Here is a 115,343-nt window from a genome sequence, read left to right as displayed (position 1 = left end):
GTCGAGGTCGAAGGTCCACGACCGCGCATCATGGGTGGGACCGGGCAGGCCGAGGGAGATGACGTCCTCGAGGCCGAGGAGACGACGGACGATGATCGTCCTGTTCGCCCACGGGCAGGCGCGGGCGGCGATGAGGCGATACCGACCCGGTTCGACCGGCCACTGCGCGTTCGGATCATTGAGGATCCGGTCTTCGATGTAGTTCGTATCGCGGTTGAATTCCGCGCCCTCGGTCACGTAGCTGGGCGTGTGATCGGTGTTGTCGGACATAACGCTGCCTCCGCTGAGATCGGTGAACGACTTCTGCCCTCAGCTTACGACGCTGAGGCAAACCCTCGCCGAGGCGGCCCGGCGTCACCGCTGCCGCATCCCTTCAGGCGGGGCAGACTCCACCCCTCCCAGCAGTGAGGGTGCCGGCGCTGAGGCTGGACGACGACGGCCCGGATGCGGACCGGTTGGTCCGTATCCGGGCCGTGTCCCGAAGCGGTGCTCAGCTATTGGTTCTCGCCGGCATCGTCTGCGGTTCAGCCGGCGTAGAGTGCGTCGATATCGGCCGCGAAGTCCTTGTTGATGAGGTGCCGTTTGACCGACTGTTTGGCCGACAGGTAGCCGTTCTCCTCGGTGAGCTCGATCGGCAGGATCGTGAACTTCTTGACCCCTTCGGCACGCGAGACGGTCCTGTTCATCTGCTCGACGGCCTTGGCGACCTCGGCATGGACCGCATCATCGTCGGCGGCCTCGCGCAGATCCATCGGCGGCAGACCATGGTTCTTCAGCCAACCCGGCAGCATCTCCGAGTCGAGGAAGATCAGTGCCGAGACGAACTTGCGGTTCTCACCGACCAGCACAGGCTGGCCGATGATCGGGTGACGGCGAAGCACGTCCTCGAGCGGGGCCGGGGCGATGTTCTTGCCGCTGGAGGTCACGATGATCTCCTTCTTACGGCCGTTGATCGTGAGGTATCCGTCTTCATCGAGGGAACCGAGGTCACCGGTGCCGAACCAGCCGTCGTGGAACTCCTTGGCCGTGGCGTCCGGGTTGTTCCAGTATTCGCGGAACACCGGCACCCCCTTGGCCAGGATCTCGCCGTCGGGAGCGATCGCCACCGAGACGCCGGGCAACGGCACGCCGACTGTTCCGATCTTCGAGTTCTCCGGAATGTTGACGGTGATCGGGGCCGTGGTCTCGGTGAGTCCATAGCCTTCGAGGACGATGATGCCGAGCCCTCGGAAGAAGTGGCCGAGATGCGAGCCGAGTGCGCCGCCTCCGGAGACCGCGTGAGTGACATTGTCGCCCATGACCGCACGCAGCTTCGAATAGACGAGCTTGTCGAACAGGGCGTGCTGGAGCTTGAGGCTGGTCGGAACCTTACCGGTGTCCAGTGCCTTCGAATACGCGACGGCGACCTGCTCGGCACGCCGGAAGATCTTCTCCTTGCCGCCTGCCTGAGCGGTCGCCAGTGCAGAGTTGAAGACCTTCTCGAAGACGCGGGGCACACCGAGGATGAACGACGGGCGGAAGCTGCCCATAGCATCGGTGAGCTTCGTCAGGTCCGACTGATGGGCGAGCAGAGCACCATTGCTGATGGCCAGAACCTCGATGAACCGAGCGAAGACGTGGGCCTGAGGCAGGAACAGCAGGCAGCGCATGCTCGTGTCCAGAACGCTGGGGATCTGGTGGCGTGCGGCCTGGGAGGTCTGCACGAAGTTCGCGTGAGTGAGCACGCAGCCCTTGGGCTTTCCAGTAGTGCCGGAGGTGTAGATGATCGTGGCCACGGATTCGGAACCGACCTGCGAGCGGGCGGCTTCGACCTCCTCATCGCTGATGTTCCTGCCCGCCTCTGCGAGATCGGCGAATGCGCCTTCCTCCCAGACCCGCAGGGCAGGCTCTTCGCGTCCGCCGGCCACAGCCGCCGCCCGCACCCGATCGGCGTGCTCGGCGGTGGCGACGAGCCCGCGTGTGACATCGGCGTCGGTGAGCATCCAGGTGAGCTGGCTCTCTGAGGAAGTGTCATAGAACGGCACGGAGATTCCGCCGGCGTACCAGATGGCGTAGTCGCTCAGCGTCCATTCATAGGAGGTGGGTCCGAAGATCGCGATCCGATCACCGACTCCCACACCCAAGGCGATGAGCCCCTTCGCCGCGGCTTTGACCTCTGCGAGGAACTCGGCCCCCGTCGTGTCGATCCAGCCGTCACCGTCGGGCTTGGCGACCAGAGGGCGGCTGGGGTCCTCCGCGACGGTGCGGAGGAAGATATCGGTGGTCGACGAGGTGGTATCGACCTCGAAACCGACGACGGGTGTTGACGACTGCGGCATGGTCGTTGAGCTCATGGGTCTCCTTCGAGGACGTAAGTTACTGCTCGGTTATCTTACAGTTCGGCCGGGCGTCAGTGAAATCGATCACGTTTGCCGAGATATCCGGCGTCCGCTGCCCTCTGAGCAGTCTAGCCAAGTCGAATCAAGGGGCGTTCAGAGTACGATGGTCGGAACCCGCTCACGTCTGTTCAGCGAAGGAAGGTAATGACGACGAACCCTGAGGAGACCGGTTTCCGCTATGATGCGGCGCTGGCCGAAGAGATCGAGAAGTCTTGGCAGCGCACTTGGGAGGAATCGGGCACGTTCCACACCCCGAACCCCACCGGAGACCTCGGCGAGCTTGACTCCCAGGATGGTCAGTCGACCTACGGACCGCCGTCCGACCTCAGCGAGCGCGAGTCCCTGTACATCATGGACATGTTTCCCTACCCCTCTGGTGTGGGGCTGCATGTCGGCCACCCGCTGGGCTACCTCGGCACCGACGTCTACGGCCGCTATCAGCGGATGCGCGGACTCAACGTCATGCATGCGCTGTCCTATGACGCCTTCGGGCTGCCCGCCGATCTCTACGCGGTCCAGACCGGTCAGCATCCGCGCATCACCACCGATGCCAATATCGCGAATATGACCGAACAGCTGCGTCGCCTGGGCCTGGCCCATGATGTGCGGCGCCGCTTCGCCACGACCGACGACGAATTCGTCAAGTGGACGCAGTGGATCTTCCTGCAGATCTTCAATTCCTGGTACGACCCGGAGGCGACGACCCCCGATGGCGAGGCAAAGGGTGCGGCCCGACCGATCGAGACGCTCATCGACCAGTTCGCCTCCGGCACCCGCTCCACCCCCGACGGTCGCGCCTGGTCGGATCTGAGTCCGGCCGAACGGGAGGACGTCCTGCAGGACTTCCGCCTCGCCTATGTCTCCGAATCCCCGGTCAACTGGTGCCCCGGACTGGGCACGGTGCTGGCCAATGAAGAGGTCACCGCCGACGGCCTGTCCGAACGCGGGAACTTCCCGGTGTTCACCCGTCGTCTGCGGCAGTGGAATATGCGGATCACCGCCTATGCCGACCGCCTCATCGATGACCTCGACGCCCTGGACTGGCCGCATGCGATCCACGCGGCGCAGGTCAACTGGATCGGCCGGTCGAAGGGTGCGCTGCTGCGCCTGCCCATCGTCGCTGACGATGCGAGCGATATCGAGGTCTACACCACCCGCCCGGACACACTGTTCGGCGCCACCTACCTCGTCCTCAGCCCCGAACATCCGCAGGTCGCGTCGCTGACAGCGTCGACCTGGGTCGAATCCACGCCCGAATCCTGGCGTGGGGGTCAGGCCACCCCCGCCGAGGCGATCGCCGCCTACCAGCGCGCCGCCGCTGCCAAGACCGACGCCGACCGGCAGCAGAGCCGGGAGAAGACCGGCATCTTCACCGGCTCCTATGCACTCAACCCGGCCACCGGGGATGAGGTGCCGATCTTCATCGCCGACTATGTGCTCATGGGGTACGGAACCGGTGCGATCATGGCCGTGCCCGCCGAAGACGCCCGTGACTGGGACTTCGCGAAGACCTTCGGGCTGCCCTATATCCGCACCGTGCAGCCGCCTGCCGGTCACGACGAGGATGCACCGTTCACCGGCACCGGAGTGATGATCAACTCGGCCAATGCCGAGATCGACATCAATGGCCTCGAGATCGACGCGGCGAAGGCCCGCGTCACCGACTGGCTGGCCGGCAGGGGACTGGCCACCGAATCCACTCAGTACCGTCTGCGCGATTGGCTGTTCTCCCGGCAGCGCTACTGGGGAGAGCCGTTCCCGATCGTCTACGACGAGAACGGCACCCCCATCGCCCTGCCCGACGAGATGCTGCCCGTCCAGCTGCCCGAGGTCGACGACTTCGCACCGCGGACCTACGCACCCGATGATGCCGACAGCCGCCCCGAACCGGCGCTGAGCCGAAACCAGGACTGGACGAGCGTCGAGCTCGACCTCGGTGAGGGTCTCAAGACCTATCATCGTGAGACGAACACGATGCCCAACTGGGCCGGTTCGTCGTGGTACCAGCTGCGCTACGCCGACCCGCACAACGGCGAACGCCTCGTCGACCCTGTCAACGAGAAGTACTGGCTGGGGCCGCGGGCCTCGAAGCCTCGTGGCGGCGCCGACCTCTATGTCGGCGGGCAGGAGCACGCTGTGCTTCATCTGCTCTACGCGCGGTTCTGGCACAAGATCCTCTTCGATCTGGGCCACATCTCCTCGTCCGAGCCGTTCCACCGGCTGGTCAACCAGGGCTACATCCAGGCCTATGCGTACACCGATTCCCGCGGTGTCTACGTCCCCGCCGCCGAGGTCGAGGAGCGGACCGAGAGCAACGGTGAGCTGACCTTCTGGCACAACGGCGAACAGGTCAACCGGGAGTACGGAAAGATCGGCAAATCGCTGAAGAACTCCGTCATGCCCGACGAGATGTACGACGCCTTCGGTGCCGACACCTTCCGCGTCTATGAGATGTCGATGGGCCCGCTGGAGCAGGACCGTCCGTGGGACACCCGCGCCGTCGTCGGCGCGCAGCGGTTCCTGCAGCGCGTGTGGCGACTCTTCGTCGATGAGACCACGGGCGAGTCCGTGATCGCCGGCGGCGAGACCGATGCCGAATCGCTCAAGGTCCTCCACCAGGTCATCGAGGGCGTGCGCGAGGACATGGACCATCTGCGCTTCAACACTGCGATCTCCAAGCTCATCGTGCTCACCAACCATGCCACCAAGCAGGGCGGTGCGACCCGGGAGGTCCTCGAACCGCTGACCATCATGCTCGGGCCCTTCGCACCGCACCTGGCCGAAGAGCTGTGGTCGCGTCTCGGACACGAGTCGACGCTCACCTATGCGTCCTTCCCCGAGGCGGATCCGAACCATCTCGTCGCCGAGACGGTGACCTGCGTGGTTCAGGTCAAGGGCAAGGTGCGTGCACGCCTCGAGGTGGCTCCGGACATCTCTGCCGAAGAGCTGGAGCAGCTGGCTCTCGAGTCACCGAACGCCGTCAAGGCCCTCGGCGGTGCGGGAGTGCGCAAGGTGATCGTGCGCGCACCGAAGCTGGTCAACATCGTTCCCGACGCTTGAGCAGCGGTCGGGGCATCCGCAGGAGCAGGAGTCTATGAGAGTCGAAACCGTTCAGGATCAGATCCGTGCCCAACTGGGGGTCCGACCGACGATCGACCCGGCCACCGAGGTCGCTCGGCGGGTCGAATTCCTCGTCGACTATGTGCTCACCACCGGTGTCAGGGGACTCGTGCTCGGCATCAGCGGCGGTCAGGACTCCACCCTGGCAGGCAAGCTCTGCCAGCTGGCGGTGGAGGACCTGCGCCGTCGTGGTGCCGATGCCGAGTTCTGGGCCGTGCGTCTGCCCCATCATGTGCAGAGCGACGAAGCCGATGCCCAGGATGCACTGTCCTTCATCGCCGCCGATCATGAGCTGGCGATCAATATCGGCGCCGCCACAGATGCGGCCGCCGAGGAGTACGAGAAGGCGACAGGCACGCCGATCACCGACTTCGGCAAAGGCAACGTCAAGGCCAGGATGCGGATGATCGCCCAGTTCGAACTGGCGGGGGAGAAGAAGGCCCTCGTCGTCGGAACCGATCATGCCGCCGAGGCGGTCACGGGCTTCTTCACGAAGTTCGGAGACGGTGCGGCCGACGTCATCCCCCTGGCGGGTCTGAACAAACGGCAGGGACGTGAACTGCTGCGCCACCTCGGTGCTCCCGAGCATCTCATCGTCAAAGATCCCACTGCGGATCTGCTCGACGACGAACCGGGGCAGACCGATGAAACGTCGCTGGGTCTCAGCTATGACCAGATCGATGACTTCCTCGAGGGCAAGGAGATCGAGCCCGCGGCCGCCTCGGTGCTCATCGAGAAATACCGCAGGTCAGAACACAAACGCCGCACCCCTGTGGCTCCGACGGATTCGTGGTGGATCCGGCACTGATCCTCAGTCGTTGAACGGCGGGGTGCCCGAGACGAGTCCGAGCTCGAGTGCCGTCTGGTTGAACTCCCAGCGGGAGGAGACGAAGTCGTCGCTGAGGCGTTCGCCGCGGCCCTGGGCTTCCGTGTAACCGCGCCAGCCGTTCTTGCGGGCATCGCCGGGGCGGATCTCACGGGTGCCGGAATCATCGGGCGAGATCTGGGTCTCCTGCTTCACCCAGATGGACAGGCCCTCGGCAGCCCGATAGAGGTTCATGAACGCGGTGTGCGAACGCGGGTTGTCGAAGCTGGCCTTTTTGAACTCGGCACAGAATGTGTAGAGCGGTTCGAGTTCATCGACGGCGACGGTGGCGAAGGTGGCATCGAGTCGCAGGGACTGGACGAGACCGGATGAGTCCGGGATGAGTTCGAGGATCCGGCGGGCGCGACGCTCGTCGGGAAGCAGTTCGACCGTATTCTCCACCGGGGTCAGCCCGGGCGTGTCCATCCGACCGCGTTCGACGCTGAGCTGCTGCCGCAGAGCGTCGATCTGGTGCTGCGACCGCCGCCATTCGCCGTGGAACATCAGCAGCGCCGCGATCACGCCGAGGCACAGCACGAGTCCGATGATCCAGGCCGCAGGGTGCAGCCCGGGGATGACGAAAGCCACGATGCCCAGCACGGTGAGCACGGCAGTCGTCACGGCGGCCGGTGAGTTGGTGAGGAAATCCAGGAAGCGCTTCACATTCCCCAGCTTACTGTTTCAACCTCCACATATCGTGCAACCGGGTGGCATATAGTGTGGTGCGAAAACGCATGCCAATTCCCAGGAGAGCTCGGTTTGAAGATTTCAGTCATCGGTTGCGGATATCTGGGCGCGGTCCATGCGGCGGCCATGGCGTCTCTGGGCCATGAGGTCACAGGAGTCGATGTCGACACGGACAAGGTCGAGGCGCTGACGTCGGGCCGTCCGCCCTTCTTCGAACCGGGACTGAGTGAACTCCTCGTGAAGGCTCAGGAGCGGGGGAAGCTCGTTTTCACCACTGACATCTCCCATGCCGCAGACGCCACCGTCCACTTCGTGTGTGTGGGCACTCCGCAGAAGCCCGGCGAGTTCGCCGCGGATGTCACCTACGTCGATGCGGCGGTGGAGTCGCTGCGCCCGCATCTGACTGAGACGTCGGTGGTTGTGGGCAAGTCGACCGTTCCAGTGGGCACCGCTGAACGTCTGGCCGGCAGCATCGCCGACACCGGAGCCGCGATGATGTGGAACCCGGAGTTCCTGCGCGAGGGCCATGCCGTCGAAGACACTCTCCACCCGAATCGACTGGTCTACGGAGTCGCCGACGGTCAGCCCGGGCAGGCCGCGGCGGCTGTCCTCGATGAGGTCTATGCCCCCATCCTCGCCGAGGAGACTCCGCGGATGATCACGGACTTCGCGACCGCTGAGCTGGTCAAGACCGCGGCGAACTCGTTCCTGGCCACGAAGATCTCGTTCATCAACGCCATGGCCGAACTCTGCGAGGCCTCCGGTGCCGATGTCACCCAGCTCGCCGATGCGATCGGCATGGATGACCGGATCGGTCGGAAGTTCCTCAACGCCGGGCTCGGGTTCGGCGGTGGCTGCCTGCCCAAGGACATCCGCGCCTTCATGGCCCGGGCCGGAGAGCTCGGTGCCGATCAGGCGGTGGCCTTCCTCAGGGAGATCGACTCGATCAATATGCGTCGGCGTGTGCGCATGGTCGACATCGCCCGGGATGCTCTGAGCGGGTCGTTCATCGGGAAGAAGATCACCATCCTCGGTGCGGCGTTCAAACCCGACAGCGACGATGTCCGTGATTCTCCGGCCCTCGCCGTGGCCCGCCTCATCGCCACTCAGGGCGGACTCGTGACCGTCACCGATCCGCAGGCGCTCGACAATGCGAAGAAGTCGTTCCCCGAACTCGACTATGTCGCCGACACCGCTGAGGCGCTGACCGGGGCCGAGGCGGTGCTGCTTCTGACCGAGTGGCGCGAGTACCGCGATCTCGACCCGGCGTCGACGGCTGAACTCGTGCGCGGGAAGGTGCTCGTCGACGGCCGCAATGTACTCACTCCGCAGCTGTGGCGTGAAGCGGGCTGGACCTATCGAGCCCTGGGCCGTCCATGAGAATCGGGTTGGTCACCGACTCCACGGCACAGCTGTCCGCGGCCGAACGCGAGGAGCTGAGCCAGGCCACCGGAGGCCTCTTCGCTGTGGTGCCGCTGACCGTGCTCATCGGGGGAGTCGCTTTCGCCGACGGTGAGGTCGGTGCCGGGCATCTGTGCGCGAAGATGACTGACGGCACCGAGGTCACCACCTCCATGGCCACGCCGACTCAGTTCTCCGAAGTCTATGCGCGGCTGCGCGCGGACGGGGCCGAGGCCATCATCGTCGTGACCATGTCTGCGGAGCTCTCCGGGACCCGCGATTCCGCGGTCAATGCCGCCGAAGCCGAGGACATCCTCGTCGATGTCGTCGACTCGAGGACCACCTCGGCGGGATTGGCCGGGGCACTGTCCGTGGCCGTGGCCGGGATCCGGCAGGGACTCGACGTCGAATCGATCGCCGGAACCATCGCCGACTGGTGCGCGGGGGAGACCCGCTCAGTGTTTGCCCCCGGAAGCCTCGAACACCTGCGCCGAGGCGGCCGGATCGGTGCCGCATCCTCCTTGCTGGGCCGGGCCCTGCAGATCGTTCCCGTGCTCGGCCTCAACGCGGGGATCGTCGTTCCGCTCGCCCGGGTGCGCACTCGCACCAAAGCACTGGAGAAGATCGTCGCACTCGCTGCGCAGGCCGCCGCCGAGGTGGCTGATCCCGAGGACACCGTGCAGGTCGAGGTGCAGAACGCCGAAGGAGAGATCGACACAGCCGATGCCGAACTGCTGAACTCAAGGCTGCGCGAACTCGGATTCGACACCTCGTTCAGAACTCTTTCGACGATCATCACCGCGCATGTGGGTCCCGGCACGGTCGGTGTCACCGTGCAGACGAAACCCTGACTCGCACACTTCTGCCTGGGGAGGCTCAGGTGACTTGACCGCCTCAGCCCTGTGGATGCAGAAGCCCTTTCCACAGGCGACTTCTGCGCCCTGGCAGCAGGTCGTGGTGGGCCTTAGCGTCGGACCATGGCTGTGTCCCCGGATGATCGCTTCGCCGGCCTCCTCAACGCCAGTGCCGAGCGCGGTGGTTGGGTGCCCGGCGATGTCTATACCGCCGACACCGCCGGAGAAGACGAACCCGTCGAGCCACGTCGGGTGCGTCTGCCGGTGCTGGCGGCGGTCGGCATCGCCACTGTCGGAATCCTCGTGCTCGCCTTCTTCCTCTTCCGACCCACACCGCAGCAGACGCCGGCCGGGACCGGCGATGAGCACGGACAGCCCGCGGAGGCCGGGCAGCCGTCAGCCGCGACAGCCGGCGCCGCCGAATCGGGTGAAGCCGGCGCACCCGCTGCGGGAACGGGCACAGGCAAGGAGGAGGCCGCCTCGGCGAAGGAGGCGGCGAACGGGGAGGTGATCGTCCACATCACCGGGGCGGTGAAGAATCCCTCCGTGGTCACCCTGAAAGCCGGAGCACGGGTCCGCGACGCCGTCGAGGCCGCGGGCGGACTGAACGCCGGGGCCGATGGCGATGCGGTGAATCTGGCGCGGGTGCTCACCGACGGTGAACAGATCCACATCCCGAAAGAAGGAGAAGAACCGGCGGTCGGCGTCGATGGTGCTGGGGCGGATGAGAGTGGACAGAACGGGGCTGCTGCGGATGAGCCTGGGGCAGCGGGTCCGGGAGCTGACAACGGTGCTGCCGGAACCGGCGACTCACCGGCTGGTGCTGCGAACGATTCAGCCGGGGCGAACGGCGGAGCCGGAAAGATCGATCTCAACACCGCCGATGCCACCGCCTTGGAGACCCTGCCCGGGGTCGGCCCCGTCACCGCCGAGGCGATCATCAGCCACCGCACCCAACAGCCCTTCGCCGGCGTCGAGGATCTGCTGCTCGTCAAAGGCATCGGACCCAAGACCTTCGAAAGCCTCAAAGACCTTGTCACCGTCGGCTGAGCCACCGCATTCGCGATTGACCCCGCCACCGGATTCGCTGCGACACAGACTCGGAACACTGCGACGGGAAAGCCTTTCCCGAGCAGCGTGGGTCCGGGACCAGGCCGCGCAGTGGCCGGGGTCCGTTCGTCTCCTCTGCTGTGCTGCCGGCCTGTGGGCAAGCGCACTCCTGTCACCGGAACCATGGGTGCTGTTCGGTATTCCCGTGCTCGGACTCGTAGGGGTCCTGGCCGTCAGACGCCATCACCACCTCGGTGTCGGTGTCCTCGTCTTCACCTGTCTGCTGACGATCCAGATCACCGCCCTGGCCGCTGCCCACGGACCGGATGAGGAGGTCGAGACCACGGGACTCGTCGTCGGTCACAGCGAACCCGGCGCGTCCGGATGGACCCGACTGACTCTGGTGACACCCACCGGCTTCACCCATGTCCTCAGCCCCGAACCCGTCGCGGACGGAGCGAAGGTGCGGATGCGCACGGAACGCCTCGATGACATCCGCTCGACCGATGCAGAGCCCCACGTTCTCGAAGAACCTGACCGGCTGTGGCAGTGGCGAGACCGCCTGCGCACTGAACTGCGCGAGGACTCCGTCGCCGCCGGCAACGACGGAGGCCGACTGCTGCCCGGACTCGTCGTCGGCGACACCTCTGCACAGGATGACCGGATGGCAGACGACATGCGAGTCGTCTCCCTCACCCACGTCTCGGCGGTGTCGGGCAGCAACGTCACGATCGTCAGCCTCGGCGCCGGACTGCTTGCCGGAGCCTGCCGGGCCGGACCACGACTGCGCGTGAGCATCGGGGTGCTCACCTGCATCGGCTACGTGTTCATCGTCGGATTCGAACCCAGTGCCCTCCGCGCCGCCGGAATGGCGATCGCGGCGGCTCTCGTATTCCTGCGCGGCGGTGGGATCTCCCCGGTCGCGGTCATGTGCTCGACGGCGAGCCTGCTTCTCGCCTTCGTGCCCGTGCTGGCCACCTCGGTGGGGTTCGTCCTGTCGGTGGTCTCCACGGCGGCGATCATGTTCGTCGTTCCGATCTTGCTGCGCCGCCTCGCCGTGCACCTGCCGCTGCTGCCCACGGTGCTCGTCACCGCGCTCATCGTGCCCTTCGTCGCCCAACTCGCGTGCACCCCAGTGCTCGTGGCGATCGATCCGCGCATCGGGCTGTGGTCGGTGGCAGCCAACGCTCTGGCCGCACCCGCGGTCATGCCGGCCACGGTGGCAGGCTTCCTCAGCCTCGTGACCACGGGCATCGCGACGACAGGACTGCCAGGAGCTGATTTCACCTCGGCGCTGCTGGCCTGGATCGGGTCCTTCCCGGCGTGGTGGATCGTCCTCGTGGCCCGAATCTGCGCCGCACTGCCCGGAGCCGCCCTCGACTGGCCGGTGCCGCCGGTCGGAACGCTGCTGGCACTCGGACTGCTCGGGCTGGCCGTGGCCGGAACATGGATGCTCGTGCGCCGACGCCTGTGGGGCCTGCCCGTCCTCGTCCTGTGCTGCCTGCTCACCGCCGCCGTCATCGTCACGGTGAAGGCGAAGCCGCCGGCACGGGACTGGCTGGTCCTCGTCTGCGATGTCGGTCAGGGTTCGGGGGCGGTGATCAACCTCGGTGGAGGTCGGGGTCTCGTCGTCGACACGGGACGTGAGCCGAAACCCATCGACACCTGCCTCGACGAATCCGGGATCGACGAGTTCGATCTGCTCATCTCCCACTTCGACGCCGACCACTTCGCCGGATATGCAGGCACGACGTGGGGGCGGAAGATCGACCGACTGTTCGTCTCCGCGAATGTCACAGACTCGCCCGAAGCCCAGCGTGTGATCACCGATACCGGCGCCGAGGTGGTCCCCACCCACCGCGGGCAGACGCTGAGTTTCGACACGGCCACGGTGGAGGTGCTGTGGCCGCCCATGCGTTCGCCCATCTCAGCGGAGGACGAAGAGCTGCGCAACGAAGACTCCCTGGTGGTGCGGGTCGATCAGGTCGGGCTGAGCACTCTGCTGCCCGGCGACGTCGGGGCCGAGGAGCAGTACGTGCTGGCCCAGCAGGTGAGGCCTGTCGATGTGCTCGTCGCACCGCACCACGGTTCCTCCGATCTGGCGCCCGAGTTCTTCGCCGCCGCGGCGCCCGGTCTCGGCATCATCTCGGTGGGGGAGAACAGCTACGGGCATCCGAGCACGAAGTCGCTGCGGTCCTTCGGTTCCATTCCCGTGCTGCGCACCGATCACTGCGGATCGGTTGCGCTCTACGCGCAGAGTCGGTTCAGCACAGGACAGAGCTGTCCCGGCAGCAGAGGATGAGACTCGGATCGCCGAGAGGCTCTTATCGAGGGCCGATCAGTCGCCGGTCGATCTTGGTCGTGTCTGCCGTGTCGGTCAGCCACGATAGGCTGGGGTCCATGGCAGCGAAGAAGACCCTGATCCCGTGGAGCTCGGCGAAACCCGCCCCCGTCGTCATGATCTCCGGCGGCGAATCGGTGCTCGTCCGCATGGCCAAGGACCGCATCGTGTCGGCCGCGCGGAAGCAGGAGCCCGAAGAGATCGAATTCGACGCTGCCGGATACCAGGCCGGTGAGCTGGCGATGGCGGCCTCACCGTCCCTGTTCTCCGCCTCGAAGCTCATCGTCGTCGACGCTGTCGAGAAGTGCTCGGAGGACTTCTTGGGCGATGCCCTGGCCTATCTGGACGCACCGAACGATGACGCCGTCGTGCTGCTGCTGCATGCCGGCGGCAATCGGGGAGGGAAGCTCATCAAGAAGCTCGACTCTGCCGGCTTCCCCCGCATCGATGCGGCAGTGCTGAAGAGCGAAAGCGATCGGGCGAAGTTCGCGCAGACTCGCTTCAAGACCGCGAAGCGGCGCATCGACGAAGCGGGGATGGCCGCTCTCATGTCGGCACTGGGCTCCGACCTCGCCGAACTCAATGCCGGAGTCGACCAGCTCATTGAAGACACCGAAGGCACGATCACCGCTGAGGTCGTCGATCAGTACTACGGCGGTCGAGTCGAGGCCACCGGCTTCAAGGTCGCCGATGCGGCAGTTAGCGGAGACACGAAGAACGCCCTCAGCCTCCTCAGGCATGCCCTGTCCACCGGATCCGATCCCGTTCCGCTCGTGGCCGCAGTGGCCATGAAGCTGCGCGGCATGGCGAAGGTGCAGGGATTCTCCGGCACCAGCGGTGAGCTGGCATCGGAGCTGAAGATGGCACCGTGGCAGGTCGACCGTGCCCGCCGAGAAGTCCGTCGCTGGAATGAAGTGGCACTCGGCCAGTCGCTCATCGCCGCAGCCGAAGCCGACGCAGCGGTCAAGGGCGGCGGACGAGACCCCGTCTACGCCGTCGAGTGGTTCGTCTCCGAAGTCTCTCGCCTCGCCCGCGTCCGCTGACCAAATTGCTACCTGACGGCGGCTCAGCAACCTTGCGCAAGGTTGCTGAGCCGCCGTCAGGTAGCAATTTGGGGAAATGGATCAGGGCCCGACCCTTTCGGATCGAGCCCTGAGAAGCTATAGCCTCAGTCGTCTGCTCAGAGAGCGTTGATCTGCGTGGCCAGGCGCGACTTGCGGTTCGCGGCGTTGTTCTTGTGCAGAACACCCTTCGAAACAGCCTTGTCGAGCCTGCGGGCAGCCACAGCATAAGCCTGCTGTGCCTCTTCCTTGTTGCCGGCAGCAATGTTCTCGCGAACGACGCGGACGTAGGACCGAACCTCGGACCGGACAGCCTTGTTGCGCTGACGAGCCTTCTCGTTGGTCTTGTTCCGCTTGATCTGGGACTTGATATTAGCCAATTTCAACACTCTTTCGTGTTAGTGGTACATGGTCGTGAGGGCGCATCGAACCGACATGATCATCTCCGCGGGGAAACACATCGACGATATCGAATCCGACGGCATCTTCACCCGACCTCGGCGAGACACACGCCTTGATGAAGACACAATCACCAATGATACAGGCTCGGCACTCGCGCCGGAAATCTCTGTGCGGCCCTGCTGCGCCGCGATCGCGAGGGCTCGCCCCGGATGCCGGGTGGGTCTCAGGCGGAGATGTTCCCGGCCACGCGATCGAACACGTCGCGCGGCATGACCGCGCCTTCCCGGCGGATCGAATCCGGATCGAGGCGGATGACGCGATCGAGCCGGATCTCCGAGGGCCGGCCCTGCGAGTCCCAGTCCCCGGTGCCGATGTTCATCCACGTAGCGTGCCGGTCCTCGCGGACCTCGCCGACTCCGCCGGGGATGTGATCTTTGCTGGTGAGCATGAGCGCAAGCACCCATCTGCCGTCACGGCCGACGACGAGGGACGGCCGATCCTTGCCCTGCGAGTAGTCCTCCTCGAAGGGGACCCACCCCCAGACGACTTCGCCCGGATCGGCGTCGCCGTCGAGATCGGGGGAGTAGGTGACCTTGACCGGACCCGTGTAATCACCAGGGTACGAGCCCGTCCCGCCCGAAGCGGAACGGTCAGCAGGCCTCGCCGAGGCACCGCCCCCACCGCCCGACTGTGCAGGATTCTGCCGGTGGGCATCCGTGGGCTGAGACGTGCCACCGGAGTTCTTCTTCGACTGTGACTGACGCAGGTAGCGCAGACCCTCACGGACTCCGATTCTTGCGGCCCGATTGACCAGTGATCTCCAATTCATATCTCCAGCCTAAACGAGTCGGCCTCCGCTGACCTGAAGAACAGCGAACCGGCCGGGCAGCGAACCGATGAACGCCTCATCAGCTGAGCAGGGGGGATGCAGCACCAGCACCCCGACATGCTTACGTGAAGTCGAGAACCGCCTCGACGGGGAAATGGTCGGAGGGATACTTCACGTCGACGTCGAAGGTGTCGATGTGGGTCGACACCGTGCGCAGATCCGGGGTGGTGAGGATCCAGTCGATGCGCGGTTCACCCTCCTGCGGGCCCCTGTAGCGGTGGAAGGTGCCGATGTCTTCGCCAGGCACCTCGGCGGCGGTGTCGGTCAGCCCGAGCTCGGCGCAGAAGAAGTCGTACACCGGGGAACCGGTGGCAACGTTGAAGTCGCCGGTGACCACGCAGGGGTGGGCGGCCTCGGCGATGGTGTCGGCCATGATCCGACCGGACTCGAGTCGGGCGCGCTCGGACTTGTGATCGAGGTGGGTGTTGAGCACCCGCAGCCGCCGGTTTGAGGCGAGGTCGCGGACATCGACCGTCGTCAGAGTCCGCGCATGGGAGACTCCCCACGATTCCGAGGCCACAGTGTCGGGCTGTTCGGAGAGCCAGCTGATGTCCACGGCCTCGACGTCGAAGCGCTTCGAATCGAGGATCACGGCAGTGAACTCGCCTGAATTGCCGCCGGAGTGCCCTTCTCCCAGCCAGATGTATTCTTCGGGCAGCAGGCTGATGAGCGTCTCGAGTTGGTCGAGTTCGCCTTCCTGGGTGCCGATGATGTGGGGATGGGCGCGCCGGATGAGCTCGGCGGCGATCGGCAGCCGCTCGGCCACCGGATGCCCGTCCATGGCGGGATAGCGCAGGTTGAAGCTCATGACCCGGAAATCGCTCATGACACCATCTTGCCCGATCAGTGCCGCACAGCACGTCCGAACCGCGAAAGACACGGACGGTCGCCGCGGATTCCGAGTCCGCGCACAAGTCATGAAACAATAGGGGATCCGGTCTGTCTGGGGACCTGGTCTGTCAAAGGAAGGGCGTTCATGTCACCTCAGGTGAATAAGGAAGCTGCACAGCGGATCTCACCGTCTGCCACCTCACCCGAGCTGATTCGCAATTTCTGCATCATCGCTCATATCGACCACGGCAAGTCGACCCTGGCCGACCGCATGCTCCAGATGACCGGAGTCGTCGAGAACCGCGATATGCGCGCCCAGTACCTCGACCGGATGGACATCGAACGCGAACGCGGAATCACCATCAAATCCCAGGCCGTGCGCATGCCGTGGGAACACGAGAACACCCCGTACGCGCTCAACATGATCGACACTCCCGGCCACGTCGACTTCAGCTACGAAGTCTCGCGCTCCTTGGCCGCCTGTGAAGGTGCGCTGCTGCTCGTCGACTCCGCTCAGGGCATCGAAGCCCAGACGCTGGCGAACCTGTATCTGGCCATGGAGAACGATCTGACGATCATTCCCGTTCTCAACAAGATCGACCTGCCGGCGGCGCAGCCGGAGAAGTACGCAGAAGAACTCGCCAACCTCATCGGCTGCGAACCCGAGGACTGCCTGCTCGTCTCGGGCAAGACCGGCGAAGGCGTCGAAGAGGTCCTCGACCGGATCATCACCGATATCCCTGCCCCTGTCGGCGACGCCGACGCACCGGCACGCGCGATGATCTTCGACTCCGTCTACGACACCTACCGCGGTGTGGTCACCTATGTCCGCGTCATCGACGGTTCGCTGGCCCCGCGTGAGAAGATCGAGATGATGTCGTCCGGCACCACCCATGAGCTGCAGGAGATCGGCGCATCCATGCCCGAGCCCAAGGCGACGAAGGGTCTGGGCGTCGGCGAGGTCGGCTACCTCATCACCGGTGCCAAGGATGTGCGGCTGTCGAAGGTCGGTGACACGGTCACCGCTGCTGCCACCCCGGCCGAACAGCCCCTCGACGGGTATCGCGAACCCAAGCCGATGGTGTTCTCCGGGCTCTTCCCGATCGACGGCTCCGACTATCCCGTGCTGCGCGACGCCCTCGACAAACTCAAACTCAATGACGCCTCCCTGGCCTACGAACCCGAGACCTCGACGGCTCTGGGCTTCGGCTTCCGCTGCGGATTCCTCGGTCTGCTCCACCTCGAAGTGCTGCGCGACCGACTGGAACGCGAGTTCAACCTGGACCTCATCTCCACCGCTCCGTCGGTGATCTACGACGTGACCATGGAAGACGGTACCGAGATCGTGGTGACGAACCCGAGCGAGTACCCGACGGGCAAGATCAAGGAAGTCCGCGAACCGATGGTTCAGGCGACTGTCCTGACCCCCAGCGACTACATCGGTGCGGTGATGGAACTGTGCCAGGACCGTCGCGGCAAACTCCAGGGCATGGACTACCTGTCCTCGGACCGGGTGGAGATCCGCTACCGCCTGCCACTGGCCGAGATCGTCTTCGACTTCTTCGACCAGCTGAAGTCCCGGACCAAAGGCTATGCCTCCCTCGACTACTCCGACGACGGTCAGGATGCCTCCGATCTCGTCAAGGTCGACATCCTGCTGCACGGCGATCACGTCGACGCGTTCTCCGCGATCGTCCACCGCGACAACGCCTACTCCTATGGGGTGGCGATGGCCGGGAAGCTGCGCAAGCTCATCCCGCGCCAGCAGTTCGAGGTGCCGATCCAGGCGGCCATCGGTTCGCGCATCATCGCCCGTGAGACCATCCGCGCGATCCGCAAGGACGTATTGAGCAAGTGCTACGGCGGCGACATCAGCCGGAAGCGCAAGCTGCTCGAGAAGCAGAAGGAAGGCAAGAAGCGGATGAAGGTGGTCGGCACCGTCGAGGTCCCCCAGGAGGCGTTCATCGCGGCCCTGTCCTCCGACGAGCCGGAGACGAAGGACAGCAAGAAGTAAGTGCCCGCACAACCGACCGGTGAGGTCCCTCCACGCGACGGCTCCCTGCCGTCATCGGCGGGAATCGGCTCGCACGAGCGGGGCCTGAGCCTCTATGTCCACGTCCCGTACTGCCGGGTCCGCTGCGGCTACTGCGACTTCAACACCTACACGTCAGAGGACCTCGGACCGGGGGCTTCCCGCGAGGACTACCGCAGCAATCTCGCCCGTGAGCTCGACCTGTCCGTATCGACCCTCGCCGAGGCGGGGGCGGGCGCTCGTGGGGTCTCGACGATCTTCTTCGGAGGAGGCACCCCGACCCTGCTCGCCGCGGATGTGCTCGCCGGGGTGATGGACGATATCCGTGCCCGCTTCAGCTTGGCGGAGAATGTCGAAGTCACCACCGAGGCCAATCCCGACACCTTGGACCCCGCGTACATCGCGACCCTCGCCGCAGCCGGTTTCAACCGCATCTCCATGGGCATGCAGTCGGCTGTGCCGCACGTGCTCGCGACCTTGGACCGAACCCACGATCCGGAGAAGATCCCCGAGGTGGCCAACTGGGTCAAGGAGGCCGGACTCGAACTCAGCCTCGACCTCATCTACGGCACCCCGGGAGAATCGATCGACGATTGGCGTCGCTCGCTCGAAGTGGCCCTGTCCAACGAGGTCGATCACATTTCGGCGTATTCCCTCATCGTCGAACCGGGCACGAAGATGGGTGCGATGGTCCGGCGCGGTGACCTGCCGATGCCCGACGAGGACGATCTGGCCGACAAGTACGAGATCGCCGATGCCGCGATGTCTGCCGCCGGTCTGCACTGGTACGAGGTGAGCAACTGGTCGACCGGTCCCGATACGCGCTGTGAGCACAATATGGCCTATTGGCGCAATGCCGATTGGTGGGGCTTCGGCCCCGGCGCTCACTCACACGTCGGGGGAGTCCGGTTCTGGAATGCCAAACATCCGCGTGCCTGGGCCGACCGGCTGGGGGCGGGGGAATCCCCCTCGATAGGCCGTGAGGTCCTCGACGAGCAGACCCGGGAGATCGAACGAATCATGCTGGCGGCCCGAATCGACCGTGAGCTGCGTCTGGACTCTCTGGGACCCGGCAGCGAGCAGGCGGTCAGAACCTTCGTCAGACAGGGGCTGCTCGATGCCGCTGGTGCTGAGGCCGGCTGGTTCCAGCCGACCCTGCAGGGCCGCCTGTTGGCTGACCACATGGTCCGCATCCTCACCGAATATGTGTGAATGAGCTTCGCCCCGCCACCCGGATCGGGTGGCGGGGCGAACTGTTCGGCGAACGTCGGATCATCTGATCCAGTTCGGGGTCAGCGGGATCCGGTAGCCCTCACCCCGGTTGGCCGCGGACGCGGCGATGATCTCGATGACGATCATGTAGATCGAGAGCACCGGCAGGAGAAGCAGGATGAGGAGTCCGATGCCCACGATCGTGAGGATTCCGCCGATGAGGCCGATGCCGAATGCGGCGATGACACCGATGATCAGCAGGTTGAGTGACTGTGCGCCATGATGGCGGAGGAACGGAGACTTGTCCTTGTTGATGATGTAGAGGATGAGAGTGACGATCCAGCCGAGGCCGATCACGTAGGTGGCCGCGTGGGCGAGGTGCGACCACAGGGCCGTCGTCCGCTCGCTCTGGTCGGCGTTCCAGAACCCGACAGAGTTCGAGCCATAGGCCGCATCAGGCAGCTGGGACCCCATGGGCACACCGCCTGCCGGTGAATGCGCCGAGGACGCACCCGGGAATCCGTACCCGGCGTGGGGTTGCCCCTGCGGAGCTGCATAGGCCTGCTGGGAACCGTATGGCTGCTGGGAGCCGTACGCCTGCTGCGATCCGTACGCCTGCTGTGATCCGTACGCCTGCTGGGAACCGTATGGCTGCTGTGAACCGTACGCCTGCTGCGATCCGTACGCCTGCTGTGATCCGTACGCCTGCTGGGAACCGTATGGCTGCTGTGAACCGTACGGAATCTGCCCGCCCTGCGGCTGCGAACCGTGCTGCGTCTGGCCGCCGTGCTGCGGCTGCGAACCCTGTTGAGGCTGCGGAGTGTACGGCTGCTGCGAGCCTGACTGCGGTGAATAGTTCGGCGGCATCGGCTGCGACTGCCCGTTGTTCGGCTGCTGCGGATTGTCCGACATGAGAGTCCCTTCAGAGATTGCGATCATCCCACATTAACCCAGAGCGAGAGGGGTGATCATGTCCGCAAGATGAACGACACGGAGCACAGAGCGCACACTCAGGAAGCGCCAGACCCCGTGAGCCGGTCATCGTGCCGACCCGGGCTCACTTCACAAAATTGATGGTGAGCGGGATTCTGTATCCCTCGCCCTTGTTCGCGGCGATGGCCGCGATGACGTAGAGGATGAGGTAGGCGAGCGGGACGATGAATGCCGCATAGATGAGCAGCATGCCGATCCCGAAGGTCACCAGCGCCAGGAGGAAACCGAGGATGCCGAAGACGAAGAAAGACCCTGTCGTGATGATCGTGTTCGTGATCAGCGCATTGAGTCCCTGGCGGGAGTGCTCCCGGACGAAGGGGGACTCGTCCTTCTTCACGAGGAACATGATGAGCGGCATGAAGCCGAAGATGATCGCGCCGAGGTGGGTCCACAGTGCCGTGGTCCGGTCCGATTCGTGGGCCATCCAGAACTGTTCGGAGCCCGGGCCGTAGGCCTGCTCGGGCAGTGTGCGGGAGTCGAACATCGCCGGGTTGTGCATCTGCGGCATCCCATAACGGGGTTGACCGCCGTAACCGGGCTGTCCGCCGTAACCGGGCTGGCCACCATAGCCAGGCTGGCCACCAAAGCCCGGCTGGCCACCATAGCCAGGCTGGCCACCGTAGCTCTGCGGCTGAGAATACTGCTGGTTCTGCGGAGCGTAGGGCTGCTGCGGTCCCGACGCCTGAGTGTAGTTCGGGGGCATCGGACGGCTGCCGGGCTGTTCGGGGTTGAACGACATGGGGATCCTTTCGACACACGCTTGCCATTCACACTAGCGGAGCGACCAGCGCCGAGGATGTCGGGAAAGCCTCACTCCTGTGACAGTTTCGGCACATGACGCAGCCGCAGCCTCCGAAGGCCGAACCGCGCCCGCAGGTGGAACCGCGCCCGCGGCCCGGATCACACCGGCAGCCGTTTGGCACTTCGTCGGCAGGACTCGCTCAGCCGACGGTGACGAAATCGATGAGCTCCTCGACCCGCCCCGACAGCGTCGGCTCGACATCGGCGATGGTGCTGACCTTCCCGAGGATCCGCACCCACCCGCGAGCGACATCCCGGTGGTCGGCGTGCGGCCATCCGATGCGGCGCAGAATACCCGTCTTCCAGTCCTCGCCTCGGGGAACGACCGGCCATTCGCGAATTCCGACGACGTGGGGCTTCACCGCCTGCCAGATGTCCACGTAGGGGTGACCGATGATGTGGACGACGTCGCGATAGCGCGGATCGGCGCGGACCGCCTCGGCGATCTTCGATTCCTTCGTCCCGTTCACCAGATGGTCGGCGAGGACACCCACCCGATGGTCACTGTCCGGGCCGAAGGCCTCCAGTTTGTCGGCGACATCGTCGAGTCCGCCCAGGGGTTCGACGACGACGCCTTCGATGCGCAGATCATCGCCCCAGATCTTCTCGACGAGTTCGGCATCGTGCTTGCCCTCGACCCAGATCCGCGACCCGCGTGCCACCCGAGCCTTCGCGCCGGCCACGGCCCGGGAGCCCGAAGCCGTCCGTCCGGGCTCTCGCGCCTTCTTCTGCGGCAGCTGCACATCGACCGGCTGTCCCTCGAGGAGGAAACCCGGGCCCAGAGGGAAGGCGCGCACCTTGCCGACACGGTCCTCGAGCTTGACGACGACTCCGGCCGTGGTCTTCTCCGCGCCGACGACAGCGCCGACGTATCCGCTCATGGCGTCCTCGAGCACCATGCCGAGACCGAGCTCGACCCGGCGGGACTTCTTCGGACGGTGCGACGACGGCGAGGAGCCGGAGAGCACATCGGGGCCATAGCGATCAAAAGCATTCACAGGTCTCCACCCTAATCAAGGACAGTCCCGCATGCGTACCGACCCGCAGGTCACCCCAGAAATGAATTCCGGGAACGAGAGGCGTAGAATTGGCACTCAGACTCGAGGAGTGCCAAACGCAGGCGCAGAGCAGCGATCAGCCCGGCGAGACGGAGAGGAGACCCGCGATGAACGACAGCAGACGAGCACAGGTGCTGCGCGCCATCGTCGAGGACTTCGTCGCCACCAACGAACCCGTGGGTTCGAAGGCGATCGTGCAGCGCCATACGCTCGGTGTGTCGCCGGCGACGATCCGCAACGATATGGCCCAGCTCGAACAAGAGGGCTATATCGCCCAACCCCACACCTCGGCCGGCCGGATCCCCACGGACCTGGGCTACCGGATGTTCGTCGATCGCATCGACGAGTTCAAACCGCTGACCACCGCCGAACGGCGTGCGATCCTGCAGCTCATCGACGGTGACGTCGACCTCGACGAGATGCTCGACCGCACCGTCCGCGTCCTGTCCGGACTCACCCGCCAGGTCGCGCTCATCCAGTACCCGATGGTCTCGCGTGCCCGCATCAAACATATCGAGATCGTCGGCCTCGGACCCGGCCGGATCCTCGTCGTCCTCATCACCGACACCGGGCAGGTCGAACAGAAGACCGTGATCACTGCGAGCCCGGCCGACGAAGACGCCGTCCGCGGAGTGCGGGACCAGATCAACACCGAATTCGCCGGGCGCACACTCGCCCAGGTCTTCGGTGCAGGACCCACCGTCGAGGCGGCGGCCCCCGAGCCGAGTGAGCCGGCTGCTCGCGACGACTCCGGACTCAATCTGGTCCGGGCCGCCGTCGTCGACCTCGTCGCCGCGACCCGAGAAGAACGCATCATCATGGCGGGCACCGCGAACCTCGCCCGCTCCGGAAGCGAATTCGGAGAGAAGATGGCTCCGATCCTCGAAGCCTTCGAGGAACAGGTGGTCCTGCTCAGACTGCTCACCTCGATGGCCGAAGACCACGAAGAGATCAGCGTGCGCATCGGGCGTGAGAATACTCACGAATCGTTCAGTTCGACTTCCGTCGTCGCCGCCGAATATGGTCATGACGCGGGTTCCTCGGCCAGACTGGCCGTGCTCGGCCCGACCCGAATGGACTATCCGACGACGATCTCGGCAGTCCGGGCCGTCGCAAAGTACGTGTCCTCGATCCTCGACCGAGGGTAGGGCCCCGCAGTGACGACGACCAGGGGCGCCCGCAACCGGGCAGCACGACATCGGTGAGCACCGCGCAGCAGCGCGGCCGCTGCCACCATGAACAGAGAAGACCACTACGTCAGGGAGAGAGAAGTTTCTGTGGCCGATCACTATGAAACACTCGGAGTGTCCAAAGATGCTTCCGCGGCTGAGATCAAGTCGTCGTACCGGAAGCTGGCACGCAAGTACCACCCGGACGTCAATCCCGGTCACGAAGACGAATTCAAAGCCATCTCACTGGCCTACGATGTGCTCTCCGACCCGGATAAGCGCCGCAACTACGATATGGGCGGCGGCGAGAACGGTCAGGGCTTCCCCGCCGGCGGCGGCGCTGGCTTCGGCGGCTTCGGCGACATCTTCGAAACCTTCTTCGGCGGTGGCAGCGGGCAGGCCGGCGGACCGATCCCGCGCACACAGCGGGGCAAGGACGCTCTCGTCGGCGTCAACATCGACCTGAAGACCGCGGCCTTCGGCGGCACTGTCGATCTCGATGTGACCACTGCAGTCGTCTGCGACACCTGTTCGGGTGCCGGCACTCAGGCGGGCACCAAGATCGAGACCTGCTCCCTGTGCCACGGTGCCGGCAGCGTTCAGCGCATGACCCGGACCCTGCTGGGGCAGATGGTCACGAACCAGACCTGCAACTCCTGCCACGGGTTCGGCACCGTCATTCCGAACCCCTGCCTCAACTGCCAGGGTGACGGACGTGTGCGCAAGCAGCGGACCATGAAGATCCGCATCCCCGCCGGCGTCTCCGACGGCACCCGCATCCAGCTGTCCAGCCAGGGCGAGGTCGGCCCCGGCGGCGGACCCGCCGGCGACCTCTTCGTCGAGGTCATGGTCACCCGCCACGAGGTCTTCCAGCGCGACGGCGACAACCTCCGTGCCGCCGTCTCGGTGCCGATGACCGCAGCGGCCTTGGGCGCGACCATTCCGTTCGAGACCTTCGACGGCGCCCAGGACCTCACCATCGCCGCTGGCACCCAGTCCGGCACCGTCGTCAAACTCTCCGGACTCGGCGCCGCCCGCCTGCGGTCTGAGACCCGCGGCGATCTGCTCATCACCGTCGATGTCCTCACCCCGGACAAACTCGACGACGAACAGCGCGAACTGTTCGAGAAGCTCGCCCAGCTGCGTGGAGAAGAGACCCCGCGCGCACAGATATCGACCGAGAATCGGGGAGTGTTCTCCCGCATGCGTGAGAGGTTCGCCGGTCGGTGAGTCGTCCCGTCTTCCGTTCCGATACGGCCGCCGAGGCGGCCGTCGGGTCAGCCCTCACCCTCGGTGAGGATGTGGCCGGGCACGCGGTGCGGGTGCGTCGGATCGGTCCCGGCGAGGAGATCGACATCGTCGACGGCGCAGGCATACGGGCCCGCGGAACCGTCAGCGCAGCCTCGGCGAATGAGGTGACGATCGAGGTCACCGCGGTGACGAACGAGGACAGCTCGGGCCCGCACCTCGTGCTCGTCCAAGCCCTGGCGAAGGGCGACCGAGACCTGCAGGCCATCGAAACGGCCACGGAGATCGGCGTCGACGAGGTCATTCCCTGGGCCGCGGAACGTTCGATCGCAGATTGGCCGGCGAAGAAACGGGAGAAGCTGGCCGCAAAATGGGAGAACCTCCTGGGCACGGCCTCCCTGCAGGCCCGACGCTCACGGTTCCCGGTCCTCCACGACCTCGTCCGCGGATCCTCCCTGGCCACGGCCCTCGACGACACCGATGCCGTCTTCGTCCTCCACGAGACCGCTCGGCTCAGACTCTCCGACGCCCTGGCTGACCTGACCGCAGCCGAATCCGGACAGCTGCCGGCGCGCATCGTCTTCGTCGTCGGACCCGAAGGAGGCATCAGCGACGGAGAGCTCGAGGCCCTGACCGCGCGCGGAGCGAAGCCGGTGCTGCTCGGACCGACGATCCTGCGCTCATCGTCGGCCGGAGCGGCCGGGCTCGTCCTGGCCCAGAATTCATTGGGCCGTTGGTGAGGCATCGGACTAGGATGGAAGCACACTCTGGCGCTGCCGGTGACGGTGCGCCCACTCGCAAAGGAACATTCTGGACATCACCCCACCCAACCCGAACCCCATGAACCCCACCGAACCGGACACCGCCGCACAGAATGGCGGTGCCGCACCGAGTGACGCTGTGACGTCTCAACCCGACTCCGTGCGCCTCGTCATCCCCGACTCCATCGACCTCGTCGCCTTCTTCGGCCCCGGAGAATCGAACCTGCGCGCTCTGGAGCAGACCTTCGACGACCTCGACATCCACGTCCGTGCCAATCAGGTCCAGGTCACCGGCGACCCGAAGCGCGTCGAAGCGTTCGTCAGCGTCATCGGGGAACTCAAGAAGCTCTACACCGCCGGTCATCGCATCAATGAAGAGACGATCGACCGGGTCGCGACATTCTCCTCCGAAGGGGCGGCCGCCTCGACGGTGCTGGGTACGAACATCCTCTCCACCAGGGGCAAGTCGATCCGCCCGAAGACGATGGGTCAGCACGACTATGTCAAGGCCATCCGCAACCACACGATCACCTTCGGCATCGGTCCGGCCGGAACCGGCAAGACTTACCTGGCGATGGCCATGGCCGTCAATGCCCTCCAGCACAAAGAGGTCTCGAGGATCATCCTCACCCGGCCCGCCGTCGAAGCGGGGGAGTCCCTGGGGTATCTGCCGGGCACCCTCAACGACAAGATCGACCCGTATGTGCGCCCGCTCTACGATGCGCTGCACGACATGGTCGACCCCGAGTCGATCCCGCTGCTCATCGAGACCGGCACGATCGAGGTCGCTCCCTTGGCCTATATGCGCGGTCGGACCCTCAACGACGCCTTCATCATCCTCGACGAGGCCCAGAACACGACGGCCGAGCAGATGAAGATGTTCCTCACCCGCCTCGGCTTCGGCTCCCGCATGGTCGTCACCGGCGACATCTCCCAGATCGACCTGCCGGGCAAGACCCGCAGCGGGCTCAAGGTCGTCCGCGACATCCTCGACGGAATCGATGATCTGCAGTTCTGCGAACTGGGCAGCAAGGATGTCGTCCGGCATTCGCTGGTGACGAAGATCGTCGATGCCTACGACCTGTGGGGGAATGCCGAATGAACACCGAGATCCTCAACGAGACCGACGCCGAGGTGGACCTCGACGAGGTCGTGGCGCTGAGCGAATACCTCGGCGAAGCTCTGCACATGCACCCGGGCGCGGAACTGGCAGTGACGATGGTCGACTCGGCGGCAATGTCCGAACTCCACGTCACCTGGATGGATCTCGAAGGCCCGACCGATGTCATGTCCTTTCCCATGGATCAGCTCCACCGCGGCGATCCGGACAATCCGACCGAAGGCCAGATGGGCGATATCATCATCTGCCCCGATGTGGCCGAAGCCCAGGCTCGGGCCGCCGGCCATTCGACGATGGATGAGATCCTGCTGCTCACCGTCCACGGTTTCCTCCACCTGCTCGGCTACGACCACGGTGAGCCCGAAGAGCGGGAAGAGATGTTCGCTCTCCAGCGGCACCTGCTGCTGACGTTCTTCGCGGCCCGCTATGACGGTCGCACCGACATTCCCACCCCCACCGAGGTCTGACCGTGTTCGCGTACTTCCTCGGTGCGGCCCTGTGCCTCATCATCGCCGCCACACTCTCTGCCGTGGATGCGGCCCTGCTCAACGTCTCCCACCACGCGGTCGAAGAGGCGAAGGAGGAAGGCAGACGCGCGGCAGTGCGCGTGGAGAAGATCCTTGCGGACCTGCCGACGAACATCAACGTCATCATCTTCGTCCGCAACTTCCTCGAAGCACTCGCCACGGTGTTCATCGCCCTGGCCTACGACTCCTACTACTCCGTGGGCCCGCTCATGGTGTTCCTCACGGTCGTCACCGCCTCGGTGGCAGTCTTCATCATCGCCGGAGTCTCCCCGCGCACGATCGGCAAGCGCCGGTCCCTGGCCGTGAGCCTCAACCTCAGCTGGGTCGTGCGCATCGTCCTCGTCGCGCTCAAACCGCTGACCCGCATCCTCGTCGTGCTCGGCAACCTGCTCACACCGGACAAGGTCTACAAGGACGGTCCGTTTGTCACCTCCGAGCAGCTGCGCGACCTCGTCGAGCGTGCCAGCGAATCCGACATCATCGAAGACGGCGAACGCGAGATGATCCAGTCGGTGTTCAATCTCTCGGACACCTCGGCGAACGAGGTCATGGTGCCGCGCACCGACCTCATCACCGTCGACGCCGAGGTGAGCCTGCAGAAGACGATGAACCTGTTCTTCCGCTCCGGCTTCTCCCGCATCCCCGTCTGCGGGGAGGACCTCGACGACGTCCGCGGAGTCGCCTACCTCAAGGACGTCGCCCGCCGCCTCCACCTCCACCCCGAGGAAGCCGACCGACCTGTGGGCAACTTCGCCCGCACCGTACTATTCGTCCCGGAGACGAAACCCGCCGATGACCTGCTGCGGCAGATGCAGGTCGACTCGACCCATCTGGCGATCCTCATCGACGAATACGGCGGCACCGCGGGACTCGTGACCATCGAGGACATCGTCGAAGAGATCGTCGGTGAGATCGAAGACGAATACGACAACGGCGATGACGAACTCGTCGCCGCCGAAGACGGATCGTTCGTCATCAGCACCCGTATGTCGATCTCCGATTTCGCCGATTACTTCGACGTGCGCATCGACGAAGACGATGTCAACAGCGTCGGCGGTCTGCTCTCGAAGCTCATCGACCGGGTGCCCATCGACGGCTCGCATGCGAGCATCGAAGGACTCAACATCGAAGCGATGGAGGGCCAGGGTCGTCGCCACCGGATCACCCATGTGCGGGTCACCCGCACCCACGAAGACAGCAGAGACGACGACGCTCGGGCCGCCGCAGCCGATGGTTCAGCGACGATGGAAGAGGACTGAGATGGAATTTCGCACGGACTACCCTGATGACTACCGGGCCGGATTCGCCTGCTTCGTGGGACGGCCCAATACGGGCAAATCGACGCTGACGAACGCACTGGTGGGGGAGAAGGTCGCGATCACCTCCGCCAAGCCTCAGACGACCCGGCACACGATCCGTGGAATCGTGCACAAGGACGACCACCAGCTCATCCTCATCGACACCCCGGGCCTGCACAAGCCGCGCACCCTGCTCGGATCCCGGCTCAACGACCTCGTGGCGACCACGCTGGGTGAGGTCGACGTCATCGGCTTCTGCCTGCCCGCCGACGAGCCGATCGGCCCAGGAGACCGCTATATCGCCTCCCAGTTGGCGCTGTTGGACGGTCGGACCCCGATCGTCGCGCTCGTGACGAAGGTCGACCGGGTGCCCAAGGACAAGGTCGCCGAGGCGCTTCTGGCCGTCGGCGAACTCGCCGATTTCGCCGATGTCGTCCCCGTCTCCGCAGTCGAGGACTTCCAGGTCGACACCGTCGATTCGGTGCTTGCGGCCCATCTGCCGACATCTCCTCCGCTCTACCCCGACGGCGACCTCACGGACGAGCCGGAGGAGAAGATGATCGCCGAGCTCGTCCGCGAAGCGGCACTCGAAGGTGTGCGTGACGAACTGCCGCATTCCCTGGCCGTGCAGGTCGAAGAGATGTACCCGCGTGAGGGCCGCAGCGAGGACAAGCCGCTGTGGAATGTCCACGTCAACCTCTACGTCGAACGACCCAGTCAGAAGGCCATCATCATCGGCAAGGGCGGCGGCCGACTCAAAGCCATCGGTTCGGAATCCCGTCAGGGCATCGAACGGCTACTCGGCACGAAGGTCTACCTCGACCTGCACGTCAAGGTGGCCAAGGACTGGCAGCGCGATCCCAAGCAGCTCGGCCGGCTCGGTTTCGACTTCAACAACTGACCGTCCGGGCTGTGTGACGGGCACCACCTCACGCTGGCCGAGTTGAAACGGGCGCTCAAGCCTGCCTTAGACTAGGCCGAGTGAATGCCGAGCAGACTCTGGTCGCACTGAGCGACCGTTCCCCACAGGTTGCCCCCGAAGAGCTCATCGCAGGTCTCGTGCCGCCCCCGCAATTCGAAGACGTGTCCTTCGACAGCTACCGCACCGACCCTGCCGAACCCTCACAGGAAGAGGCACGGAACAAGCTGCGGGAGTTCACCGAACGCTCGACGGGCAAGGGATTCTTCGGCAGGCTGTTCTCGAAGGGTGAGTCCGGCACCAAGGGCGTCTACCTCGACGGCGGCTACGGGGTCGGCAAGACCCACCTGCTGGCGTCGGCCTGGCACGCGAATGAGAAGCCGGCCACCTTCGGCACCTTCGTCGAATACACAAACCTCGTGGGAGCCCTGGGCTTCGCCCGGGCCCGCGACGACCTGTCGACGATGAAGCTCGTCTGCGTCGACGAATTCGAACTCGACGATCCGGGCGACACCGTACTCATGTCTCGGCTGATGCGTGAGCTCACCGACGCCGGAGTGAAGATCATCGCGACCTCGAACACTCTGCCGGGGTCCCTGGGGGAGGGACGCTTCGCTGCTCAGGACTTCCTGCGCGAGATCCAGGCACTGGCCGAACAGTTCGAGGTCTACCGCATCGACGGCAAGGACTACCGGGCCCGGGAGCTCACCGCTCCGGCGGATCCGCTGCCGGAATCCGAACTCGATGCGGCCACGGGCCGGCTCGAGGGAGTCATCGCCCGGGATGATTTCTCGGAGCTGCTGGGCCACCTGTCCACCGTCCACCCCTCACGCTACGGACGGATGGTCGACGGCCTCGACGCCGCCGTGTGGGAGAACGTGCGCACGATCGACAACGAGAGCGTGGCTCTGCGCTTCGTCGCCCTCGTCGACCGGCTCTACGACCGCAATGTGCACATCATCAATTCCGGTGCCGCCCTCGACAAGGTCTTCACCGAAGAGTCATTGGCCGGCGGGTACAGGAAGAAGTACATGCGCTGCCTCTCGCGCCTGACCGCGCTGTCGTCCTGAACCAGGCTGCGAGACCCGCACAGGACCAGAACACCACAGGCACCCACCGGATCCCGCCGACGGAGATCGTCCCGCCCGCCGCACCTCCTCTCGAGGTGCGGCGGGCGTCGTCATCTCAGCTCAGGCCGAGCAGATCGAAGATGCGCAGGTCAGGGACCCAATCGGGCAGACCGGCGAGTCGGAGTGACAGCCATACGACAGCACCGACGAAGGCCGCCGTCACCGCACCGACCGTCCATCGCACCCACAGCCGCTGCGCCATGATCCAATGCGTCCAGCGTTCGACGTTCACCCGTACGAAGTGCAGCAGGCGCTGAGCCCAGCGGAACTCGCTGGAGATGACGAACAGACCGATGATGACGATGAGCCAGCCGGGGCCGGGCAGCGGAACGAGAACGAGGCCGATGAGCACGATGAGCGTGCCGAGCCCGCCGACGATGCTGCGGTAGATGCGCGCCGTATGCGGATTGGCCAGCACCGTGCGACGCCAGCGGAGGAAGCCCAGACGCAGCTTGCGCCACGGTCGGGGACCTTGCCGGTGGTGACGTGACAACCAGCCTTTGGGGCGGGTCTGCGGGCTCTCTGCATTCACCCAACCACTATAAGATGGTGACCCTGAAAGCTTGATCGAAGGGTGTGACCACGATCACCCGATCATGATTTTGCGTATGCCGCCACCTGCGTATAGAGTTATATCTCGTTGCCAGGGAAACCGGGCAGCGAGAAATGCGGATGTGGCTCAGTTGGTAGAGCATCACCTTGCCAAGGTGAGGGTCGCGGGTTCGAGTCCCGTCATCCGCTCGGAGGCGTCATGGCACTGCCTTGGCGGTGGCGTGGCCGAGAGGCGAGGCAGCGGCCTGCAAAGCCGTATACACGGGTTCGAATCCCGTCGCCACCTCGGAAGGTCAGCAGAAATGCTGATCGACCAGCGCGATTGGCGCAGCGGTAGCGCGCTTCCTTCACACGGAAGAGGTCACTGGTTCGATCCCAGTATCGCGCACAGGGACTTTCGGGTTCCGGTGCAACAAATGAATAGAGCGCGATTGGCGCAGCGGTAGCGCGCTTCCCTGACACGGAAGAGGTCACTGGTTCGATCCCAGTATCGCGCACAGAAGGAGCCCCGAGTCATCGACTCGGGGCTTCGTGCATTCATCTTAGGCGGCCATGTTGCAGGTTTGTCACGCGGTCGGCATGCGGTATCACACTGGTTTGCTAGTACGCTAGGTGCTGTACAGAACGACGATGACTTCGGAGCACCTATGTCTACGCCTCAGAACCCGTACGGATCGGGTGACGGTTCGCCCGACAACCCCAACGGGCAGAACCCGAACAACCAGCCGCCGAGTGCCCCCGACTACGGCAACGATCCGAACTCGGGCCAGCAGCCTCCCCAGTACGGCTCGCAGCCGAACTACGGCCAGGGAGGCAACGATGGTGCTCAGGGCCAGCAGCCCCCGCAGTACGGCTCCCAGCCGAACTACGGCCAGCCGAACGACCAGAACCAGTATGGTTCGCAGCCGAACTACGGTGCTCCGAACGATCCGTACGGCCAGAACCACTACGGTGACAATCAGGGCCAGTACGGTGCTCCGAACGATCCCTATGGGCAGAATCCCTACGACGCCAATGCGCAGGGATACGATGCCAATCAGTACGGGCAGCAGCCGGCTTACGCAGGTGCGGACGGTTCCTCGGATCAGTTCATCCCGGCCAATCCGAACGCCGCCTACGGTCAGTACCCGTCCGGCAGCGGCGGCAACACATCGAAGAACATCTGGGGCATCCTCGCCCTCATCGGCGGCATCGTCGGTATTCTCGGTGCCTTCGTCTTCGGCGGCGGCGCACTCTTCGGCATCGCCGCGGTGATCTTCGGCTTCGTCGGTCTCTCCGCAGTCAAGAAGGGCCTCGCCAACAACAAGGGCCTCAACATCACCGGCATCATCCTCGGCATCGTGTCCGTGGTCATCTCGATCGTCGTGATCGTCGCGACCATCATGTTCGGTGCGTTCATCTTCAAGGCCGCAGACGAAGCAGCCAGCTCCTCTGCTTCACCCGGCTCGAGCCAGGGCGCCGGTCAGGACCCGAGCCAGGGATCGAACGGCGGAGACGCCGCACCCGCTCAGGCCGGCGAGGTCGAGATCGGCGACGATGTCACCGCGATGATCAATGTCGCCCCGGGCACCGCATCGTCGTCCGCCTCCGGTGCGGAATCGACGAATGGTGAGATCGCCGTCGTGACGATGACCGTGAAGAACGACTCGAGTGCCGACGTGAAGATGACTCTCACGGACCTCGCCGCCACCGACGGAGGCGGCAAGGAATACCAGGACGTCATCGACGGCACGGACTACAAGGGTGTGCTGTCCTTCACAGATCCCGTGCCTGCCGGCGGCGAAATGACCTATAAGCTCGCCTACGGCGTCCCCAAAGCCGAAATCGATGACATGCACCTCAAGCTCGAGCTCATCGAGGATCTCGGCAAGGGCAAGGACTTCGAATTCTACAAGCAGTGACGGTCTGAACGCCGAGGTGAGCGGGCCCACGCGGGCCTGACACCGCGGACGCAGAGTTCAGCAGTCTCGGTATGGGTGGCAGTCTCTTCGACTGCCACCCAACTGATTTGTCACGGCCGAATTGGTACTAGAATCTGAGGATGGACAGCCCACCGGACGGGCTGCCCGAATGAACACATGACGAACGGAGAAGATCAGTGGCAGACAGCATCGACTGCGCGGGCGAAAGCATCCCTTGGAAAGAGGGGCTGACCGGAACGGAGATCTTCTCCTCCGACCGCACGGTCGTTGCGATGTGGCTCGACGGCGAACCCGCCGACCTCAGCCGCGAACTGCAGCCAGGTGAGCGGATCGCACCGATCACCATCGACTCCGACGCCGGACTCGATATCCTGCGCCACTCCACCGGCCACGTCACCGCTCAGGCCGTCCAGGAGCTCTTCCCCGGCACCAAGCTCGGCATCGGGCCCTACATCACCGACGGCTACTACTTCGACTTCGACGTCGCCGAACCCTTCACTCCCGACGACCTCAAGGCGATTCAGAAGAAGGCCGCCCAGATCGTCAAGTCCGGTCAGACCTTCAACCGCGTCGTCGTCACCGAGGACGAGGCCCGCGCACGCATGGCGGACGAGCCGTACAAGCTCGAACTCATCGATGACAAGGGCAAGGGCGCCGACGAAGAGACCTCCGTGGAGGTCGGCGGCGGTGAACTCACCGTCTACGAAAACGTCGACCGCAGAGGTGAAGTCGTGTGGCAGGACCTGTGCCGCGGCCCCCACCTGCCCAACACGAAGCTCATCGGCAACGGCTTCGCCATCACCCGGTCCTCGGCCGCCTACTGGCGCGGCGACCAGGCGAATGCCAGCCTGCAGCGCGTCTACGGCACCGCCTGGGCGAGCAAGGACGACCTCAAGGCCTACCAGGACCGCATCGCCGAGGCCGAACGCCGCGACCACCGCAGGCTCGGTGCCGAAATGGATCTGTTCTCCTTCCCCGAAGAGCTCGGCTCCGGTCTGCCCGTCTTCCACCCCAAGGGCGGAGTGATCAAGCGGGAGATGGAGGACTACGTCCGCGCCCGCCACATCGAAGAGGGCTTCGAGTATGTCGGAACCCCGCACATCTCGAAGGAGACCCTCTACTTCACCTCGGGCCACCTTCCCTACTACGGCGAGAACATGTTCCCCTCGATCGCAGTCGACGAGGTTCGCAGCGAAGAGACCGGCGAGATCGTCAAGGAGGGCACCCCGTACCGGCTCAAGGCCATGAACTGCCCGATGCACAACCTCATCTACCGGTCCCGCGGCCGCTCCTATCGCGACCTGCCGCTGCGCCTGTTCGAGTTCGGCACCGTCTACCGCGACGAGGCCTCCGGGGTCGTCCACGGCCTCACTCGCGTCCGCGCCCTGACCCAGGACGATTCGCACTCCTACGTCGCGCAGGAAGACGCCGCCGCGGAGATCCGTCACCTGCTGAACTTCGTACTCAGCCTGCTCCGCGACTTCGGTCTCGACGACTTCTACCTCGAGCTCTCCACCCGCGACGAGGACGGGAAGAAGGCCGATAAGTTCATCGGCTCCGACGAACAGTGGGCCGAAGCCACCAGCGTGCTCGAGGTGGTCGCCGCCGAGACCGGGCTCGAACTCGTCCCCGATCCGGGCGGCGCGGCCTTCTACGGCCCGAAGATCTCCGTCCAGGCCCGCGACGCCATCGGCCGCACCTGGCAGATGTCGACGGTCCAGCTCGACTTCAACCAGCCCGAGCGCTTCGGACTCGAGTATGTGGCCGCCGACGGCTCCCGCAGGCAGCCGGTGATGATCCACTCCGCGAAGTTCGGCTCCATCGAACGGTTCCTCGGCGTGCTCACCGAGCACTACGCCGGTGCCTTCCCCGTGTGGCTGGCACCCGTGCAGGTGACCGGCATCCCTGTGGCCGAAGAGTTCAACGACTACCTCGCCGAGGTGGCCGACCAGCTGCGTCGGGCCGGAGTCCGTGTCGAGATCGACGACAGCGACGACCGGTTCCCGAAGAAGATCCGCAACGCGTCGAAGTCGAAGGTGCCCTTCACCCTCATCGCCGGGGGAGAGGACCGCGACGCCGGTGCCGTGTCCTTCCGCTTCCGAGGCGGCGAACAGGAGAACGGAGTCCCCGTCGCCGAGGCGGTGCGACGAATCCTCGACGCGATCGAGTCCAAGGCCCAGGTATGAGCGGAGGCGACGAGGACCGGTCCGCATCGGAGCACCCAGGCGACCGCCTCGGTGAGGAGATTCCCCACCCCGAGGCGGCCGCCGGGTTCCCCGGCGAACCGGACGGATTCCAACGCCTGTGGACACCGCACCGGATGGTCTACATCGACGGTCAGGACAAACCGAAGGACGATCGAGCCGACGAGTGCCCGTTCTGCACGGCACCGGCGAAGACCGACGAGGACGGCCTCATCGTCGCGCGCGGCCAGCACGTCTTCGCGGTGCTCAACCTCTATCCGTACAACCCCGGCCACCTGCTCATCTGCCCCTACCGTCATGTCGCGGACTACACGGACCTGACTCAAGAGGAGACCGTCGAACTCGCCGAATTCACCCAGCAGGCCATGCGCGTCATCCGGGCCGTATCCGGACCCCACGGATTCAACCTGGGCATGAACCAGGGACCGGTCGCCGGAGCCGGAATCGCCGCTCATCTGCACCAGCACGTCGTCCCGCGCTGGGGCGGAGACGCGAACTTCCTGCCCGTGATCGCCCAGACGAAGGCCCTGCCGCAAGTGCACGCCGATGTGCAGGCACGCCTGTCAAAGGAATGGAACCGATGAACCCTGAAGACCTCGGCTCTCTTGCCGAGTACTCCTCGCCAGTGCTGCGCGGCGCCGACACCGTCCTCACGATCCGGCGACCCGACCTGGAGACCAACAGCTACCTCGCACAGCTGTTCTCACTGTCAGAGGACACCTCCCGGCGGCTGACCCATTCATGGTCGGATTCGAGCCCGCAGTGCGGTTCGAGCTGGTCGGGCTACCTGAGCGCGGAGAAGAAGGCCGCCCCGCAGCTCTTCGTCGGCGACAGCCTCGAGACGGCACACCAGATCACGGACAACCACCTCGGAGTCGCCGAATTCGTCCTCGACGACTCCCGGCCACGGGCTCTCTACGTCGCTCGGGTCCCCGAGCCCGGCCGGTACGGGATCGACGAGTCCGTACCGGAGCTCGAAGAGGCACCACGTCGGATCACCTCGGCGTCCTACCTGGCCAACGGGTTAGGCTATACGAACGACCGTCCGGCCCGCGCCTTCCTCGTGGACCTCGCCGAACCCGGTCTCGGCACGGTCGGTCTTCGCGGAGCCTCCGAAGTGCCGCTGTCGACTCTGCTCTCCACCCCGGAGAGCGATGTCCACGACCCGCAGTTCTCCCCGAACGGCACACGGGTGTCCGTGATCTCGGCAGTCCACCCCGACCGGGGGCAGCCCGATCTGCGCTCCACGGTCTGGCTGCTCGAAGGTGAGGACCCGACCCCGCTCGAGCTGCCCTCCATGGACGTCGGTGTCCACCGATGGCTCGACGAGGACACCGTGCTGCTGCTGGGCAATGCTCTGGTGCGAGATGAACTCGACTTCGTCGGGCAGATGCCCGGACTCTTCATCCACGACCTGACTACCGGCTCCACGAGGCGGCTGACCGACCCTGAGACCGTGGCCGCGGCACCGATCCCGCCGCGTACCGACGGGGGAGCGGTCATCGCCGCCGTCGATGCCGACGGAGCCACTCGGATCGTCCGCATCGACCTCGACGCCGCAGAAGTCGGCTTCGACGAGCTCGAGTTCCTCACCGACGAGACCACCGTCGTCAACGGCTTCGACCTCGACGACGATTCGCTCGTCTTCACCGGAGCGAGCCCGGGGTCACCGGCTGTGCTCGGCCGCATCACCCTCGGCGACCGCGGGGACTCCGGGACCGCCTCGGCGCGGGCCGGTGCCGTGATCGTCAAGGAACATCCGGCACCGGCGAACTCCGTCCTGCCTCAGGTGCTGCGTGTGCCCGGCGAATCCGGGACGATCACCGGCTGGCTGGCCAAACCGCACGGCGACGGACCGTTCCCCGTCATCCTCAACATCCACGGCGGTCCCTTCGCCCAATACACGCACTCCTGGTTCGACGAGACCCAGGTGCTCACCTCCGCAGGATACGCCGTCGTGTTCTCGAACCCACGCGGCTCCGGCGGACGCACCCGCAGCTGGGGGACCGCCGTCCAAGGCGATATGGCGGCGCCGGCGATGGCCGATGTGCTGGCCGTCCTCGACCATGCCCTCGAAACTGATCCCACCCTCGATCGCAGCCGCCTGGGCATCCAGGGCGGATCTTACGGGGGATATCTCAGCGCCATGACGATCGCCGCGGACCAGCGCTTCCGCGCAGCAATCGTCGAGCGCGGCTACCTCGACCCCGACAGCTTCGTCGGAACCTCGGACATCGGCCGCTTCTTCACCGAGGAGTACACGAGCCGCAGCCGTGAGGCGATCATGGCCCAATCACCCCTGGCCCATGCCCCACAGGTCGGCACACCGACCCTGGTGATGCACTCGGAACGCGATCTGCGCTGCCCGTTGGAACAGGCCCAGCAGTACTATGCGGCCCTGCAGCGAGCCGGAGTCGACACTGAGATGCTCATCTTCCCCGGCGAGAACCACGAACTCTCCCGGGCCGGGCAGCCGCGCCACCGCAGGCAGCGTTTCGAAGCCATCCTCGACTGGTGGGATCGGCATCTGAACACGCAGCCCGACGGCGAGCGACATCGCCTGGACGCGGCTGACCCGAGCGTCGCCGCTGCGCGCGACTGCGCGTCATGAACGTCGAGTTGGTCGGGAACGCGCAGACCCGATATCGTTCTCTGGACCGCTGTCGCGCTCTTGCCGAAATCCCCCAGCATCATTATTCTGCAAAGACTTGCCTCCCCTCGCCGCCGACCACTGGAGAAACATGAAACCTCGTAAAGCCTCAAGGGTCGTTTTACTCAATGAGCGCGACGAGGTTCTTCTGATCCGGGCCCAAGATCTGCTGAATCCCAGTCACCAATGGTGGATGACCTGCGGCGGCGGTTCCGAACTCGGCGAATCGGCTGCGCAGACGGCGGCCCGGGAGTTGGCCGAGGAGACCGGAATCGAATGCGAACCGCACGAACTCATCGGACCCCTGGCCACTCGTGACGAGGTCTTCGAGTTCACGGAGAAGTCGCTGCGCCAGGTTGAAACGTATTTCGCGTTCCGCACCGCTGAGGACATCGAACTCGAAGACGCGGTCTGGACGGACATCGAGAAGCGCAGCCTGCTCGAATTCCGTTGGTGGACCCGCGAGGACCTTCTGGCCACGACGGAGACGATCTATCCGAAGAATCTGCTCGGCCTCATCGACCTGGCCACCGCCGGATCCGTTCCCGAAGTGCCGCTGGTCATCGACTGAGAACGCATCTGCGGTCCGATGCGGCCCTGCACAGATCTCCGAACGGATGTCTGCACGAGTCTCGTCGGTGACCGTATAGACTTGAGAGGCTGTAACTACAGGAAGGAACACCAGTGGCAGGTCATTCCAAATGGGCAACGACTAAACACAAGAAAGCGGCCATCGATGCCAAGCGCGGCAAGCTCTTCGCCAAGCTGATCAAGAACATCGAGGTTGCCGCTCGCAACGGTGGACCCGACCCCGACGGCAACCCGACTCTCTTCGATGCGATCCAGAAGGCGAAGAAGAACTCCGTTCCGGCCGACAACATCACCCGTGCGGTCAAGCGCGGCGGTGGCCTCGACGGCGCCGGAGTCAACTACGAGACGATCATGTACGAAGGCTATGCCGACGGCGGCGTGGCGCTGCTCATCGAATGTCTCACCGACAACCGCAACCGTGCCGCCTCCGAGGTGCGCGTGGCCGTGACCCGCAACGGCGGAAGCATGGCCGATCCCGGTTCTGTGACCTACAACTTCAACCGCAAGGGCGTCATCATCGTCAACGCTGAAGACACCGACGAAGAGGCCATCCTGCTGGCGACCATGGACGCCGGTGCCGAAGAGGTCAAGGACGAAGGCGAGAAGTTCGAGATCATCTGCGAGGCCACCGATCTCGTGGACGTGCGCACTGCCCTCGTCGACGCAGGAATCGACTACGACTCGGCCGAGGCCTCCTTCGTGCCCGAACTCGAAGTCAGCCTCGACGCAGAGACCGCGCAGAAGGTCTTCACCCTCATCGACGCACTCGAAGACTGCGACGACGTGCAGAACGTGTATTCGAACGCTGACGTCAGCGATGAGGTCCTCGCCGAACTCGATGCCTGATGCGCATCCTCGGCGTTGATCCCGGACTGACCCGGTGCGGGCTCGGTGTCATCGACACCCTGCCCGCACGGAAGGCGACGATGGTCGCCGTCGACGTCCTGCGGACCCCCTCAGCCGACTCCGTCGACCTGCGTCTCGGATCAATCGCCGAGGCGTTCGACAGCTGGTTGGACACATACCGTCCCGATGTCGTGGCCATCGAACGCGTCTTCGCCCGCAACGACGTCTCCACGATCATGGGCACCGCCCAGGTTTCGGGACTGACCATGGGCCTGGCGGCCCGCCGGGGACTGCCCGTGGCCATGCACACGCCGTCCGAGGTCAAAGCCGCGATCACCGGCTCCGGCCGTGCGGACAAGAAGCAGGTCACTTCGATGGTGACGCGGATCCTCGGTCTCGGCGCGCCGCCGAAGCCCGCCGATGCCGCCGATGCCCTGGCGATCGCGATCTGCCATTCGTGGCGCGGGGCGCTCTCGGCCCAATCGACGCCGGGAATGAACAAGGACCTCACCGAACGCAAGGCCGGCGGCCGGCAGGGCAGCGGACTGACGAAGGCCCAACAGCAGTGGGCCGAGGCCATGCGGCGCGCCAAATGAGCATGGGGGAGCGGGTGCCTGCTAACCTGGATTCGTACACGTGTTCCCCTTAAGAAAGGCTGTCCGTGATCAGTTTTCTCAGCGGTACGGTGCATCGGATCGCAGCTGACCACCTCGTCGTTCTGACCTACGGCGTCGGCCGCAAGGTCCACGTCACCCCCGACACCCTGGCCGGAACCCGGCACGGTGCCGAGATCGAAGTGGTCACCAGCCTCGTGGTCCGCGAAGACTCGATGACGCTCTACGGCTTCACCACCGAAGACGAGAGCCACACCTTCGACGTGCTGCTGTCGATCTCCGGGATCGGTCCCCGTCTGGCGATGGCGATCCTGTCGGTGATGGGGCCCGACGAGCTGGCTGCTGCGATCACGAATCAGGACGCCAATGCGCTCACCCGGGTTCCCGGAATCGGGAAGAAGGGCGCCTCGCGCATCATCCTCGAACTCGAGAACAAGCTGCCCAAACTCACCGTCTCCGCTCCCGGACCGACGCTGTCCTTCGGCGGCGGCAGCCAGCAGGTCGTCGATGCCCTCGTCGGCCTCGGCTGGAAGGAATCGCAGGCCGAAGAGGTCGTCGCCGAGGTCGTGACGGAGACCGGTGCTGATGCCGGCACCTCCGTGGTCCTCAAAGCCGCGCTGAAGGTCCTCGGTGCGAAGAAATGACGAGTTCCTCAGGATCTGACTCCTACGAAATGGACTTCGGCGATCAGGAGCTGACCGGGGCCGAACAGGAGAGACTCGTCTCCGGCCGCGCCGAGACAGCCGAACGCGATGCCGAAGCCGCACTGCGTCCGAAGGGCCTCGCCGACTTCATCGGCCAACCGCAGGTGCGTGAGCAGCTCTCACTCGTCCTCGATGCGGCAAAGGCTCGGCAGAAGGCGCCCGACCATGTGCTGCTCTCCGGCCCTCCCGGGCTCGGCAAGACCACTCTGGCGATGATCATCGCCCATGAGATGAACTCGAGCCTGCGGGTGACATCAGGCCCGGCCGTCCAGCATGCCGGTGACCTCGCCGCCATACTCTCCTCCCTCGAAGAGGGCGAAGTCCTCTTCATCGACGAGATCCACCGGATGGCCCGCGCCGCCGAAGAGATGCTGTACGTGGCGATGGAGGACTTCCGCGTCGACGTCATCGTCGGCAAGGGCCCCGGCGCCACCGCCATCCCGCTCGACCTCCCGCAGTTCACCCTCGTCGGGGCCACCACCCGGTCCGGACTGCTGCCGGCACCGCTGCGCGACCGCTTCGGCTTCACCGCCCTGCTCGACTTCTATTCGAGCGCCGACCTGCTCACCGTTCTGCAGCGCTCGGCCCGGATGCTCGGCATAGATGCCGAACTCGCCGGTCTGGAAGAGATCTCCACCCGTTCCCGCGGCACCCCGCGAATTGCGAACCGACTGCTGCGCCGCGTCCGCGACTGGGCACAGGTGCGCGGGAACGGAATCATCGACGAGGAAGCCGCCACCATCGCACTGCGCGTCTACGAGGTCGACGAACTCGGCCTCGACCGCCTCGACCGATCCGTTCTGCAGGTGCTGTGCCGGCGTTTCGGCGGCGGGCCGGTGGGCCTGGGAACCCTCGCAGTCTCCGTCGGCGAAGAAGCCGATACGGTCGAAACCGTATCCGAACCCTACCTCGTACGGGAGGGGCTGATCAGCCGGACTCCGCGCGGACGGGTGGCCACTACGGCTGCCTGGAAACATCTGGAAATGCAGATCCCAGCAAACTATGAGTTCTGAACCCGGCATTTGAGTTCGCTATGAGTGGTGAGGACGAACTAAGCTGGTTCACTGATTCATTCATATGAAAGGCTGATATCTGTGGATTTGCTGATCCCTCTTGCGCTTGCCGCGCTGCTGATCTTTTTCCTATTCAATTCTCGGCGTAAGCAGAAGGCGCGTGCGGAGCAGATCAAATCGGGTCTCGCCCCCGGTGCAACCGTGATGACGACGTTCGGCGTCTTCGGCACAGTGCTCTCCATCGACGAAGAGAACAACCAGGTGACCATCGAGTCGGGACCCGGAACGGTCCTGCGCGTCCACCGCCAGGCCATCGGCCAGGTCGAGAACAACGAGGCCGGCGCACCCGTCGACGCTCCCGCCCCCGTCGATGCCGATTCCGATGTCGACGCCGCCGAAGCCGACGAGAAGCCGGCCATCACCGACGCCGAACTCGACGCCATGAACGCACGCAAGCGCGCCGAGAACGACATTCCGGACGAGGACACTGCTGAGGACGCTGTCGCTGACGACTCCGCTGCGACGACCGAGGACGTCGATGCCGAGACCACCGCTGAGACCGACGATGATTCCGCCGCTGCGGATGACGATTCGACGGACTCCCCGGACTCGGATTCGGACAAGAAGAACTGATCCGTTCCCTCACTCTGCTCCCGACTGAAAGCTGAAACGTGTCCGATATCGAAGAAAAGCCACGCCCTGGTCTGCGCTTCCTGTGGCTGGTGATCGTCACCCTCGTCCTCGCCGGCGTCATCGCTGCGGGCGTCATCTGGTCGAATGCCACGGCGAGTCCCAAACTCGCTCTCGACCTCGAAGGCGGAACTTCGATCATCCTCGAACCGCAGGTGTCGAAGGACACGGACATCAGCAAGGAGCAGCTCGACCAGGCCGTGGCGATCATCCGCCAGCGCGTCGATTCGACCGGTGTCTCCGAAGCCGAGATCACGACGCAGGGCGACCGCAACATCGTCGTGAATCTTCCGGGCAACCCCGATGAGGAGACCCGCAACCTCGTCCGCTCCTCTGCTCAGCTTGTGTTCCGCCGTGTGGCGCTCGTCGGTGACCCGCGTTCACAGGAGCAGGTCCAGAAGGAGCAGGAAGAGAGCGGCGAGAACGGAGACAGCGGCGATTCCTCGGGATCCGATGACGGGCTGAGCGACGAAGAGCGCAAGCGGATCGAGGACCTCACCGGAGGCGACTCCGGGGCGCAGGGTGACGGACAGGACTCTCAGGGCGATGCTCAGGGGCAGGACCAGGCTCCGGCCGGGGGCGGCGAGGTCGCCGAACCGGGCGGAACCACCTCGGCGCAGGACTCGGACGAGTCGGCGAAGGAATCGACCGGCGAAGAGTCCTCGGGATCGGCGAGCGAACCTGCCTCGGAGAAGACTGAGGGCAGCGGGTCGAGCGAAGGCACGAAGGTCACCGACTCGACACCGCGGCCTCTCTTCGATCCGGAGAAGGACGCCTCCGAGTGGCAGACCGAAGCGATCATCAAGGAATACTCGGAGCTCGACTGCACGAACAAGAAGAACCGCACCGGCGGCCAGCAGCAGCCGTCTGACGAACCGGTCGTCGCATGTTCCGAAGACGGTCAGGCGAAGTACATACTCGGACCCGTCGAACTCTCCGGTGATCACCTCGCCGACGCCAGCGCCGGCTATTCCGCAGGAGCCAATGGCGTACAGACGAACAACCCTGCCGTCAACCTCTCCTTCGATGCGACCGGGCGTGAGATCTTCAAGCAGATCACCTCGGACATCACGGACAAGCAGCAGCCCTACAACCAGTTCGCGATCGAACTCGACGGCCTCGTGCTCTCTGCCCCGTCGTCGAACGCGGTGATCACCGATGGCAACGCCGAGATCACGGGCGATTTCAGCCTCGACGAGGCTCAGACGCTGGCCAATCAGCTCAAGAACGGTTCGCTGCCGCTGAGCTTCCAGGTCCAGAGCGAGGACCAGATCTCGCCGACTCTGGGGTCGAACTTCCTCCAGATCGGCATCTACACCGGACTCGTCGGGCTCCTCCTCGTCGTCATCTACTCGCTGCTGCAGTACCGGATGCTCGGCCTCGTCACGGTCTCGAGCCTCGTGGTCGTCGGAGTGCTCACGTATCTGCTGCTGCTCATGTCCTCGTGGCGATACGGCTATCGGCTCTCGTTGGCCGGCCTCGCCGGCATCATCATCGGCATCGGCATGGCGGCGGACTCGTTCATCGTCTACTTCGAACGCGTGAGAGACGAGCTGCGCAGCGGGCGCAATCTGCTCTCTGCCGTCGAAGTCGGCTGGGACCGGGCGAAGCGGACCATCTACGCCTCCAAGGGCGTGAACATGCTCGCCGCAATCATCCTCTACATTCTGGCCGTGGGGTCGGTGCGCGGCTTCGCGTTCACCTTCGGGCTGGCCGTCATCGTCGACGTCATCGTTGTCTTCCTCTTCACCCACCCGATGCTCCAGGTCCTGGCCCGCACGAAGTTCTTCGGCGAAGGCCATCCGATGTCGGGCATGGATCCCCGTCTGCTCGGAGTCAAGCCCGCCGCATATCGCGGGGCACTCGGCCTGTCCATCGACGACAGTGACAAGTCCCCGGAGGCCAGGCGGCGTGAGAAGGCGCGGATGCGCAAGGCCGGTATGACGGCCGAGAGCTCAACTGAGTCGAGCACCGCCGAGACGGCTGAGGCCGAGTCAGAGGAGATCACGACGACGTCCACGACCGATAAAGGCGCGACCAAGAAGCAGAAGGCTGCTCGGTCGAAACCCGCGAAGTCGAAGTCCGCGTCTGCGACGGGCGAAATGACCATCGCCGAGCGGAAGGCCGCGGCTCGCCGAGCCGAAGAAGAGGATGCTGCCGATGACTCGGCGGCAGACGCTGGCAAGGAGGCTGACAAGTGAAACGGTTCTTTGCCTGGGGCAACCGCCTCCACAACGGTGAGACCTCGATCCCCTTCGTCGGCAAGGCGAAGCTGTGGCTGAGCATCGCCGGGGTCCTCGTGATCCTGTCCCTGCTCGTGCCGCTCATCGCCGGATTCAACTTCGGAATCGCCTTCAAGGGCGGTTCGCAGTTCCAGGTCGACCACGTCAGCGACACCTCGGCACCTAAGGGTGAGGGCATCGTCAACGATGCCGTCTCCGGTTCCGAACCGCGATTGACGCCGACCGGCGACACCGCCGTGCAGATCGAGACGAACCAGCTCTCGGATGACCAGATGCAGAAGGTCCGCGACGCACTCGTCGCTGGCTATGACGTTCCGACCGAGGACGTCACCTCGACATTCGTCGGACCCGAATGGGGCCAGGACGTGACCGAGAAGATGGTCCGCGCACTCGTGATCTTCGTTGCCATCGCGATGATCGTCATGGCACTGTACTTCCGCACGTGGAAGATGTCGCTGGCCGCGATCATCGGTCTTGTCGCCGTGATGGTCGTGACCATGGGCATCTACTCGGCCACCGGCATCGAGGTCACGCCCGAAGCGGTCATCGGCTTCCTCACCGTGCTCAGCTTCTCTCTCTATGACACGGTGGTGGTCTTCGACAAGATCCGCGAGAACACGGCACGGTTCAAGGACAAACGGAACCTCAAGTTCTCCGAACTCGTCAATCTCGGTGTCAACCAGACCACGGTGCGCTCGATCAACACCACGGTGGTCTCCGTGCTGCCGGTCGCATCGATTCTCTTCATCGGTGCGCTGGCGCTCAACGCCGGCACGCTCGTCGACATTTCACTGTCCCTGTTCATCGGTATGATTGTCGCAGCGTCGTCGACCCTGTTCGTGGCCAGCCCGCTCTACGCCCTGCTCCGGGCACATGAGCCGGCGGTCGTGGAACAAGAGGCAGCCGTGCGTGAACTACGATTGGACAATGGGGAATCAGACGTCCCTCCGGTGATCTATTCCGAAGTCTGATTCCCTGCAGAGAGGAGATGGTGTGGCTTCGTCCGCTGATTCGCGTCGTCCGCGAGGCATCTCCCGCTTAGCCTGGTGGGCGGCCAGGGCACAGAACAACCCTGGCTACCCCCGAGTCCTGGGTCCGATGATTCGGGCCCTGCAGTCGAACCATCCGAAGGCGGACATCGACCTTGTGGTGCGCGCCTACAAGGTCGCCGAGGAGGCTCATCGCGGTCAGACCCGGAAGTCCGGTGACGCCTATATCACCCACCCCATCGCAGTGGCGACGATCCTCGCCGAGATCGGCATGCTGCCGGTCACCCTCGCCGCCGCACTGCTGCACGACACCGTCGAAGACACCTCATATTCGCTCGAGGAGCTCACCGCGGAATTCGGGTCCGAGGTTGCGGCCATGGTCGACGGGGTGACGAAGCTCGACAAGCTCACCTACGGGCAGGCCGCGCAGTCCGAGACCGTGCGCAAGATGATCGTGGCGATGGCCAAGGACATCCGGGTACTGGTCATCAAGCTCGCCGACCGGCTCCACAATGCGCGCACCTGGCGATTCGTGCCCGCCTCGTCGAGCACGAAGAAGGCCCGCGAGACCCTCGACATCTTCGCCCCGCTGGCACACCGGCTGGGTATGAACACGATCAAATGGGAACTCGAGGACCTGTCCTTCCAGGTCCTCCATCCCAAGGTCTACGACGAAGTCGTCCGACTCGTCGCCGACCGTGCGCCCGAACGCGAGAAGTATCTGGCCACGGTCTCCGAGGAGCTGCAGGGCGAGCTCAAGGAGTCCGGGATCGACGCCTCCATCACGGGACGGCCCAAGCACTACTATTCGATCTATCAGAAGATGGTTGTGCGCGGCCACGAGTTCGCCGACATCTACGATCTCGTCGGAGTCCGCGTCCTCGTCGAATCCGTGCGCGAATGCTATGCCACCCTCGGTATCGTCCATGCCCGCTGGAACCCGGTTCCCGGGCGGTTCAAGGACTATATTGCGATGCCGAAGTACAACATGTACCAGAGCCTGCACACCACAGTGATCGGGCCGGCCGGCAAACCCGTCGAAATCCAGATCCGGACCCACGAGATGGACCGACGCGCAGAATTCGGCGTCGCCGCTCACTGGAAGTACAAGGACCTGAACAAATCCTCGAAGGCCGTGACCTCGAATACCGCACGGTCGGTGAAGGTCTCCGACGCCGGCGCTGTCGACGATGCAGCCTGGCTGCGGCAGCTGCTGGACTGGCAGCGTGAGGTCTCGGATCCCGATGAGTTCCTCGACAGTCTCCGCTATGAGGTGAATTCGAAGGAGGTCTACGTCTTCACTCCCAAGGGTGAGGTGATGAGCCTGCCGTCGGGAGCCACCCCCATCGACTTCGCCTATGCCGTGCACACCGAAGTCGGGCACAAGACCATGGGCGCCCGCGTCAACGGCCGCCTGGTGGCTTTGGACACGGAGCTGAAGAACGGGGATTCCGTCGAGGTCTTCACCTCGAAGGACGAGAACGCCGGGCCCAGCCGCGACTGGCTCGGCTTCGTCAAGAGCCCGCGGGCTCGGAGCAAGATCCGTCAGTGGTTCTCGAAGGAACGCCGCGAAGAGGCGATCGAGAACGGTCGCGAACAGCTCGCCAGAGCGATGCGCCGGCATACGATCTCCGCGGCCTCTCTGATGAGCCAGGAAGCCCTCCAGGTCGTCGCCACAGAGATGCGTCTGCCCGATGTCAGCGCCCTCTACGCTGCGATCGGCAACGGTGTGTCCTCGGCCCAGCACGTCGTCGATCTGCTGGCCAAGGAAGTCGGGGAGGATGACGACTCGGTGGTGCTGTCGCCGGAGCCGCGGAACCGCACCGGCCAGTCCTCGGGACACCATTCTTCGTCAGAAGGCGTCATCGTCAAGGGCGTCGACGATGTGCTCGTCAAGCTCGCTCGCTGCTGCACCCCGGTGCCGGGCGACGAGATCCTCGGCTTCGTCACCCGCGGCTCCGGCGTGTCCGTGCATCGCGTCGACTGCCCGAACGTGACGTCACTCAAACGCGAACCCGAACGCATGGTGGAGGTGTCGTGGGGTGAGAAGACGAGCGGAATCTATCTCGTCCAGATCCAGGTCGAGGCCCTCGACCGCAGCGGTCTGCTCTCCGACATCACGAAGGTCCTCACCGAGACCCATGTGAACATCCTGTCGGCGACCGTCGGCACGTCCCGGGCACGCGTGGCCCAGTCGAAGTTCGTCTTCGAGATGAGCGACGCCAGCCACCTGGACACAGTGCTCTCCGCCGTGCGCAAGGTCGAAGGCGTCTTCGACGTCTACCGCATCTCCGGCGGCTGATCCTCCCGGTCGCTGCCGATCCCGCCGAGGGCCCGGCTGTCCAAGGCAGCGCTGTCCAAGGCGGCGCTGTCCAAGGCGGCGCGCATCTGGGCGACGAACGGTCGGCGGGCCACCTCGGTGAGGTAGTCCCTGAGCCGGTGGCGCAGACCGGTGGGGATCTCCGCAATGATCCCTCGCAGTGCCTTCGCCGATTCTGCGGTACGGGACCGGAAGTGCGGGTAGAGCAGGTCGTAGAATGTCCGTTCTTCCGTCGTGATGGGCAGTGCGTCGATGAGGCACCATTCGTCGTCCGCCAGCGTCGTCTCGTGGACGTCGAAACCGTCATCGGCGATCCACCGTCTTCGGGGCAGAGTGATGAAGTTCAGCGGGGCGGGGGCTCGGCCGAGGCCGCGATGGACCCACCAGGCGGTGTCATGGGAGAGCGCGAGGCCCGGTGGGATGAGCGAATGCAGAGCGGCCATCCGCTCCGCGGGGGAGAGGATCGCGCCCTTACGCACCCATGTCGATTCGGTCAGTCGGATGAGCAGACCGTCGAGGGTGAGCTCGGTGAGCTGCTCATACCCGAAGTCCCGCAGATGAAACAACGCCTCCATACCCGAACTATCGTCGGGTGTGGAGGCGTTGGCAAGACTTCGGCGAGAGCCTGTGGACAGCTGCAGACTCGTTCGTCGGCACCTGTGGACGAGCAGAGAGTCCTCAGTCGAGTTCCGCGGCGGTCTGCGCGAGCTGATCTCTCCAGGCGCGGCGAGCATCAAGCGCTTCCTGCGCCTCGGCGACGGCTTTCTCATCGCCACCTGACTGCGCGGTCTGAAGCTTCTTCTCGAGTTCGACGATCGACTCGTCGAGCTGACTCAGCGCCCCCGACGTGCGGGCTTTCGTCTCCGGGTTGCTGCGCTGCCAAGCGGCCTCCTCGGCTTCGGCGAGCGCACGCTCGACATCACGCAGGCCGTTCTCCATCCGGGAGACACCCGCGCGGGGGACCTTTCCGGCGTCCTCCCACTGATCCTGGATGGTGCGCAGCTCACGCTTGGCCGCCACCGGGTCGGTGATCGGCAGCAGCGCCTGAGCCTTCTTCAGCAGCTCTTCCTTGACGACGAGGTTGCCCTTGAACTCTTCGTCCAGGGCGGCGTTCTCCGCATCACGCGCGGAGAAGAACACATCCTGTGCGGCGCGGAACCTCGCCCACAGAGCGTCATCGTCCTTGCGGGATGCACGCGGAGCACGCTTCCACTGGCTCATCAGGTCCTTGTACTTCTGGGACACGGTGCGGAAGTCGGTCGAGGCTGACAGCGACTCCGCCTCGGCGACGATCTTCTCCTTGATCCGCTTGCCCTCGGCATTGACCTTGTCGAGTTCGGCGAAGAACTCCTTGCGCTTGTGTTCGAAGGTGTTCCGCGCCTGAGAGAATCGACCCCAGAGCTCCTGGTCGATGGCCCGCGGCAGACGCGGTCCGCTGCGCTGCATGTCCTTCCACTGTGCGAAGAGCTCACGCAGGCGGGCACCCGACTGCTTCCACTGGATCTTCGACGGATCCTGTTTGGCCAGGGCCTCGGCCTCGACGACGAGAGCCTCACGGTCCTCGGCCGCGGCGAGCTTCGCAGTCTGGGCGCGGGCGGCCTGTCGGGACTCCGTGGCCTCGGCATCGGAGATGAGGGTGTCGAGCGTGGCGCTCAGTCCCTTGAGATCGCCGACGACATTGGCCGCCGGCAGCGACTCCTGCAGTGTCTTCGCCGCCGACATGACCTCACGGCCAGGGGCACCGGCGGAGAGGCGATTGCGCAGCAGGACGGCGCTCTCCGCGAGTTCGACGTACTTCTTCGCGAAGTACTCGAGCGCCTCCTCGGGGGTGGCATCCGGGTACTGGCCGACGGCCCGCTCACCATCAGCAGCGGTGACGAACACATTGCCCTGTGCATCGGCCCGACCATGAGTCAACGCGCGAGCCACCTCGGCGTCGTGGTCGATATGGCTGGCATTGACCACCTGTGCCGCCTGCGGACGCGGCAGCGACGACGGGCGGGGGGTCGGCTTCGGTGTCGGGGTCGACATGGTTCTCACCTTGTTTCCATCGGTCGAACCGGCGGGTCTTCACTCCCGCCGATCACTCGATTGTGGGATAGACGTTATCCCAGCATAACCATCGGCGTGCGTGTAGATAGACTTTGCACATGGATGTGTTCTCGACCAACGCCGAATTCCTCGACGTCAACTGCTATGCCGTGCGCGCTGCCGGACGCAGCGACTGCATTCTCATCGACTCCGGATACGACTGTGCTCCCGGACTCGAGACGCTGCTGAGCGAGGAGGGACTGGAGCCGCGGGCGATCTTCCTCACGCATGGTCACCCTGACCATATTCTGGGCCTGACCAATGTGCTCGCCCGCTGGAACGTGCCCGTCCACCTCGGCGCCCCGGACCGGTACCGACTGGACTCACCGGCGACGACGCTCAACCCGCAGTTCGCGGCGATGCTCGCCCCGCTGGTCGCAGACTGGAACGCCCCCGAGGCCGACGACATCACCGAAGGGCAGAGCTTCGAGGTCGCCGGGCTGACCATCACGGCAGTCGCCGCACCCGGCCATACCGAAGGATCCATGCTGCTGCGCGTCTTCGACGGTGAGGAAGAAGCCATCTTCACCGGTGACGTCGTCTTTGCCGGAGCCATCGGCCGCGTCGACCTGCCCGGGGGAGACCCGGAGGCGATGCAGGCGACTCTGCGGGCGTTCACGACGCTGCCCGACGTGCCGATCTATCCTGGACACGGACCGGCTTCGCGGGTGAGCACGGAACTCGCGACGAACCCGTTCTTCTGAGCGGCTCCGACCGAGCACCCCAGGCCGCCCCTCCGAGCCCATCGCCCGGATCTCACCGACACCACCCGATTCAGCGGTGCCGCACGGCATCGCCACCGCACCGAAAGCAAGGAGCACCATGGCGAAGTCAGCCCGTCTGTCCGGATTCCCGGAACGACTTCCGGCCGAACGCGTGATCGAGAAGGCCGTCATCGACACTCTCGAGCACACCTTCGCCCTGCACGGGTTCTCTGCCCTCAACCACCGCGCCGTCGAACCGATCAGCCAGCTGGCCAAGGACGGGGAGATCGACAAGGAGATCTTCGCCGTCTCCCGGCTGCACTCCGACGGCGCCGAACGCAATCCGCTCGGCCTCCACTTCGATCTCACGGTGCCCCTGGCCCGATACATCGCCGACAATGCGAACGAGTTGAGCTTCCCGTTCAAGGCAGCCCGCGTCCAGCCCGTCTGGCGAGGCGAACGACCGCAGGCAGGCCGATACCGGGAGTTCATCCAGGCCGATATCGACGTCATCGCCGATGGTGAGCTGCCTGGACACTTCGAGGTCGAGATCCCTCTGGCCGTGGCCGACGCGTTCTCCCGTCTCGCTCCTCTCGGCGTGCCCGGAATCAAAATCGTCGTCAACGATCGGCGACTGCTCGAAGGGTTCGCTCGCGGAGTCGGGCTGACGGACATCCAGGCCGTGCTGCGCTGCCTCGACAAGTACGACAAGATCGGCCCCGCCGAGGTCGGCAGGCTGCTCGCCGCCGAAGCCGGCGCCGACGAGGACCAGCAGCGTCTGTGCCTGGAGCTGGCCGCGATCGAATCCGACTCCCCGGACTTCGCCGATGAGGTGCGCGCGCTCGGCGTCGAACACCCGCTGCTCGACGCCGGACTCGAGTCGCTGACGACCATGCTGCGTGCCGCAGCCGAACGAGCCCCGGGGGTCGTCGTCGCGCAGCTCAAGATCGCTCGCGGTCTCGACTACTACACGGGAGCGGTCTACGAGACTCAGCTGATCGGCCACGAAGACCTCGGTTCCGTGTCCTCCGGCGGCCGCTACGATTCCTTGGTCACTGTGGGGAAGAAGAACTATCCGGGGGTGGGCATGTCCATCGGGGTCTCCCGACTCATGGCGTTCATCCTCGGCGAAGGATCCGATATCCGTGCCACCCGTGGCACCCCCTCGGCCGTCGTCATCGCCGTCACCGACGAAGCCAAACGGGACGAGGCCGACGCGGTGGCGCAGGCCCTGCGAGCCCGTGACGTCCCCTGCGAGGTCTCACCGTCGGCAGCGAAGTTCGGCAAGCAGATCCGCTACGCCGAACGCCGCGACATCCCGTTCGTCTGGTTCACCGACGGCGAGTCCGGCCACGAGGTCAAGGACATCCGCTCGGGAGAGCAGACCTTGGCCGATCCCGCCGCCTGGACACCGGAGGCCGCGGACCTGTGGCCACGAGTGTACCGGGCATGATCGGCGAACGACTATCATTGTTCAGGCGCTAGACCACAAAACCACAAAGGAGCCTTAGGTGCTGCGAAGCCACGAAGCCGGAAGCCTGCGAGCCGCGAACGCAGGAGAAACCGTCACCCTCACCGGGTGGGTCGATCGTCGTCGCGATCACGGAGGTGTCGCCTTCATCGATCTGCGAGACGCTTCGGGAATCGTGCAGGTCGTCGTCCGCGAAGACGACGCCCACCAGCTGCGCAATGAAACCGTCATCAAGGCCACCGGCACCGTCTCGGTCCGCCCCGACGGCAACACGAACTCGAACCTGCCGACCGGTGAGATCGAGATCATCGACACCAGCGTCGAGGTGCTCTCCGAAGCTGCGGCGCTGCCGTTCCAGGTCTCCGACCACGCCGAGGACTCCGGTGCCGTGGGGGAGGAGACCCGTCTGCGCTACCGGTACCTCGACCTGCGCCGGTCGGGTCCGGCGAAGACGATTCGCCTGCGCTCCGATGTCAACAAGGCGGCACGGTCGGTCCTCGACGCCCACAGCTTCGTCGAGGTCGAGACACCGACCCTGACGAAATCGACACCGGAGGGGGCACGGGACTTCCTCGTGCCCGCCAGGCTCAAGCCCGGCTCCTGGTACGCACTGCCGCAGTCGCCGCAGCTGTTCAAGCAGCTGCTGCAGGTCGCCGGCATGGAACGCTACTACCAGATCGCCCGCTGCTACCGTGATGAGGACTTCCGCGCCGACCGTCAGCCCGAATTCACCCAGCTCGACATCGAAGCCTCCTTCGTCGAGCAGGACGACATCATCGCGTTGGCCGAAGAGATCCTCACCGCACTGTGGAAGCTCATCGGCTACGACATCACGACCCCGATCCCGCACATCACCTACCACGAGGCGATGGAGAAGTACGGCTCGGACAAGCCCGACCTGCGCTTCGGCCTCGAACTGAACAACCTCACCGAGTTCTTCGCCGACACCCCCTTCCGCGTCTTCCAGTCCGAGTACGTCGGCGCCGTCGTCTACCCCGGCGGCGGATCGCTGCCCAGGCGGCAGCTCGACGCCTGGCAGGACTGGGCCAAGCAGCGCGGCGCGAAGGGCCTGGCCTATGTGCTCATCGCCGAGGACGGCACCCTGTCCGGCCCCGTGGCCAAGAACATCTCCGATGAGGAGAAGGCAGGACTCGCCGAGGCGACCGGAGCGAACCCGGGCGATGCGATCTTCTTCGCCGCCGGTGAGGCGAATTCCTCCCGCGCCCTGCTCGGTGCCGCCCGCAACGAGATCGCCGAACGCACGGGACTCATCAAGGACGGCGACTGGGCGTTCGTGTGGGTCGTCGACGCACCCCTGTTCGAGTCGGCCGCCGATGCTCAGGCTGCCGGCGACGTCGCTGTCGGCGGCGGACAGTGGACCGCGGTCCACCACGCCTTCACAGCACCGAAGCCCGAATTCCTCGACACGCTCGAATCCGACCCAGGCAAGGCTCTGGCCTACGCCTACGACATCGTCTGCAACGGCAACGAGATCGGCGGCGGCTCCATCCGCATCCACCGCAAGGATGTGCAGGAACGAGTCTTCACGATCATGGGCATCACCGAGGAAGAGGCGCAGGAGAAGTTCGGCTTCCTCCTCGAGGCCTTCAAATTCGGTGCGCCCCCGCACGGCGGCATCGCCTTCGGCTGGGACCGCATCGTGTCCCTGCTGGCCGGGGTCGACTCGATCCGTGAGGTCATCGCGTTCCCGAAGTCCGGTGGCGGCTTCGATCCGCTGACGCAGGCTCCGGCACCGATCACCGATGCCCAGAGGGCCGAGGCCGGAGTCGACTTCGAGCCGGAAGACGACGACGCAGAGGCCTGATGAGCCAGGAACCGAATCTGTTCTCCGACGGCCCGGACCAGGAATCTCCTGGTCCGGGCTTCGCCGGTTCCTCCGGGACCTCCTCGGGGCGGGCCCTGGATCCGCTCGCGGTGCGGATGCGTCCGCGGACCTTGGACGAGGTCGTCGGCCAGGAGCACCTGACCTTCCCCGGATCCCCACTCAACCAGCTCGTCGAAGCCAGCGGGGGAGACCGGGCGGGGGCCTCCTCGGTGATCCTGTGGGGCCCACCCGGAGTCGGGAAGACGACTCTGGCCCATGTCATCTCCCACGCGCCCGGACGCACCTTCGTCGAACTCTCCGCGATCACCGCAGGTGTCAAGGACGTCCGTCAGGTGATCGAGAACGCCCGCCGCGAACGCGAAATGTACTCACGCACGACGGTGCTCTTCCTCGATGAGATCCACCGCTTCTCCAAGGCCCAGCAGGACGCTCTGCTGCCGGCGGTGGAGAACCGCCTGGTCGTGCTCGTGGCCGCGACCACGGAGAACCCGTCATTCTCGGTGATCTCACCGCTGCTGTCGCGCTCCCTCATGCTCACCCTGCGTCCCCTCGACGACGAAGCGGTCGGCAATCTGCTCGACCGTGCCGTGGAATCCGACCGCGGTCTGGCCGGGCAGTTCACCCTCACCGAGGAGGCCCGGAACTTCATCGTCCGCATCGCCGGAGCCGACGCCCGCCGGTCGCTGACCGTCCTCGAAGCCGCCGCGGGAATCGCCGCCGCCCAGATCGAGGAGGAGACCGAGGGACCGATAGCGATCACCGAGTCCGCCTGCGCCGAGGCGAGCAGCGAGACCGTTCTGCGCTATGACAAGAACGGCGACCAGCACTACGACGTGGTCTCTGCATTCATCAAGTCCATCCGCGGCTCCGATGTCGATGCGGCTCTGCACTATCTGGCGCGGATGATCGTCGCCGGTGAAGACCCGCGCTTCATCGCTCGACGAGTCGTCATCTCCGCGGCCGAAGACATCGGCATGGCCGACCCGCAGGCGCTGCCCATTGCGGTGGCCGCCTCGACGGCGGTGCAGAACATCGGCATGCCCGAAGGACGGATCCCGCTGGCAGAGGCGGTCACGTACCTCGCCCTGGCACCGAAGTCGAACGCGAGCTACCGGGCCCTGGATGCTGCGATCGCCGATGTCAAGAACGGATTCGCCGGACAGGTGCCCATGCATCTGCGCGACGCCCACTATCCGGGGGCGAAGGAACTCGGCCACGGCGAAGGATACAAGTACTCCCACGACTTTCCGCACGGAGTCGCGGATCAGGAGTACCTGCCGGAAACGCTGCGCGGAAAGCGCTACTACACTCCGACGGGCAATGGAATGGAGAGGTCGATGGCCGAAAGGCTGGAGAACCTGCAACGCCTGCTTCGGCCCTGATAGCTTTGACTTAGACGCGGCAGCGAAGACGCCCGCTGAGAGAGCGGCCGAGCGAGGAGGACGGCATGGCAGACATCGTCATCACCATCGCCGCCGCGCTGGCCTTCGGCATCCTCGCCCACGAGGTCCGCATCCCACCCCTCGTCGGGTTCCTCGCCGCCGGATTCTGCCTCCACCTCTTCGGCTTCACCGCATTCGCCGGCCTGCAGGAGGTCTCTGACCTCGGTGTCGTGCTCCTCCTGTTCACGATCGGACTGAAATTCGACCTGCGCTCCCTGCTCCAACCCGAGGCCCACGGCACTGCACTGCTGCATATGGTCACGGTCGTCCTCCTCGGCGCCGGAACAATCGGATTCGCCACCGTCATCGGCGTCGTCAGCGTCGGCGGGGGACTCGGTACGCTGGCGCTGCTGGGGTTCGCACTCTCGTTCTCCTCGACAGTGCTCGTGGTCAAAGTCCTCGAGGACCGTTCGGACGACGGCTCCTACTACGGTCAGATCGCCATCGCGATCCTCGTCCTGCAGGACCTCGCCGCGGTTGCCTTCATCACCATCGCCGGTGAGGAGCCGCCGAGCCCATGGGCGCTGGCGCTGCTCCTGCTCATCCCGGGTGTGTGGGTGCTGCGTCGGATCCTCGACCGTGTCGGCCGCGGCGAACTCCTCGTCCTCTTCGGCGTGGTCATGGCTCTGGGGCCGGGATACGTCGCCTTCGAATCCGTCGGCATCCACGGCGACCTCGGGGCTCTGGTCCTCGGCCTGCTCTTCTCCACCCATCCGCGGGCCGTCGAGATGTCGAAGTCGCTGTTCAGCGTCAAGGAGCTCTTCCTCGTCGGCTTCTTCGTCGTCATCGGACTGCAGGCGGTCCCGACCTGGTCCGACCTGTTCATGGCGTTCCTCCTCTGCGCTGTCCTGCTGCCGTTCAACTTCGTCAGCTTCTTCCTCATGGGCCGACTCTTCGGGCTGCGCAACCGCACGAGCGTGCGCACCAGTCTGGCACTCAGCAACTTCTCCGAATTCGCCCTCATCGTCGTCGCCGTCGGCATCGACAACGGCCTGTTCGCCGACGACTGGCTGACCATCACCGCATTGGCCGTGGCGCTGGGCATGATCATCTCCTCGCTGGCCAACTCCTACAGTCTGCAGATCGTCGCGAAGCTCGACGAGATCCTGCCCGACGAGAACGAAGCCAGGCTGCGGAAGAACGACCGACCGCTCGACACCGGCGCCGCCGAGGTGGTCGTCCTCGGAATGGGACGAATCGGACGCGGCGCCTATGAGCGCTTCGTCGAACGCGGCGACAGCGACGTCATCGGCATCGACAACGACCATCTCGTCATCGAAGCTCTGCGGGAGGACGGCTTCACCGTCCTCGAAGGCGATGCCACCGACCACGAATTCTGGCACCGCCTCGTCGTCGGCGGGACCGCGCACACGGTGGTGCTGGCCATGGCGCTGCACGACTCGAACACCTTCGCCCTCGAACAGCTGCGCATCGCCGGCTTCCCCGGCACCATCGCCGCCGTCGTCCAACGTCCCGATCAGGTCGAGCATTTCGCCCGTGCCGGTGTCCACGCGGTGATCAACATCTATAGCGGTTCGGGAGCGGCGGTGGCCGACGCCGCCATCGACAGCCATGAAGACGACTGTCGGAAATGACAGCAGAGACAGCGGTCGGGCCGAACGGAACCGATCGGGCCGAACCCGCTGGGCGCGCGGGGCCGGCCGGACGCGGTGGGCGGGCCGACGGAGTGGTCGGGTCAGGCAGGCCCGCGGAGTCAGTGGGTCAGGCAGGCCCGCGGAGTCAGTGGGTCAGGCAGGCCCGCGGAATGAGTCGGGAACATCACAGCCGCGAGTCCGCCGATCCGCTTTGCGGCGAGAGCCGTGCACCCGCTAAGATTGACAGCTGTTGTGCCTGCACCCTAAAGGCGGTCGGTGCGAGCGGATCTCGACGCTCAATCCCTCTTTCCCATCCGGGGAAACAACAGTCGCGTTCGGGGCGAGAACCTCAAAGGCCCTTCGTGACAGAACTCATTGATGAAAGGTAATACAGTGCCAGCACCAGCACGTAATCGCCGGATGACGCGCGTCTCGCGCGCCCTCGGCATTGCTCTGACACCCAAGGCCGAGAAGTACTTCGAGCGTCGCCCGTACCCTCCAGGTGAGCACGGCCGCGCCCGTCGTCGCAACGACAGCGACTACTCGGTCCGCCTCAAGGAGAAGCAGCGTCTGCGCGCGCAGTACGGCATCCGCGAGGCTCAGATGCTCAAGACCTACAAGGAAGCCAGCCGTCTGCCCGGTCTGACCGGTGAGACCATGGTCGAGCTCCTCGAATCGCGTCTCGACGCCCTCGTCCTGCGTGCAGGCTTCGCCCGCACCATGGCCCAGGCCCGTCAGTTCGTCGTTCACCGTCACATCACGGTCGAGGGACAGCGCGTGGACCGTCCCTCCTTCCGCGTGAAGGAAGGCCAGACCATCCAGGTGCACGAGCGTTCGGCTTCGATGGACCCGTTCCAGGTCGCCGCCGCCGGTGGTCACAAGGACGTCCTGCCCGCAACTCCGGGCTACCTCAACGTGAACCTCGAGGGTCTGCAGGCAACCCTGCTGCGCACCCCGAAGCGCGAAGAGGTCCCGGTCACCTGTGACGTTCAGCTCGTCGTCGAGTTCTACTCGCGCTGATCGACTGAACACAGCACATCGCGCCACTATGACTGCCCGGGACCTCAGGTTCCGGGCAGTCGTCTATTCACCCAGCGGCTCGCCGTGCACGCCGGTACTCGACCTCGATCAAGGCGGAGCGCGTATATCGAAGGGTCTACGGACCGCCGGACGCGCTGCGGCTTGAACGAGTGGACATCGGCCGTCGCCTCGGCGCCCCACCGGCAGAGGGGCACCCCCCGGCACGCCGCGCCACCTCGCATATTGCGACGGAGCCATTAAACTAGTCCCTGTTGAGTGCGGGTACGCACGAGTAAGCGTCGGGTGCAGACGCACAGGCAATATCTGAAAGGCCTTGGATTGAAGACGGCAGAGATCAAACAACGCTGGTTGGACTACTTCGAAGCGAACGGGCACACCGTGGTCCCCTCGGCGTCGGTGATCAGCTCCGATCCGTCCATCCTGTTCAACATCGCGGGAATGGTGCAGTTCATTCCCTACCTGACAGGTCGTGAACCGGCACCGTTCAACCGCGCCACCAGTGTGCAGAAGTGTGTGCGCACCGGAGACATCGAAGAGGTCGGCAAGACGACCCGTCACGGCACGTTCTTCCAGATGAACGGCAACTTCTCGTTCGGCGACTACTTCAAGCGCGATGCCATCAAGTTCGCCTGGGGACTGCTGACGAACCCCGTCGCCGAGGGCGGGCTGGGCTTCGATCCGGACCTGCTGTGGGCGACGGTGCACGAGGACGATGCCGAGACCATCGACATGTGGCTCGAGGAGACCTCCGTTCCCCGGGAGCGCATCCAGCTGCGCGACAATGAAGACAACTTCTGGCATACCGGCCAGCCCGGCCCCGGAGGCTACTGCTCCGAGATCTACTTCGACCGCGGCCCCGCCTACGGCGTCGAGGGCGGACCGGTGGCCGACGAAGACCGGTATATCGAGATCTGGAATCTCGTGTTCATGGAGTTCGAACTCTCCGATGTCCGTTCGAAGGTCGATTTCGACATCGCCGGTGACCTGCCCGCGAAGAACATCGATACGGGTATGGGACTCGAACGTGTCGCCTTCCTGCTCCAGGGCGTGGAGAACATGTACGAGATCGACGAGGTCTACCCCGTCATCGAGGCCGCCAGCCGCTTGGCCGGTCGGAGCTACGGTGAAGACGAGCACGCCGATGTGCAGCTGCGCGTCGTCGCCGACCACGTCCGTTCGGCCCTGATCATCATCGGCGACGGAGTCCGCCCCGGCAACGAAGGCCGCGGATACATCCTCCGTCGTCTGCTTCGCCGTGCTGTGCGCGCCATGCGCCTGCTCGGAGTCAAGGAAGAGGTCCTGCCCGAGCTGCTGCCGGTATCCATGCAGGCCATGAAGCTGTCCTACCCCGAACTCGAAACCGACTTCGACCGGATCTCGCGGGTGGCCTTCGCCGAGGAGAAGGCGTTCCTGCGCACCCTCGAATCCGGCACCCAGCTGTTCACCAATGCCGCTCAGTCGGTCAGCGGTGGGGACAAGACCATCAGCGGAGACATCGCCTTCGCCCTCCACGACACCCACGGATTCCCCATCGACCTCACCCTCGAAATGGCCTCCGAGGCCGGGCTGAACGTCGATGAGGCCGGCTTCCGCGAGCTCATGGATCAGCAGCGGACCCGTGCCAAGGCCGATGCCAAGGCGAAAAAGGGCGGTGGCCACACCGACCTGTCCGCCTATTCGGCGCTGCTCGAGGACGGCACCAGCGAATTCGTCGGCTATGACCGGCTCGAAGCCGACTCCCGAGTCCGTGGGATCGTCACCGACGGTGTCGGGGCCGAGGTGCTCACCACCGGCCAGAGCGGGGACGTCGTCCTCGACCTCACCCCGTTCTACGCCGAGTCCGGCGGCCAGCGCGCCGATATCGGCCTCATCTCCGGGCATGGCTTCACCGCTCGCGTCACCGACGTGCAGAACCCGATCAAGGGTCTGCCCGCCCACCGCGTCGAGGTCATCGACGGGGAACTGCGCGTCGGCGACGAAGTCCTCGCCGCCGTCGACCACGACCACCGGTTCCAAGGTGCACAGGCCCATACCGCCACCCACCTCGTCCACGCTGCGCTGCGGGAGATCCTCGGCAGCCACGCCGTGCAGGCCGGATCACTCAACCAACCCGGATACATGCGCTTCGACTACTCGTTCCCCGAAGCCCCGAGCACCCAGATGCGGGCCGAGATCGAAGAGGTCGCGAACCTCGCGGTGCGCTCGAACTACGAGGTCGGCACCGAATACATGTCCTTCGATGATGCGAAGAAGTCCGGTGCCATGGCCCTCTTCGGCGAGAAGTACCCGAACGTGGTGCGCGTCGTCGACATCGGCGGACCCTTCTCCCGCGAACTCTGCGGGGGCACCCATGTCGGCGGCTCCGCCGAGGTCGGACCGATCTCCGTGCTCTCCGAAGCCTCCGTCGGCTCCGGAGTCCGCCGCATCGAGGCCTCCGTCGGCATGGACGCCTTCCGCTCTCTGGCTGCCGAACGGACCATCGTGTCCTCCTTGTCGGAGATGCTCAAGGTTCCCGGCACCGATGTCCCCTCCCGCGTCTCCGATCTGATGAGCAGGCTCAAGGACGCGGAGAAGGAGATCGCTCGGCTGGGCGCCCAACAGCTGCTGGCCTCGGCCGGGAAGTTCCTCGATGAGGCACAGACCGTGGGCCAGACGCTGTTCGTGCAGGCCGAACTCGGCGATATCGCCAACGCCGGAGACATCCGCACACTGGTGACCGACCTGCGCAACCGGGTCTCGGGCCGTCAGGCCGTGATCGTCGGCATCGGAGTCAGCAACGGCAAACCCGTCGTCGTCATCGCCACCACCGAGGCGGCCCGCGCCGCCGGTCTGCAGGCCGGCAGGCTCGTGTCGCTGGCCTGCGGCGAACTCGGCGGCGGAGGCGGCGGCAAGCCCGACCTCGCGCAGGGCGGAGGCAGCAGCCCCGCAGCGATCCCGTCCGCCATCGCGGCAGTCAAGGCAGCCATCCAGTGAGTTTCCGCCGAGGTCGCCGGCTGGGTCTCGACATCGGTTCGGTCCGGATCGGTGTCGCCGCCAGCGACCCCGACGGGATTCTGGCCACCCCGCTCACCGTCGTGCGTCGCACAGACGAACCGGCGGCGCTGAAACAGCTGCGCGACATCGTCGACGAGTACGAACCCATCGAACTCCTGGTGGGGGACCCGAAGTCGCTCGACGGGGCCGCGCGGGCCGCAGCCACCTCGGCGCTGGACTTCGCCCGCCGGATCTCCGCGGCCACCGGCACATCGGTCCGCCTCGTCGACGAACGATTCACCACGGTCGAAGCCCACCACGCTCTCGCCGCAGCCGGAAAGTCATCGCGCCAGCGACGCGAGATCGTCGACGCCCAAGCCGCCGTGATCATCCTCCAGAACGCCCTCGAGTACGAACACAACACCGGTGTCCCCGCCGGCCGTGAGATGCCCGACGAGGAGAACGACGAATGAGCCCGATCACCGAAGAATTCTCGTCCGACGAAGGACTGACCCGCGCGGAGGTCCGTGCGAAGAAGCGGCGCAGAATGATGCGCCGGCGCCGGACGACGACGATCGTGATCATCTGCGTCCTCGTCTTCAGCATCGGGGGATTCTTCGGTGTGCGCGCCGCCGGGGGAGTCTTCGAAGACCTGTTCGGACCCAAAGGCGACTATGAAGGTCAGGGAACGAACGAGGTGTCGATCGAAATCGCTCCCGGCTCCTCGGCGCGCACTGTGGCCAATCAGCTCGTCGAAGCCGGAGTGATCATGAACTCCGATCCCTTCCTCGACGAGGTCGAACGCCGTGATGCCACCATCCAGGCAGGAACGTGGACGATGCGGGAGAAGATGAGCTCGAAGGCCGCGGTCGAAGCGCTCATCAACCCCATCGCCCCGCCGAAGATCACGGTCGCCGAAGGCAAACAGGTCGAAGAGATCAAGGCGATCATGATCGAGTCGGGAATGAACGCCGACGAGGTCGACAAAGCCATCGACGACAAGACGCCGCAGGACTACGGACTCGACATCGAGGCCCCGAGCCTCGAAGGCTACCTCTACCCGGCGACGTACGACATGAACAAGCAGAAGACAGCCGAAGACATCGTCCAGAACATGGTCGATAAGACCGAGACCGAACTCGGCGAACTGGGGATCGAGAACAAGGACGCCAACCGCATCCTCACCCTGGCGAGCCTCGTGGAGAAGGAATCCCCGGGAGACTCCGAGGTGCGGTCGAAGGTGGCCCGGTCCTTCCTCAACCGCATCTCCGAGAAGTCTCAGACGGGAGGATTGCTCCAATCGGACGCGACCGTGGCCTATATCCACGGTGCCCGCTCCGACCTGACGACGACGAAGAAGGAACGCCAATCGGACTCGCCGTACAACACGTACAAGAAGAAGGGCCTGCCTCCCGGCCCGATCAACTCGCCGAGCCGAGGAGCTGTCGAAGCCGCGCTCGACCCCGCCGACGGTGATTGGCAGTTCTTCGTCGCAACGAACCCGGATACGGGGGAGACGAAGTTCGCCGACAACTACGAGGACCACAAGAAGAACGTCGAGATCTACCGCAAGTGGCTGCGCGAGCACAGCAAGGACGACGGATAGCCAGTGAGGATTGTCGCCGCGGTGCTCGGTTCACCGATCGCACATTCGAAGTCCCCGCTGCTCCATCGGGCCGCCTTCGCGGCCCTCGGCATGGCGTCCAGCGAATACTCCCGGTTCGAGCTCGGAGCCGATGACCTCGAGAGCTTCCTCGACTCCTCTCCCGACCACACCGGGTTCTCGCTGACGATGCCGCTGAAGGACCGGCTCGTCACCCTCGCCGCCGAACGCGGGTGGAGCGTCGATGAGACGGCTGCACTGACGGCCGCCGGCAATACCCTTGTCCGCCGCGACGGTCAGGTGCAGGTGACGAACACCGACGTCGAAGGCATCGTGCGTGCGATCTCTGCGCACACAGATGCGGAAGTCGCGAGTGCGGGAGCCGGCCGGGCGACGATCCTCGGGGCCGGAGCCACCGCCGCCTCGGCGCTCGTGGCCTGCCACGATCTCGGGATCACCCATGTGGACTTCCGCGTCCGCAGCCCCGACCGCGCCCGCCGGGTCCTCGACCTGGCCGAGCGCATCGGACTGACCGCCTCGGTGGGGGACCTGACCCGCCTCGGCGCGTCGAGGTTCGTCATCTCCACCCTGCCCGCCGAGGCGGCCCCCGACCCGGTCTGGGACGATTCGTTCACCGCCGGTGACATCGCCCTCGACGTCGCCTACGCCGGTGCTTCGACCTTCCTCGCCGCGGCCGCCGCCCACGGTCTGCGACCAGTGTCCGGAACCGCCATGCTCGTCGAACAGGCCGTCGCCCAGTTCGAGATGTTCCTCGGCGCGGCACGGGCGGCCGCGGGAGACGCCGAGGAAGGACTCGCGACCGACACACAGAAGCCGGGTCTGCGGGACCGCATCACCCACGCCATGTACTCGGCCCTGAGTGACCAGCATCCTTCGGCCCGGGCCTGAGGGAGTCGCCATGGTGGAGGTCGGGGTGATGCACGGGATGGTCATCGGCCTGACCGTACTCATCGCCGTGGCCGTCGGCCTGATGCTGGCGCGCACCCTGCGCACCTGGATCGCCGATGATGCTCACGCCGTCGTGCTCGAAGGTTCCCGCAGGAGTTTCGGACTCGTCATCGCCGGAACCCTCATCGCCGCGCTCGGCGGACTCGCCCTCCCCGTCGGCGAGGTGCTGACGACTCCGGCCGACCACATCGGCGCAGCACTCCTGCTGGGCTCGGTCGCCGGGGCCACCCCGTTCCTCGTGCACACCGACATCGTGGTCCGGCGCCTGCCTGATCGGATCGTCTGGCCGCTCATCGGCATCGGCGTCGTCACCGCTGTTCTCGCCTCGGTGCTGGGCGGCACGAGCGTGTGGTTCCTCGTCCTCTTCGCCGGGATCATCGCGACCATCTTCTTCGCCGGTGTGCACCTGCTGGGACGGGTCATGAACGCACGGACCATGGGCCTCGGCGACGTCAAACTCGCCTTCGTCGTGTTCTCCACCGCCGCTCTCTTCCAACCCTTCGCCGCGGTCCTCGTCCTCGTGGCGATGATGCTCATCAGCGGGATCTGGGCGCTCTTCGGCGCGATTCGAGCCGGTCGGGTGCGCGGGGTGACCATCGCTTTCGGACCCGCCATGCTATCCGGCATGTGGCTCGGGTGCCTGTTCGGTCCGATCCTTTTGTAGAATCGGTGGAATGTTGAGATGGCTGACTGCAGGCGAATCCCACGGCGAAGCGCTGACCGGGATCATTGAAGGGCTTCCCGCCCATGTACCGATCACCAGGGACGATATTCGAGCGAGCTTGGCTCGCCGCCGACTCGGCTATGGCCGCGGCGCACGAATGAAGTTCGAAGCCGACGAGGTGCGCCTCCTCGGCGGCGTCCGACACGGGGAGACCTTGGGCTCACCCGTGGCGATCGAGGTCGGCAACACCGAATGGCCGAAGTGGGAATCCGTGATGAGCCCGGACCCCGTCGACACGGCCGAGCTCGAGGGGCTGGCACGCAACGCCCCTCTGACCCGGCCGCGTCCGGGGCATGCCGATATCGTCGGCATGCAGAAATACGGTTTCGACGAGGCCCGCCCCGTGCTCGAACGCGCCTCGGCCCGGGAGACTGCGATGCGCGTGGCGCTGGGCACCGTGGCTGCGAATCTCCTCGCCGAACTGGGCATCACCCTCGTCTCCCACACCGTGGCCATCGGCGGCGCCGAACACGCCGCCGATGCGCTGCCGGAACTGCCGACTGCGGCCGACGTCGAGGCCCTGGACGCCGATCCGGTCCGCTGCTTCGACACCGAACTCTCGGCGGCGATGGTGACCGAGATCGACGCGGCGAAGAAGTCCGGGGACACGCTCGGCGGAGTCGTCGAAGTCCTCGCCTACGATCTTCCTCCGGGACTCGGCTCCCACGTCCACTGGGACCGTCGCCTCGACTCCCGCCTGGCCGGCGCCCTCATGGGCATCCAGGCGATCAAGGGAGTCGAGGTCGGGGACGGGTTCCTCACCACGAAGCGTCCCGGCTCGAAGGCTCACGACGAACTCGCCGTCGGCGACGACGGGTTCCGCCGCACGAGCAACCGTGCCGGCGGCACCGAGGGCGGAATGTCCACGGGCGGTCCGCTGCGTGTGCGGGCGGGGATGAAGCCGATCGCCACCGTCCCGCGCGCCCTGGCCACCGTCGACATCGAAACCGGTGAAGCCGCGAAGGCGAACCACCAGCGCTCCGACGTCTGCGCAGTGCCCGCCTCCGGGGTCGTGGCCGAGGCCATGGTGGCGCTGGTGCTCGCCGAGGCGGTCATCGAGAAGTTCGGCGGAGACTCGGTTGCCGAGACCAAGCGGAACCTGGACGCCTATGTCGCGGCCATTCCGGAGAACCTCCGCATCGGGCAATGAACCACACCCCGCTGCCCAAACCGGTTCCACCCCTGGAACCGGTGCCTGCTGCGCTCTCGCGCATCGTGCTCTCCGGCCCGCCGGCGGCAGGGAAATCGACGATCGGCCGGCTGCTCGCCGACAGGCTCGCCCTGCCGCTGACGGATACGGACGCGAACATCGTCGACCAGTACGGGGTCATCTCGGAGATCTTCGTCGAGCGCGGCGAAGACCATTTCCGACGGATCGAACGGGAGGTCGTGCGCAGAGCGCTGCGTCGTCTGCTCGATCGGCCGGGCATCGTGTCGCTGGGCGGAGGAGCGATCCTCAACCCCGGCACCCGGGCACAGCTGAAACATCCGGCGATCAAGGTCGTGCACATCGATATCGATGTCGACACCGTGGCGCAGAGGCTCACCGCCCCGCATCGGCCGCTGCTGCGCGGCGCCGGAAGCGCGGTGGAGAACTGGCTGGCGCTGGTCAACGAACGCGAACCGCTGTACGAACAGGTTGCGACCTTCCGGGTGCTGGCCTCGAACTCACCGCCGTCGACGGTCGTCAACCGGGTCGTCGACGTCCTCACTGGCCTGCAGCGAGCCGAGGAGTACGCGAAGTATGCGAACCCGGACGACGAAGGACCCCGAGACGAGGACTGAGCTCAGACCCGGCGGTGAGACTCCCGGTCAGACGTTTCGCCGCCGGGCGCCTGTGAGGGCTAGGCTGGGTCCGGTCGGTGGATTCGATGCCTCCACTCAGTGCACCCACCACCCGAACAGCGCTTGAGAGAAGACGATGAACGATCAGGAAGACGGACGAATGAGCCTCACACGCATCAATGTGGAAGCCGGCGGGAACTATCCCGTCCTCGTCGGCCAGGGACTGCTCGGCGAACTGCCCGAGCTGCTCGGAAACCGCGTGGAGAAGGTCCTCGTCATCCATCCCCGGGCCCTGCGCACCACCGGTGAGACCGTCCGCGACGACCTCGCAGCCGCCGGCCTCGAGGCCGTGGCCGCGGAGATCCCCGACGCCGAAGAGGCCAAGCACGTCCAGGTCGCGGCCTTCTGCTGGCAGGTCCTCGGCCAGTCCGACTTCACCCGCACCGATGCCGTCGTCACCGTCGGCGGAGGAGCCGTGAGCGACCTCGGCGGGTTCGTCGCCGCCACCTGGCTGCGCGGAATCAAGGTCATCCACATTCCCACGACGGTCCTCGGCATGGTCGACGCCTCCGTCGGCGGCAAAACCGGAATCAACACCGCCGAAGGCAAGAACCTCGTCGGGTTCTTCCACGCCCCCGCCGGAGTCCTCGTCGACCTGGACACACTGGGGACGCTGCCGGAGAACGAACTGTTCACCGGCCTCGCCGAGGTGGTCAAGACCGGATTCATCGCCGACCCCGAGATCCTCGAGCTCGTCTCGAACCATTCGAAGGATGAGATCGCCGATGTGCACGGGCCCGTGCTGCGCGAACTCATCGAACGCTCCATCCGGGTCAAAGCCGATGTCGTCTCCAACGATTTCAAGGAGTCCGGACGCCGGGAGATCCTCAACTACGGCCACACGCTGGGACATGCGATCGAACACAAGGAGCGCTACCAGTGGCGCCACGGTGCCGCGGTATCCGTGGGCATGGTCTTCGCCGCCGAGGTGGCCTCGATGATCAAGAGCCTGCCCTATGAAGTCGTCGACCTCCATCGCGAGCTGCTCGGCAAGCTCGGACTGCCCGTCGGCTACCGCTCCGATGTGTGGCCGCAGCTGCTGGACACGATGAAGAGGGACAAGAAGTCCCGCGGGGCGATGCTGCGGATGGTGCTGCTGTCCGGCATCGGCGAACCCAGCACCGTCGAGATCCCCGATGCCTCGATCCTCTTCACCGCCTACCAGGAGATCGGCGAGGATTCGCCGACAGTTCCCCTCGGCATCAGCCTCGGCTGAGTCCACTCGGATGGAAGCCTCCCGCTGGGCTTGCTAGACTTGCCCAGTGGCGCGTTCGTCGACCCCGCACCTCGGGGCGGACAGGCGCGCCTTGCCGACTGCGATCACCGTTGGGTGATCAGGACTGAACCGAAGAAGGACGAATTAGTGGCGACAACGAACGACCTGAAGAACGGCCTTGTGCTCAACCTCGACAACCAGCTGTGGCAGGTGCTGGAGTTCCAGCACGTCAAGCCCGGCAAGGGGCCGGCGTTCGTTCGCACCAAACTCAAGAGCGTGACGAGCGGCAAGATCATCGACAAGACCTTCAACGCCGGCACCAAGGTCGAGACCGCGAACGTCGACCGCCGCGATATGCAGTACCTCTACCACGACGGCACCGACTACGTGTTCATGGACTCCGAGGACTACGACCAGGTCACCATCTCCACGGAGCTCGTCGGTGATGCTGCGAACTACATGCTCGAGAACCAGGAGCTGCAGATCTCCTTCCACGAAGGCACCCCGCTGTCGGTGGAGATGCCGCCCTCGGTCGAGCTGACCATCACCCACACCGAACCCGGCCTGCAGGGCGACCGTTCCACCGGCGGTTCGAAGCCGGCGACTCTCGAGACCGGCTACGAGATCCAGGTGCCCCTGTTCCTCGAAGAGGGCACCAAGGTCAAGGTGGACACCCGCAGCGGCGACTACCTCGGACGCGTCAAGTAAGTGGCATCGGCACGCACCCGAGCCCGTCGCCGGGCTCTTGAGCTGCTCTTCGAAGCCGGGCAGCGCCGATTGGCCATGGACGAACTCGTCACCATGCGGTCGAACGATCCCGACTACCCGATGAAGGAATACGCGGTCGAGATCGTCAGAGGCATCACCGAGAAGCAGGCGGAGATCGACGAGATCATCTCCACCTACGCGCAGGGCTGGACCCTGGATCGGATGCCGGCCGTCGACCGGTCGCTGTTGGAGATCGGAACCTGGGAGATGCTGTTCAACGACGAGGTCCCCGACAAGGTGGCCATCGACGAAGCAGTGTCCCTGGCTAGGCAGTTCTCCACAGATGACTCACCCGGTTTCGTCTCCGGCCTGCTCTCACGCATCCTCGACGTCAAACCGACACTCATCTGAGTCGGCGGGTCCGCAGTTCGGACCCGCCCGTCGGTGGGCGCTCCACCGGGTCTACAATCGAATCGAACCACTCCTTTAACCACCGTCCAGAGAGGCGGAGAAGGGGAAATATGACACAGCGAACAGTGCTGGACGCCCCCGATATCTCGCGGGCGATCACCCGCATCGCTCACGAGATCATCGAATCCAATAAGGGCAGCGACGACCTCGTCCTCCTCGGCATCCCACGCCGCGGAGTCCCGCTGGCCGACCGGCTCGCCGAGGCGATCGCCTCGATCGCAGGAAGACCGGAGACCGCAGTCGAACTGGCCGGCAGCCTCGACATCACGATGTACCGCGATGACCTGCGCGGCGGCTCCTACCGGGCACCGGAGCCCACCTCCATCCCGAGTGCGGGAATCGACGCGAAGACCGTCGTCCTCGTCGACGATGTGCTCTTCTCCGGACGCACCATCCGCGCCGGGCTCGATGCTCTCGCCGATGTCGGCCGTCCTGCCAAAGTCCGTCTCGCCGTCCTCGTCGACCGCGGCCACCGCGACCTGCCCATCCGCGCCGACCATGTGGGCAAGAACCTGCCGACGTCGAGCAGCGAACGAGTCAACGTCTCCCTGACCGAAATCGACGGAGACGATGCCGTGACCATCTCCGGAGGTCGCGAATGAAGCATCTGCTCGACACCGCCGCGCTCAGCCGTGAGGACGCCATCGCCATCCTCGACATCGCCGAAGAGATGACTCTCGTCTCGCAGCGCGAAGTCAAGAAGCTGCCCGTGCTGCGCGGACGCACCGTGGTCAACCTGTTCTTCGAAGACTCCACCCGCACACGACTGTCCTTCGAAGCCGCCGCCAAACGGCTGTCGGCGGATGTGCTCAACTTCTCCGCCAAAGGTTCGTCCGTGTCGAAGGGCGAGAGCCTCCAGGACACCATCCAGACGATCTCGGCCATGGGCGCCGACGCCATCGTCGTCCGCCACTCCGGGGCCGGGACCGCCCATCGCCTCGCCCACACCGGGTGGATCGACGTCCCCGTCGTCAACGCCGGAGACGGCACGCATGAACACCCCACCCAGGCCCTGCTCGACGCGTTCACCCTGCGCCGGGCACTGGCCGGAGTCCCCGCCTCGGGGCCGGTGACCGGGGGACCGCGTGGTCAGGGACTCGACGGCGCGAAGGTCGCCATCGTCGGCGATATCCTGCACTCCCGGGTGGCCCGGTCGAATGTCCACCTGCTTGCCCGCCTCGGTGCGGACGTCCACCTCATCGCCCCACCCACCCTGCTGCCCTGGGGAGTCGACGACTGGCCGGTGACCGTTCACTTCGACTTCGATGCGGCACTGAGCACCGAGGACTTCGCGGCGGTGATGATGCTGCGGGTCCAGCAGGAGCGGATGGAAGAATCCTTCTTCCCCAACGAACGCGAATACGCGCGTCTGTGGGGACTGAGCGCGGCCCGACTGGCCACACTGCCCGAGTCGACCTTCATCATGCACCCGGGCCCCATGAACCGCGGTTTCGAAATCTCCGCTGATGCAGCGGACTCACCCCGCGCCCTCGTCCTCGACCAAGTCGAGAACGGAGTGAGCGTGCGCATGGCGGTCCTCTACCGTCTGCTGACCGGTCAGGAGGAGACCAATGACTGATTACCTCATCCGCGGTGCCGATGTGCTCGGACGCGGCGTCGCCGACATCGCGATTCGGCACGGCCGCATCGTCGACCCCGAACTGCTGGCCGCGGGCGACTGCGAGGCCGTCGATGCCGCAGGCCTCGTGGCCCTGCCGGGACTCGTCGACATGCACACTCACCTGCGCGAACCCGGCAAGGAGGATGCCGAGACCGTCCTCACCGGGTCCCGGTCGGCGGCCTCCGGCGGGTTCACCTGCGTCCACGCGATGGCCAACACCGCGCCTGTGGCCGACACCGCCGGCGTCGTCGAACAGGTGCACCGGCTGGGCCGCGCCGCCGGATTCACCGAGGTCGTTCCCGTCGGCGCCGTGACCACGGGACTCGAAGGTCGGCAGCTGGCCGAACTGGGTGCCATGGCACGCTCGGGTGCCCGTGTGCGGATGTTCTCCGACGACGGCATCTGCGTCTCCGATCCGCTGCTCATGCGCCGCGCCCTGGAATACGTCAAGACCTTCGACGGGATCATCGCCCAACATGCCCAGGAACCGCGCCTGACCGAAGGCGCGCAGATGAACGAGGGAACGGTCTCGGCCGAACTCGGACTGCCCGGCTGGCCCGCCGTCGCCGAGGAGTCGATCATCGCCCGCGATGTGCTCCTGGCCGAACACGTCGGATCCCGACTGCACATCTGCCATGTCTCGACCGCCGGCAGCGTCGATCTCATCCGCTGGGCCAAGGCCCGCGGGATCGCCGTGACCGCCGAGGTGACTCCGCACCATCTCATGCTCACCGACGAACTCGTGCGCACCTTCGACCCCGTGTTCAAGGTCAATCCGCCGCTGCGCACCGATCGGGACGTGCAGGCGCTCCGGGCTGCCCTGGCCGACGGCACGATCGACGTCGTCGGCACCGACCACGCCCCACACACCGCCGAGCACAAGTGCAGCGAATGGACCGCCGCGGCCATGGGCATGGTGGGTATGGAATCCGCTCTGTCCATCGTCGTCGCCGCCATGGCCGACCACGATTTCGACTTCGGCGATGTGGCCCGTGTGATGTCCTCGGCTCCGGCCCGCATCACCGGAGCCTCCGGGCACGGCAGCCTCGAGATCGGTGCGAGCGCGAACATCGTCCTCGTCGACCCGACCGCACCGCACCGCATCGAACCCGCCGACCACGCCACGAAGGGACGCAACAATCCCTTCGCCGGCGTCGAAGTGACCGCACAGGTCACCGACACCTTCTTCTACGGCCACCGGGTACTGGCCGCAGGGGCACTCACCACACCCCACCCGGCAGGAGCAACATGGACCGAACAGTAGGCACACTCATCGTCGCCGCAGTCATCCTCCTCGTGATCGTCGCGATCGCATGGGGATGGAGCCGACGCAAACGGGCACAGGCGGAAGTCGTCACCCCGCCGAAGCCCCATCTGGGCATCAAGCCCGTGTCCGATCCCGTCGAAGGCTCCTATGTGTCGACGACGAAGGCCGGACATCCGCTCGAACGTGTCGCCGTCCACGGTCTGGGCATCCGCACCACCGGGGAACTCGTCGTCACCGACGGGGGAGTGATCATGGACCTGGCCGGCCGCGAGGACTTCCTCATCCCGCGCCGCGACATCGTCTCCGTGGACACCACGAACGGGATGATCGGCAAATTCGTCGAACGCGGAGGCATCATCCGCATCACCTGGCACCTCGGCGACACCCTCGTCGACACGGGATTCCGTGCCCGCTACGCCGCATCCACCACCCCCACCGTCGACCGCATCCGCGAAATGATCGAAGAGGCACAATGAGCTTTTCCACCATCCCCGCCGTTCTCGTCCTCGAAGACGGACGGACCTTCCACGGATCCGCTTACGGACACGTTGGCGAGACCACCGGCGAGGCCGTGTTCGTCACTGCCATGTCCGGCTACCAGGAGACGCTGACCGACCCGTCCTACCACCGGCAGATCGTCATCCAGGCCGCTCCGCACATCGGCAACACCGGCATCAACCGCACCGATGACGAATCCGCCCGGATCTGGGCGGCCGGCTATGTCGTCCGTGACGCCTCCCGGATCTCGTCGAACTGGCGGGCCGAAGGCGACCTCGTCGACTGGCTGACCGAGTCCGGGATCGTCGGCATCTCCGATGTCGACACCCGAGCCCTGACCCGGCATCTGCGCGACAAGGGCGCCATGCGAGTCGGCATCTTCTCCGGCCCCGCCGCCGAGGCGTCCGAGTCCGAACTCCTCGCCCGTGTCCTCGCCTCACCGCAGATGGCCGGAGCCAACCTCGTCGACGAAGTCTCGATCACCGAACCCACGCTCATCCCCGCCCGCGGGGAGAAGAGGTTCAGCGTCGCCGCTGTCGATCTCGGCATCAAATCGATGACACCGCAGCGACTGACCGAACGCGGAATCGACGTCCACCTGCTGCCGTCGACGATCAGCGTCGAAGAGATCCAGGCCCTGGGCGTCGACGGAGTCTTCTTCTCCAATGGTCCCGGCGACCCCGCCGCCGCAGACGACCAAGTCGAACTGCTGCGTGCCGTGCTCGACTCAGGCTTGCCGTTCTTCGGAATCTGCTTCGGCAACCAGCTGCTCGGTCGGGCCTTGGGCTTCGGCACCTATAAGCTGCCCTTCGGCCACCGCGGGATCAACGTGCCCGTCATGGACCGGGCCACCGGCAAGGTCGAGATCACCTCGCAGAACCACGGCTTCGCCGTCGACGCTCCGCTTCAGGGAGAGACCATCGCCCCGCACACGGCCGACTACGGCCGCGTGACCGTCTCCCATGTGTGCCTCAACGACGATGTCGTCGAAGGACTCTCCTGCCTCGACATTCCCGCCTTCTCCGTCCAATTCCACCCCGAGGCTGCGGCCGGCCCGCATGATTCGAGCTACCTGTTCGATCGCTTCGTCGATCTCATGTCCGCTTCCCAGGCCGATTCGGCTGCCCAGGCCTAAGGAGAACACCCAATGCCACTGAGACAAGACCTCACATCCGTCCTCGTCATCGGCTCCGGCCCGATCGTCATCGGTCAGGCCTGCGAGTTCGACTACTCGGGGACCCAGGCCTGCCGCGTGCTGCGCTCCGAAGGCCTGCGCGTCATCCTCATCAACTCGAACCCGGCGACGATCATGACCGATCCGGACATCGCCGACGCCACCTACGTCGAGCCCATCGATCCGCAGGTGATCGAGACGATCATCGAGAAGGAGCGTCCCGATGCGCTCCTGCCCACCCTCGGTGGACAGACCGCGCTCAACGCTGCCATCGCCCTCCACGACGCGGGAGTGCTCGAGAAGTACGGTGTCGAACTCATCGGCGCCGATGTCGACGCCATCCAGCGTGGCGAGGACCGGCAGAAGTTCAAGGACATCGCCGAAGACTGCGGCGCCGAGGTGGCCCGCTCGGCCATCTGCCACACCCTCGACGAAGCTCTGGCCGCGGCCGAGGAGCTCAACTACCCGGTCGTCGTCCGCCCCTCGTTCACCATGGGCGGCCTCGGCTCGGGCATGGCCTATGACGAAGCCGATCTGCGCCGCATCGCCGGGGCCGGTCTGTCCGACTCGATCACCCACGAGGTGCTGCTCGAGGAATCGATCCTCGGGTGGAAGGAGTACGAACTCGAGCTCATGCGCGACAACAAGGACAACGTCGTCGTCGTGTGCTCGATCGAGAACGTCGATCCCGTCGGCGTGCACACCGGTGACTCGATCACCGTGGCACCCGCCCTGACCCTGACCGACCGGGAATACCAGTCGATGCGCGATATCGGCATCGCCATCATCCGCGCCGTGGGCGTGGACACCGGCGGATGCAACATCCAGTTCGCCGTCGACCCGAAGACCGGACGCATCATCACCATCGAGATGAACCCTCGCGTGTCCCGGTCTTCGGCCCTGGCATCGAAGGCCACGGGCTTCCCGATCGCGAAGATGGCCGCGAAGCTCGCCGTCGGCTACTCGCTCGACGAGATCCCCAACGACATCACGAAGGTCACCCCGGCCAGCTTCGAACCGACCCTGGACTATGTGGTCGTGAAGATCCCACGCTTCACCTTCGAGAAGTTCCCGGCAGCGGATCCGACCCTGACGACGACGATGAAATCGGTCGGCGAAGTCATGGCCCTGGGGCGCAACTTCACCACCGCACTGCAGAAGGCGATGCGCTCACTCGAGCAGAAGGACGCTTCCTTCAGCTGGAACGACCTGCCCGACGTCTCCGACGACGAGGTCCGCGAATCCGTCCTCGAAGCCATCTCGCACGCCACTGCTGACCGCATCCATTCGGTCCAGCGCGGCCTCGCCGCCGGGCTGAGTGCGGCAGAGGTCTTCGACGCCTGCGAGATCGACCCCTGGTACCTCGACCAGATCCAGCTCATCAACGAGGTCGCCGCGGTGATCCGCGACGCCGACGAACTCGACGAGCAGGTCTTGAGGGTTGCGAAGAACCACGGCTTCTCCGATGAGCAGATCGCGGCCCTGCGTGTCCTCGACACCGGTGTCGTCACCGGCATCCGCCACGCTCTGCGCGTGCGTCCGGTGTTCAAGACAGTCGACACCTGCGCCGGCGAATTCGAAGCACACACGCCGTACCACTACTCGAGCTACGACACCGAGACCGAGGTCGCGCCCCGTGACCGACCTGCCGTGATCATCCTCGGCTCCGGACCGAATCGGATCGGACAGGGAATCGAGTTCGACTACTCGTGCGTGCACGCCACCATGGCGATCGGTTCGGCCGGGTACGAGACGATCATGGTCAACTGCAACCCCGAGACCGTGTCGACCGACTACGACACCGCCGATCGTCTGTACTTCGAACCCCTGACGTTCGAAGACGTCATGGAGGTCTACCACGCGGAGCTCGCCGCCGGTGAGGTCCTCGGCGTCGTGTGCACCCTCGGGGGACAGACCCCGCTGGGGCTGGCCGACAAGCTCAAGGCCGCAGGCGTGCCGGTGCTCGGCACTCAGCCCGAAGCCATCGACCTGGCCGAGGACCGCGGAGAGTTCGGCGCTGTGCTGGAGAGGGCCGGACTCACCGCACCCAAGCACGGCACCGCGGTGACCGCTGCCGAAGCCGCCGCGATCGCCGAGAACATCGGCTACCCGGTCCTCGTGCGCCCCTCCTACGTCCTCGGCGGCCGCGGAATGCAGATCGTCTACGACCGCACACAGCTGCTCGACTACATGGCCAGTGCCACGGAGATCTCGACCGACCGTCCGGTCCTCGTCGACCGGTTCCTCGAAGACGCCATCGAGATCGACGTCGACGCCCTCTTCGACGGCAGCGAGGTCTATATCGGCGGAATCATGGAACACATCGAGGAGGCCGGAATCCACTCCGGTGACTCGGCCTGTGTGCTGCCCCCGCTGACCCTGGGCGACGATGTGCTCGAACGCGTCCGCCAGGGCACAAAAGCCATCGCCGAGGGAGTGGGTGTGCGCGGACTGCTCAACATCCAGTTCGCGATCGCCGCCGACGTCCTCCACGTCATCGAAGCCAACCCGCGGGCGTCACGGACCGTGCCCTTCGTCTCGAAGGCGACCTCCACCCAGCTGGCCAAGGCCGCGGCTCTCATCGCCGTGGGACGGTCGATCGACGATCTGCGCGGTGGCCTGCTGGCCGCAGAGGGCGATGGCTCGACCCTGCCGCTGACCCATCCGATCGCCGTCAAGGAGGCGGTCCTGCCGTTCCGCCGGTTCACCACCGTCGAAGGCAAGATCGTCGACTCGATCCTCGGACCCGAGATGCGCTCGACGGGTGAGGTCATGGGCATCGACCACAACTTCCCGACCGCCTTCGCAAAGGGCCTCCTCGGCGCATCCGTGAAGCTGCCGACCTCGGGCACCGTGTTCGTCTCCGTGGCCGATCGGGACAAACGGGCCATGGTGCTTCCGGTCAAGGAGCTCATCGACATGGGCTTCGACGTCGTCGCGACCACCGGCACCGCGGCAGTGCTCTCCCGCTACGGGATAAAGACCACTCAGGTGCACAAGCACTTCGAGGCCGACGCCGAGGACCGCACGGTCATCGACTACCTCACCGCAGGCACCATCGACATGGTCATCAACGTCCCCTCGGGTCGGCAGGAACGTGCCGACGGGTACGAGATCCGGGCCGCTGCGACCGCGAACTCGGTGCCGCTGATCACGACTCTCGCCGAATTCGCCGCCGCCGTGACCTCGCTCGAGGTCATCCGGGACTCGAAGTTCGACGTGCGCAGCCTGCAGGACTGGAGCGCCTGATGTTCGGTACCCGACTGGCAGCCGCCATGGACGAGCACGGACCGCTGTGTGTGGGCATCGACCCGCACGAGCACCTCCTGGCCTCCTGGGGGCTGCCGGCCAGTGCCGCAGGCGTGCGAGAGTTCGCTCTCCGCACGGTCTCCGAGCTCAAGGGGACGGTCGCCGCGGTGAAACCGCAGTCCGCGTTCTTCGAACAGTACGGCTCCGCGGGGGTCGCCGCTCTCGAAGAGACCCTGGCCGCGGCCAGGGAAGCCGGGCTGCTCACCGTCCTCGACATCAAACGCGGTGATATCGGGTCGACCATGGGCGCCTATGCGAAGGCCTACCTCGATCCGGCCTCGCCGCTGGCAGCGGATTCGATCACGGCCTCGCCCTACCTCGGCTTCGGCGCGCTGGAGCCGGCGTTCGCTCTCGCTGACGCCCACGGCAAGGGCGTGTTCGTCCTCGCGCTGACCTCGAACCCGGAAGGCGCCGAGGTCCAACACGCCGGAGCCGGCGGCACTTCGGTGGCGGGATCGATCGTGTCCCAGGTGCGGCAGCGCAATGCTCACACATTCGGTTCCTCCGCTGAGCTCGGTCCCTACGGACTCGTCGTCGGAGCGACCATCGGGCGTGCGGCGAAGGACCTCGGCATCGATCCCAGCGACTGCGGGGGACCGATCCTCGCCCCGGGCGTCGGCGCTCAGGGTGCCGGTCTGGCCGAGCTGCGCGAGGTCTTCGGCGACCGAGCCTTGGCCTCGAGACAGGTGCTCGCCACAGCGTCCCGGGCAGTGCTCGGCGCCGGGCCCGAGGGTCTGGCCGACTCCGCGGTTGCGCTCAACCGTGCGCTGACGGCAATGGACTGAGCGTCGGTGTCCGTATCGCTGGACGGTCCGGACACCGGATTCGGTGGTCTGCCCGCAGGTGAATCCGGCTCGCCGGGCCATAAATTTCCGTCCATATCGCCTCTCGGCAGGGATTTTGTCTTAGACTGAGACAACTTCCCTACCTGCCCGTTCATGGTGACAGAGGAGACAAAGTGGCACTCGAACCGTTGACCCCGCAACAGCGTTCCGCTGCGCTGGACAAAGCGTTCAAGGCACGTCAGGCACGAGCCGAAGTGAAGTCGGCGCTGAAGAACGGAGACACCGATCTCGCCGCCGTGCTCAAGAAGGCGGCTGATGACGAAGCACTGGCGAAGATGCGTGTGCTCGATCTGCTGAGATCGCTGCCCGGAGTCGGTGACCGGCGAGCCGAAGCCGCTATGGACGAGGTCGGCATCGCCACCTCCCGGCGGATCAAGGGTCTGGGCGTGCATCAGAAGTCCGCCCTGTTGGAGAAATATTCCTGAGTGTGACAACCTCAGATCTGTGAATAATCGACTCACCGTCCTCGCGGGTCCGACCGCTGTGGGAAAAGGCACCATCAGCACCTATATTCGGCAGAACCACCCCGAGGTCTGGTTCTCCGTGTCGGCCACGACCAGGCCCAGACGCCCCGGTGAGTTCGACGGTGTCCATTATCACTTCCTCTCCGACGATGCGTTCGACGCCCTCATCGCCGAGGGTCGGCTGCTCGAATACGCCGTCGTCCACGGACGCCACCGCTACGGCACACCCGCGGCCCCGGTGGAGGAGAAGCTCGAGCAGGGGATTCCCGCACTGCTCGAGATCGACCTGCAGGGTGCCCGCCAGGTGAAAGAGAAGATGCCTGAGGCGCGCTTCGTCTTCCTCGCTCCGCCCAGCTGGGATGAACTCGTCTCCCGACTGACCGGCCGCGGCACCGAAACGGAAGAGGAGCAGCAGCGTCGGCTGGCCACCGCGAAACGCGAATTGGCCGCCGAATCCGAGTTCGACGTGACCATCGTGAACGACCACGTTCGCACTGCGGCCGAAGAACTCCTATCATTGATGGGTATATCCACCTCCGATTAGATGGGAATCTCCTTGCCCGCACAGCCTGAAGGCATCACTAATCCTCCGATCGACGATCTGCTGAGCGTGACCGGTTCGAAGTACGAACTGGTCTCGATCGCGGCAAAGCGCGCCCGTCAGATCAACTCGTACTACGCTCAGCTGCAGGAGGGACTGCTCGAGAACGTCGGTCCGCTCGTCACACCGGGCACGAACGAGAAGCCTCTGTCGATCGCTCTGCGTGAGGTCAACGAATCGAAGATCGTCGCCCGCGAGGTCTCCGAAGCCGACTTCATCCAGGCCGCACCCGAGCCCGAAGCCACCGCTCCTGTGAGTCCCGACGGCGCGATCGACTTCAGCGACCAGTGAGAGTAGTACTCGGCGTCGCCGGTGGGATCGCCGCCTATAAGGCGGCACACGTCATCCGGCGACTCCGGGAGCTCGACCACAGCGTCAAGGTCGTCCCGACGGCCAACGCGCTGAAATTCATCGGTGCCCCCACGCTCGAGGCCCTGTCCGGCCAGACCGTGACCACCGACGTCTTCGACGAGGTCGACACCGTCAACCATGTCCGGATCGGACAGGAAGCCGACCTCGTCATCATCGCCCCGGCGACCGCCGATCTGATCGCGAAGATCGCTGCCGGAAGAGCCGATGATCTGCTCACCGCCTCCGTGCTCACCACCACCGCCGAGGTGGTCGTGGCCCCGGCCATGCACACGGAGATGTGGCTCAACCCCGCCACCGTGGCGAACATCGCGACACTGCGGTCCCGCGGCATCCACGTCCTCGACCCCGCCGTCGGGCGCCTCACCGGCCCCGACTCCGGTCCCGGACGCCTGCCCGAACCCGAGGACATCGTCGACTTCGCTCTCTCCAGGCAAACCGACCGGACGCGGCCCGAACAGTCGAGCACAGAGACCCGACCGCTGTCCGGCCGCCGCATCGTCATCAGCGCCGGAGGCACCCGGGAAGCACTCGACCCCGTCCGGTTCCTCGGCAACCGGTCTTCGGGCAAACAAGGCATCGCCCTGGCCAAGGCCGCCCATGCCGCCGGTTCGCACGTGGACCTCGTCGCCGCGAACATCGATTCGGGACTGCTGTCCGGACTGCCCGCAGGCATCACGATCACTCCTGTCGAATCCACCCTGGAGCTGCAGGCGGCGATGCACACGGCCCAGACACACGCCGACGCGATCATCATGGCCGCAGCCGTCGCCGACTACCGGCCTGCGGAGGCCACCGACTCGAAGATGAAGAAGTCCGGAGACGACGGGCTGACTCTGCGACTGGTACAGAACCCGGACATCCTGCGCGGACTCGTCGACGAGCGTGGCCGGCAGACCCGCCTCGGCGATCAGATCATCGTCGGATTCGCCGCCGAAACCGGTGACGCCGACACCACCGCGCTCGACTATGCGCGAGCCAAATTCCGACGCAAGGGCGTCGACCTGCTCGTGTTCAACGACGTCTCCGACGACCGTGCCTTCGGCCACGATGACACCATGGTCCAGATCATCTCCTCCGACGACGGCGAGATCGCCGTCGGTGAGGAATTCGTCGGGTCGAAGGATGATGTTTCACAAAAGGTCATCGCGGCCCTGTCTGCTCAGCTCACCCACGTAGAATCGACAACGTGACACACACAAATCTGCGTTTCTTCTCATCCGAGTCCGTCACCGAGGGGCATCCCGACAAGATCTGCGATCAGATCAGCGATGCGGTGCTCGACGACCTCCTCCGCCAGGACCCCAACGCCAAAGTGGCCGTGGAGACCATGGTCACCACCGGCCTCGTCCACGTCGCCGGTGAGGTCAACACTGCTGCGTACGCGGACGTCGCCGGCATTGTGCGCAACCTCATCACCGGAATCGGCTACGACTCCTCGGACACCGGCTTCGACGGGCACTCCTGCGGAGTCTCCGTGTCCATCGGCAGCCAGTCCACGGACATCCACTCCGGTGTGACGAACCCCCTGGACTTCCGTGAAGCCGTCGCATCCTCCGACCACGGCACCAGCCTCGGCGCGGGCGACCAGGGACTGATGTTCGGCTATGCCGACAACTCCACCGATGTGCTCATGCCGCTGCCCATCCACCTGGCCTCCCGGATGGCAGAGCAGCTCTCTGCCGTGCGCAGATCCGGCCGACTCGACTACCTGCGCCCGGACGGGAAGACGCAGCTGACGCTGGGCTACGACGGTGATGAGGCCGTATCGATCGAGAACGTCGTCGTCTCCACCCAGCATTCGGCAGAGACCAGTCAGTCCCAGCTGCACACGGAGATCAGGGAACTCGTCATTGACCCGGTCATCTCCGACTCAGGTCTCGACGTCTCGGGCACCAACATCCACATCAACCCCGCCGGCCCCTTCGTCACGGGCGGACCGATGGGTGATGCCGGTCTGACCGGGCGGAAGATCATCGTCGACACCTACGGCGGATTCTCCCGGCACGGCGGAGGTGCGTTCTCCGGCAAGGATCCTTCAAAGGTCGACCGTTCGGCTGCCTACGCCATGCGCTGGGTGGCGAAGAACGTCGTCGCCGCCGGTCTGGCCGACCGGGCGGAGGTGCAGGTGTCCTATGCGATCGGACGAGTCGATCCGATGGGCCTGTACGTCGAGACCTTCGGAACGGAGAAGGTGGACCCGACAGCAATCTCGGCAGCCATCCGTGAGGTCTTCGACCTCCGCCCTGCGATGATCATCCAGGAACTCGACCTGCTGCGTCCGATCTACCTGCAGACCTCGACCTACGGCCACTTCGGCCGCGAACTGCCCGACTTCACCTGGGAGGTCACGGACCGCGCCGAGGATCTGCTGCGCGCCGTGTCCTCCAACTAGTCTGCCGTCGGCGTGGACGAACCCCTCCCGATCGACACCGGCACCTCGGCCGAGGGCCAGGTGCCGGTGGCTCCGACCGATCCGGTCGCCCGAGTGCTCATCGACCATCCCGTCCCACACCTGGCGCGGATCTTCGACTATGCGGTCCCGGAGAAGCTCGCCGAGGCGGCCCTGCCCGGTGTGCGAGTGCGGGTGAAGTTCGCCGGGAAGCTGCGCGACGGCTATCTGCTCCACCGCGTCGAATCCTCTGACCACATCGGGCCTCTGGCCACGATCCAACGGCTCAGCGGACCCATCCGGGTGCTGCGTGAGGACCTGCTCGCCTTGAGCGAAGCCGTGGCCCGCCGCTACGGCGGCACACTGGCCGATGTGCTGCGTCTGGCCATCCCGCCGCGACATGCCCGCGGGGAGAAGGCCGTGCTCAAGGCGGAGAAGGCAGCAGAGACGGCCAGGGAGAAGGCCGGGGAACACGATGACCCGGCGCCTGCTGGGGCGAGCGCCTCGGCGAACGACTCGGACCAAGGGACACCGGAGAATTCCGAGGTCGATCGGCAGGTGCTGGACCGCCTCGGCGAATGGGTTCACGCGGGAATGGGGGAGAGCCCGGCACAGACTCCGGAAGCGACCGGAACACCCCGGCGCAGAGCTCTCGCGTGCACACCCGGGGCGACACCGGGACTCAGCTGGATCCGTGCCGGACTCGATGCCGCCCGAGCGACTCTCGAGGCCGGCAGATCCGTGCTCTGGCTCGTGCCCGACCATCGCGAACTCACCGTGCTCCATACGAGTCTCACCGCCGCCGGGATCGGGGACGTCTCGGTGCTCAGCGCCGACCAATCACCGGAGCTGCGATGGCAGGCCTGGCTGCGGGGACTGCTCGGGCACACGCGCATCACGATCGGCACCCGCGCCGCCGCGTTCGCGCCTGTCGCCGATCTCGGGCTCATCATCTGCACCGATGATGCGAACCTCAACTACCTCGACCAGCACGCCCCGTACCCGCACGCCCGGGAGGTCTGCCTGCTGCGGTCGACGATTGAGGACGCCGAACTGTTCTTCGTCTCCACCGACCGCAGCGCCGAGGTGCAGCGCCTCGTCGAAATCGGGTGGCTGGCCGACATCACACCGATCGGTCCCGCCAGACGGCATGCCGCACCCGTGGTCTTCGTCCCCGACGAGGACCGAGATCCCTTCGCGTGGCAGCGCATCCCGAGCCGGGCCTGGCAGATCATGCGCACGGCCCTGCACCCGCGTGCCCGTGACGGGGGAGTGCCGGGACCGGTTCTCGTGCAGGTGCCGCGGTCGGGCTACTATCCGGTCTTCGCCTGTGCCCGCTGTCAGGAAGTCGCGCGCTGCCCCCAGTGTCAGGCGACGCTGACCACGCAGTCGGAAGTCGGGCCGTTCGCCTGCCGATCCTGCGGATACCACGCAGAGACGTTCAGCTGTCTGCGCTGCCGCTCGCACCAGGTGCGGTCGATCGTGCGCGGCCGGGCCCGCACCGTCGAAGAACTCGCCCGAGCGCTGCCGGACATCGAGATCGTCGAATCCGGAGGCGACCACATCTCCACGGTCCTCGACGAGACCCCACGACTCGTGGTGGCCACCACGGGTGCCGAACCCTATGTGCTCGGCGGCTATGCCGCGGCGATCCTCTTGGATTCGCTGTGGCCGGGGCCGTGGATGCGTTCGATCGACGAAAGCGTGGCGCGCCGGCTGCGAGCCGCCTCCCTCGTGCGCTCACGTGATGAGGGCGGAGCCGTCTACCTCGGCGATGAAGACGAACTCATCCGGCAGACGCTGACCTCCTTCGACCCCACGACCTTCATGTCCCGGCAGCTGGGCGACAGGAAGGTCCTCGGCTTCCCGCCGTACCGACGGATACTCGAACTGAAGGGCGCCGGCGCCGACATCGACGCGGTGCTCGCCGAGATCGGCGAGGTCGAAGAGCTGCTGCGCGAGGACGCCGAGGACGGCCAGCGCAGCGTCAGCGCCTATTCGTTCTCCGCGGGGGACCGCGTCGGGACGAGAGCGGCAGAGATCATCGCCTCCCGGTCGGCGAAGAAGCTGCCGCAGGTGCGAGTGCGCATCGATGATCCCCGGTCGCTGTGATGGACCGGCGAAGCAGTAGAATCCCCGGTGTGGATATCGTCTTCGCCGGCACCCCTGATGTCGCAGTTCCCGCCCTCGAGGCCCTAGCCGTTTCGGACCACCGCATCCGTGCGGTGCTCACCCGACCCGATGCGCCCGTAGGACGCAGACGAGTCCTCACCCCGTCACCGGTGAAGACCCGCGCCGTCGAACTCGGACTGCCCGTGATCGAAGCCGACCGGCTGCGGGGCGACGTCATCTCCCAGCTGCGCGACCTCGAAGCCGATGCCGTCGCGGTCGTCGCGTTCGGCGCCATCGCCGGACCCGCTGCCCTGGACACCGCCCGACTCGGCTGGTTCAACCTCCATTTCTCCCTGCTTCCCGCCTACCGCGGGGCCGCTCCCGTCCAACGCGCACTCATAGGCGGTGAGACCACGAGCGGAGTCAGCGTATTCCGCATCGACGAGGGCATGGACACCGGCCCCGTGCTGCGCAGGCTCGAACTGCCGCTCGACCACCCGGACGTCGCCGCCGCGCTTGACGACTATGCGCACCGAGGCGCTCCGGAACTCGTCGCCGCCTTCGACGAACTGGCCGCAGGCACCGCGACCTTGAGCCCACAGATCGGTGAGTCCAGCCACGCGGAGAAGATCACTGTCACCGATGCCCACCTCGACCTCTCCGCACCCGCTGCCCACGTCATCGACCGAGCTCGCGGAACCAGTCCGGCACCGGGGCCATGGGTGGAACTCGACGGCAGGAGAACGAAGCTCTTCGGACTCACCCCCGCCCCCGAGGTCAACGCCGCCGGTGCAGTCGGCGAACTGACCACATGGAATCAACAGCCGGTGCTGCGCTGCGGTGACGGCTGGGTCCGCCTCGAACAGATCCAACCCTTCGGCAAGGCCCGCATGGACGCAGCCGACTTCCTGCGCGGCCGCGGAAACGTGACCTTCGACCCATACCCAGAGACCGGAGAGCAGCAGAACAATGGCTGAGTCAGCAGATAACCGCAGAAGCCGGCCGGGTCGGGGACGCAGCGACCGCGGCGACGGACGCCGAACCGACCGCCACGGTGGAGGCCGCAGCGACCACGGCGGCAAGAACCTGCCGCGGCGCATCGCCTGGGAAGTCCTTCTCGACGTGGCGACGAAAGACGCCTACGCGAACCTGCTCCTCCCGGCGAAACTCGCCCGCACCCACATGGGCGCACAGGACGCCGCCTTCACGACCGAGCTCACCTACGGCGCCCTGCGCCGACAGAAGTTCTACGATGCGATCATCGAAATCGCCTCATCGCGGGCCATCGACGAGATCGATCCCGAACCCCTGGCCGCCATGCGCCTCGGCGCCCACCAGCTCCTGTCGATGCGTGTGCCGAATCATGCGGCACTGTCCGAAACCGTGGCCGTGGTCAAACGCTCCGCAGCGAAGACCGCCGGATTCGTCAACGCCGTGCTCCGCCGCATCTCGGAAGCCGAACCCGCCGTATGGCTCGACCGCGTCACCGCCGAGGCTGACGAGACCACCCGGCTGGCCATCGAACACTCCCATCCCGAATGGGTCGTGCGGGCACTGACCCAGGCGCTCAAGGGACACGGCCGCGACGCCGCCGAACTCGATGCCCTCCTCGCAGCCGACAACACACCCGCCAAGGTCGGCGTGACCGCCCTGCCCGGACTCATCGATCGCAGCGAACTGCCGGGAGAACCCACGGCACTGTCACCGATCGGCGTCACTCTGGACACCGCGGTGCCTCGGGACGTCCCGGCCGTGGCCGACGGACGCGCCCGAGTCCAGGACGAAGGATCGGCCCTCGTCGCCCTCGCCCTGGCCGAAATCGACGCACCTGACGGAACCTGGGCCGACCTGTGCGCCGGACCCGGCGGCAAAGCCGCCGTCCTTGGCGCCGTGGCCGCCGGCGAAGCGAGGACACTGGAGGCCTTCGACTCCAGCGAACACCGCGTCGACCTCGTCCGCGACTCAACCCAGGCACTGACCAACGTCACCTCTGCGGTCGGCGACGGACGCGACGCCCGGGGACCCTATTCGAAGATCCTCGTCGATGTGCCCTGCTCCGGACTCGGTGCCCTGCGGCGTCGCCCCGAAGCCCGCTACCGCAGACGGCCCGACGACATCACGGCCCTGGCCGGACTGCAGCGCGAACTGCTCGCCGCAGCCCTCGACGCCTGCGCACCCGGCGGAGTGGTCGCGTACTCGACCTGCTCTCCGCACTATGCCGAAACCGTGCTCATCGTCGACGAAGTGCTGCGGCTGCGCGAAAAATCCGGATCCGCGGACATCGAGATCCTCGACACCCCGGCCGTGCTGTCGGCGATCACCGACACCGAGGCGGAATCGTTCGCCTCCGTGGACCGGGACGGCGGGCGGTACGCTCAGCTCTGGCCGCACCTGCACAACAGCGACGGAATGTTCCTGGCCCTCCTGCGAAAGGCGAAATGACCCATGTCCATCGACATCAACCCTTCGATCCTGTCCTCGGACTTCTCCGATCTGCGCGGTGAGCTCGAGAAGATCAGCACCGCCGATATGGCCCATATCGACGTCATGGACAACCACTTCGTCCCGAATCTCACCTTCGGCCCGCCCGTCGTCGAACGCATCCAGGCGATCTCCCCGATCCCACTCGATGCTCACCTCATGATCGCCGACGCCGATCGCCACGCCCCCGTGTATGCGGAGATCGGCTGCGCCTCGGTGACCTTCCACGCCGAGGCGGCCGCCGCCCCCGTCCGTCTGGCCCGGGAACTGCGCCGCCTCGGGGCGAAGGCCAGCCTCGCGCTCAAACCGGCGACCCCGATCGAACCGTTCATCGACCTCCTCGGCGAGTTCGACCAGATCCTCATCATGACCGTCGAACCCGGATTCGGCGGTCAGAAGTTCCTCGACGTGTGCCTGCCGAAGATCGCTCGGACCCGCCAGGCCATCTCGGCCACCGGCCTCGAGATCCGCCTGCAGGTCGACGGGGGAGTCTCCGCGTCGACGATCGACCGCGTCGTCGACGCCGGCGCCGACGTCCTCGTGGCCGGCTCCGCCGTCTACGGGGCCGAAGACGCGGCGGCTGCGATCAGTCAGCTGCGCACCCGCGCCGCAGCGCACACCCACTGACCGACTCGGGCCGGAAGCCTCCGACGGCCCACACTCAGAAGAGAGCCTGCGATGGACCTGTTCGACTGGTTGAACACCCCGGCGTTCGAACTGCTGGGCAAACCCGTGCCGTACTCCGACCTGTTCGGCAATATCTGCGCCCTGGCCACCGTCGTCCTCGCTCTGCGCAGAAACATCCTGTCCTGGCCGGTGCAGATTCTGGGCTCCCTCCTCCTCTTCTCCGCCAGTGTCTCCGCCGGGCTCGGCGGCAACGCCTCCCGGCAGGTCGTCATCATCGTCGCCGCGGTCTGGGGCTGGACCCAGTGGAAGAAGTCCAAAGCCGCCTCAGGTGAGGTCGTCGTCCGCTGGGCCACATGGAAGGAACGGGCACTGCTGCTGGCGGCGCTGGTCATCGGCACCGGAGTCTTCGGCTGGATCCTCGCTCTGGGCGGATGGTCGTGGAACCCGTACCCTGACGCGTACATCTTCATCGGTTCGATCGTGGCCATGTACGCCCAGGGCCGGGCCATCGTAGAATTCTGGTTCGTCTGGCTCGCCGTCGACCTCGTCGGCATCCCCCTGGCGATCTCCGGCGGACTCGTCTTCTCCGGAGCCGTGTACCTGTTCTTCCTCGTCATGGTCATCCTCGGACTCATCGACTGGTCGAAACGCTCACGCCAGACGATCTCGGCACCCCATCGCCCGGCCACCGAGATCGGCCGCGATCCCGAGGACTGAGCATCGCCGATCCCAGTGCTGATGAGAGACGGCCCTCGGTGTTCTAGAACATGAGACCCGGAATGCTGCGGTCAGGACGGATGCATTAGGCTGGAGCAGTGAAGACCTTTGAGACTCTCTACGCCGAACTCCAGCAGAAATCCCTCGAACGACCGGCCGGTTCGAAGACCGTGGCCGAACTCGACGCCGGAGTCCATGCGATCGGCAAGAAGGTCGTGGAAGAGGCCGCCGAAGTGTGGATGGCCGCCGAATACGAGACCGAGGAAGAGCTCGCCGAGGAGATCTCGCAGCTGCTCTACCATGTGCAGGTGATGATGATCGCCAAGGGACTGACCCTCGACGATGTCAACACCCACCTCTGAGACCTTCTCGCGAACCTGACCGCCCCGACGCCATCGAACTCCAAAGGGACCCCATGCTGCGTGTAGCCGTGCCCAACAAGGGCGCACTGTCCGAAGCCGCCTCCGATATGCTCAGCGAGGCCGGATACTCCACTCGACGCGGAACCAAGACGCTGGTCCATCAGGATGAGGTCAATGGGGTCGAATTCTTCTACCTGCGCCCTCGCGATATCGCCATCTACGTCGGCTCCGGCATCCTCGACGCCGGTATCACCGGTCGTGACCTGCTGCTCGAATCGCAGGCCGAAGCCGATGAGGTGCTCGGACTCGGATTCGGCACCTCCCGCTTCTTCTATGCCGGCACCGCCGGCTCCTTCACCTCACCCGACCAACTGGCCGGTGCCCGCATCGCCACGAGCTTCCCGAACCTCGTGGATGCCGACCTGCAGCGGCGCGGCATCTCCGCGACGACCGTGCAGCTCGACGGAGCGATCGAGGTCTCCATCCAGCTCGGAGTCGCCGACGCCATCGCAGATGTCGTCGAAACCGGTTCGACCCTGCGCGCCGCGGGACTCGAGCCCTTCGGCGAGGCGCTGCTCGAATCAGAAGGTGTGCTCATCCAGCGCGACGGAGCCGAATCCCGCATCGGCGTGCTCAAGCGCCGCCTCGAATCGGTCATGGTCGCCCGCCAGTACGTGCTCGTCGACTACAACATCGAGCAGCGCCTGGTTCCCGAAGCGATCTCGCTGACCCCGGGACTCGAATCCCCGACCGTGTCTCCGCTGCAGGAGACCGGATGGGTTGCCGTGCGCGTCATGGTCGAGGCGAAGGAAGTCAACAACGTGATGGACCGACTCTACGCAGCCGGCGCCCGAGCGATCCTGGTGACGAACATTGGCGCTTGCCGAATCTGATCTCGCGGTGTTCCGGCCCCGACAGGTGCGCATCATCAGCATCGTCGGTGCCGTTGCCGTGACCGCGGGGTTCGCGGTCCTGTCCGTGGCGCTGTTCGTCGTGGACTGGGAACCATGGACCGTGCTCGACATGATATGGATGAACCTGCTGGGCATTCTCTTCGGAGCTGCCCTGCTGCGCATCTCCGATATCCAGGCCCGACCCACCGAGGAGGGCCTGGTGGTCAAGAACATGGTGCGCACCCGCCGGTTCGACTGGGGGCAGATCCTCGGCGTGACGTTCTCACCCGTCGGCGATGACCCCTGGCCCCTGCTGGACCTCACCGACGGCACCACCTGCGCGGTGATGGCGATCCAGCATGCAGACGGTCGCCGCGCCCATGCGGAGGTCGCACGATTGCGTATGCTCATCAAGAGACGCACCCACTTCAAGGAGGATTAGGAATGGCGAACGAGACACCCGAGACTGCGGCAGGCCCCCTGACCGGATACACCGTCGTCGACCTCTCCCGAGCACTCGCCGGCCCTCATGCAGGAATGATGTTCGGAGACCTCGGCGCACGAGTGATCAAGGTCGAGAACCCCGGCAAGGGCGATGATTCGCGGTCCTGGGGTCCTCCCTTCGTCGGTCCTGAGGACGACCCTCAGGCCACATACTTCTTCTCGTGCAACCGCAACAAGGAATCCATCGCCCTCGACCTCAAATCCGAGACGGGCACGGACACCCTGACCGGACTCATCGCACGTGCCGATGTGCTCATCGAGAACTTCCGCTCCGGAGTCCTCGACCGGCTCGGCTTCTCCACCGCCCGGTGCATGGAGATCAACCCGCGCCTGGTCATCCTCTCCATCACCGGCTTCGGCCATGACGGCCCCGAAGCCTCCCGCGCCGGCTACGACCAGATCGCCCAGGGCGAGGCCGGACTGATGTCGCTGACCGGACCCGGACCCGATGACATGCAGCGTGTGGGTGTGCCGATCGCCGATCTGCTGGCCGGAATCTACGGCTCGTACGGAGTCCTCGCGGCCCTGCTCGAACGCGAACGCACGGGCAAGGGCAAGGTCGTGCGCACTTCGCTCATCGCGGGAATGGTCGGCGTCCACGCCTTCCAGGGCACACGCGCGACCGTGGCCGGCCAAGAACCCCAACCCGGCGGCAACCACCACCCGTCGCTGTCGCCGTACGGACTGTTCAACTGCCGCGACGGCGCCGTGCAGATCTCCGTGGGAAACGAGAACCTGTGGCAGAAGTTCTGCGCCGCCTTCGACATCGACCCCGCCACCGAAGGCATGGCCGACAACGCCTCACGCGTAGCCAACCGGCCGGCACTCATCGAACTCATCGAAGACCGCTTCTCCGCCTACGACGCACCCGACCTGCTGGCCGAGCTCACCGAGGCGGGCATCCCGTCCGGCACGGTCCGCACCCTGCCCGAGGTCTACCAGTGGGAGCAGGCGCTCAGTCAGGGCCTCAAGGTCTCCGTCGACCATCCGGTGCTCGGTGACATCGACCTGCCCGGACCGCCGCTGCGCTTCTTCGACGCCGGCGGCGACGGTGAGGTCGAAACCACCCGCACCGCTCATGATGCTCCGCCGCTGTTGGACGAAGACGCCGAGTCCATCGTGGCGTGGCTCGCCGACGGAAACTGAACGGGACTCTCATGCCACGCCTGAACGCATATGAACTCGTCGACATCGTCCTCGACGAAGGATCGTTTCTGTCCTGGGACTCTGCCCCCATCCGGCCGGCCGGCGGGATCTCCGCCGACTATGCCGCAGAGCTCGACGCCGCGGCGCAGAAGTCCGGGGTCGACGAAGCCATCATCACCGGTGAAGGCTCCATCAACGGACGTCGGGTCGCCGTGGTCGCCGGCGAATTCCGCTTCCTCGCCGGCTCGATCGGCGTGGCCGCGGCCGAACGCCTCGTCGACGCCATCGAACGTGCCACCCTCGAGGGCCTGCCCCTGCTGGCCGGACCCGCGTCGGGTGGCACCCGCATGCAGGAGGGCACCATCGCCTTCCTGTCGATGGTGAAGATCACCAACGCCGTCATCGCCCACCGCAAGGCCGGGCTGCCCTACCTCGTCTACCTCCGCCATCCCACGACCGGAGGAGTCTTCGCCTCCTGGGGGTCGCTGGGACATGTCACCGTGGCCGAACCCGGATCCCTCATCGGCTTCCTCGGACCCCGGGTGTATGAGGCCATCTACGGAGAGAAGTTCCCGGAGAACGTGCAGACGGGAGAGAACCTCCACAAGAACGGCATCATCGACGCCGTCATCGGTCCCGAACGCATCACCACCACCGTCTCCCGCGTCCTCGATGTGCTCATGGGGGCCAAGGAGGTCCCGCCCCAGGTGCCGGACCCGGACACCTCGCCCGCCGAGGTCGATCCGGACTCCGACGCCTGGGCCGCGATCACCAGTTCGCGTCGCTCCGAACGCCCCGGAGTCCGTGACCTGCTGCGGACGGCAGCGAACACTGTGCTGCCGCTCAACGGCACCGGCGAAGGGGAGAAGGACCCCGGACTGCTGCTGGCCCTGGCGAAGTTCGGCTCCGCACCGTGCATCGTCCTCGGCCAGGACCGGTTCCGGCAGGACTCCCGGGCCCCCATGGGGCCGGCGGCACTGCGTGAGGCCAGGCGCGGAATGAGGTTGGCCGCGGAACTGCACCTGCCGCTCGTGACCGTCATCGACACCCCCGGAGCGGCACTGTCCCAATCGGCGGAGGAAGGCGGAATCGCCGGCGAGATCGCCCGCAGCCTCGCTGACCTCGCGAACCTCGATGCCCCGTCCGTCTCGCTCATCCTCGGTGAGGGATCCGGCGGCGGGGCCCTGGCGCTCATCCCCACCGACCGGGTGCTCAGTGCCGAACACGGCTGGCTCTCGCCGCTGCCGCCCGAAGGCGCCTCGGCGATCGTGCACCGCACCACCGAACGGGCCGCCGAGATGGCACAGAGCCAGGGTGTGCACGCTCCCATGCTGCAGGCCAACGGCGTCGTCGACCGGATCATCGCCGAACACCCCGACGCCAGCGACGAACCCCTTGACTTCGTCGCGCGGGTCGGGACGACACTCGAATTCGAACTCATCTCGCTCATGCGCGAACCATCGGCCAGGCGCTTGGCCCGCCGAATGGATCGCTACCGGGGCCTGGGAATCTAGGAGGACTGAGTGGTAGCTGTCAGAGTCATCCCCTGTCTCGACGTCGACGGCGGACGCGTCGTCAAGGGAGTGAAGTTCGCCGACCTCAAAGACGCCGGCGACCCAGTCGAGCTCGCTCGCCGCTACGGCGAATCCGGTGCCGACGAACTCACCTTCCTCGACGTCACAGCCAGCAGCGGTGACCGCGAGACCGTCCACGACGTGGTGCGCGCCTGCGCCGAAGAGGTCTTCATCCCGCTGACCGTCGGCGGAGGCATCCGCAGTGTCGCCGACGTCGACCGGCTGCTGCGCGACGGAGCCGACAAAGTCTCGGTCAACACCTCGGCGGTGGCCGATCCGGAGCTCATCAGCGAGATCTCCCGACACTTCGGCAACCAGGTCCTCGTCCTGTCCCTCGACGCCAGACGCACGCAGGGGACGAGCACGGAATCCGGTTTCGAAGTCACCACCCGCGGCGGCCGCGAAGGAACGGGCCGCTGCGCCATCGACTGGATCCGAGAGGCCGCTGAGCGCGGGGTCGGCGAGATCCTGCTCAATTCCATCGACGCCGACGGCACTCGCGAGGGCTTCGACCTCGAACTCATCAGTGCCGCCCGCGCCGCCGTCGACGTGCCGCTCATCGCCTCGGGCGGAGCCGGCAAGGTCGAACACTTCGCCCCGGCCGTGGCCGCAGGTGCGGATGCGCTGCTGGCCGCCAGCGTCTTCCACTTCGGCACGCTGAGCATCGCCGAGGTCAAAGACGCACTGCGGGCAGAGGGAATCGACGTCCGATGAGCAGCGAAATCGACGCCACCCCGCAGAATTGGCAGGAGATCATCAGACTGGGCACAGACGGACTCATCCCCGTCATCGTCCAAGAGGCCACGAGCGGTGAGGTGCTCATGCTCGCCTGGATGGACATCGCGGCGGTCTCCCGCACACTGGAGACGAAGCGGGCCACCTATTGGTCGCGCTCCCGGCAGGAATACTGGGTGAAGGGGGAGACCTCGGGCCATGTCCAACATGTCCGCTCACTCAGCCTCGACTGCGATGCCGACGCCCTGCTCATGCTCGTCGACCAGACCGGACCCGCCTGCCATACGAACACCCCGACCTGCTTCACCGGAAGGACCATCAGTGTCGACTGACTCAGCGGCGAACCCGACCGACCTGCCGATCCGGCCCAGCCTCGACCAGTTCCGCGCCCTCGGCGCCGAACACCGGCTGGTGCCGGTCCATGCCCAGGTGCTCGCGGACTCGGAGACCCCGCTGAGCCTCTACCGCAAGCTCACCGACGGCGGGCCGGGAAGCTTCCTCTTCGAATCCGCGGTCGCCGGATCCTGGGCCAGGTACTCCTTCATCGGATCGGCACCCGTGGCCACCCTCATCTCCACCGAGGACGGATTCGACTGGACCGGCACTCCGCCGGTGGGCATCCCCACCGACGGCGACGTCCTCGACGCGGTCACCGCCACCCTCGACCTGCTGGCCGTGGCCGAAGCGGAAGCAGTGCTGCCGCCGATGGTCTCAAGCTTCGTCGGCTACTTCGGATGGGACATCGTCCGCCGTTTCGAACGTCTCGGACCGCCCCGCCCCAACGAACACCACCTGCCGACCGTCCAGCTGATGATCCCCGGCGACATCGCCGTCTTCGACCACTATTCGGGGATGGTCACCCTCGTGGCCAATGTGTTCAACGTCAACGGCGCCGACACCGGCATCGACGAGGCCCATGCCTCAGGAGTCGAGCGCATCACGGCGATGCTCGACCGCCTGCAGCAGCCCAGCCCGGCCGATGTCCTCCGCCCCCGGAAAGTCGACCCCGAGGTGGCCACCCGCACCCAGCCGCAGGTGTACTTGGACGGTGTGGAGACGGCGAAGCAGAAGATCGTCGACGGGGAGATCTTCCAAGTCGTCGTCGGCCAGCGCTTCGACACCCCCTGCGATGCCGATCCGCTGAGCGTGTACCGGATGCTGCGGCATGCGAATCCGAGCCCATTCATGTACCTGCTCAACCTCCACGACGACGGCGGTGACCCGGTGAGCATAGTCGGCTCCTCACCGGAAGCACTCGTCACCGTCCGCTCCGGAGAGGTACTCACCCATCCGATCGCCGGTTCCCGGCCCCGCGGCACCACCCCGGAAGCCGATGACTGCCTGGCCCGGGAGCTCCTGGCCGATGAGAAGGAGCGCGCCGAACACCTCATGCTCGTCGATCTCGCCCGCAACGACCTGGCGAAGGTGTGCGCCGCCGGAACGATCGACGTCAGCGAGTTCATGGACATCGTGCGCTACAGCCACATCATGCACATCAGCTCGACGGTGCGCGGCGAACTCGAACCCGGAACCTCCGCCATCGACGTGCTGCGGGCGACCTTCCCCGCCGGCACCCTGTCCGGGGCGCCCAAACCGCGGGCGCTGCAGATCATCGACGAACTCGAACCCGTCGGACGCGGAATCTATGGGGGAGTGGTCGGCTATATGTCCTTCACCGGTGACCTCGACCTGGCCATCGCCATCCGCACCGGAGTGCTCAGGCAGGCCACGATGAGCGTCTACGCCGGAGGCGGTCTCGTCGCCGACTCCGTGCCCGAGACCGAATACCGGGAATCCGAGAACAAGGCCGCGGCCGTCCTGCGCGCCGCCGCCGCGGCCGATGCGCTGCACGCAGCCGAAGGAAGCCAGAGGTGAGGGAATGACCAAATCACGCGGAGTCCTCATCGTCCTCGTCATCGCCGCCGCCCTGTGGGCGCTGACGATCTCCGCCTGGCAGGCAGGCACCGGCGGCGACACGCTCGGACCCAGCGGTGTGGCGGAGGTCACCGAGGATCCGAGTTCGCAGGCCTCACCCGTGGCCACCGCATGCGTGGCGATCATCGCGGTCTCGGGACTGCTCGCCGCAATGCTCGGTCGGATCGGACGTTTCGTCGTTCTGGGTCTGGCCGCAATCGCCGGAATCGGCTACGGGATCACCGCCCTGAGCGCCGCCTCGGCGCCGGGAGCCACCTCATGGGCGATCATCGCGGCAGTGGCCGGCGGAATCGGCGTCATCGGCATCATCTGGGTCGCCGTCGCTTCGAACGGGTGGACGAACTCCAACCGCTACGCCCGCACGGCCGAGGCCGCCGGCGGGGAATTCGACTCCGCCGCAGCCTGGGACGCCCTCTCCCGCGGAGACGACGTCGAAGACGCCCCCGACGACGAGGAGCCGACCGATCCAGACACCGACGACGAGGAGCCGACCGATCCAGACACCGACGACGAGGAGCCGACCGATCCAGACACCGAACCGGATTCGAAATGACCTTGTGACCGGGTCGGTGCCCGGTCAGTCAGCGAAGCGTGACACAATGGGATCAACAGTCCACACGCGTGTCACGCCTGTCACACAAAGGAGCGCCATGTCGCAGTCCATCGCCCGCAACGGGGCCGCAGATCTCGACAAATCCACGATCGACTACGCAGCGATCGCCGATCCCGGTCACGGCAACTCGGTGGCGGGATGGACCGGAGTCATCATCATGCTCATCGGGGTCACAGTCGGCTGCGTGGGCTTCACGATCCACAACCCCACGATCACCTACATCTCCATCGGCATCGTCGCCCTCGGTGTCGTCGTCGGTCTGATCCTGCGTGCCGTGGGACTGGGCAACAAGCCGAAGCAGAAATGACGGTTCTCAATGACATCGTCTCCGGCGTGCGCGAAGATCTGCAGGCACGCCGGAACGAGGTTCCGCTGAGCGAGATCACCGCTCGCGCCGCGGCGGCCGAACCCGTCCGCCCCTTCGACCTGAGCGCAGACTTCGGCGTCATCGCCGAGGTCAAACGCAAGTCACCCTCCCGCGGAGACCTGGCCCGGATCCCCGACCCCGGAACGTTGGCCGGACTGTATGCCGCCGGGGGAGCCCGAGCCATCAGCGTGCTCACCGAGACCCGCCGCTTCAACGGCAGCCTTGCCGACCTCGACTCGGTGCGCGCGGCCGTCGACATCCCGGTCCTGCGCAAGGACTTCATGGTCGACGAATACCAGTTCCATGAGGCTCGCGCCCACGGCGCCGATATCGTACTGCTCATCGTCGCGGCCCTCGACCCCGGACAGCTGGGCGAATACCACGCCCTCGCCGCCGAGCTGGGGATGACGGCGCTGGTCGAGACCCACAACCGCGAAGAGCTCGAGATCGCTGCTGAGCTCGGTGCCGAACTCATCGGCGTCAACACCCGCAACCTCAAGGACCTCAGCGTCGACACCGACAGGTTCGCCCCGCTGGCCGATCTGGCCCCCGACGGCTGCACCCTCGTCGCCGAATCCGGCGTGAGCGGCGCCGCCGAAGTGGCGAAGTACGCGGATGCCGGAGCCGATCTCGTGCTCGTGGGCGAAGCCCTCGTCACCGGCGGTCGCCCGCAGGCCGCTGTCGAGGAGTACACGGCGCTCGGGCGCGAACGCCGCTGCCTGTCCGCATCCTGAACCCCGCCCGCGACGGCCGCCGCAGATGGTCGACGATGGGCCGATAGTGCACCCATTCGGTCGTCCGGCAGGGTGGAGGCTCTTCGCCTCACCCGCCGACGCCACGAGGAGATCGAGAAGGACCGCAATGACCGATTTGAGCCAGGAGACCGGACCGTACTTCGGCGAGTTCGGAGGCAGGTTCATCCCCGAAGCGCTGATCCCGGCACTCGACGAGATCGAAGAGACCTGGCGCAAATCCCAAGTGGACCCGGCCTTCACCGACGAACTTCTGACGCTGCAGCGCAGCTACATCGGCCGCCCCTCGCTGCTCACCGAGGCCACACGCTTCGCTGAGCACTGCGGCGGAGCCCGCGTGTTCCTCAAACGCGAAGACCTCAACCACACGGGCAGCCACAAGATCAACAACGCCCTGGCCCAGGCACTGCTGGCGAAGCGAATGGGCAAGACCCGCCTCATCGCCGAGACCGGAGCCGGACAGCACGGAGTCGCAACGGCGACCGCCGCCGCTCTGCTCGATATGTCCTGCGTGGTCTACATGGGTGAGGAGGACACTCAGCGTCAGGCCCTCAACGTCGCCCGCATGCGGCTGCTCGGAGCCACCGTCAACGCCGTGACCAACGGCACCCGCACCCTCAAGGACGCGATGAACGAAGCCATGCGCGACTGGGTGGCCAATGTCGACGACACCCACTACGTCATCGGCACGGTCGCCGGCCCGCACCCGTTCCCGGCGATGGTCCGCTCCTTCCAGAACGTCATCGGCATCGAGGCCCGCGAACAGATCCAGGACACGATCGGCCGTCTGCCCGACGCCGTCTGCGCCTGCGTCGGCGGCGGTTCGAACGCCATGGGCCTCTTCGCCGCCTTCCTCGGCGATGCTGATGTCAAGATCTACGGCTTCGAAGCCGGCGGCGAGGGAGTCGACTCAGGCCGCCATGCCGCCCGGTTCTCCGGCGGACGCCCCGGTGTCCTCCACGGCTCGGCCACCTACATCCTCCAAGACTCCGACGGCCAGACCCAGGCCTCCCATTCAGTCTCCGCCGGACTCGACTACCCATCGGTCGGCCCCGAACACTCACACCTCCATGACTCCGGGCGCGTGACCTACGAACCCGTCGTCGACGAAGAAGCGATGGAAGCCATGCGGCTGCTCTCCCGCACCGAAGGCATCATTCCCGCCATCGAATCCGCTCACGCCCTGGCCGGAGCCATGCGCATCGGACGTGAGCTCGGACCCGACGCGGTCCTGCTGGTCAATCTCTCCGGCCGCGGCGACAAGGACATGACGACCGCCGCGAAATGGTTCGACTACATCGATGAAGGAGCGGTGCAGGTATGACGCACTCAGGCCCCCGCACAGGAACCACCCTCAACGCCGTCGCCGAGGCGGGCCGCAAGGCCGCGCTCATCGCCTACCTTCCCGTCGGCTTCCCGACGGTGCCCGGATCGACCGCAGCCATGGTGGAGCTCGTCCGCAGCGGCGTCGACATCATCGAGGTCGGCATGCCGTACTCCGACCCCGGGATGGACGGACCCGTCATCCAGCGAGCCGGTGAAGCGGCACTGGAGAACGGGGTGCGCACCACAGACATCTTCACCGCCGTCGAAGCGATCGCCGAGGCCGGCGGCACCGCCGTCGTCATGAGCTACTGGAACCTCGTGCTCCAATACGGCATCGACAGCTTCGCCCGCGACCTCGCTTCGGCCGGAGGCGGTGGAATCGTCACCCCCGACCTCATCCCCGACGAGGCCGGACCCTGGTTGGCGGCGTCTGAGACGCACGATCTCGACCGGATCTTCCTCGCCGCACCCTCGTCCACGCCCGAACGTCTGGCCCGAATCGTCGAGCACAGCTCCGGTTTCGTCTACGCCGCTTCGACCATGGGGGTCACCGGTGTCCGCTCCGAGGTCGACAACCATGCCCGTGACCTCGTCGCCCGGCTGAAAGAGGCAGGCGCCGAACGCACCTGCGTGGGTCTCGGCGTGTCGAATCGCGAGCAGGCGGCCGAGGTCGCCGAATACGCCGACGGCGTCATCGTCGGCTCTGCTCTCGTCCGAGCGCTGGACTCCGAAGGAGTCGCCGGAGTCGGGCGACTCGCAGCCGAGCTCGCAGAAGGGTGTGCATGAGCTTCAGCCCGGCATGGGTCGTCTTCACCATCCTCGGCGTCGGACTCGCCATATGGATGACGAGCATCCAATGGCGCGCCCGCGGCGGCCATAAGGGAGACCTGTGGGCCATCACGGTCGTCGGTCTTCCGGCAGCTGTCATCGGCGGACGCTTGGGACATCTGCTCTCGGCGCCGGACACCTACTTCGGCCCCGCTGGCAGCCCTCTGCGGGCGCTGGCCCTCTGGGACGGCGGATTCAGCTTCTGGGGAGCCACCATCCTCGGCTTCCTCTCCGTGTGGGTGCTCACCCGCTTCCAAGGCATCAGGTTCCGTCCCCTGCTCGACTCGGTCGCCCCGGGCCTCATCCTCGGCCATGTCGCCGGGGCCTTCAGCGACTGGTTCGACGGTCGCCTCGAACTGGTCACGGTGCTCACCGAATCGGTGTGGAACCTCATCGCCTGCGTCGTCCTCATCACCGTGTCCAAACGCCTCCGGCTCGGCTACGGTCAGGTCTTCGCCCTCTACCTGTGCCTGTTCGGACTCGGCCGCATTCTGCTCGAGGCCCTGCGGATCGGCACTCCCGCCGCCGAGGATGCACGGCTCCTCCTCGGACTGCCGTTCAACGTCTGGACAGCTGTCCTCGCCCTGCTTCTCGGCCTCGGCTGGCTCATCGTGTCCCGGCTGCGCCACCGCACCTATGAGACCGGCGTCTACACTCACGGGTCCCGCACCCTGCTGCGCCGCCACCGCCGCGGCAAGCACACCTTCGAAGTCAATGTGCCCAATATCGCCGAGGCGGCCGGCGCCCCGCTGCCGTCCGTGGCGCGCGTGGCCGACCCCGACGACCCACACGGACGCCGAGACACAGCCGCACCGGCCACCGCCCATTCGGCCGCCGACGCCTCGGCAGACGACGCCTCGGCAGACGACGCCTCGGCAGACGACGCCTCGGCTGCCGATCGGATGTCGGCAGACGTGACCGCAGCCGCGAACGATGCCGACACGGACGACTCGGAGACCGAGGACGAACCGGGCATCGATCTCAGCGGACGCCACAGCTTCGGATTCTTCGGAGCGGTCACCTCGGCGATCTCGATCGTGCCCGATGTGCGCGGAAGATCAGCCTCCGCACCAGGCGAAGAGAACCCCCAATCGTCCGAAACCTAAGACGAATAGGTTCGCACTTCGTTCCTTTTTCTGCTTTCTCTGCGGTTGCACGTGGGTGTAGGTTGAAACTCCGGCTTGTGAGAGTGATCTCACAGTCGGGTTCGGGAACACTCTTTCCGGGCTCGTCCAAACCGCAGAGGACAGCGCCGTCTTTTCGGAGAACACACAACACCGAGAAGGCAGAACATGAACCACAGCGCTCAGCCGACCCACGAGACCACGGCGCCACCGGGCCGAGTCGGGCTCTACGATCCGGCACTCGAACACGATGCCTGCGGTCTTGCCCTCATCGCCCGCTACCGGGGCGGTGCCGACCATACGGTCATCACACAGGCTCTCGACGCTCTGCGCCGACTCGAACACCGCGGCGGAATCGGCTCCGACGACGGCACCGGTGACGGAGCCGGACTGACCATCCAGATTCCGCACGACTACTTCTCCGCCCGTCTCGCCGAATCCGGAGTCACACTGCCGGCGCCCGGCGACTACGCCATGGGCATCGGCTTCTTCGCCCAGGACTACGCCGCCGACCTCAACACGGTCACCGCTCCGCTGACGTCGGAGACGCAGCCCGACTTCAGCCGCGAGGCCGCAGGGGCAGACCAGGACGCGCTCGTGTCCCGGATCGCCGCGGAAGAGGGACTGCAGGTCCTCCACGTGGCCTCCGTGGCTGTCGACCCCGGAGTGCTCGGCCGGATCGCCGCCGAGACGATGCCGTCCATGCGCTATGTGTTCTTCGGCCTCAGCGCCGATCATCCGGCCCGTGACGAGAACGATCTGGCCCGTCGGGCCTTCATCGTGCGGAAACGACTCGACAACTCGGGCCTGTACTTCCCCTCGCTGTCGCCGACGACGCTGACGTTCAAGGGTATGCTCTCGACCGCGCAGCTCGACCGCTTCTTCACCGAACTCGGCGACGAGCGTCTCACCTCGGCGATCGCGCTCGTCCACTCCCGATTCTCCACGAACACCTTCCCGTCCTGGCAGCTTGCCCAGCCGTTCGGCACGATCGCCCACAACGGCGAGATCAACACCGTGCGCGGCAATCGCAACTGGATGCAGGCACGCGAATCGGCCCTGGCCAGCGAGCTGCTCGAATCCCCGGTCGGGGACACGCACAGCGGCCTCGAGCGCATCTTCCCGATCATTCCCGCCGGATCCTCGGACTCCGCATCATTCAACTCCGTGCTCGAACTCATGGTCGCCTCCGGACGGTCCCTTCCGCAGGCGATGCTGATGATGATTCCCGAAGCCTGGGAGAACAACCCGGCCATGTCGGAGGAACGGCGAGCCTTCTACGAATACCACTCGCTGCTCATGGAGCCCTGGGACGGGCCGGCCTGTGTCGCCTTCACCGACGGTCGCCTCGCCGGAGCCGTGCTCGACCGCAACGGACTTCGCCCGGCCCGGTACATCATGACCGAGGACACGGTCGTGCTCGCGAGCGAGGCCGGAGTCGTCGACGTGCCCGAAGCCGAAGTCACCGCACGCGGTCGACTCACCCCGGGCCGGATGTTCCTCGTCGATGTGGAGGCCGGGCGCATCATCTCCGATACGGAGATCAAGAACCGGCTGGCCACCGAGCATCCCTACCGCGAATGGGTCGAGACCTCGGCCACCCGTCTCGGCGAACTGCCCACCCGCGTCCATATCAGCCACCCCAGCTCCTCCGTCCGTCGACGCCAGCGGACATTCGGCTACACCGAGGAGGAGCTGCGCGTGCTCATCGCCCCGATGGCCGAAACCGGCGCCGAACCCCTCGGTGCGATGGGCAGCGATACGGCGATCGCGGCCCTGAGTACCCGTCCACGACTGCTCTTCGACCACTTCCACCAGAACTTCGCCCAAGTGACGAATCCGCCGCTGGACTCGATCCGCGAGGACATCGTCACGAGCATGTCGGCAGGAATCGGCCGCGAAGGCAACCTGCTGTGCTCCACTCAGCCGGACTCCGCCCATATCCTGCTCGAGCGGCCGGTGATCGACAACGACGAACTGACGGCGATCGCGCACCTGGCCGGGCACCACCTCGGCGAAGGAATCACCCGCCCCTCGGTGACGCTGTCGGGACTGTATCCGGTGGGCGCCGGTGAGGACGCGATGACCCGTCGCCTCGCGGACCTGTGCGCGGAGGCGAGCGCAGCGGTCGCCGGCGGTGCGGTGTTCCTCATCCTCACCGATCGGGACTCGAATTCGGAATTCGCACCGATCCCGTCCCTGCTGCTGACCTCCGCCCTGCACCACCATCTCGTCCGGGAGCGGACCCGAACCCGAGTGAGCATCATCGTCGAGGCCGGAGACGTCCGTGAGGTCCATCATGCGGCCACGCTCGTGTCGTTCGGCGCCTCAGCGGTCAATCCGTACCTGCTCATGGAATCGGCCGAGGACCTCGTGAAGTCCGAACGGATCCGAGGCATCAGCGCCGAGGCGGCCGTGGCCAACGTGCTGACTGCGCTGAACAAGGGCCTGCTGAAGATCATGTCGAAGATGGGCATCTCGACGGTCCAGTCCTACCACGGGGCGCAGACCTTCGAGGCACTCGGCCTGGCCGACTCGGTCATCGACGAACACTTCGCCTCGACCCCGCATCAGCTCGGCGGCAAGACCCTTGACGATATCGCGGCTGAGACGACGGCCCGGCACGCCGATGCCTACCGGGAGGACCATCCGCGTCCGGCACACCGGAACCTGCTCGTCGGCGGTGAGTACCAGTGGCGGCGGGAAGGTCCGGGGCACCTGTTCAATCCGGAGACGATCTTCAGACTGCAGCATTCGACGGCGACCGGCCGCTTCGACATCTTCCGGCAGTACACGCGCGCGGTGGACGAACAGTCCGCGGAGCTGATGACTCTGCGCGGACTCTTCGACCTCGTCCCGACCGAAACGGGACCGATCGACATCTCCGAGGTCGAGCCCGCTGAGGCGATCATGCGTCGCTTCTCCACCGGAGCCATGAGCTACGGCTCCCTGTCGGCCGAAGCCCACGAGACGCTGGCGATCGCCATGAACCGGATCGGCGGGAAGTCGAATACGGGAGAGGGCGGGGAGGACGCCGAACGTCTGCTCGACCCGCAGCGCCGGTCGGCGATCAAACAGATCGCCTCCGGTCGTTTCGGCGTCACCAGCCACTACCTCACCGCCGCCGATGACCTGCAGATCAAGATGGCTCAGGGCGCCAAACCCGGTGAGGGCGGTCAGCTGCCGGGAGAGAAGGTGTACCCGTGGATCGCGAAGACCCGGCATGCCACCCCCGGAGTCGGCCTCATCTCACCGCCTCCGCACCATGACATCTACTCCATCGAAGACCTCGCCCAGCTCATCCACGACCTCGGGCGTGCCAATGCGGCTGCCCGTGTCCACGTCAAACTCGTCTCCGGAATCGGAGTCGGGACGGTGGCCGCCGGAGTGGCGAAGGCCGGAGCCGACGTCGTGCTCATCTCCGGCCACGACGGAGGAACGGGCGCCAGCCCGCTCAACTCGCTCAAACATGCCGGCACCCCGTGGGAGCTGGGTCTGGCCGAAGCCCAGCAGACGCTCGTGCTCAACGGTCTGCGCGAACGCATCAGCGTCCAGGTCGACGGGCAGCTGAAGACCGGCCGCGACGTCATCATCGCCGCCCTGCTCGGGGCCGAGGAATTCGGATTCGCCACCACCGCCCTCGTCGTCTCCGGATGCATCATGATGCGGGTCTGCCACCAGGACACCTGTCCGGTCGGTGTGGCCACACAGAACCCGAAGCTGCGCGAACGGTTCCACGGCCAGGCCGATCATGTCGTGAACTTCTTCACGTTCATCGCCGAGGAGGTCCGCAGCTACCTCGCCGAGCTGGGACTGCGCAGCCTCGACGAAGCGATCGGAGCGGTCGAACGACTGCGCATCGACGCAGACCGGGCGAAAGCCTCGGGGCTGGACCTGGATCTGACCCCGATCCTCACCGTCCCGACCGATCTCCACGGCAGTCCCGCCTCGGCGAGGGTGAGCGAACCGGGCACCCCACGTGACTTCGCGGGCGAACTCGACGATCGCCTGCTCGAGCAGGCCGGAGCGCAGATCGCTGCGGGAGTCCCGGTGCACCTGAGCGCCGAGGTCGCGAACACGGACCGATCGGTCGGCACCCTGCTCGGCCACCGGGTGACTCAGGCCCACGGCGGGGACGGTCTGCCGGTGGGAACCGTGCGCGTGTCCCTCAACGGAACAGCCGGCCAGTCCCTGGGCGCATTCCTGCCTCGGGGTGTGAGCATCGATCTGCACGGAGACGCCAACGACTACGTCGGCAAGGGCCTGTCGGGCGGAGCGATCAGCATCGCCCCCCGCCCGGAGAACCCCACTCGGCCCGAACACAATGTCATCGCCGGAAACGTCATCGGCTACGGGGCGACATCCGGGACGATGTTCCTGTCCGGAATGGTCGGGGAGAGATTCCTCGTGCGCAACTCCGGGGTCGAAGCCGTCGTCGAAGGCATCGGCGACCACGGACTGGAATACATGACCGGGGGAGTGGCGGTCATCCTCGGCCCCATCGGACGCAACTTCGCGGCCGGAATGTCCGGAGGAACGGCGTTCGTGCTCGACTTCAACCCCAGCCGCCTCAACCCGAAGGAACGGGCCGCGGGAGTCTTCAGATTCGGCGGGATCGGAGACTCCGACGCGCCGGTGCTGCAGAGGCTGCTTGCCGATCACGTCGCGGCCACCGGATCCCCGTTGGCCGGCGAACTGCTGGCCGGTCTCGACCGGGGCCAGGACATCCTGTCCCGCTTCACCAAGATCATTCCCGTCGCCTATGCGCGGGTCAAAGACATCCAGGACGAGATCGGCAGCAGCGGCGAACCCGCTGATTCCGAACAGACCTGGCAGACCATTCTGGAGGCCGCCCATGGCTGATCCGCGAGGATTCCTCACCACCACCGAACGCGAACTCCCCGCCCGCAGGCCCGTGCCGATCCGGCTGATGGACTACTCCGAGGTCTATGAGAAGGGCGACCCCGCGCAGCTGCGCCGACAGGCTTCTCGCTGCATGGACTGCGGTGTCCCCTTCTGCCACCAGGGATGCCCCCTGGGCAACCTAATCCCGGAGTTCAACGACGCCATGTACCGCGGCGAGCTGCCGCGTGCCGTGGAGCTGCTGCATGCGACGAACAACTTCCCCGAATTCACCGGTCGGGCCTGCCCCGCCCCGTGCGAGGCCGCCTGCGTGCTGGGCATCAGCCAACCGGCCGTGACGATCAAACAGGTCGAAGTCTCCATCGTCGACGACGGTTTCGCCGCCGGACTCATCACCCCCGTCGTCCCCGATCGGATGACCGGGCACACCGTCGCTGTCATCGGCTCCGGACCGGCCGGGCTCGCCGCAGCCCAACAGCTGACCCGAGCCGGGCACACCGTCGTCGTCTTCGAACGCGACGACCGCCTCGGCGGACTGCTGCGCTATGGGATCCCGGACTTCAAACTCGAGAAGCACCATATCGACCGCCGGCTCAACCAGATGCGGGCCGAGGGGACCCAGTTCGAAACCGGCGTCGAGATCGGCCGCGATATCGACTTCGCCGCACTGCAGACTCGCTTCGATGCGGTGCTGGTGGCCACCGGAGCCACTGTGCCCCGCGATATGGACCTGCCGGGACGTCGACTCGAGAACATCGAATTCGCGATGGACTACCTCGTGCCGTCCAACCGGGCGCAGTCGGCAGACGGGACCTCGGCCGACGATTCGGCACAGCTCATCGATGCGGCCGGCAGGCATGTGGTCATCATCGGCGGCGGAGACACCGGCGCCGACTGCCTGGGCACCGCTCTGCGCCAAGGAGCCGCCTCGGTGACGACACTGGCCATCGGCAGCCGGCCGCCACTCGACCGCGGTGCGGACTCGCCATGGCCCACCGTGCCGCGGATCTTCGAGGTCCAATCCTCACACGAAGAAGGCGGAACGAGGCGCTATCTGGCATCGACGACTCGATTCGTCGGTGACGATACGGGAAGGGTCTGCGGAATAGAAGTCGCGCAGACGGAGTTCGTCGACGGCCGCCGAGTCCCGACACCGGGCACCGAGCACGTCATCCCCGCTGATCTCGTGCTGCTGGCGCTGGGCTTCAGCGGACCGGAGACGGCGGCGATCGACCTCGAAGCGGGAGCCGGCGGCGCGTTCTCACGAGCTGAGGACTATGCGGCTCAGCCGGGTGTCTTCGTCGCCGGCGATGCCGGACGCGGACAGTCGCTCATCGTCTGGGCCATCGCCGAAGGCCGTACCGCGGCCGCCGAGGTCGACCGGTTCCTGACCGGGTCGACCCGGCTGCCGACGCCCGTGCGGCCCACCGACGAAGGGTTCAAATGCTAAGATAGTGCATGTCAGAAAATGAGAAGAGGCGGTGATGCGGCACAGCGAGGTGCCGCACGCACACCGCCCGTGACCAGCGGAGAGCGGCAGAGACCGCCCGCTGAGACTTTAGGTAGGGTGGAGCGTATGAGGCGTGCAAAGATAGTCGCAACTTTAGGTCCGAACCAGAACTCCTATGAAGAGATCCGCGAGCTCGTCGATGAAGGCGTCGATGTCGCCCGATTCAATCTGAGCCACGGAAAACGAGAAGAGCACGAAGAGAAATTCGCCTGGGTCCGCCAGGCCGCCCTCGACACCGGACGGCCCGTCGCCGTCCTCCTCGACCTGCAGGGTCCGAAGATCCGCGTGGGCACCTTCGCCAATGGCAAGGAAGAGCTCGTCGAAGGCGCCGCCTTCACCATCACCAGCCGAGATGTCCCCGGCACCGCAGAACTCGTGAGCACGACACTGCCGACCTTGGCAGAAGACGTGTCCGTGGGTGACCCGCTGCTCATCGACGACGGTCGTCTGCGCCTGCGCGCCACCGAGGTGACCGCCACCGATGTGGTCACCGAAGTCGAAATCGGCGGAACCATCTCCAACCACAAGGGCATCAACCTCCCCGGAGTGCCGGTGTCCGTCCCTGCTCTGTCGGAGAAGGACGTCGACGACCTCAAATGGGGTCTGGAGCTCGGCTTCGACTGGGTCGCCCTGTCCTTCGTCCGCAGCCCGGAGGACATGAACGATGTGCGTGCGGTCATGGACGAGGTCGGAATCACCGCTCCGGTCATCGCCAAGCTCGAGAAGCCGCAGGCCGTCGACCAGCTCGATGAGATCATCGACGCCTTCGACGGCATCATGGTCGCTCGCGGCGACCTCGGCGTCGAGCTGCCGCTCGAACAGGTGCCGATCGTGCAGAAGCGGGCCGTCGAGATCGCCCGCCAGCAGGCCAAGCCCGTCATTGTGGCCACGCAGATGCTCGAGACGATGATCGATGCACCACGGCCCACTCGCGCCGAAGCCAGTGACTGCGCAAACGCCGTCCTCGACGGTGCCGATGCGCTCATGCTCTCCGGTGAGACCTCGGTGGGCGCTCACTGGGTCGAAGCGATCCGGACGATGAGCCGGATCATCGGCTCCACCGAGGAGCACGGTCTCGACCGGATCCCGCTGTTGGGCACCGTTCCCCACACGAAGGGCGGGGCCGTCACTGCAGCCGCCGTGCAGATTGCTGAGCAACTCGATATCGACCTGCTGTGCACCTTCTCGCAGACCGGCGACTCGGTGCGACGGATGTCGCGCCTGCGGCCGGCCTGGCCGATCCTCGGCTTCACACCCGACCCGCAGGTCCGCCACCAGCTGGCGCTGACCTGGGGCGTGCGCCCCTACCTCGTGAAGACGGTCCGCCACACTGACCAGATGGCTCGCCAGGTCGATGCCGTTCTGCTCGCCGACGGCACTGCCCGCGAGGGCGATCAGAGCATCCTCGTGGCCGGATCGCCTCCCGGAATCCCCGGATCGACGAACGCCCTCCGTATCCACTCCATCGGCGATGCTGCGAAGGGGGTGACGGCGGCCTACCAGGACTCGTCGGACTCCGAGGAGGATCCGCTGGCCGGATACGGAGTGGTCACCGAAGCACCGATCACCCGTGAGGTGCCGATCGTGCGCGAAGGCCAATCGCCCCGCCACTGAAGGCTGCAGGCTGACTCTGCCGGCGGCGTCTGCCCCTTGTCCGGGGACGGCGCCGCCGGCAGTGTCGTGTCGCGGGGCTCGGCAGCGCGATCTTCCCGCCTGCGATGCATATCACATCAGATCGCGGAATTTCGCATATTGCTCAACAGTTGTGCTCTCTGTTGCCTAATCCTCCCTGCGGATCTCAGATGGGAGGACCCGCTAGGAGAGGAATTCAATGAGACTGCCCGCCTGGAGCAAGTCCTTCGGAGTGCAGGTGACCATCGCACTCATCGCCGGTGTCATCCTCGGGCTCATCGCCCGATCATGGGGACCGGTCAGCGACACCGCAGACAACTGGCTCGGCCAGACTCTCGACACCGTCGGGTCGTCGTACGTCACCCTGCTCAAGGCCGCAGTCGTCCCGCTGGTCATCACCGCGATCATCGCGAGCATCGGCAACCTGCGCAAGGTCACCAATGCCGCCCGGCTGGCCATGTCGACCCTGCTGTGGTTCGCTCTCACAGCCCTGATCGCCGTCGTCCTCGGACTCATCATCGGCATCGTCATGCAGCCCGGCGCCCATGCCGATGCCGCTTCGCTGCGCACCGGCGCGCCCGATTCTCAGGGCAGCTGGCTCGGCTTCCTCACCGGGCTGGTGCCGGTGAACTTCCTCGGACTCGAGGTCGCCACCTCACCGGATGAGGCCGGGGGCCTGAGCTCCGAGGTCAACTTCAACATCCTCCAGCTCATCATCGTCTCCGGTGCCATCGGCATCGCAGCGGTCAAGGTCGGCAAGGCCGCGGAACCGTTCCTCCAGTTCACCGAGGCGGCCCTGGCCGTGGTCCAGAAGGTCGTCTGGTGGATCGTGCGCATCGCTCCGATCGGCACACTCGGCCTCATCGGCAACGCCGTGAACTCCTACGGCTGGTCCACGATGGGATCGCTGCTGTGGTTCGTCGTCGCCGTCTACATCGGACTCGCGATCGTGTTCTTCATCGTCTACCCGGCCCTGGCGCGAGCCAACGGACTGTCCGTGCGCCAGTACTTCTCCGGTGTCTGGCCGGTCGCACAGATGGGCTTCGTCTCCCGTTCCTCGATCGGCACCATGCCCGTGACGCAGAAGGTTGCCACCGACAACTTCGGAGTGCCCCACTCCTACGCCGCCTTCGCCGTGCCCTTCGGCGCGACGACGAAGATGGACGGCTGCGCGGCGATCTACCCGGCGATCGCAGCGGTGTTCGTCGCCCAGTTCTTCGGCATCGATCTCTCCCTCATCCAGTACCTGCTCATCATCTTCGTCGCCGTCATCGGTTCGGCCGCCACGGCCGGTACGACGGGTGCGACCGTGATGCTCACCCTGACTCTGTCGACCTTGGGTCTGCCGCTCGAGGGCGTGGGCCTGCTGCTGGCCATCGAACCGATCGTGGACATGGGCCGCACCGCACTCAACGTCTCCGGTCAGGCACTCGTCCCGGCCATCGTGGCCAAGCGGCATGAGATCCTGGACGTCGAACGCTACGATGCCCCGCGCATCAACGGCTACGTTCCGCTTGAGGAGGATGCAGATGTCGACGAGGCCCGCACCGAGGACGCCGGACCCCGAAGCTCCGCGTCCGAGGACGCCGGCGAACCGGTCAGCGGAGCACCGCGCGACTGACCCCGCAGCGACCGACCCTTCAGCCGCTGACACTGTACCGTCGAGCGCCGGTGTCGAACTCCTCGCCGCCGAGGGCCTGGCCGAGCGCGATGTCCAGCAAGTGACATCGCTGCTCGGCCGCCTCGTCGACGCAGGCGCAGCCCTCGGCTGGGTCACGCCGCCCGCGAGCACGGAGATCAGCGGACTCGTCCGACGTCTGGCTGCAGGTACGGAAGCCGGAGAGTCAGCCGCAGCGATTGCTCGCCGCGACGACGAGATCACCGGCTTCGCCTACTGGACCCGGTACACCCGCCCCACTTTCCGACCCCATGTCGACATCGAAAAGGTCGCGGTCGACCCGGGCGCTCAGGGCCGAGGCGTGGGAAGGGGACTCATGGAAGCGCTCATCCAGGCGGCGCGAGGTCACGGAACGGAAGTCATCACACTCGACCTGCGCGGTGACAATGGGGCGGCCATCGGCCTCTACGAATCCTTGGGCTTCACCCGCTATGGCCGACTGCCGGACTTCGTGGCGGTCGGGCAGAAGCGCTTCGATACGCTCCTGTACTCCCGCGACCTGCGACTATGACGTCACTGGCCTCGGGCACCCGCGGTCGCCACCGCCGACCGAGGTCTCCGGTCCCCGGCGCCACCACGACCGGTCGTGGCCCCCTACCGTTGCCGGCTGACACCACCGGCCGGCGCCACGGGACGCCGACGCCACCACTTTCCGTACACCGCACACCAGGTTTCGTACACCTGTCACCAGACTTCGTGCGCCTCAGCCTCACTTCCCGTCCCCTTCATCAGGACGCGGACTGATGAAACGGACGACATGTGGTTCTGGTGCAGGGGCGCCGCACTGGAAGCGCGTGGTGGGGGAAGTGTGGGGAACACAGAAGGCACTGTCGAAATCACATTCGACAGTGCCTTCGTCTGTACCGGATGCGGGACTCGAACCCGCACGTCTTTCGACAATGCATTTTGAGTGCACCGCGTCTACCGATTCCGCCAATCCGGCTCGTCACGTGACGTCGACTGAGGAGCGTCTGCGCGACGGGGACGATTCTACTGTGCGCGCGAACGGATTGCACAATCGACAACGGGCAGCGATCGTCCGAGGCCGGAGGTTCGACCGACCTCGTCGACCGAACCTGTCGACCGACCTCGTCGATCGAGTCCGTCGACCGAACCTGATGACCGACCACGTCGACCAAGCTTGTCGATCGAGTCCGTCGGTGGCCGTCGTCACCGGTGGTGGGCACCCTCACAGAAGAAACTTCCGGGTCCGCTGGCCACGACGCTGAGCGCCTGGTCTAGACTGGTGCCGTGCTTTCAAACAGCGAAGAATCAACTTCAGATGAGTCCGTGCCGGTCCGCCGCGTAGTCGTGGCCGAAGACGAGGCCGTGATTCGTCTCGATATCGTAGAAATGCTCCGCGAAGTCGGCTACGACGTCGTCGGTGAGGCTGCGGACGGCGAATCCGCCATCCGCCTGGCTGAGGAGCTGCGCCCGGACCTCGTCGTCATGGACATCAAGATGCCCATCCTCGACGGAATCTCCGCGGCCGAGCGCATCGCCCGCGCCCGCATCGCCCCGGTCGTCCTCCTCACCGCCTTCTCGCAGAAGGAGCTCGTCGAGCGCGCCCGGGACGCCGGTGCCATGGCCTATGTGGTCAAACCGTTCACCTCGGCCGATCTCATCCCGGCCCTGGAGATCGCGCTCTCCCGTCACGCCGAGATCAGCTCACTCGAGTCCGAGATCTCCGATCTCACCGAACGCTTCGAGACCCGCAAGCTCGTGGAGCGCGCGAAGAGCCTGCTGCAGACCTCCATGGGACTGAGTGAGCCCGAAGCCTTCCGCTGGATCCAGAAGACCTCGATGGATCGTCGTCTGACGATGCGTGAGGTCGCTGAAACCGTCCTCAAGCAGATCGGCACGAAGAAGTAACGACCTCCCGGACCAGGCAGGTCCGGACCCGAAACCTGAGAAGAGGGCCGACGAATCCGCCTCGGATTCGTCGGCCCTCTGTATTCATCGCCGAGGTGATTTCGCCGCCGAGGCGCGGGCACGCTCGGTGAGGCGGCCCTCAGCCCTTCGGCTCGGTCCGCAGTCCTCAGCCTTTCGGCTCGGTCCGCAGGATCATATTCGTGATCCGCACGATCGAGAGCAGCCGCCCCGCCTCGTCGGTCATCTTCACCTCATGGCTGACGATCGTGCGTCCCTGATGAAGCACCGAGGCGGTCCCGGTGACGATGCCCTCCTTGGCCGCACGCAGGTGAGTGGCATTGAGATCGACGCCGACGACGTTCCTGCCGCCGGAGAGCAGGTAGGAATGCATCGATGCCAGCGACTCGGCGAGAACGACGTGCCCGCCTCCGTGGAAGAGACCCATCGGCTGCCGATTGCCGACGACCGGAGCGGTGGCGACGACATGGTCGTGGGCGAGTGCGACGAACTCGATTCCCATCCTCTCCGCCAGCTCACCCCCGGAGCCCGGTGAACGCAGCTGCGCAAGCAGCGTGTCGATCTCCTCAGGTGTGGTGTGAGCGGTCAGGGACACGTCGGGACGCAGCATCGATTCTCCTTCAAGTCAGCTTCGAACGATAGGCTATGCCATGTGAGTCACTCAAACGAATCCCTCCTGCTCATCGACGGACACTCCCTGGCCTATCGGGCTTTCCACGCCCTGCCGGTCGAGAACTTCGCCACCAGCACCGGCCAGACGACGAACGCCATCTACGGCTTCATCTCCATGCTCATCAACGTCCTCCGCGACGAAACGCCGAGCCATGTGGCTGTGGCCTTCGACCTCGGACGACAGACCTTCCGCCTCGAGGAGTACGCCGAATACAAGGCGGGCCGGGCGAAGACCCCGCCGGAGTTCCACCCGCAGATCGACCTCATCAAGGACATTGTCACCGCGATGGGCATCCGGGTTGTGACGAAGGAGGGCTTCGAAGCCGATGACGCCCTGGCAACCATGGCGAAGATGGGCACCGAGGCGGGAGCCGCCGTCGAAGTCATGAGCGGTGACAAGGACTCCTTCCAGCTGGCCAACGATGCCGTGACGATCCTCTACCCCAAACGCGGAGTGAGCGACCTCAACCGGATGACGCCGGCGGCTATTGAGGAGAAGTACGGAGTCAGCCCGAGCAACTACCGCGGACTGGCCGCGCTCGTCGGTGAGAAGGCCGACAACCTGCCCGGTGTGCCCGGTGTCGGGGACAAGACCGCCGCGAAGTGGCTCACCGCTCACGGCGACCTGCCCGGTGTGCTCGAGAACGCCGACAAGATCGGCGGCAAGGTCGGTGAGAAGCTGCGCGACCATATCGCCGAGGTGGAGCGGAACTATCGACTCAACCGCCTCCTCGACGACGTCGATCTGGACCTGCAGTTCGATGACCTGGCCTGGGGCGAAGGCGATCCGACCGAGCTGTCGAGTCTGTTCGACCAGCTCGAGTTCCAAGCTCTCGGCAGACGTCTGGCCGCGATCTTCCCCGAGGCCGGTGCTGAGTCCGAACCGACTCCGGCTCGGGAGACGAGCATCGAGACCATCGACATCGAGACTCTGCTGACCAAGATCACCGACCACGATGTGCTGGCACTCGATTCCGACGCTTCCTTCGAACTCGGCCACGGTCAGGCCCGGACCCTCGCCGTCTCCACCGAACCCGGGCAGGCATGGATCGTCGACCTCGCCGAGGCAGGGCAGAAGAGCGTCAGCACGCTCGGTTCCGCACTGGGCGGGCATTCGCTGATCCTCCACAGTTCGAAGCTGCAGATCAAGGCCTGGGCATCGATGGGACTGTCGGTGACCGAAATTGCAGGGGACACGGCTCTCGCCGCCTACCTCCTCGTCCCCGATGCCCGCTCCTACGAACTCGGGCAGATCGCCGCCGACCGTGCCGGGATCGATCTCAGCGAACCCGAATCCGATTCCGGGCAGCTCGCCCTCGACCTCGATTCGGACGCCGCAGCGACGACGCACGGTCAGCGTGCCGCCGCACTGCTCGAAGTCCACGAAGTGCTGTCGAAGGCCATCGACGACGCGAACATGACTCAGGTGTATCGCGATATCGAACTGCCGCTGGTGCCCGTGCTCGCGCGCATGGAAACGACCGGTATCGCCGTCGACGAAGCCGGTCTGTCGAACCTCATCGACGAATTCACGAAGCAGGCCGAAGCCAGCGCGGGGGAGGCCTATGACGCGATCGGCCACGAGGTGAACCTCGGTTCGCCCAAGCAGCTGCAGACCGTGCTCTTCGACGAACTCGATATGCCCAAGACCAAGCGCACGAAGACCGGTTACACGACCGATGCCGAAGCCTTGGCCGAACTGTTCGTCAAGACCGAACACCCCTTCCTTCAGCATCTGTTGGCCTACCGGGATTCGACGAAGCTCAAACAGACCGTCGTCGGTCTGCTGAAGACCGTCGCTGATGACGGACGCATCCACACCACCTATCAGCAGACCGTCGCCGCGACCGGACGACTGTCCTCACTCGACCCGAACCTGCAGAACATCCCGGTGCGCACCGAATCGGGACGGCGCATCCGCGATATCTTCATCGCCGACCCCGAGGTGGCTGACGGGACTCTGCTCACCGCCGACTATTCGCAGATCGAAATGCGGATCATGGCCCACCTGTCCGGGGACGCCGCACTCATCCAGGCGTTCAAGGACGGCGAGGACCTCCATTCCTATGTCGGCTCGAAGGTCTTCGGCGTCGGCATCGATGACGTGGACTCCGAGATGCGGTCGAAGGTCAAAGCCATGTCCTATGGGCTGGTCTACGGCCTCTCCGCCTACGGCCTGTCCCGGCAGCTGGCGATCGGCGTCGACGAAGCCAAGGGGCTGATGGACCAATACTTCGAGCGCTTCGGGGCCGTCAAGGACTACCTCGACGATATCGTCGAGCAGGCCCGCGCCAAGGGGTTCACTGAGACCATCATGGGGCGCAGGCGCTACCTGCCGGCGCTGCACAGCGACCGCAGACAGCTGCGGGACATGGCCGAGCGTGCCGCTCTCAATGCCCCGATCCAGGGTTCGGCCGCCGACATCATGAAGATCGCCATGCTCAAGGTCGCCGGGCGGCTGGAGGATCTGCAGTCGCCGATGCTGCTGCAGGTCCATGACGAGATCATCGTCGACGCACGCTCCGACGAGATCGACGAGGTGAAGGCGATCGTCACCGAGGAGATGGGTTCGGCGTTCGAACTCGATGTGCCCCTGGACGTCAACGTCGGCACCGGCCGCTCCTGGCACGCCGCTGCCCACTGAGCGATGCAGCTCGCCACTTGATCCCTCAGGTCACGCGAAACTCGAAAAAGACGTCTCCGGCGACGACTTTTACGACTTTCGCGTGACCTGAGCCTGCTTCGTGCTGCCTGAGCTGGTTTCGCGTTTCGTCGAGTCAGTCTTTGTTCAGGGTGGTGGAGAAGATCACGGTTCCGGGCATGAGCGCTCCGCGCAGCGGCGACCAGCCGCCCCAGGCGGTCTGATTCTCTGCGGGCCATTCGGGTTCGGTCACCGAATCGATCGTGAAGCCCGCCTCGACGAGCAGGCGCACCCAGTCGCTCATCGTCCGGTGGTGCTCGGCGTAGACGGGCTGACCGTCCGAGGACAGCTCGACGTACGGAGTGCGATCGAAATACGAATACTCGACGGTCAGACCGGCTTCGCCCGGAACATCGGGGAACATCCACCGCATCGGGTGAGTCGTCGAGAAGATCCACTGTCCGCCGCTGCGCAGCACTCGAGCCACCTCGGCGAAGACCACCTCGGCGTCCTTGACGAAGGGAAGTGCACCGTAGGAGGAGAACGCGCGATCGAAGCTGTTCGATGCGAACGGCAGCTGTCGGGCATCGGCGAGGAGGAACGTCGGGGGAGTCGCCTCGGTGCTCAGGGGATGTTCGCGCTGCAGACGCGAAGCCTGCTCGAGCATTCCGGCGGAGACATCGACACCAGTGGTGATCGCCCCCTGTTCGGCCAGCCACCGGGAGCACTGACCGGCGCCGCAGCCGACCTCGAGCACCTGTTTCCTCGCAACATCGCCGAGGAGGCGCACGTCGGATTCGTGAATTCCTTCCGGACACCAGATGAAATCCGAAGCGCCGAGGAACGTGCCGTGCTCGGCCAGATACTCTTCGGCCGAGTTGTCCCAATAGCTGCGATTGGCCCGGACAGACGCCTCTTCGTCGATCGGGAGATAGCCACCGCTGATGACCTCGGCTCCGTCAGTTCCTTCGCTCATGGTTCCTCCGTGGCCCCAGGTGGTGATGATTCGACTCTTCGGCGTGCATTCACGCCCAAGAAGGTGCTAGCATTGACAACCGTATGCGCCTGTGCATACAAGTCCAAATTCGCAATCGAGACCGGATTCGGTTCTTGCGGCAACTTTCACGACCTGCCGCCAGGGTACCGGATCTGGACCAATATTCCATCGGAGTCCCTACCTATATGACCACCACCACGCCGGAATCGGTGCAGCCGAAGCAGGTCGCTGTCAACGACATCGGAACCGCTGAGGATTTCCTCGCCGCCGTCGATGAGACCATCAAGTACTTCAACGATGGCGACATCGTTGAGGGCGAAGTCGTCAAGGTCGACCGTGACGAAGTCCTCGTCGACATCGGATACAAGACGGAAGGCGTCATCCTCGCACGTGAGCTTTCCATCAAGCACGATGTCGATCCCGGCGAAGTCGTCGAGGTCGGGGACGAGATCGAAGCCCTCGTTCTTCAGAAGGAAGACAAAGAGGGCCGTCTCATGCTCTCGAAGAAGCGTGCTCAGTACGAGCGCGCCTGGGGCGACATCGAGAAGATCAAGGAAGACGACGGCGTTGTCACCGGCACCGTCATCGAGGTCGTCAAGGGCGGTCTGATCGTCGACATCGGACTGCGCGGCTTCCTGCC

99 protein-coding genes and 5 tRNA genes (2 of these 104 only partly in view) are annotated in these 115,343 nt (G+C 65.7%); 89 read left to right on the top strand and 15 right to left on the bottom strand.

Annotation, left to right across the window (positions count from 1 at the left end):
* Positions 1-270 carry the beginning of a glutathione S-transferase family protein gene (locus EB835_RS05370; RefSeq protein WP_135808434.1) on the bottom strand. The gene continues 774 nt to the left of window position 1, outside the view, so 270 of the gene's 1,044 nt are visible here — the first part of the coding sequence; the start codon lies at positions 268-270; its stop codon lies off the left edge, out of view.
* A 254-nt stretch (positions 271-524) separates the two neighbouring features.
* Positions 525-2,333, bottom strand: coding sequence for an AMP-dependent synthetase/ligase (locus EB835_RS05365; protein ID WP_135808433.1), 1,809 nt, complete (start codon positions 2,331-2,333; stop codon positions 525-527).
* Between the two features lie 189 nt (positions 2,334-2,522).
* Here EB835_RS05365 and leuS point away from each other — a divergent pair, with 189 nt between their 5' ends.
* Positions 2,523-5,438 (top strand): leucine--tRNA ligase, encoded by a 2,916-nt coding sequence (leuS, locus tag EB835_RS05360; protein ID WP_135808432.1) that lies wholly within the window; start codon positions 2,523-2,525, stop codon positions 5,436-5,438.
* Between the two features lie 34 nt (positions 5,439-5,472).
* Positions 5,473-6,306: an ammonia-dependent NAD(+) synthetase gene (gene nadE, locus EB835_RS05355; RefSeq protein ID WP_135808431.1), complete on the top strand. Its 834-nt coding sequence runs from the start codon at positions 5,473-5,475 to the stop codon at positions 6,304-6,306.
* Between the two features lie 3 nt (positions 6,307-6,309).
* On the opposite strand, the gene EB835_RS05350 is transcribed toward nadE, so the two are convergent.
* Positions 6,310-7,026, bottom strand: a complete 717-nt coding sequence (locus EB835_RS05350; RefSeq protein WP_240688561.1) for a hypothetical protein — start codon at positions 7,024-7,026, stop codon at positions 6,310-6,312.
* Positions 7,027-7,122: 96 nt separating this feature from the next.
* Between EB835_RS05350 and EB835_RS05345 the strand changes: the two genes are divergently transcribed.
* The 5 genes from EB835_RS05345 to holA all read left to right on the top strand — a co-directional run bounded on the left by EB835_RS05345 (position 7,123) and on the right by holA (position 13,739).
* Complete coding sequence (locus EB835_RS05345; RefSeq protein WP_135808430.1) at positions 7,123-8,430, top strand: UDP-glucose dehydrogenase family protein; 1,308 nt, start codon at positions 7,123-7,125, stop codon at positions 8,428-8,430.
* Positions 8,427-9,302, top strand: a complete 876-nt coding sequence (locus EB835_RS05340; RefSeq protein ID WP_135808429.1) for a DegV family protein — start codon at positions 8,427-8,429, stop codon at positions 9,300-9,302. Before EB835_RS05345 ends, EB835_RS05340 begins: the two co-directional genes overlap by 4 nt.
* A gap of 126 nt (positions 9,303-9,428) precedes the next feature.
* Positions 9,429-10,355 (top strand): helix-hairpin-helix domain-containing protein, encoded by a 927-nt coding sequence (locus EB835_RS05335; RefSeq protein WP_135808428.1) that lies wholly within the window; start codon positions 9,429-9,431, stop codon positions 10,353-10,355.
* 205 nt (positions 10,356-10,560) lie between these two features.
* Positions 10,561-12,657 (top strand): ComEC/Rec2 family competence protein, encoded by a 2,097-nt coding sequence (locus EB835_RS05330; RefSeq protein ID WP_240688560.1) that lies wholly within the window; start codon positions 10,561-10,563, stop codon positions 12,655-12,657.
* A gap of 98 nt (positions 12,658-12,755) precedes the next feature.
* Positions 12,756-13,739 carry a DNA polymerase III subunit delta gene (gene holA / locus EB835_RS05325; RefSeq protein ID WP_135808427.1) on the top strand — a complete coding sequence of 328 codons (984 nt, stop codon included), beginning with the start codon at positions 12,756-12,758 and terminating at the stop codon, positions 13,737-13,739.
* 137 nt (positions 13,740-13,876) lie between these two features.
* Here the strand turns inward: holA and rpsT are convergent, their stop codons facing one another.
* The 3 genes from rpsT to EB835_RS05310 all read right to left on the bottom strand — a co-directional run bounded on the left by rpsT (position 13,877) and on the right by EB835_RS05310 (position 15,874).
* Positions 13,877-14,137: a 30S ribosomal protein S20 gene (rpsT, locus tag EB835_RS05320; protein WP_135808426.1), complete on the bottom strand. Its 261-nt coding sequence runs from the start codon at positions 14,135-14,137 to the stop codon at positions 13,877-13,879.
* Between the two features lie 245 nt (positions 14,138-14,382).
* Positions 14,383-14,988 carry a type II toxin-antitoxin system PemK/MazF family toxin gene (locus EB835_RS05315; RefSeq protein ID WP_135808425.1) on the bottom strand — a complete coding sequence of 202 codons (606 nt, stop codon included), beginning with the start codon at positions 14,986-14,988 and terminating at the stop codon, positions 14,383-14,385.
* Positions 14,989-15,109: 121 nt separating this feature from the next.
* The gene (locus tag EB835_RS05310; protein WP_135808424.1) at positions 15,110-15,874 is read right to left on the bottom strand and encodes an endonuclease/exonuclease/phosphatase family protein; all 765 of its coding nucleotides are present in this window, start codon (positions 15,872-15,874) and stop codon (positions 15,110-15,112) included.
* Between the two features lie 150 nt (positions 15,875-16,024).
* Here EB835_RS05310 and lepA point away from each other — a divergent pair, with 150 nt between their 5' ends.
* Positions 16,025-17,893, top strand: a complete 1,869-nt coding sequence (lepA, locus tag EB835_RS05305) for a translation elongation factor 4 (RefSeq protein WP_135808423.1) — start codon at positions 16,025-16,027, stop codon at positions 17,891-17,893.
* Positions 17,894-19,123, top strand: a complete 1,230-nt coding sequence (gene hemW / locus EB835_RS05300) for a radical SAM family heme chaperone HemW (protein WP_135808422.1) — start codon at positions 17,894-17,896, stop codon at positions 19,121-19,123.
* A 60-nt stretch (positions 19,124-19,183) separates the two neighbouring features.
* Here hemW and EB835_RS05295 read toward each other — a convergent pair whose 3' ends face one another.
* The 3 genes from EB835_RS05295 to EB835_RS05285 all read right to left on the bottom strand — a co-directional run bounded on the left by EB835_RS05295 (position 19,184) and on the right by EB835_RS05285 (position 21,915).
* Positions 19,184-20,062 carry a DUF4870 domain-containing protein gene (locus tag EB835_RS05295; RefSeq protein WP_240688559.1) on the bottom strand — a complete coding sequence of 293 codons (879 nt, stop codon included), beginning with the start codon at positions 20,060-20,062 and terminating at the stop codon, positions 19,184-19,186.
* A 118-nt stretch (positions 20,063-20,180) separates the two neighbouring features.
* Positions 20,181-20,855: a DUF4870 domain-containing protein gene (locus EB835_RS05290; protein WP_135808421.1), complete on the bottom strand. Its 675-nt coding sequence runs from the start codon at positions 20,853-20,855 to the stop codon at positions 20,181-20,183.
* Between the two features lie 202 nt (positions 20,856-21,057).
* On the bottom strand, positions 21,058-21,915 hold the full coding sequence (locus tag EB835_RS05285) for a DUF3097 family protein (RefSeq protein WP_205749867.1): 858 nt from the start codon (positions 21,913-21,915) through the stop codon (positions 21,058-21,060).
* Positions 21,916-22,082: 167 nt separating this feature from the next.
* Between EB835_RS05285 and hrcA the strand changes: the two genes are divergently transcribed.
* The 8 genes from hrcA (at position 22,083) to zapE (ending at position 30,087) form a co-directional block, all read left to right on the top strand.
* A complete protein-coding gene (gene hrcA / locus EB835_RS05280; RefSeq protein WP_135808420.1) occupies positions 22,083-23,123 on the top strand; it encodes a heat-inducible transcriptional repressor HrcA in 1,041 nt (346 codons plus the stop codon).
* A 129-nt stretch (positions 23,124-23,252) separates the two neighbouring features.
* On the top strand, positions 23,253-24,374 hold the full coding sequence (dnaJ, locus tag EB835_RS05275; RefSeq protein WP_135808419.1) for a molecular chaperone DnaJ: 1,122 nt from the start codon (positions 23,253-23,255) through the stop codon (positions 24,372-24,374).
* Complete coding sequence (locus tag EB835_RS05270; RefSeq protein WP_135808418.1) at positions 24,371-25,132, top strand: 16S rRNA (uracil(1498)-N(3))-methyltransferase; 762 nt, start codon at positions 24,371-24,373, stop codon at positions 25,130-25,132. The genes dnaJ and EB835_RS05270 overlap by 4 nt, the downstream gene beginning before the upstream one ends.
* A 100-nt stretch (positions 25,133-25,232) precedes the next feature.
* Positions 25,233-26,255, top strand: coding sequence for a PhoH family protein (locus tag EB835_RS05265; RefSeq protein WP_135808417.1), 1,023 nt, complete (start codon positions 25,233-25,235; stop codon positions 26,253-26,255).
* Positions 26,252-26,740 carry an rRNA maturation RNase YbeY gene (gene ybeY / locus EB835_RS05260; RefSeq protein WP_135808416.1) on the top strand — a complete coding sequence of 163 codons (489 nt, stop codon included), beginning with the start codon at positions 26,252-26,254 and terminating at the stop codon, positions 26,738-26,740. The genes EB835_RS05265 and ybeY overlap by 4 nt, the downstream gene beginning before the upstream one ends.
* A 2-nt stretch (positions 26,741-26,742) precedes the next feature.
* Complete coding sequence (locus EB835_RS05255) at positions 26,743-28,059, top strand: hemolysin family protein (protein WP_135808415.1); 1,317 nt, start codon at positions 26,743-26,745, stop codon at positions 28,057-28,059.
* Position 28,060: 1 nt separating this feature from the next.
* Positions 28,061-28,999, top strand: coding sequence for a GTPase Era (era, locus tag EB835_RS05250; RefSeq protein WP_135808414.1), 939 nt, complete (start codon positions 28,061-28,063; stop codon positions 28,997-28,999).
* A gap of 80 nt (positions 29,000-29,079) precedes the next feature.
* Positions 29,080-30,087 (top strand): cell division protein ZapE, encoded by a 1,008-nt coding sequence (gene zapE, locus EB835_RS05245; protein WP_135808413.1) that lies wholly within the window; start codon positions 29,080-29,082, stop codon positions 30,085-30,087.
* 115 nt (positions 30,088-30,202) lie between these two features.
* On the opposite strand, the gene EB835_RS05240 is transcribed toward zapE, so the two are convergent.
* Positions 30,203-30,679, bottom strand: a complete 477-nt coding sequence (locus EB835_RS05240; protein WP_240688558.1) for a PGPGW domain-containing protein — start codon at positions 30,677-30,679, stop codon at positions 30,203-30,205.
* A gap of 136 nt (positions 30,680-30,815) precedes the next feature.
* On the opposite strand from EB835_RS05240, the gene EB835_RS05235 reads away from it, so the two are divergent.
* The 17 genes from EB835_RS05235 (at position 30,816) to EB835_RS05155 (ending at position 47,467) form a co-directional block, all read left to right on the top strand.
* A tRNA-Gly gene (locus tag EB835_RS05235) sits at positions 30,816-30,888 on the top strand.
* A 26-nt stretch (positions 30,889-30,914) separates the two neighbouring features.
* A tRNA-Cys gene (locus EB835_RS05230) sits at positions 30,915-30,985 on the top strand.
* 30 nt (positions 30,986-31,015) lie between these two features.
* Positions 31,016-31,087, top strand: a tRNA-Val gene (locus EB835_RS05225).
* A gap of 37 nt (positions 31,088-31,124) precedes the next feature.
* A tRNA-Val gene (locus EB835_RS05220) sits at positions 31,125-31,196 on the top strand.
* 150 nt (positions 31,197-31,346) lie between these two features.
* A complete protein-coding gene (locus EB835_RS05215) occupies positions 31,347-32,600 on the top strand; it encodes a DUF4190 domain-containing protein (protein ID WP_135808412.1) in 1,254 nt (417 codons plus the stop codon).
* 197 nt (positions 32,601-32,797) lie between these two features.
* Positions 32,798-34,807 carry a threonine--tRNA ligase gene (gene thrS, locus EB835_RS05210; RefSeq protein ID WP_135808411.1) on the top strand — a complete coding sequence of 670 codons (2,010 nt, stop codon included), beginning with the start codon at positions 32,798-32,800 and terminating at the stop codon, positions 34,805-34,807.
* Positions 34,804-35,409 carry an HIT family protein gene (locus EB835_RS05205; protein ID WP_135808410.1) on the top strand — a complete coding sequence of 202 codons (606 nt, stop codon included), beginning with the start codon at positions 34,804-34,806 and terminating at the stop codon, positions 35,407-35,409. Before thrS ends, EB835_RS05205 begins: the two co-directional genes overlap by 4 nt.
* Positions 35,406-37,436 carry an alpha/beta hydrolase family protein gene (locus EB835_RS05200; RefSeq protein ID WP_135808409.1) on the top strand — a complete coding sequence of 677 codons (2,031 nt, stop codon included), beginning with the start codon at positions 35,406-35,408 and terminating at the stop codon, positions 37,434-37,436. Before EB835_RS05205 ends, EB835_RS05200 begins: the two co-directional genes overlap by 4 nt.
* A gap of 130 nt (positions 37,437-37,566) precedes the next feature.
* A complete protein-coding gene (locus tag EB835_RS05195; RefSeq protein WP_135808408.1) occupies positions 37,567-38,046 on the top strand; it encodes an NUDIX hydrolase in 480 nt (159 codons plus the stop codon).
* A 113-nt stretch (positions 38,047-38,159) separates the two neighbouring features.
* Positions 38,160-38,912 (top strand): YebC/PmpR family DNA-binding transcriptional regulator, encoded by a 753-nt coding sequence (locus EB835_RS05190; RefSeq protein WP_135808407.1) that lies wholly within the window; start codon positions 38,160-38,162, stop codon positions 38,910-38,912.
* Positions 38,912-39,508: a crossover junction endodeoxyribonuclease RuvC gene (ruvC, locus tag EB835_RS05185; RefSeq protein ID WP_135808406.1), complete on the top strand. Its 597-nt coding sequence runs from the start codon at positions 38,912-38,914 to the stop codon at positions 39,506-39,508. Before EB835_RS05190 ends, ruvC begins: the two co-directional genes overlap by 1 nt.
* A 65-nt stretch (positions 39,509-39,573) precedes the next feature.
* Positions 39,574-40,170 (top strand): Holliday junction branch migration protein RuvA, encoded by a 597-nt coding sequence (gene ruvA / locus EB835_RS05180; protein ID WP_135808405.1) that lies wholly within the window; start codon positions 39,574-39,576, stop codon positions 40,168-40,170.
* Entirely contained in the window at positions 40,167-41,243 is a 1,077-nt protein-coding gene (gene ruvB / locus EB835_RS05175) for a Holliday junction branch migration DNA helicase RuvB (RefSeq protein ID WP_240688557.1), read from the top strand. The genes ruvA and ruvB overlap by 4 nt, the downstream gene beginning before the upstream one ends.
* An 81-nt stretch (positions 41,244-41,324) precedes the next feature.
* Positions 41,325-41,876 (top strand): preprotein translocase subunit YajC, encoded by a 552-nt coding sequence (gene yajC / locus EB835_RS05170; protein WP_240688556.1) that lies wholly within the window; start codon positions 41,325-41,327, stop codon positions 41,874-41,876.
* Between the two features lie 38 nt (positions 41,877-41,914).
* Positions 41,915-44,134: a protein translocase subunit SecD gene (gene secD, locus EB835_RS05165; RefSeq protein WP_240688555.1), complete on the top strand. Its 2,220-nt coding sequence runs from the start codon at positions 41,915-41,917 to the stop codon at positions 44,132-44,134.
* Positions 44,131-45,147: a protein translocase subunit SecF gene (gene secF / locus EB835_RS05160; protein ID WP_135808404.1), complete on the top strand. Its 1,017-nt coding sequence runs from the start codon at positions 44,131-44,133 to the stop codon at positions 45,145-45,147. Before secD ends, secF begins: the two co-directional genes overlap by 4 nt.
* 22 nt (positions 45,148-45,169) lie before the next feature.
* Entirely contained in the window at positions 45,170-47,467 is a 2,298-nt protein-coding gene (locus tag EB835_RS05155) for a RelA/SpoT family protein (RefSeq protein WP_135808403.1), read from the top strand.
* Here the strand turns inward: EB835_RS05155 and EB835_RS05150 are convergent.
* A complete protein-coding gene (locus tag EB835_RS05150; RefSeq protein ID WP_205749866.1) occupies positions 47,446-48,060 on the bottom strand; it encodes a hypothetical protein in 615 nt (204 codons plus the stop codon). The genes EB835_RS05155 and EB835_RS05150 overlap by 22 nt on opposite strands.
* 103 nt (positions 48,061-48,163) lie before the next feature.
* On the bottom strand, positions 48,164-49,516 hold the full coding sequence (locus tag EB835_RS05145; RefSeq protein WP_135808402.1) for a DUF349 domain-containing protein: 1,353 nt from the start codon (positions 49,514-49,516) through the stop codon (positions 48,164-48,166).
* Between the two features lie 119 nt (positions 49,517-49,635).
* Here EB835_RS05145 and EB835_RS05140 point away from each other — a divergent pair, with 119 nt between their 5' ends.
* The 52 genes from EB835_RS05140 to EB835_RS04885 all read left to right on the top strand — a co-directional run bounded on the left by EB835_RS05140 (position 49,636) and on the right by EB835_RS04885 (position 109,014).
* Positions 49,636-50,280: an MBL fold metallo-hydrolase gene (locus EB835_RS05140; protein ID WP_135808401.1), complete on the top strand. Its 645-nt coding sequence runs from the start codon at positions 49,636-49,638 to the stop codon at positions 50,278-50,280.
* 118 nt (positions 50,281-50,398) lie between these two features.
* Positions 50,399-51,733, top strand: coding sequence for a histidine--tRNA ligase (gene hisS / locus EB835_RS05135; RefSeq protein ID WP_135808400.1), 1,335 nt, complete (start codon positions 50,399-50,401; stop codon positions 51,731-51,733).
* 58 nt (positions 51,734-51,791) lie between these two features.
* Positions 51,792-53,576, top strand: a complete 1,785-nt coding sequence (gene aspS, locus EB835_RS05130) for an aspartate--tRNA ligase (protein ID WP_135808399.1) — start codon at positions 51,792-51,794, stop codon at positions 53,574-53,576.
* Positions 53,576-54,979, top strand: a complete 1,404-nt coding sequence (locus tag EB835_RS05125) for a replication-associated recombination protein A (protein WP_135808398.1) — start codon at positions 53,576-53,578, stop codon at positions 54,977-54,979. Before aspS ends, EB835_RS05125 begins: the two co-directional genes overlap by 1 nt.
* Before the next feature lie 65 nt (positions 54,980-55,044).
* The gene (locus EB835_RS05120; RefSeq protein ID WP_135808397.1) at positions 55,045-56,634 is read left to right on the top strand and encodes a cation:proton antiporter family protein; all 1,590 of its coding nucleotides are present in this window, start codon (positions 55,045-55,047) and stop codon (positions 56,632-56,634) included.
* A gap of 420 nt (positions 56,635-57,054) precedes the next feature.
* Entirely contained in the window at positions 57,055-57,654 is a 600-nt protein-coding gene (gene rpsD / locus EB835_RS05115; RefSeq protein ID WP_135808396.1) for a 30S ribosomal protein S4, read from the top strand.
* A 339-nt stretch (positions 57,655-57,993) separates the two neighbouring features.
* On the top strand, positions 57,994-60,648 hold the full coding sequence (alaS, locus tag EB835_RS05110) for an alanine--tRNA ligase (protein ID WP_135808395.1): 2,655 nt from the start codon (positions 57,994-57,996) through the stop codon (positions 60,646-60,648).
* Positions 60,645-61,121, top strand: coding sequence for a Holliday junction resolvase RuvX (ruvX, locus tag EB835_RS05105; RefSeq protein ID WP_135808394.1), 477 nt, complete (start codon positions 60,645-60,647; stop codon positions 61,119-61,121). The genes alaS and ruvX overlap by 4 nt, the downstream gene beginning before the upstream one ends.
* On the top strand, positions 61,118-62,254 hold the full coding sequence (mltG, locus tag EB835_RS05100) for an endolytic transglycosylase MltG (RefSeq protein ID WP_135808393.1): 1,137 nt from the start codon (positions 61,118-61,120) through the stop codon (positions 62,252-62,254). Before ruvX ends, mltG begins: the two co-directional genes overlap by 4 nt.
* A gap of 3 nt (positions 62,255-62,257) precedes the next feature.
* Positions 62,258-63,160 (top strand): shikimate dehydrogenase family protein, encoded by a 903-nt coding sequence (locus EB835_RS05095; RefSeq protein WP_135808392.1) that lies wholly within the window; start codon positions 62,258-62,260, stop codon positions 63,158-63,160.
* 10 nt (positions 63,161-63,170) lie between these two features.
* Positions 63,171-63,884 carry a prepilin peptidase gene (locus EB835_RS05090; RefSeq protein ID WP_135808391.1) on the top strand — a complete coding sequence of 238 codons (714 nt, stop codon included), beginning with the start codon at positions 63,171-63,173 and terminating at the stop codon, positions 63,882-63,884.
* Between the two features lie 10 nt (positions 63,885-63,894).
* Entirely contained in the window at positions 63,895-65,094 is a 1,200-nt protein-coding gene (gene aroC / locus EB835_RS05085) for a chorismate synthase (RefSeq protein ID WP_135808390.1), read from the top strand.
* Complete coding sequence (locus tag EB835_RS05080) at positions 65,091-65,729, top strand: shikimate kinase (RefSeq protein WP_135808389.1); 639 nt, start codon at positions 65,091-65,093, stop codon at positions 65,727-65,729. The genes aroC and EB835_RS05080 overlap by 4 nt, the downstream gene beginning before the upstream one ends.
* A 160-nt stretch (positions 65,730-65,889) precedes the next feature.
* Complete coding sequence (aroB, locus tag EB835_RS05075) at positions 65,890-67,005, top strand: 3-dehydroquinate synthase (protein WP_135808462.1); 1,116 nt, start codon at positions 65,890-65,892, stop codon at positions 67,003-67,005.
* Between the two features lie 147 nt (positions 67,006-67,152).
* Entirely contained in the window at positions 67,153-67,713 is a 561-nt protein-coding gene (efp, locus tag EB835_RS05070) for an elongation factor P (protein ID WP_135808388.1), read from the top strand.
* A complete protein-coding gene (nusB, locus tag EB835_RS05065) occupies positions 67,714-68,124 on the top strand; it encodes a transcription antitermination factor NusB (RefSeq protein WP_135808387.1) in 411 nt (136 codons plus the stop codon).
* 110 nt (positions 68,125-68,234) lie between these two features.
* Positions 68,235-68,786 carry a bifunctional pyr operon transcriptional regulator/uracil phosphoribosyltransferase PyrR gene (gene pyrR / locus EB835_RS05060; protein ID WP_135808386.1) on the top strand — a complete coding sequence of 184 codons (552 nt, stop codon included), beginning with the start codon at positions 68,235-68,237 and terminating at the stop codon, positions 68,784-68,786.
* On the top strand, positions 68,783-69,763 hold the full coding sequence (locus EB835_RS05055) for an aspartate carbamoyltransferase catalytic subunit (protein WP_135808385.1): 981 nt from the start codon (positions 68,783-68,785) through the stop codon (positions 69,761-69,763). The genes pyrR and EB835_RS05055 overlap by 4 nt, the downstream gene beginning before the upstream one ends.
* The gene (locus EB835_RS05050; protein ID WP_135808384.1) at positions 69,756-71,069 is read left to right on the top strand and encodes a dihydroorotase; all 1,314 of its coding nucleotides are present in this window, start codon (positions 69,756-69,758) and stop codon (positions 71,067-71,069) included. The genes EB835_RS05055 and EB835_RS05050 overlap by 8 nt, the downstream gene beginning before the upstream one ends.
* The gene (locus EB835_RS05045) at positions 71,054-71,548 is read left to right on the top strand and encodes a PH-like domain-containing protein (RefSeq protein WP_135808383.1); all 495 of its coding nucleotides are present in this window, start codon (positions 71,054-71,056) and stop codon (positions 71,546-71,548) included. Before EB835_RS05050 ends, EB835_RS05045 begins: the two co-directional genes overlap by 16 nt.
* Complete coding sequence (gene carA, locus EB835_RS05040) at positions 71,545-72,705, top strand: glutamine-hydrolyzing carbamoyl-phosphate synthase small subunit (protein WP_135808382.1); 1,161 nt, start codon at positions 71,545-71,547, stop codon at positions 72,703-72,705. Before EB835_RS05045 ends, carA begins: the two co-directional genes overlap by 4 nt.
* 12 nt (positions 72,706-72,717) lie before the next feature.
* The gene (carB, locus tag EB835_RS05035) at positions 72,718-75,993 is read left to right on the top strand and encodes a carbamoyl-phosphate synthase large subunit (protein ID WP_135808381.1); all 3,276 of its coding nucleotides are present in this window, start codon (positions 72,718-72,720) and stop codon (positions 75,991-75,993) included.
* Positions 75,993-76,838, top strand: a complete 846-nt coding sequence (gene pyrF / locus EB835_RS05030; RefSeq protein ID WP_135808380.1) for an orotidine-5'-phosphate decarboxylase — start codon at positions 75,993-75,995, stop codon at positions 76,836-76,838. The genes carB and pyrF overlap by 1 nt, the downstream gene beginning before the upstream one ends.
* A gap of 173 nt (positions 76,839-77,011) precedes the next feature.
* Positions 77,012-77,323 (top strand): integration host factor, actinobacterial type, encoded by a 312-nt coding sequence (gene mihF, locus EB835_RS05025; RefSeq protein WP_135808379.1) that lies wholly within the window; start codon positions 77,012-77,014, stop codon positions 77,321-77,323.
* A gap of 19 nt (positions 77,324-77,342) precedes the next feature.
* Positions 77,343-77,906: a guanylate kinase gene (gene gmk / locus EB835_RS05020; protein WP_135808378.1), complete on the top strand. Its 564-nt coding sequence runs from the start codon at positions 77,343-77,345 to the stop codon at positions 77,904-77,906.
* A gap of 12 nt (positions 77,907-77,918) precedes the next feature.
* Positions 77,919-78,254 (top strand): DNA-directed RNA polymerase subunit omega, encoded by a 336-nt coding sequence (rpoZ, locus tag EB835_RS05015; protein WP_240688554.1) that lies wholly within the window; start codon positions 77,919-77,921, stop codon positions 78,252-78,254.
* Positions 78,251-79,525, top strand: a complete 1,275-nt coding sequence (coaBC, locus tag EB835_RS05010; protein ID WP_135808376.1) for a bifunctional phosphopantothenoylcysteine decarboxylase/phosphopantothenate--cysteine ligase CoaBC — start codon at positions 78,251-78,253, stop codon at positions 79,523-79,525. The genes rpoZ and coaBC overlap by 4 nt, the downstream gene beginning before the upstream one ends.
* A complete protein-coding gene (metK, locus tag EB835_RS05005; protein WP_135808375.1) occupies positions 79,522-80,727 on the top strand; it encodes a methionine adenosyltransferase in 1,206 nt (401 codons plus the stop codon). The genes coaBC and metK overlap by 4 nt, the downstream gene beginning before the upstream one ends.
* Before the next feature lie 12 nt (positions 80,728-80,739).
* Entirely contained in the window at positions 80,740-82,836 is a 2,097-nt protein-coding gene (locus EB835_RS05000) for a primosomal protein N' family DNA-binding protein (protein ID WP_135808374.1), read from the top strand.
* Between the two features lie 29 nt (positions 82,837-82,865).
* Positions 82,866-83,813, top strand: a complete 948-nt coding sequence (fmt, locus tag EB835_RS04995; RefSeq protein ID WP_135808373.1) for a methionyl-tRNA formyltransferase — start codon at positions 82,866-82,868, stop codon at positions 83,811-83,813.
* Positions 83,806-85,278, top strand: a complete 1,473-nt coding sequence (locus EB835_RS04990; protein ID WP_135808372.1) for an RsmB/NOP family class I SAM-dependent RNA methyltransferase — start codon at positions 83,806-83,808, stop codon at positions 85,276-85,278. The genes fmt and EB835_RS04990 overlap by 8 nt, the downstream gene beginning before the upstream one ends.
* Before the next feature lie 3 nt (positions 85,279-85,281).
* Positions 85,282-85,944 carry a ribulose-phosphate 3-epimerase gene (rpe, locus tag EB835_RS04985; RefSeq protein ID WP_135808371.1) on the top strand — a complete coding sequence of 221 codons (663 nt, stop codon included), beginning with the start codon at positions 85,282-85,284 and terminating at the stop codon, positions 85,942-85,944.
* Positions 85,945-85,995: 51 nt separating this feature from the next.
* Complete coding sequence (locus EB835_RS04980; protein WP_135808370.1) at positions 85,996-86,661, top strand: nicotinamide mononucleotide transporter family protein; 666 nt, start codon at positions 85,996-85,998, stop codon at positions 86,659-86,661.
* A gap of 98 nt (positions 86,662-86,759) precedes the next feature.
* Complete coding sequence (locus tag EB835_RS04975; RefSeq protein ID WP_135808369.1) at positions 86,760-87,023, top strand: phosphoribosyl-ATP diphosphatase; 264 nt, start codon at positions 86,760-86,762, stop codon at positions 87,021-87,023.
* A 53-nt stretch (positions 87,024-87,076) separates the two neighbouring features.
* The gene (gene hisG, locus EB835_RS04970) at positions 87,077-87,916 is read left to right on the top strand and encodes an ATP phosphoribosyltransferase (RefSeq protein WP_135808368.1); all 840 of its coding nucleotides are present in this window, start codon (positions 87,077-87,079) and stop codon (positions 87,914-87,916) included.
* Positions 87,917-87,923: 7 nt separating this feature from the next.
* Positions 87,924-88,358 (top strand): PH domain-containing protein, encoded by a 435-nt coding sequence (locus EB835_RS04965; protein WP_240688553.1) that lies wholly within the window; start codon positions 87,924-87,926, stop codon positions 88,356-88,358.
* A gap of 2 nt (positions 88,359-88,360) precedes the next feature.
* Positions 88,361-89,566, top strand: a complete 1,206-nt coding sequence (locus tag EB835_RS04960) for a CaiB/BaiF CoA transferase family protein (RefSeq protein ID WP_135808366.1) — start codon at positions 88,361-88,363, stop codon at positions 89,564-89,566.
* Positions 89,567-89,577: 11 nt separating this feature from the next.
* Positions 89,578-91,080 (top strand): carboxyl transferase domain-containing protein, encoded by a 1,503-nt coding sequence (locus EB835_RS04955; protein WP_135808365.1) that lies wholly within the window; start codon positions 89,578-89,580, stop codon positions 91,078-91,080.
* Between the two features lie 9 nt (positions 91,081-91,089).
* Complete coding sequence (hisF, locus tag EB835_RS04950) at positions 91,090-91,854, top strand: imidazole glycerol phosphate synthase subunit HisF (RefSeq protein ID WP_135808364.1); 765 nt, start codon at positions 91,090-91,092, stop codon at positions 91,852-91,854.
* Complete coding sequence (gene hisI / locus EB835_RS04945; RefSeq protein ID WP_135808363.1) at positions 91,851-92,207, top strand: phosphoribosyl-AMP cyclohydrolase; 357 nt, start codon at positions 91,851-91,853, stop codon at positions 92,205-92,207. Before hisF ends, hisI begins: the two co-directional genes overlap by 4 nt.
* Positions 92,197-93,750, top strand: a complete 1,554-nt coding sequence (trpE, locus tag EB835_RS04940) for an anthranilate synthase component I (RefSeq protein ID WP_240688552.1) — start codon at positions 92,197-92,199, stop codon at positions 93,748-93,750. The genes hisI and trpE overlap by 11 nt, the downstream gene beginning before the upstream one ends.
* Before the next feature lie 4 nt (positions 93,751-93,754).
* Positions 93,755-94,363 carry a Trp biosynthesis-associated membrane protein gene (locus tag EB835_RS04935; RefSeq protein ID WP_135808361.1) on the top strand — a complete coding sequence of 203 codons (609 nt, stop codon included), beginning with the start codon at positions 93,755-93,757 and terminating at the stop codon, positions 94,361-94,363.
* A 97-nt stretch (positions 94,364-94,460) separates the two neighbouring features.
* Entirely contained in the window at positions 94,461-94,730 is a 270-nt protein-coding gene (locus EB835_RS04930; protein WP_135808360.1) for an HGxxPAAW family protein, read from the top strand.
* Positions 94,727-95,524, top strand: a complete 798-nt coding sequence (trpC, locus tag EB835_RS04925; protein WP_135808359.1) for an indole-3-glycerol phosphate synthase TrpC — start codon at positions 94,727-94,729, stop codon at positions 95,522-95,524. The genes EB835_RS04930 and trpC overlap by 4 nt, the downstream gene beginning before the upstream one ends.
* Before the next feature lie 127 nt (positions 95,525-95,651).
* Positions 95,652-96,866 (top strand): tryptophan synthase subunit beta, encoded by a 1,215-nt coding sequence (gene trpB, locus EB835_RS04920; protein WP_135808358.1) that lies wholly within the window; start codon positions 95,652-95,654, stop codon positions 96,864-96,866.
* Positions 96,863-97,654, top strand: a complete 792-nt coding sequence (gene trpA / locus EB835_RS04915; RefSeq protein WP_135808357.1) for a tryptophan synthase subunit alpha — start codon at positions 96,863-96,865, stop codon at positions 97,652-97,654. Before trpB ends, trpA begins: the two co-directional genes overlap by 4 nt.
* Positions 97,651-98,802, top strand: coding sequence for a prolipoprotein diacylglyceryl transferase (locus EB835_RS04910; RefSeq protein ID WP_135808461.1), 1,152 nt, complete (start codon positions 97,651-97,653; stop codon positions 98,800-98,802). Before trpA ends, EB835_RS04910 begins: the two co-directional genes overlap by 4 nt.
* Positions 98,803-98,988: 186 nt before the next feature.
* Positions 98,989-103,683 (top strand): glutamate synthase large subunit, encoded by a 4,695-nt coding sequence (gene gltB / locus EB835_RS04905; RefSeq protein WP_135808356.1) that lies wholly within the window; start codon positions 98,989-98,991, stop codon positions 103,681-103,683.
* Positions 103,676-105,133: a glutamate synthase subunit beta gene (locus EB835_RS04900; protein ID WP_135808355.1), complete on the top strand. Its 1,458-nt coding sequence runs from the start codon at positions 103,676-103,678 to the stop codon at positions 105,131-105,133. Before gltB ends, EB835_RS04900 begins: the two co-directional genes overlap by 8 nt.
* Before the next feature lie 126 nt (positions 105,134-105,259).
* The gene (gene pyk, locus EB835_RS04895) at positions 105,260-106,807 is read left to right on the top strand and encodes a pyruvate kinase (protein WP_135808354.1); all 1,548 of its coding nucleotides are present in this window, start codon (positions 105,260-105,262) and stop codon (positions 106,805-106,807) included.
* 217 nt (positions 106,808-107,024) lie between these two features.
* The gene (locus tag EB835_RS04890) at positions 107,025-108,446 is read left to right on the top strand and encodes a dicarboxylate/amino acid:cation symporter (protein WP_135808353.1); all 1,422 of its coding nucleotides are present in this window, start codon (positions 107,025-107,027) and stop codon (positions 108,444-108,446) included.
* Positions 108,355-109,014, top strand: coding sequence for a GNAT family N-acetyltransferase (locus EB835_RS04885; protein ID WP_135808352.1), 660 nt, complete (start codon positions 108,355-108,357; stop codon positions 109,012-109,014). Before EB835_RS04890 ends, EB835_RS04885 begins: the two co-directional genes overlap by 92 nt.
* 350 nt (positions 109,015-109,364) lie before the next feature.
* Here EB835_RS04885 and EB835_RS04880 read toward each other — a convergent pair.
* Positions 109,365-109,446: transfer RNA gene (locus tag EB835_RS04880), tRNA-Leu, on the bottom strand.
* Between the two features lie 347 nt (positions 109,447-109,793).
* On the opposite strand from EB835_RS04880, the gene EB835_RS04875 reads away from it, so the two are divergent.
* Complete coding sequence (locus EB835_RS04875; protein ID WP_101544335.1) at positions 109,794-110,375, top strand: ANTAR domain-containing response regulator; 582 nt, start codon at positions 109,794-109,796, stop codon at positions 110,373-110,375.
* 166 nt (positions 110,376-110,541) lie between these two features.
* Here EB835_RS04875 and EB835_RS04870 read toward each other — a convergent pair whose 3' ends face one another.
* A complete protein-coding gene (locus EB835_RS04870; protein WP_135808351.1) occupies positions 110,542-111,003 on the bottom strand; it encodes a PaaI family thioesterase in 462 nt (153 codons plus the stop codon).
* A 42-nt stretch (positions 111,004-111,045) separates the two neighbouring features.
* On the opposite strand from EB835_RS04870, the gene polA reads away from it, so the two are divergent.
* Positions 111,046-113,709: a DNA polymerase I gene (polA, locus tag EB835_RS04865; RefSeq protein ID WP_135808350.1), complete on the top strand. Its 2,664-nt coding sequence runs from the start codon at positions 111,046-111,048 to the stop codon at positions 113,707-113,709.
* Positions 113,710-113,842: 133 nt separating this feature from the next.
* Here polA and EB835_RS04860 read toward each other — a convergent pair whose 3' ends face one another.
* Positions 113,843-114,682, bottom strand: coding sequence for a class I SAM-dependent methyltransferase (locus EB835_RS04860; RefSeq protein ID WP_135808349.1), 840 nt, complete (start codon positions 114,680-114,682; stop codon positions 113,843-113,845).
* Between the two features lie 206 nt (positions 114,683-114,888).
* Here EB835_RS04860 and rpsA point away from each other — a divergent pair, with 206 nt between their 5' ends.
* On the top strand, positions 114,889-115,343 hold the 5' portion of the coding sequence (gene rpsA / locus EB835_RS04855) for a 30S ribosomal protein S1 (RefSeq protein WP_135808348.1). It continues 1,030 nt past the right edge of the window; the window shows 455 of its 1,485 coding nt (coding positions 1-455); its start codon is at positions 114,889-114,891; its stop codon lies beyond the right edge, outside the window.

It is taken from the genome of Brevibacterium sp. S22, assembly GCF_004745485.1.
Lineage (GTDB): Bacteria > Actinomycetota > Actinomycetes > Actinomycetales > Brevibacteriaceae > Brevibacterium.
Note: the sequence above shows the minus strand (reverse complement) of the source record. Positions and strands in the feature narration are given on the sequence as shown.

Coding starts and splice junctions, on each gene's coding strand:
- trpA (WP_135808357.1), top strand. CDS start 96,863: ATGACGCACTCAGGCCCCCGCACAGGAACCACCCTCAACGCCGTCGCC.
- EB835_RS04960 (WP_135808366.1), top strand. CDS start 88,361: ATGGCGAACGAGACACCCGAGACTGCGGCAGGCCCCCTGACCGGATAC.
- EB835_RS05140 (WP_135808401.1), top strand. CDS start 49,636: ATGGATGTGTTCTCGACCAACGCCGAATTCCTCGACGTCAACTGCTAT.
- gltB (WP_135808356.1), top strand. CDS start 98,989: ATGAACCACAGCGCTCAGCCGACCCACGAGACCACGGCGCCACCGGGC.
- hisS (WP_135808400.1), top strand. CDS start 50,399: ATGGCGAAGTCAGCCCGTCTGTCCGGATTCCCGGAACGACTTCCGGCC.
- EB835_RS05365 (WP_135808433.1), bottom strand. CDS start 2,333: ATGAGCTCAACGACCATGCCGCAGTCGTCAACACCCGTCGTCGGTTTC.
- EB835_RS04955 (WP_135808365.1), top strand. CDS start 89,578: ATGCCACGCCTGAACGCATATGAACTCGTCGACATCGTCCTCGACGAA.
- EB835_RS04890 (WP_135808353.1), top strand. CDS start 107,025: ATGAGACTGCCCGCCTGGAGCAAGTCCTTCGGAGTGCAGGTGACCATC.
- lepA (WP_135808423.1), top strand. CDS start 16,025: ATGTCACCTCAGGTGAATAAGGAAGCTGCACAGCGGATCTCACCGTCT.
- hrcA (WP_135808420.1), top strand. CDS start 22,083: ATGAACGACAGCAGACGAGCACAGGTGCTGCGCGCCATCGTCGAGGAC.
- leuS (WP_135808432.1), top strand. CDS start 2,523: ATGACGACGAACCCTGAGGAGACCGGTTTCCGCTATGATGCGGCGCTG.
- EB835_RS05340 (WP_135808429.1), top strand. CDS start 8,427: ATGAGAATCGGGTTGGTCACCGACTCCACGGCACAGCTGTCCGCGGCC.
- EB835_RS05050 (WP_135808384.1), top strand. CDS start 69,756: ATGACTGATTACCTCATCCGCGGTGCCGATGTGCTCGGACGCGGCGTC.
- trpB (WP_135808358.1), top strand. CDS start 95,652: ATGACCGATTTGAGCCAGGAGACCGGACCGTACTTCGGCGAGTTCGGA.
- EB835_RS05315 (WP_135808425.1), bottom strand. CDS start 14,988: ATGAATTGGAGATCACTGGTCAATCGGGCCGCAAGAATCGGAGTCCGT.
- EB835_RS05215 (WP_135808412.1), top strand. CDS start 31,347: ATGTCTACGCCTCAGAACCCGTACGGATCGGGTGACGGTTCGCCCGAC.
- EB835_RS04900 (WP_135808355.1), top strand. CDS start 103,676: ATGGCTGATCCGCGAGGATTCCTCACCACCACCGAACGCGAACTCCCC.
- pyk (WP_135808354.1), top strand. CDS start 105,260: ATGAGGCGTGCAAAGATAGTCGCAACTTTAGGTCCGAACCAGAACTCC.
- EB835_RS04860 (WP_135808349.1), bottom strand. CDS start 114,682: ATGAGCGAAGGAACTGACGGAGCCGAGGTCATCAGCGGTGGCTATCTC.
- carB (WP_135808381.1), top strand. CDS start 72,718: ATGCCACTGAGACAAGACCTCACATCCGTCCTCGTCATCGGCTCCGGC.
- pyrR (WP_135808386.1), top strand. CDS start 68,235: ATGACACAGCGAACAGTGCTGGACGCCCCCGATATCTCGCGGGCGATC.
- EB835_RS05200 (WP_135808409.1), top strand. CDS start 35,406: ATGAACCCTGAAGACCTCGGCTCTCTTGCCGAGTACTCCTCGCCAGTG.
- EB835_RS05310 (WP_135808424.1), bottom strand. CDS start 15,874: ATGAGCGATTTCCGGGTCATGAGCTTCAACCTGCGCTATCCCGCCATG.
- EB835_RS05335 (WP_135808428.1), top strand. CDS start 9,429: ATGGCTGTGTCCCCGGATGATCGCTTCGCCGGCCTCCTCAACGCCAGT.
- EB835_RS05265 (WP_135808417.1), top strand. CDS start 25,233: ATGAACCCCACCGAACCGGACACCGCCGCACAGAATGGCGGTGCCGCA.
- aroC (WP_135808390.1), top strand. CDS start 63,895: ATGTTGAGATGGCTGACTGCAGGCGAATCCCACGGCGAAGCGCTGACC.
- EB835_RS05290 (WP_135808421.1), bottom strand. CDS start 20,855: ATGTCGTTCAACCCCGAACAGCCCGGCAGCCGTCCGATGCCCCCGAAC.
- era (WP_135808414.1), top strand. CDS start 28,061: ATGGAATTTCGCACGGACTACCCTGATGACTACCGGGCCGGATTCGCC.
- hisI (WP_135808363.1), top strand. CDS start 91,851: ATGAGCAGCGAAATCGACGCCACCCCGCAGAATTGGCAGGAGATCATC.
- EB835_RS05205 (WP_135808410.1), top strand. CDS start 34,804: ATGAGCGGAGGCGACGAGGACCGGTCCGCATCGGAGCACCCAGGCGAC.
- EB835_RS04980 (WP_135808370.1), top strand. CDS start 85,996: ATGGACCTGTTCGACTGGTTGAACACCCCGGCGTTCGAACTGCTGGGC.
- EB835_RS05080 (WP_135808389.1), top strand. CDS start 65,091: ATGAACCACACCCCGCTGCCCAAACCGGTTCCACCCCTGGAACCGGTG.
- trpC (WP_135808359.1), top strand. CDS start 94,727: ATGACGGTTCTCAATGACATCGTCTCCGGCGTGCGCGAAGATCTGCAG.
- nadE (WP_135808431.1), top strand. CDS start 5,473: ATGAGAGTCGAAACCGTTCAGGATCAGATCCGTGCCCAACTGGGGGTC.
- EB835_RS04910 (WP_135808461.1), top strand. CDS start 97,651: ATGAGCTTCAGCCCGGCATGGGTCGTCTTCACCATCCTCGGCGTCGGA.
- EB835_RS05055 (WP_135808385.1), top strand. CDS start 68,783: ATGAAGCATCTGCTCGACACCGCCGCGCTCAGCCGTGAGGACGCCATC.
- rpe (WP_135808371.1), top strand. CDS start 85,282: ATGTCCATCGACATCAACCCTTCGATCCTGTCCTCGGACTTCTCCGAT.
- EB835_RS04935 (WP_135808361.1), top strand. CDS start 93,755: ATGACCAAATCACGCGGAGTCCTCATCGTCCTCGTCATCGCCGCCGCC.
- mltG (WP_135808393.1), top strand. CDS start 61,118: ATGAGCCCGATCACCGAAGAATTCTCGTCCGACGAAGGACTGACCCGC.
- aroB (WP_135808462.1), top strand. CDS start 65,890: ATGAGCCTCACACGCATCAATGTGGAAGCCGGCGGGAACTATCCCGTC.
- EB835_RS04870 (WP_135808351.1), bottom strand. CDS start 111,003: ATGCTGCGTCCCGACGTGTCCCTGACCGCTCACACCACACCTGAGGAG.
- EB835_RS05195 (WP_135808408.1), top strand. CDS start 37,567: ATGAAACCTCGTAAAGCCTCAAGGGTCGTTTTACTCAATGAGCGCGAC.
- carA (WP_135808382.1), top strand. CDS start 71,545: ATGAGCTTTTCCACCATCCCCGCCGTTCTCGTCCTCGAAGACGGACGG.
- EB835_RS04930 (WP_135808360.1), top strand. CDS start 94,461: ATGTCGCAGTCCATCGCCCGCAACGGGGCCGCAGATCTCGACAAATCC.
- ruvB (WP_240688557.1), top strand. CDS start 40,167: ATGACGAGTTCCTCAGGATCTGACTCCTACGAAATGGACTTCGGCGAT.
- EB835_RS05145 (WP_135808402.1), bottom strand. CDS start 49,516: ATGTCGACCCCGACACCGAAGCCGACCCCCCGCCCGTCGTCGCTGCCG.
- EB835_RS05295 (WP_240688559.1), bottom strand. CDS start 20,062: ATGATCGCAATCTCTGAAGGGACTCTCATGTCGGACAATCCGCAGCAG.
- EB835_RS05125 (WP_135808398.1), top strand. CDS start 53,576: ATGAGCCAGGAACCGAATCTGTTCTCCGACGGCCCGGACCAGGAATCT.
- EB835_RS04990 (WP_135808372.1), top strand. CDS start 83,806: ATGGCTGAGTCAGCAGATAACCGCAGAAGCCGGCCGGGTCGGGGACGC.
- EB835_RS04885 (WP_135808352.1), top strand. CDS start 108,355: ATGTCGACGAGGCCCGCACCGAGGACGCCGGACCCCGAAGCTCCGCGT.
- hisG (WP_135808368.1), top strand. CDS start 87,077: ATGCTGCGTGTAGCCGTGCCCAACAAGGGCGCACTGTCCGAAGCCGCC.
- ybeY (WP_135808416.1), top strand. CDS start 26,252: ATGAACACCGAGATCCTCAACGAGACCGACGCCGAGGTGGACCTCGAC.
- ruvC (WP_135808406.1), top strand. CDS start 38,912: ATGCGCATCCTCGGCGTTGATCCCGGACTGACCCGGTGCGGGCTCGGT.
- EB835_RS05120 (WP_135808397.1), top strand. CDS start 55,045: ATGGCAGACATCGTCATCACCATCGCCGCCGCGCTGGCCTTCGGCATC.
- EB835_RS05150 (WP_205749866.1), bottom strand. CDS start 48,060: ATGGAGGCGTTGTTTCATCTGCGGGACTTCGGGTATGAGCAGCTCACC.
- holA (WP_135808427.1), top strand. CDS start 12,756: ATGGCAGCGAAGAAGACCCTGATCCCGTGGAGCTCGGCGAAACCCGCC.
- EB835_RS05045 (WP_135808383.1), top strand. CDS start 71,054: ATGGACCGAACAGTAGGCACACTCATCGTCGCCGCAGTCATCCTCCTC.
- EB835_RS05090 (WP_135808391.1), top strand. CDS start 63,171: ATGGTGGAGGTCGGGGTGATGCACGGGATGGTCATCGGCCTGACCGTA.
- rpsD (WP_135808396.1), top strand. CDS start 57,055: ATGACGCGCGTCTCGCGCGCCCTCGGCATTGCTCTGACACCCAAGGCC.
- pyrF (WP_135808380.1), top strand. CDS start 75,993: ATGTTCGGTACCCGACTGGCAGCCGCCATGGACGAGCACGGACCGCTG.